This is a genomic window from Streptomyces atratus (genome assembly GCF_900119365.1).
Lineage (GTDB): Bacteria > Actinomycetota > Actinomycetes > Streptomycetales > Streptomycetaceae > Streptomyces > Streptomyces atratus_B.
In genome coordinates this window covers 1-115,343 of sequence record NZ_FPJO01000002.1, presented here as the reverse complement: position 1 = coordinate 115,343, position 115,343 = coordinate 1, and the positions used below count along the sequence as shown (strand labels likewise).

Annotated in this window: 99 protein-coding genes, 2 tRNA genes and 4 pseudogenes (1 of these 105 running past the window's edge); 64 read left to right on the top strand and 41 right to left on the bottom strand. The window is 71.1% G+C overall.

Translation table 11 applies throughout. The features are described 5' to 3' along the window. A pseudogene (locus BT364_RS44060) lies at positions 1–107 on the top strand (nucleotidyltransferase domain-containing protein) (its annotated part extends 16 nt beyond the left edge of the window); the annotation flags it as partial. A gap of 402 nt (positions 108–509) precedes the next feature. On the opposite strand, the gene BT364_RS04630 reads toward BT364_RS44060, so the two are convergent. Beyond that, a complete protein-coding gene (locus tag BT364_RS04630) occupies positions 510–989 on the bottom strand; it encodes a VOC family protein (protein WP_072483795.1) in 480 nt (159 codons plus the stop codon). A 310-nt stretch (positions 990–1,299) separates the two neighbouring features. Here BT364_RS04630 and BT364_RS41330 point away from each other — a divergent pair. From BT364_RS41330 to BT364_RS04620, 3 genes and pseudogenes are all read left to right on the top strand, one after another. Next, positions 1,300–1,416, top strand: a tRNA-OTHER gene (locus tag BT364_RS41330). A 185-nt stretch (positions 1,417–1,601) separates the two neighbouring features. Further along, a complete protein-coding gene (locus BT364_RS04625; protein WP_072483794.1) occupies positions 1,602–2,102 on the top strand; it encodes a GNAT family N-acetyltransferase in 501 nt (166 codons plus the stop codon). A 7-nt stretch (positions 2,103–2,109) separates the two neighbouring features. Then, positions 2,110–2,675, top strand: a pseudogene (locus BT364_RS04620) (hypothetical protein). Between the two features lie 303 nt (positions 2,676–2,978). On the opposite strand, the gene BT364_RS04615 reads toward BT364_RS04620, so the two are convergent. Continuing rightward, entirely contained in the window at positions 2,979–4,484 is a 1,506-nt protein-coding gene (locus tag BT364_RS04615; RefSeq protein WP_072483793.1) for a hypothetical protein, read from the bottom strand. 447 nt (positions 4,485–4,931) lie between these two features. Here BT364_RS04615 and BT364_RS42550 point away from each other — a divergent pair, with 447 nt between their 5' ends. Then, positions 4,932–5,363 (top strand): hypothetical protein, encoded by a 432-nt coding sequence (locus BT364_RS42550; RefSeq protein WP_107408168.1) that lies wholly within the window; start codon positions 4,932–4,934, stop codon positions 5,361–5,363. A gap of 7 nt (positions 5,364–5,370) precedes the next feature. Here the strand turns inward: BT364_RS42550 and sodN are convergent, their stop codons facing one another. Beyond that, positions 5,371–5,766: a superoxide dismutase, Ni gene (gene sodN, locus BT364_RS04605; protein WP_072483792.1), complete on the bottom strand. Its 396-nt coding sequence runs from the start codon at positions 5,764–5,766 to the stop codon at positions 5,371–5,373. Between the two features lie 179 nt (positions 5,767–5,945). Here sodN and sodX point away from each other — a divergent pair, with 179 nt between their 5' ends. Next, positions 5,946–6,404, top strand: coding sequence for a nickel-type superoxide dismutase maturation protease (gene sodX / locus BT364_RS04600; RefSeq protein WP_072484176.1), 459 nt, complete (start codon positions 5,946–5,948; stop codon positions 6,402–6,404). Here the strand turns inward: sodX and BT364_RS04595 are convergent. Then, entirely contained in the window at positions 6,308–6,937 is a 630-nt protein-coding gene (locus BT364_RS04595; protein ID WP_072483791.1) for a CGNR zinc finger domain-containing protein, read from the bottom strand. The two genes, sodX and BT364_RS04595, sit on opposite strands and share 97 nt — an antisense overlap. Positions 6,938–7,026: 89 nt before the next feature. Between BT364_RS04595 and BT364_RS04590 the strand changes: the two genes are divergently transcribed. From BT364_RS04590 to BT364_RS04580, 3 genes are all read left to right on the top strand, one after another. Beyond that, the gene (locus BT364_RS04590; protein ID WP_072483790.1) at positions 7,027–7,788 is read left to right on the top strand and encodes a class I SAM-dependent methyltransferase; all 762 of its coding nucleotides are present in this window, start codon (positions 7,027–7,029) and stop codon (positions 7,786–7,788) included. A gap of 147 nt (positions 7,789–7,935) precedes the next feature. Further along, positions 7,936–8,424 (top strand): SigE family RNA polymerase sigma factor, encoded by a 489-nt coding sequence (locus BT364_RS04585; RefSeq protein WP_072483789.1) that lies wholly within the window; start codon positions 7,936–7,938, stop codon positions 8,422–8,424. Further along, positions 8,421–9,179, top strand: a complete 759-nt coding sequence (locus BT364_RS04580; RefSeq protein ID WP_072483788.1) for a hypothetical protein — start codon at positions 8,421–8,423, stop codon at positions 9,177–9,179. Before BT364_RS04585 ends, BT364_RS04580 begins: the two co-directional genes overlap by 4 nt. A gap of 72 nt (positions 9,180–9,251) precedes the next feature. Here BT364_RS04580 and BT364_RS04575 read toward each other — a convergent pair whose 3' ends face one another. From BT364_RS04575 to BT364_RS04565, 3 genes are read right to left on the bottom strand one after another with little or no spacing between them, the layout of a single operon-like run. Next, on the bottom strand, positions 9,252–10,013 hold the full coding sequence (locus tag BT364_RS04575; RefSeq protein WP_072483787.1) for an amino acid ABC transporter ATP-binding protein: 762 nt from the start codon (positions 10,011–10,013) through the stop codon (positions 9,252–9,254). Further along, positions 10,010–10,960, bottom strand: a complete 951-nt coding sequence (locus BT364_RS04570; RefSeq protein WP_072483786.1) for an amino acid ABC transporter permease — start codon at positions 10,958–10,960, stop codon at positions 10,010–10,012. The genes BT364_RS04575 and BT364_RS04570 overlap by 4 nt, the downstream gene beginning before the upstream one ends. A 29-nt stretch (positions 10,961–10,989) precedes the next feature. Further along, positions 10,990–11,940, bottom strand: coding sequence for an ABC transporter substrate-binding protein (locus BT364_RS04565; RefSeq protein ID WP_072483785.1), 951 nt, complete (start codon positions 11,938–11,940; stop codon positions 10,990–10,992). Positions 11,941–12,461: 521 nt separating this feature from the next. On the opposite strand from BT364_RS04565, the gene BT364_RS04560 reads away from it, so the two are divergent. The 3 genes from BT364_RS04560 to BT364_RS04550 all read left to right on the top strand — a co-directional run bounded on the left by BT364_RS04560 (position 12,462) and on the right by BT364_RS04550 (position 16,275). Beyond that, the gene (locus BT364_RS04560; RefSeq protein WP_072483784.1) at positions 12,462–13,673 is read left to right on the top strand and encodes an NAD(P)-dependent malic enzyme; all 1,212 of its coding nucleotides are present in this window, start codon (positions 12,462–12,464) and stop codon (positions 13,671–13,673) included. A 197-nt stretch (positions 13,674–13,870) separates the two neighbouring features. After that, a complete protein-coding gene (locus tag BT364_RS04555; protein ID WP_072483783.1) occupies positions 13,871–14,836 on the top strand; it encodes a zinc-binding dehydrogenase in 966 nt (321 codons plus the stop codon). Between the two features lie 32 nt (positions 14,837–14,868). Next, positions 14,869–16,275, top strand: coding sequence for a cellulase family glycosylhydrolase (locus BT364_RS04550; RefSeq protein ID WP_256259589.1), 1,407 nt, complete (start codon positions 14,869–14,871; stop codon positions 16,273–16,275). A gap of 152 nt (positions 16,276–16,427) precedes the next feature. Here the strand turns inward: BT364_RS04550 and BT364_RS04545 are convergent, their stop codons facing one another. Together BT364_RS04545 and BT364_RS04540 are read right to left on the bottom strand one after the other, a co-directional pair. After that, positions 16,428–17,411: a PadR family transcriptional regulator gene (locus BT364_RS04545; RefSeq protein WP_072483781.1), complete on the bottom strand. Its 984-nt coding sequence runs from the start codon at positions 17,409–17,411 to the stop codon at positions 16,428–16,430. Between the two features lies 1 nt (position 17,412). After that, complete coding sequence (locus BT364_RS04540) at positions 17,413–18,270, bottom strand: DUF4097 family beta strand repeat-containing protein (RefSeq protein ID WP_072483780.1); 858 nt, start codon at positions 18,268–18,270, stop codon at positions 17,413–17,415. 153 nt (positions 18,271–18,423) lie between these two features. Between BT364_RS04540 and BT364_RS04535 the strand changes: the two are divergent. Then, positions 18,424–19,256 (top strand): annotated as a pseudogene (locus BT364_RS04535) (hypothetical protein). Here BT364_RS04535 and BT364_RS04530 read toward each other — a convergent pair. Further along, entirely contained in the window at positions 19,257–19,439 is a 183-nt protein-coding gene (locus tag BT364_RS04530) for a DUF6104 family protein (protein ID WP_003961784.1), read from the bottom strand. A 185-nt stretch (positions 19,440–19,624) separates the two neighbouring features. Here BT364_RS04530 and BT364_RS04525 point away from each other — a divergent pair, with 185 nt between their 5' ends. The 13 genes from BT364_RS04525 (at position 19,625) to fxsT (BT364_RS04465) (ending at position 40,935) form a co-directional block, all read left to right on the top strand. After that, positions 19,625–20,140: a CU044_2847 family protein gene (locus tag BT364_RS04525; RefSeq protein WP_072483779.1), complete on the top strand. Its 516-nt coding sequence runs from the start codon at positions 19,625–19,627 to the stop codon at positions 20,138–20,140. Next, complete coding sequence (locus BT364_RS04520; RefSeq protein ID WP_256259588.1) at positions 20,137–22,203, top strand: serine protease; 2,067 nt, start codon at positions 20,137–20,139, stop codon at positions 22,201–22,203. The genes BT364_RS04525 and BT364_RS04520 overlap by 4 nt, the downstream gene beginning before the upstream one ends. Positions 22,204–22,294: 91 nt before the next feature. Further along, positions 22,295–23,326 (top strand): AAA family ATPase, encoded by a 1,032-nt coding sequence (locus tag BT364_RS04515; protein ID WP_072483778.1) that lies wholly within the window; start codon positions 22,295–22,297, stop codon positions 23,324–23,326. 7 nt (positions 23,327–23,333) lie between these two features. Next, a complete protein-coding gene (locus BT364_RS04510; RefSeq protein ID WP_072484175.1) occupies positions 23,334–26,735 on the top strand; it encodes an SAV_2336 N-terminal domain-related protein in 3,402 nt (1,133 codons plus the stop codon). Positions 26,736–26,793: 58 nt separating this feature from the next. After that, the gene (gene fxsA / locus BT364_RS04505) at positions 26,794–26,991 is read left to right on the top strand and encodes an FxSxx-COOH cyclophane-containing RiPP peptide (RefSeq protein WP_072483777.1); all 198 of its coding nucleotides are present in this window, start codon (positions 26,794–26,796) and stop codon (positions 26,989–26,991) included. Positions 26,992–27,135: 144 nt separating this feature from the next. Continuing rightward, complete coding sequence (locus BT364_RS04500) at positions 27,136–28,329, top strand: FxsB family cyclophane-forming radical SAM/SPASM peptide maturase (RefSeq protein WP_079179314.1); 1,194 nt, start codon at positions 27,136–27,138, stop codon at positions 28,327–28,329. Continuing rightward, positions 28,326–29,723, top strand: a complete 1,398-nt coding sequence (locus BT364_RS04495) for an aKG-HExxH-type peptide beta-hydroxylase (RefSeq protein ID WP_072483776.1) — start codon at positions 28,326–28,328, stop codon at positions 29,721–29,723. Before BT364_RS04500 ends, BT364_RS04495 begins: the two co-directional genes overlap by 4 nt. An 81-nt stretch (positions 29,724–29,804) precedes the next feature. Then, a complete protein-coding gene (gene fxsT, locus BT364_RS04490; protein WP_072483775.1) occupies positions 29,805–32,798 on the top strand; it encodes an FxSxx-COOH system tetratricopeptide repeat protein in 2,994 nt (997 codons plus the stop codon). 85 nt (positions 32,799–32,883) lie between these two features. Next, positions 32,884–33,297, top strand: coding sequence for a CU044_2847 family protein (locus tag BT364_RS04485; RefSeq protein ID WP_072483774.1), 414 nt, complete (start codon positions 32,884–32,886; stop codon positions 33,295–33,297). Continuing rightward, positions 33,294–34,253, top strand: a complete 960-nt coding sequence (locus BT364_RS04480; RefSeq protein ID WP_072483773.1) for a magnesium chelatase ATPase subunit I — start codon at positions 33,294–33,296, stop codon at positions 34,251–34,253. Before BT364_RS04485 ends, BT364_RS04480 begins: the two co-directional genes overlap by 4 nt. Positions 34,254–34,260: 7 nt before the next feature. Next, a complete protein-coding gene (locus tag BT364_RS04475) occupies positions 34,261–36,111 on the top strand; it encodes a hypothetical protein (protein ID WP_072483772.1) in 1,851 nt (616 codons plus the stop codon). After that, positions 36,101–37,441, top strand: coding sequence for a CHAT domain-containing protein (locus BT364_RS04470; protein ID WP_072483771.1), 1,341 nt, complete (start codon positions 36,101–36,103; stop codon positions 37,439–37,441). The genes BT364_RS04475 and BT364_RS04470 overlap by 11 nt, the downstream gene beginning before the upstream one ends. Positions 37,442–38,073: 632 nt before the next feature. Next, complete coding sequence (gene fxsT / locus BT364_RS04465) at positions 38,074–40,935, top strand: FxSxx-COOH system tetratricopeptide repeat protein (protein ID WP_079179342.1); 2,862 nt, start codon at positions 38,074–38,076, stop codon at positions 40,933–40,935. Positions 40,936–40,987: 52 nt separating this feature from the next. On the opposite strand, the gene BT364_RS04460 is transcribed toward fxsT (BT364_RS04465), so the two are convergent. Together BT364_RS04460 and BT364_RS04455 are read right to left on the bottom strand one after the other, a co-directional pair. Further along, complete coding sequence (locus tag BT364_RS04460) at positions 40,988–42,274, bottom strand: MFS transporter (protein ID WP_256259585.1); 1,287 nt, start codon at positions 42,272–42,274, stop codon at positions 40,988–40,990. Then, positions 42,271–43,044, bottom strand: coding sequence for a GntR family transcriptional regulator (locus BT364_RS04455; protein WP_072483768.1), 774 nt, complete (start codon positions 43,042–43,044; stop codon positions 42,271–42,273). The genes BT364_RS04460 and BT364_RS04455 overlap by 4 nt, the downstream gene beginning before the upstream one ends. 154 nt (positions 43,045–43,198) lie before the next feature. On the opposite strand from BT364_RS04455, the pseudogene BT364_RS42545 reads away from it, so the two are divergent. Further along, positions 43,199–43,319: pseudogene (locus tag BT364_RS42545) on the top strand (IS30 family transposase); the annotation flags it as partial. A gap of 105 nt (positions 43,320–43,424) precedes the next feature. On the opposite strand, the gene BT364_RS04450 reads toward BT364_RS42545, so the two are convergent. The 9 genes from BT364_RS04450 to BT364_RS04410 form a co-directional block, all read right to left on the bottom strand. Then, positions 43,425–47,249, bottom strand: coding sequence for a multifunctional oxoglutarate decarboxylase/oxoglutarate dehydrogenase thiamine pyrophosphate-binding subunit/dihydrolipoyllysine-residue succinyltransferase subunit (locus BT364_RS04450; protein WP_072483767.1), 3,825 nt, complete (start codon positions 47,247–47,249; stop codon positions 43,425–43,427). 259 nt (positions 47,250–47,508) lie between these two features. Then, complete coding sequence (locus tag BT364_RS04445) at positions 47,509–48,585, bottom strand: HAMP domain-containing sensor histidine kinase (RefSeq protein ID WP_072483766.1); 1,077 nt, start codon at positions 48,583–48,585, stop codon at positions 47,509–47,511. Next, positions 48,582–49,319: a response regulator transcription factor gene (locus BT364_RS04440; protein ID WP_018521091.1), complete on the bottom strand. Its 738-nt coding sequence runs from the start codon at positions 49,317–49,319 to the stop codon at positions 48,582–48,584. The genes BT364_RS04445 and BT364_RS04440 overlap by 4 nt, the downstream gene beginning before the upstream one ends. 224 nt (positions 49,320–49,543) lie before the next feature. Beyond that, positions 49,544–50,236 (bottom strand): spermidine synthase family protein, encoded by a 693-nt coding sequence (locus tag BT364_RS04435; protein ID WP_072483765.1) that lies wholly within the window; start codon positions 50,234–50,236, stop codon positions 49,544–49,546. Positions 50,237–50,334: 98 nt separating this feature from the next. Further along, positions 50,335–50,958, bottom strand: coding sequence for a hypothetical protein (locus BT364_RS04430; protein WP_072483764.1), 624 nt, complete (start codon positions 50,956–50,958; stop codon positions 50,335–50,337). Next, complete coding sequence (locus tag BT364_RS04425) at positions 50,955–52,304, bottom strand: ABC transporter permease (protein ID WP_256259584.1); 1,350 nt, start codon at positions 52,302–52,304, stop codon at positions 50,955–50,957. Before BT364_RS04425 ends, BT364_RS04430 begins: the two co-directional genes overlap by 4 nt. Next, complete coding sequence (locus BT364_RS04420) at positions 52,301–53,104, bottom strand: ABC transporter ATP-binding protein (RefSeq protein ID WP_072483763.1); 804 nt, start codon at positions 53,102–53,104, stop codon at positions 52,301–52,303. The genes BT364_RS04425 and BT364_RS04420 overlap by 4 nt, the downstream gene beginning before the upstream one ends. 10 nt (positions 53,105–53,114) lie before the next feature. Beyond that, positions 53,115–54,032: a cupin domain-containing protein gene (locus BT364_RS04415; protein ID WP_072483762.1), complete on the bottom strand. Its 918-nt coding sequence runs from the start codon at positions 54,030–54,032 to the stop codon at positions 53,115–53,117. Next, positions 54,029–54,634, bottom strand: a complete 606-nt coding sequence (locus BT364_RS04410) for an RNA polymerase sigma factor (RefSeq protein ID WP_072483761.1) — start codon at positions 54,632–54,634, stop codon at positions 54,029–54,031. Before BT364_RS04410 ends, BT364_RS04415 begins: the two co-directional genes overlap by 4 nt. A gap of 135 nt (positions 54,635–54,769) precedes the next feature. Here BT364_RS04410 and BT364_RS04405 point away from each other — a divergent pair, with 135 nt between their 5' ends. Together BT364_RS04405 and lon are read left to right on the top strand one after the other, a co-directional pair. Continuing rightward, positions 54,770–55,612, top strand: coding sequence for a rhomboid-like protein (locus BT364_RS04405; RefSeq protein ID WP_072483760.1), 843 nt, complete (start codon positions 54,770–54,772; stop codon positions 55,610–55,612). Positions 55,613–55,830: 218 nt separating this feature from the next. Continuing rightward, complete coding sequence (gene lon / locus BT364_RS04400) at positions 55,831–58,254, top strand: endopeptidase La (protein WP_072483759.1); 2,424 nt, start codon at positions 55,831–55,833, stop codon at positions 58,252–58,254. A 75-nt stretch (positions 58,255–58,329) separates the two neighbouring features. On the opposite strand, the gene BT364_RS04395 is transcribed toward lon, so the two are convergent. Together BT364_RS04395 and BT364_RS04390 are read right to left on the bottom strand one after the other, a co-directional pair. Beyond that, positions 58,330–59,088 (bottom strand): polysaccharide deacetylase family protein, encoded by a 759-nt coding sequence (locus BT364_RS04395; protein ID WP_177328039.1) that lies wholly within the window; start codon positions 59,086–59,088, stop codon positions 58,330–58,332. 224 nt (positions 59,089–59,312) lie between these two features. Continuing rightward, positions 59,313–60,164 (bottom strand): lysozyme, encoded by an 852-nt coding sequence (locus BT364_RS04390; RefSeq protein ID WP_072483758.1) that lies wholly within the window; start codon positions 60,162–60,164, stop codon positions 59,313–59,315. Positions 60,165–60,406: 242 nt separating this feature from the next. On the opposite strand from BT364_RS04390, the gene BT364_RS04385 reads away from it, so the two are divergent. After that, positions 60,407–60,889: a MarR family winged helix-turn-helix transcriptional regulator gene (locus BT364_RS04385; RefSeq protein WP_072483757.1), complete on the top strand. Its 483-nt coding sequence runs from the start codon at positions 60,407–60,409 to the stop codon at positions 60,887–60,889. A gap of 30 nt (positions 60,890–60,919) precedes the next feature. Here the strand turns inward: BT364_RS04385 and BT364_RS04380 are convergent, their stop codons facing one another. Continuing rightward, the gene (locus BT364_RS04380) at positions 60,920–61,705 is read right to left on the bottom strand and encodes a protein phosphatase 2C domain-containing protein (RefSeq protein WP_072483756.1); all 786 of its coding nucleotides are present in this window, start codon (positions 61,703–61,705) and stop codon (positions 60,920–60,922) included. A gap of 365 nt (positions 61,706–62,070) precedes the next feature. Here BT364_RS04380 and BT364_RS04375 point away from each other — a divergent pair, with 365 nt between their 5' ends. The 5 genes from BT364_RS04375 to BT364_RS04355 are packed head-to-tail and all read left to right on the top strand — an operon-like array spanning position 62,071 to position 67,783. Further along, the gene (locus BT364_RS04375; protein ID WP_072483755.1) at positions 62,071–64,995 is read left to right on the top strand and encodes a sensor histidine kinase; all 2,925 of its coding nucleotides are present in this window, start codon (positions 62,071–62,073) and stop codon (positions 64,993–64,995) included. Next, positions 64,992–65,471, top strand: a complete 480-nt coding sequence (locus BT364_RS04370; protein ID WP_072483754.1) for a roadblock/LC7 domain-containing protein — start codon at positions 64,992–64,994, stop codon at positions 65,469–65,471. Before BT364_RS04375 ends, BT364_RS04370 begins: the two co-directional genes overlap by 4 nt. After that, positions 65,468–65,881 (top strand): DUF742 domain-containing protein, encoded by a 414-nt coding sequence (locus tag BT364_RS04365; RefSeq protein ID WP_072483753.1) that lies wholly within the window; start codon positions 65,468–65,470, stop codon positions 65,879–65,881. Before BT364_RS04370 ends, BT364_RS04365 begins: the two co-directional genes overlap by 4 nt. Then, a complete protein-coding gene (locus BT364_RS04360; RefSeq protein WP_072483752.1) occupies positions 65,862–66,512 on the top strand; it encodes a GTP-binding protein in 651 nt (216 codons plus the stop codon). Before BT364_RS04365 ends, BT364_RS04360 begins: the two co-directional genes overlap by 20 nt. A 23-nt stretch (positions 66,513–66,535) precedes the next feature. Then, a complete protein-coding gene (locus BT364_RS04355) occupies positions 66,536–67,783 on the top strand; it encodes a styrene monooxygenase/indole monooxygenase family protein (RefSeq protein ID WP_072483751.1) in 1,248 nt (415 codons plus the stop codon). A gap of 67 nt (positions 67,784–67,850) precedes the next feature. On the opposite strand, the gene BT364_RS04350 is transcribed toward BT364_RS04355, so the two are convergent. The 5 genes from BT364_RS04350 to BT364_RS04330 form a co-directional block, all read right to left on the bottom strand. Beyond that, complete coding sequence (locus BT364_RS04350; protein WP_072483750.1) at positions 67,851–69,035, bottom strand: C40 family peptidase; 1,185 nt, start codon at positions 69,033–69,035, stop codon at positions 67,851–67,853. A 152-nt stretch (positions 69,036–69,187) separates the two neighbouring features. After that, on the bottom strand, positions 69,188–71,710 hold the full coding sequence (locus BT364_RS04345; protein WP_072483749.1) for an outer membrane protein assembly factor BamB family protein: 2,523 nt from the start codon (positions 71,708–71,710) through the stop codon (positions 69,188–69,190). 84 nt (positions 71,711–71,794) lie between these two features. Then, a complete protein-coding gene (locus tag BT364_RS04340) occupies positions 71,795–72,061 on the bottom strand; it encodes a hypothetical protein (RefSeq protein WP_072483748.1) in 267 nt (88 codons plus the stop codon). A 17-nt stretch (positions 72,062–72,078) separates the two neighbouring features. Then, complete coding sequence (locus BT364_RS04335) at positions 72,079–72,735, bottom strand: TetR/AcrR family transcriptional regulator (protein ID WP_256259583.1); 657 nt, start codon at positions 72,733–72,735, stop codon at positions 72,079–72,081. Beyond that, on the bottom strand, positions 72,708–73,643 hold the full coding sequence (locus tag BT364_RS04330; RefSeq protein ID WP_072483747.1) for an AurF N-oxygenase family protein: 936 nt from the start codon (positions 73,641–73,643) through the stop codon (positions 72,708–72,710). Before BT364_RS04330 ends, BT364_RS04335 begins: the two co-directional genes overlap by 28 nt. 177 nt (positions 73,644–73,820) lie before the next feature. Here BT364_RS04330 and BT364_RS04325 point away from each other — a divergent pair, with 177 nt between their 5' ends. Continuing rightward, positions 73,821–74,930 carry a ferritin-like domain-containing protein gene (locus BT364_RS04325; protein ID WP_072483746.1) on the top strand — a complete coding sequence of 370 codons (1,110 nt, stop codon included), beginning with the start codon at positions 73,821–73,823 and terminating at the stop codon, positions 74,928–74,930. A 397-nt stretch (positions 74,931–75,327) separates the two neighbouring features. On the opposite strand, the gene BT364_RS04320 is transcribed toward BT364_RS04325, so the two are convergent. The 9 genes from BT364_RS04320 to ligD all read right to left on the bottom strand — a co-directional run bounded on the left by BT364_RS04320 (position 75,328) and on the right by ligD (position 85,762). Then, positions 75,328–75,804 carry a DUF3291 domain-containing protein gene (locus tag BT364_RS04320; protein ID WP_072483745.1) on the bottom strand — a complete coding sequence of 159 codons (477 nt, stop codon included), beginning with the start codon at positions 75,802–75,804 and terminating at the stop codon, positions 75,328–75,330. Further along, positions 75,801–76,877: an amidase family protein gene (locus tag BT364_RS04315; protein ID WP_072483744.1), complete on the bottom strand. Its 1,077-nt coding sequence runs from the start codon at positions 76,875–76,877 to the stop codon at positions 75,801–75,803. Before BT364_RS04315 ends, BT364_RS04320 begins: the two co-directional genes overlap by 4 nt. A gap of 4 nt (positions 76,878–76,881) precedes the next feature. Continuing rightward, positions 76,882–78,339, bottom strand: coding sequence for a penicillin-binding transpeptidase domain-containing protein (locus tag BT364_RS04310; protein ID WP_072483743.1), 1,458 nt, complete (start codon positions 78,337–78,339; stop codon positions 76,882–76,884). After that, the gene (locus BT364_RS04305) at positions 78,336–79,715 is read right to left on the bottom strand and encodes an FtsW/RodA/SpoVE family cell cycle protein (RefSeq protein ID WP_072483742.1); all 1,380 of its coding nucleotides are present in this window, start codon (positions 79,713–79,715) and stop codon (positions 78,336–78,338) included. Before BT364_RS04305 ends, BT364_RS04310 begins: the two co-directional genes overlap by 4 nt. 78 nt (positions 79,716–79,793) lie before the next feature. Then, positions 79,794–81,071: a sensor histidine kinase gene (locus BT364_RS04300; protein WP_072483741.1), complete on the bottom strand. Its 1,278-nt coding sequence runs from the start codon at positions 81,069–81,071 to the stop codon at positions 79,794–79,796. Between the two features lie 44 nt (positions 81,072–81,115). Then, positions 81,116–81,895 (bottom strand): hypothetical protein, encoded by a 780-nt coding sequence (locus BT364_RS04295; protein ID WP_072483740.1) that lies wholly within the window; start codon positions 81,893–81,895, stop codon positions 81,116–81,118. A gap of 273 nt (positions 81,896–82,168) precedes the next feature. Beyond that, positions 82,169–82,492, bottom strand: coding sequence for a zinc ribbon domain-containing protein (locus BT364_RS04290; RefSeq protein ID WP_072483739.1), 324 nt, complete (start codon positions 82,490–82,492; stop codon positions 82,169–82,171). After that, entirely contained in the window at positions 82,489–84,663 is a 2,175-nt protein-coding gene (locus tag BT364_RS04285) for a HEAT repeat domain-containing protein (protein ID WP_072483738.1), read from the bottom strand. The genes BT364_RS04290 and BT364_RS04285 overlap by 4 nt, the downstream gene beginning before the upstream one ends. A gap of 202 nt (positions 84,664–84,865) precedes the next feature. Continuing rightward, a complete protein-coding gene (ligD, locus tag BT364_RS04280) occupies positions 84,866–85,762 on the bottom strand; it encodes a non-homologous end-joining DNA ligase (protein ID WP_072483737.1) in 897 nt (298 codons plus the stop codon). Positions 85,763–85,823: 61 nt separating this feature from the next. Here ligD and ku point away from each other — a divergent pair, with 61 nt between their 5' ends. Continuing rightward, a complete protein-coding gene (ku, locus tag BT364_RS04275; RefSeq protein WP_072483736.1) occupies positions 85,824–86,906 on the top strand; it encodes a non-homologous end joining protein Ku in 1,083 nt (360 codons plus the stop codon). A 288-nt stretch (positions 86,907–87,194) separates the two neighbouring features. Here the strand turns inward: ku and BT364_RS04270 are convergent, their stop codons facing one another. Next, complete coding sequence (locus tag BT364_RS04270; RefSeq protein WP_079179312.1) at positions 87,195–87,338, bottom strand: DUF397 domain-containing protein; 144 nt, start codon at positions 87,336–87,338, stop codon at positions 87,195–87,197. Here BT364_RS04270 and BT364_RS04265 point away from each other — a divergent pair. Both BT364_RS04265 and BT364_RS04260 read left to right on the top strand, forming a co-directional pair. Next, positions 87,337–87,993, top strand: coding sequence for an ATP-binding protein (locus tag BT364_RS04265; protein ID WP_072483735.1), 657 nt, complete (start codon positions 87,337–87,339; stop codon positions 87,991–87,993). The genes BT364_RS04270 and BT364_RS04265 overlap by 2 nt on opposite strands. 108 nt (positions 87,994–88,101) lie before the next feature. Next, complete coding sequence (locus tag BT364_RS04260; protein ID WP_177328019.1) at positions 88,102–88,479, top strand: hypothetical protein; 378 nt, start codon at positions 88,102–88,104, stop codon at positions 88,477–88,479. Between the two features lie 93 nt (positions 88,480–88,572). Here BT364_RS04260 and BT364_RS04255 read toward each other — a convergent pair. Then, positions 88,573–88,644, bottom strand: a tRNA-Arg gene (locus BT364_RS04255). Positions 88,645–88,882: 238 nt separating this feature from the next. On the opposite strand from BT364_RS04255, the gene BT364_RS04250 reads away from it, so the two are divergent. The 25 genes from BT364_RS04250 (at position 88,883) to BT364_RS04130 (ending at position 114,738) form a co-directional block, all read left to right on the top strand. Beyond that, positions 88,883–89,296: a response regulator gene (locus tag BT364_RS04250; RefSeq protein WP_072483733.1), complete on the top strand. Its 414-nt coding sequence runs from the start codon at positions 88,883–88,885 to the stop codon at positions 89,294–89,296. Between the two features lie 55 nt (positions 89,297–89,351). After that, the gene (gene nrtL, locus BT364_RS04245; protein WP_072483732.1) at positions 89,352–90,350 is read left to right on the top strand and encodes an ArgS-related anticodon-binding protein NrtL; all 999 of its coding nucleotides are present in this window, start codon (positions 89,352–89,354) and stop codon (positions 90,348–90,350) included. A 26-nt stretch (positions 90,351–90,376) separates the two neighbouring features. After that, entirely contained in the window at positions 90,377–91,768 is a 1,392-nt protein-coding gene (gene lysA, locus BT364_RS04240) for a diaminopimelate decarboxylase (RefSeq protein WP_072483731.1), read from the top strand. Between the two features lie 95 nt (positions 91,769–91,863). Next, positions 91,864–93,213, top strand: coding sequence for a homoserine dehydrogenase (locus tag BT364_RS04235; RefSeq protein ID WP_177328017.1), 1,350 nt, complete (start codon positions 91,864–91,866; stop codon positions 93,211–93,213). A 6-nt stretch (positions 93,214–93,219) separates the two neighbouring features. Then, on the top strand, positions 93,220–94,290 hold the full coding sequence (thrC, locus tag BT364_RS04230; RefSeq protein WP_072483730.1) for a threonine synthase: 1,071 nt from the start codon (positions 93,220–93,222) through the stop codon (positions 94,288–94,290). Between the two features lie 309 nt (positions 94,291–94,599). Then, complete coding sequence (thrB, locus tag BT364_RS04225) at positions 94,600–95,517, top strand: homoserine kinase (protein ID WP_072483729.1); 918 nt, start codon at positions 94,600–94,602, stop codon at positions 95,515–95,517. Between the two features lie 385 nt (positions 95,518–95,902). Then, a complete protein-coding gene (gene rho / locus BT364_RS04220; protein ID WP_072484169.1) occupies positions 95,903–97,927 on the top strand; it encodes a transcription termination factor Rho in 2,025 nt (674 codons plus the stop codon). Between the two features lie 374 nt (positions 97,928–98,301). Further along, the gene (locus tag BT364_RS04215; RefSeq protein WP_072483728.1) at positions 98,302–99,405 is read left to right on the top strand and encodes an LCP family protein; all 1,104 of its coding nucleotides are present in this window, start codon (positions 98,302–98,304) and stop codon (positions 99,403–99,405) included. A gap of 142 nt (positions 99,406–99,547) precedes the next feature. After that, the gene (gene rpmE / locus BT364_RS04210; protein WP_019764351.1) at positions 99,548–99,772 is read left to right on the top strand and encodes a 50S ribosomal protein L31; all 225 of its coding nucleotides are present in this window, start codon (positions 99,548–99,550) and stop codon (positions 99,770–99,772) included. Positions 99,773–99,928: 156 nt separating this feature from the next. Next, the gene (gene prfA, locus BT364_RS04205; protein ID WP_072483727.1) at positions 99,929–101,005 is read left to right on the top strand and encodes a peptide chain release factor 1; all 1,077 of its coding nucleotides are present in this window, start codon (positions 99,929–99,931) and stop codon (positions 101,003–101,005) included. 40 nt (positions 101,006–101,045) lie between these two features. Further along, positions 101,046–101,891, top strand: coding sequence for a peptide chain release factor N(5)-glutamine methyltransferase (gene prmC / locus BT364_RS04200; RefSeq protein WP_072483726.1), 846 nt, complete (start codon positions 101,046–101,048; stop codon positions 101,889–101,891). Between the two features lie 64 nt (positions 101,892–101,955). Further along, a complete protein-coding gene (locus BT364_RS04195; protein WP_072483725.1) occupies positions 101,956–102,603 on the top strand; it encodes an L-threonylcarbamoyladenylate synthase in 648 nt (215 codons plus the stop codon). Continuing rightward, a complete protein-coding gene (locus tag BT364_RS04190) occupies positions 102,600–103,241 on the top strand; it encodes an arsenate reductase/protein-tyrosine-phosphatase family protein (protein ID WP_072483724.1) in 642 nt (213 codons plus the stop codon). The genes BT364_RS04195 and BT364_RS04190 overlap by 4 nt, the downstream gene beginning before the upstream one ends. A gap of 133 nt (positions 103,242–103,374) precedes the next feature. After that, positions 103,375–104,640 (top strand): serine hydroxymethyltransferase, encoded by a 1,266-nt coding sequence (gene glyA, locus BT364_RS04185; protein ID WP_072483723.1) that lies wholly within the window; start codon positions 103,375–103,377, stop codon positions 104,638–104,640. 120 nt (positions 104,641–104,760) lie between these two features. Then, on the top strand, positions 104,761–106,146 hold the full coding sequence (locus BT364_RS04180; RefSeq protein ID WP_072483722.1) for an MraY family glycosyltransferase: 1,386 nt from the start codon (positions 104,761–104,763) through the stop codon (positions 106,144–106,146). 262 nt (positions 106,147–106,408) lie between these two features. Further along, on the top strand, positions 106,409–106,846 hold the full coding sequence (locus BT364_RS04175; protein WP_072483721.1) for a Cg1360 family ATP-synthase-associated protein: 438 nt from the start codon (positions 106,409–106,411) through the stop codon (positions 106,844–106,846). Positions 106,847–107,056: 210 nt separating this feature from the next. Beyond that, a complete protein-coding gene (atpB, locus tag BT364_RS04170) occupies positions 107,057–107,893 on the top strand; it encodes a F0F1 ATP synthase subunit A (protein ID WP_072484168.1) in 837 nt (278 codons plus the stop codon). Between the two features lie 72 nt (positions 107,894–107,965). Beyond that, a complete protein-coding gene (locus tag BT364_RS04165; RefSeq protein WP_072483720.1) occupies positions 107,966–108,199 on the top strand; it encodes an ATP synthase subunit c family protein in 234 nt (77 codons plus the stop codon). 37 nt (positions 108,200–108,236) lie between these two features. Then, complete coding sequence (locus BT364_RS04160; protein ID WP_072483719.1) at positions 108,237–108,782, top strand: F0F1 ATP synthase subunit B; 546 nt, start codon at positions 108,237–108,239, stop codon at positions 108,780–108,782. After that, entirely contained in the window at positions 108,779–109,594 is an 816-nt protein-coding gene (locus tag BT364_RS04155) for a F0F1 ATP synthase subunit delta (protein ID WP_072483718.1), read from the top strand. The genes BT364_RS04160 and BT364_RS04155 overlap by 4 nt, the downstream gene beginning before the upstream one ends. A 138-nt stretch (positions 109,595–109,732) precedes the next feature. After that, on the top strand, positions 109,733–111,304 hold the full coding sequence (atpA, locus tag BT364_RS04150; protein WP_072483717.1) for a F0F1 ATP synthase subunit alpha: 1,572 nt from the start codon (positions 109,733–109,735) through the stop codon (positions 111,302–111,304). Positions 111,305–111,307: 3 nt separating this feature from the next. After that, positions 111,308–112,222 carry a F0F1 ATP synthase subunit gamma gene (locus BT364_RS04145; RefSeq protein ID WP_072483716.1) on the top strand — a complete coding sequence of 305 codons (915 nt, stop codon included), beginning with the start codon at positions 111,308–111,310 and terminating at the stop codon, positions 112,220–112,222. Continuing rightward, entirely contained in the window at positions 112,222–113,664 is a 1,443-nt protein-coding gene (gene atpD, locus BT364_RS04140) for a F0F1 ATP synthase subunit beta (RefSeq protein ID WP_072483715.1), read from the top strand. Before BT364_RS04145 ends, atpD begins: the two co-directional genes overlap by 1 nt. Positions 113,665–113,775: 111 nt before the next feature. Further along, positions 113,776–114,150 (top strand): F0F1 ATP synthase subunit epsilon, encoded by a 375-nt coding sequence (locus BT364_RS04135; protein ID WP_072483714.1) that lies wholly within the window; start codon positions 113,776–113,778, stop codon positions 114,148–114,150. A gap of 141 nt (positions 114,151–114,291) precedes the next feature. Next, a complete protein-coding gene (locus BT364_RS04130) occupies positions 114,292–114,738 on the top strand; it encodes a DUF2550 domain-containing protein (protein ID WP_072484167.1) in 447 nt (148 codons plus the stop codon). A gap of 143 nt (positions 114,739–114,881) precedes the next feature. On the opposite strand, the gene BT364_RS04125 is transcribed toward BT364_RS04130, so the two are convergent. After that, on the bottom strand, positions 114,882–115,343 hold a 462-nt coding region (locus BT364_RS04125), incomplete at its 5' end, for a glycosyl hydrolase family 18 protein (protein WP_143166447.1).

The window sequence follows — 115,343 nt, the reverse complement described above, 5'->3', positions numbered from 1 at the left end:
CGTGGGGCCCCTGGGACCCGCCCCCGCCGGACGAGGCCGCCCGCCTCTTCGCGCCGTTGCGTGTCCCCTGGTGGATCGCCGGGGGATACGCGGTCGAGTTCGCCGTGGGCCGCGCCTTCCGGGACCACGGCGACATCGACGTACTCCTGCTCCGCCGCGACCAGCTCGCCGCCCAGCACCTCCTGGCGGGCTGGGAGCGGTGGGCCGCGGACCCGCCCGGCACCCTGCGCCGCTGGCTCCCCGGCGAGGTCCTGCCGCCGTACGTGCACGACATCTGGTGCCGCCCGGGGCCCGACCAGCCCCAGGCCGTGTCCGCAAAGTCCCGCCTGGCTCGCGGCGTCTGGCAGCTCATGCTCGACGACGCGGAGGGCGGCGACTGGCTGTTCCGCCGCGATCCCCGCATCCGCCTGCCGGTCGAACGGCTCGGCCGGGTCTCGGGGACGGCGTTCCGTATCTCCGCTCCCGAGGTGCAGCTCCTGTACAAGGCGGGGTCCCCGCGTCCGCGCGGCTCAGCCCTCGTCGTGCGCCCTCCGCAGCGCGGCGATGTCCAGCTTCTTCATGGTCATCATCGCGGCGGTCGCCCTGGCGGCCTTGGCTCCGTCCGGGTCGAGGAGCAGCTCGGTCAGCCCTTCGGGCACGACCTGCCAGGAGAGGCCGTACCGGTCCTTCAGCCAGCCGCAGGGCCCCTCTTCGCCGCCGTCGGCGAGGCTGCTCCAGTAGTAGTCCACCTCGGCCTGGTCCGCGCAGTCGATCTGGAACGAGACGGCCTCGTTGAAGGTGAACTCCGGCCCACCGTTCACCCCGACGAACCTCTGCCCGTTGAGCTCGAACTCGACCGTCATCACCGACCCGGCGGGCCCCGGTCCCGCCTCGCTGTAGCGCCCGATCCTGCCGAGGCGCGAGTTCTTGAAGACCGAGACGTAGTACTCCGCCGCCTCCTCTGCCTGCCCGTCGAACCACAGACACGTGGTGAACCCCTCGGTGGTCATCGCTGTCTCCCCTCGTGCGCGCAGTCCCGTCGTCCGCGCATTTCCACCCATATCGACCGATCCCGCCCTGAAAACTCATCGGTGGTACGAGGAGCGAATCGACGGGGGACCGGCATCGGCCGAATTCATATGGTCCCCTCGGGAGAGGCGAAACCTCCGGCGACACGGCCGCGTTCCAGGTAAACGGCTTCGCAAACACCTTCGCGAACGCCTCTGCGCGCTTCCGTGAACAGCTCCGTAAACGGCTTTCTCGCGCCGGGGAGTCACCCCTACGATCACCGCAGCGGGATCGCGCGGTCCCGCAGACTGCGGCGCCGTGGCAGAGCGGCCCATTGCGATCGGCGTCCGGAGGTCACCCGTACGCCGACTGGCGGGAACAGGGCGGACCTGCCCTCCTCGCCCGCGGGTTCGAATCCCGTCGGCGCCGTAGTCGACCGCAGGCTCCGTCGTGGCCCTCGACCCCGGAGACCGGCCCGAGTCCGGCTTGAGGCCGCGGTGGTTGTCAGTCCCTGTGTTCTGGGAAAGGAAACTGACCGGCGGGCACGCCTTCTGACCGACGGCGGATCTCGGTTGATCCGGTTGAGTCCGGGGTGGCGTCGATAGACTGCCGCCATGTCGCATCCGCCGATGTCGCTCCAACTCGAAACCGCACGGCTGACGTTGCGTCCGTGGACCGATTCCGACATCGATGCCCATCGCGAGCTCGTCGCCGAACGGGGCGACGGCATGCCGTCGATCGAGCACAACCGGCGGATGATCGAGGACGAGCGCGCCGCGTCGGCACGGACAGGCGTTGCCCTGCTGGCCGTCGTCCGTCGCGATGTGGGCGACTTCATCGGGTACTGCGGGCTCACCGTCGGTCGGGCTTCCGTCGACGAGCCCGAGATCGCGTACGAGTTGTTCCGGCACGTGCACGGACAGGGCTACGCGACCGAGGCGGCTTCCGCGGTGCTCGACGCCGCGATCGCGACCGGACGGAAGCGGCTCTGGTCGACGGTGCGCCCCTGGAATGTGCCGTCGTTTCGCGTCCTCGACAAGCTTGGGTTCGAGCGCGACCACGTATCGACCGATGACCGCGGCGAACTGGTATGGCTCACCCGCTCCCTGCCATGAGAGGCGCGTGACGGTCGGGCCCGGGTGGCGCTCACCGCAGGACCGGCGGCCCGGCCGGCATGGCCTTCGAAGCCCCTTCCCCGACGAGCACGGCTCGACCCCGGCCACCCACACCCGCCACGACGTCGTCCCCGCCGGCCGGAGCACCGACAACCCGGTCACCGTCTGGCTCCACCCCGGCCACGGCCGTCTGCTCGTGGACGTGATCCGTACCGGCCTGGTCACCCCCGTCTGGTGCACCAGTTGGCGGCAGGACGCCACCACCCTCATCGGCCCCTCCTGGGCCTTCCGGACCTGCCGTACGTCGACCTGCCGCGCCCCCAGATCACCACCAGCCACCCCAACGGCTACCTGTGGAAGCGCGACCACGTCGACGCCTGGCTGGCAGACGCCCTCGCCGTCTGGATCGACGACGACTTCACCAGCCTCGATCATGCCTGGGCGGCGGAGCGCATCGCCAAGGGAACGCCGACCCTCCTCGTTCAGCCCGACCCACACCTCGGGCTGCAGCCCGAGCACCTGACCGAGGTCACGACGTGGGTCTCGCAATTACCCACGGCCCGCGCCGCCTGACGACTGATGCCCTCGCTGCCAGGAGCAGCGAGGGCATCAGGGTGCGCTGTGGGGCTTAACGCTCATGTAAGCGCTGAGCGAGGTCTGTTCCCAAGTTGTGCGTGATGGTTTCCCGCTCCGAGCTCGCCCCGCCGGCTGCGTAGGTGAGAACAAAGAACGTTTGTAGATGAGTTGCAGGAGCAGCCGCTTGTCACTGATGCCCGGAATGTTGACGAGACTTGGAAACACCTGTCTGGAGTGTCGGCGTCGGTCGATGGCCGACGGAGCTTGCCAAACCTGCGATCGCTAGGAGGGCGCCGTCTCTCAGTGTCCGCCCGACGGCGAGGTGGCGGCGTCGTTCAGGCAGCGGTCGAGCAGTGCGTGCATGCGGGGCACGGGGAGAGACGGGTTGGCCACGGCGCCCTCTGCGGTGCGCGAGTCAGTGAGGAGAGCATCCAGGGCTTCCGGCGTCAAGCTCGGGTTGGCAGCGGCTGCCCGGCACACCGACTCGTCGGGGTCTTCCACCTGGACCTCGGCCAGGGTGGGATCGGCTGCGGCCAGGGCCCGTACGTCGGGATCCGGGTGGCCGATGAGGTGGGCCCAGCCGGTGCGGGGGAACGCGGGCAGGGTCAGCAGGTGCGGTCGGTGGGCCGGGCGGGTGACGAAGACGTCCAGGAGGAGGTCTGGCGGAGCCAGCGGGTGGTGGCAGGCCAGCAGGATCCGTACCTCCTCGTCGTCGTCCTGTGCGAGTGTCGCGGCGAGTTCCGCGGGCAGGCCGGGGAAGCGCGCCGCGACCCGGCGGAGCACTGGTTCCTCGGACGCCGCGCAGGCGGCGAACCAGTCGGGCGACGGCTCGCCGGTCGGCTCGGTGATCGGACAGGTGCAGTCCGGGCCGTGCCCGATGACCCTGTCGATCGCCCAGTACTCGGCCCAGGTACGGGGGAAGGGGTGGAGGCTTGCGCGCATCCGCACGTCCTCGTCCGGGTCCTCCCTCAGCTCCGCCACCAGGTCCGGTTCCAGGTCGGGCCGGGCGGCGACCAACTCACGGATCCCCGCCTCGGGGTGGCGGGCGAGCCGGACGACGGCGTCGGCCGGGATGTGGGGATTCCAGGTCAGGGGGCGCACCGTGCCGTCCGCGAAGCACTGCTCGACGAGCGCGGGGGACAGGGCACACCTGCCGAACACGAACGGCTTGCCGCGGGAGCCGTAGGACGGCAGCCTGGCCTCCACCCGTTCCGGATCCAGCACCCAGCTGTGCTCCTGCGCCGCCTTCCGTACCGCAGGGTCGGGGTCGTCGAGCAGGGCCTCCCGCTGCGCGGCGGTGAGCGACTGCCACTCCCAGGTGGCGCGTTCACGGAGCCCGGGGTGCTCGTGCCCGGCCATGGAGCGGTGGAAGGACAGAGGGATCTGCTGGGAGGAAATGAGCTCCCCGACGATCTCGTTCGCGGTGAGCGTGCCGTCTTCGCCCCCGTCCCGGGCGGTCAGGAGGGTGACGAGGATGTCGTCCGGCAGTGGTCGGACCCATCGCGGGCGGAGATGGGCAGGGGTGCCGCCGGCGAGCCACCCGCGGACGATCCCCGACGGGTCCGTCGCCAAGGGGGCTAGTCGTGCGGGGTCGATGTGCCGGTTCTGCGCGAGCGCGCGGCGGATCACTCTGTCCGGGTGGTTCAGGGCCGCGTCGATGACGGCGTCGGGCAGGTCACGACCCGCGCACATCAGCAGGCCGGCCTCACCGGCCGCTGGATCCACCAGGCGTATCAGGACGTCGGAGGGCGCCGCCGGATTGAAGGCGATGCCGCGCAGCCACGGTTCGTGCAGAGAGTCGGACACCGCGTCATCCTGCCACCTCGCCTCCTGAACCGGGCCGCCCGACGGCTACCTCGTCGGCGCTTACCGGCGTCTCCGCCCGCAGGACTTTTGGACCACGTGGCGCGGGCCTTGCTCATCATGCGCACGCTGACCGTACGCGGCACAACGCCAGGCTCCGCATCCACCCCCGCCGGGGTACGCACGACATCCGGGGCAAGTCAAGCAACCGGGCGTTGCTGAAACTCGGCTACATCGTCTTCCGTGCTCACAGGGTGTTCTCGCTCTTGGGCAACAAACGCTCTCGCTACTGACCGACAAAGCCACCCCGCGGAAGCGCATCCACGGGACATCCCGTCTGTCCAGCCACGGCGTGCTGTCTGTGGCGACTGGCATGATCAGCCGCGTGATTCGACTCCTCCCCCCAGCACCGTGCTGTCGGGCCGTAGGAGCCGTCGTAAAGGTTGCTGGGTGAATTCGTGGGAAAGCGACCCGGCGTACCGGGCGGTGGTTCGGGCGTTCGTGGACGGGGATCCGGTCGACCAGGTGGGTGGGCCCTTTGACGTTCGCGCGGTGGTGGCGGGCATCCCTCCGGGCGCCAAGGACGGGTTTCTGCTTGAGGAGGTGCCATGGGACCGCTTTCCGGAGGGGGCCAGGGTCCGCGAGGCCATGGAGCGGTTGCGCTCGGGCGACGCCGGCGCCGTCGTTAGTGGGCTCGGCACGCTGACCGGCCTGTGCGCCAACGACATGAGGGCCGCGGCCGCGTTGCGGATCTACGCGCACCTGTGGCCGGGCGAAGAAGACCGCACCCGGTCCGTCATGGACGCCGTGCTCGGCGGATTGCGGACCGGGTGCGGACAGCAAGACCAGGCGATCAAGGAAATCGCAGGTCAGAGGGCTTGAGTCAAGATCAAGCCTTCTTCGTCTCCCAGAAGATCTTGTCGATCTGGGCGATGTAGTCCAGTGCCTTCTGGCCCGTCGCAGGGTCCGTGGAGGCCTTCGCGGCCGAGAGGGCCTTGAGGGCGTCGTTGACCAGCTGGTGCAGCTCCGGGTACTTCTCGAAGTGCGGGGGCTTGAAGTAATCGCTCCACAGCACCGAGATGTGGTGCTTGGCGAGCTCGGCGCGCTGCTCCTTGATGACCACCGCGCGGGCCCGGAAGTGCGGGTCCTCGTTGGCCTGGTACTTCTCCTGGACGGCCTTGACGGACTCCGCCTCGATGCGGGCCTGGGCCGGGTCGTACACGCCGCAGGGCAGGTCGCAGTGCGCGCTGACCTTCACCTTGGGGGCAAACAGGCGGGAAAGCATTGAGCTGTCCTTCCTCGTGATCGTCTTCTCAGGTGGGACATTACTCCGTGAGAGACGTGTTTTCGTGGGTGCCCCCATGGGCTTAGGCCAAAAGTCCAGGGCGAGGATGGGACCAGTGGCCGAATGTGCGCAACGCTGTGCAGGACGTGTACTGGACGGACCGGGGAGGTGCCGGAGAGATGCGGGAGGTGCCGGAGGTGCCTGAGCTGACGCAGGGGCAACCCGGGCGAGGGCTGGCGGGGCGGGTGCCGTTCCAGGTGGTGGAGGTGACCGGACCGTCGATGGTGCCGACGCTCCATCACGGGGACTGGCTGCTCGTGCAGTACGGGGCGACGGTGCGCCCCGGTGACGTGGTGATTCTGCGGCATCCGTTCCAGCAGGACCTGCTGGTCGTGAAGCGGGCCGCCGAGCGCCGTCGGGGCGGCTGGTGGGTGCTGGCCGACAACAGCTTCGCGGGCGGGGACAGCACGGACTACGGGGCGGTGCCCGAGGAGTTCGTACTGGCCAGGGTCCGGGCGCGCTACCGGCCGTTGAAGAAGGATCAGCGGTCGGTGTGGGGTGTGGTGGCCTGGGCGGTCTCCGCCCTGCGGCCGGTGTCGGCCGCCCGTTCCGTCTCCAGGCGCTTGCGGGCCCGGTAGGCGGCCACATTGGCACGGGTCGCGCAGCGGTCGGAGCAGTAGCGGCGGGACCGGTTGGTCGAGGTGTCGAGGTAGGCGTTGCGGCACGGCGATGCCTCGCACAGGCCGAGCCGGTCGACCCCGTACGAGGTGAGATGGAAGGCGAGGCCCATCGCCGCGATGGCTGCGTACCCGGCCGTCGCGTTCGACGGATGGTCGGCCAGGTGCATGTGCCAGTCCGGTTTGCCGTCCTCGTCACGGATGTCGTGGCCGGAGATCTGCGGGCTGACCGGGAATTCCAGCAGCAGCGAGTTGAGCAGGTCGACGGCGAGCGTCTCGTCCCCGCCGTCGGCCGCCTCGAAGACCGAGCGCAGCCGCGCCCGTACGGACCTGAAGCGGGTCACGTCCGCGTCGGTCGCCCGCCGGGCCGCCTGCCCGTTGGCGCCGAACAGCTCGCGGACCGCCTCCACGGAGGTGAGGGAGTCCTTGTTGCGGGCCGGCTCCTCGGTGTTGACCAGACGTACGGCGTAGTCCGAGTAATAGGCCAGTTCCACTTGTAGTCCTTACGGCGTCGGTCTATGGTCGATGCAGCGAACGGTGTAATGGGCTTTTACGGGTCCAGGGTATTACATGGAGGTTCCTGGTGACTGAGACATCGACAGGTACGGACTGGCGGGCCTGGCAGGAGAGCTGGGACCGGCAGCAGGAGTGGTACATGCCCGACCGCGAGGAGCGGTTCAGGGTGATGCTGGACATGGTCGAGGCCCTTGTGGGGCCGCGGCCGAGGGTGCTCGATCTCGCATGCGGTACGGGAAGTATTACGGACCGGCTGCTCAAGCGGTTCCCGGAAGCCACCAGCACCGGCGTGGACCTCGACCCGGCGCTGCTCGCCATCGCGCGCGGCTACTTCGACGGCGACGAGCGCGTCACCTTCGTCACCGCGGACCTCAAGGACCCGGAGTGGGCCGGGCAGTTGCCGTACGACTCGTACGACGCCGTGCTCACCGCCACCGCCCTGCACTGGCTGCACACCGAACCGCTCACCGCGCTCTACGGGCACATCGGCGGGCTCGTCAGGGACGGAGGGGTGTTCATGAACGCGGACCACATGATCGACACCGCGACGCCCCGGATCAACGCGGCCGAACGCGCCCACCGGCACGCCGCCATGGACCGCGCCAAGGCCGCCGGCGCGCTCGACTGGGCCGACTGGTGGGCGCTGGCCGCCAAGGACCCGGTCCTCGCCGGGCCGACCGCCGAGCGGTACAGGATCTACGGTGAGCACGCGGACGGCGACATGCCCTCCGTCGGCTGGCACACCGACACCCTGCGCGCGGCCGGATTCGGCGAGGCGCGGACCGTCTGGGCCTCGCCCTCGGACAGCCTGGTGCTCGCCGTGAAGTAGCGGCGGGACGTGCGATGAGGGGCGGTACGGGCCGGTTGCCCGTACCGCCTCTTCATTTTCCGGCTTCCGCTGCAACCCGTCGTGCCTCCCACCGCACTGGAAGGGTGAGACGGTCCGCACCCGCGGACCCGGAGAGGGGCGCCGACGATGCGGATCGATGACGATGCCGCGCTGCACGCCTTCGTCGAAGGCAGACGTACCGCGCTGTTCCGCAGCGCGTACCTGCTCTGCGGCGACCGGCACGAGGCCGATGACCTGGTCCAGGCGACGCTGGTCAAGGTGGTGCTCGGTGGGCGGCGGTACGGACGGCTCGACAACATCGAGGCGTACGCGCGCAAGACGCTGATCAACACCTTCATCGCATCCCGACGCAGGTTCTGGCGGCGCGAACAGTCCTACGGCGAACTGCCCGACCGCGCCGACGGGGCGCCGGACACGGACACCGGTCTGGCGGTGCGGGCGGCACTCGCCCGGCTCACGGACAAGCAGCGGGCCGTACTGGTCCTGCGCTACTGGGAGGACCTGAGCGTCGAGGCCACGGCCGGACTGCTGGGGATGCGGGAGAACACGGTCAAGAGCCACGCGGCTCGGGGGTTGGCGGCGCTGCGCGCCGAGATGGCGGAGGAATTGGTATGAGCAACGAGGTGCACGAGCTGCTGGGGCGGGCCGCGGGCGAAGCGGGACAGCCGGCCACCACCACCCGGGCGGTGTACGCCGGGGCCGCCCGGGTACGGCTGCGGCGCCGGGTCACCGTCTCGGTCGCGGCGGCCGCCGTGGTCGCGGCCGGAGCCGTCGCCGTGCCGAACCTGGCACCGAAGGGCGACACGCAGGAGACCACGGTGGCGGCCCCGGTCGAGCTCGTGGGGAACGGCGGCCGGGCGAAGGAGCTGGCGAAGGTGCTGCCCAAGGATGTCGGGGACATCGATCAGGTCTCGCTGTCCGTCATCCGCGACGGCGAAACCTCCGAGCAGGAAATGCCGCACCTGGAGGGACCGCTGGACGGGCACTTCTCCGTACGCAAGGACGGCGGCGTCGGCTACCTCGTCATCGGCTACCTGGACACCGGGGACCCCGGCGCGGCGGACCCGGCCGGTGATCCGTGCAAGCCCGCCCAGGGGCAGCCGGGTCTGGCGGACTGCGTGAACGAGGAGCTGCCGGACGGACGGGTGCTGACGACCTGGAGCGACCCGATGAACCACGAGGTCGCGCCGCAGTGGGGCAAGGAGCTGGTCGGCCGGCTCACCCTGAAGGACGGCGGGGTGCTGGCCGTCCGTGACAGCACCGGCTTCAAGGGCGAGCGGGCGCAGGGCCCGCTCATGAAGACGCCGCCGCTGACCCGCGCCCAGCTGCGGGAGCTGCTGCTCAGCCCGGAGCTGCTGCCCAAGAAGTAAGGGGTACGGAGGAGGGCGGTACGGAGTCTGCCTCCGTACCGCCCTCTCGCTGCGCTGCTACAGCACCTTCGGCTACAGCACCTTCGACAGGAACGACTTCGTCCGGTCGTGCTGCGGGTTGGTCAGCACGTCGCGCGGGTGGCCCGACTCGACCACGACACCGTCGTCCATGAAGACCAGCGCGTCGCCGACCTCTCGGGCGAAGCCCATCTCATGGGTCACGACGATCATCGTCATGCCGTCCTCCGCGAGACCGCGCATGACGTCCAGGACGTCTCCCACCAGCTCCGGGTCGAGCGCCGACGTCGGCTCGTCGAAGAGCATCAGCTTCGGCTCCATGGCCAGGGCACGGGCGATGGCCACCCGCTGCTGCTGTCCGCCGGAGAGCTGGGAGGGGTAGTTCTTCGCCTTGTCGCCGAGGCCGACCCGGTCCAGCAGCCGCTCGGCCCGGGCCCTCGCGACGGCCTTGGACTCGCGCCTGACCTGGACGGGGGCCTCCATGACGTTCTCGATCGCCGTCATGTGCGGGAAGAGGTTGAAGCGCTGGAAGACCATGCCGATGTCCCGGCGCTTCAGCGCGACCTCGCTGTCCTTGAGCTCGTAGAGCTTGTCGCCCTTCTGGCGGTAGCCCACCAGCTCGCCGTCGACGTACAGCCGGCCGGCGTTGATCTGCTCCAGGTGGTTGATGCACCGCAGGAACGTCGACTTGCCGGAACCGGACGGGCCGATCAGGCAGAAGACCTCCTGCGGCGCGACCTCCAGGTCGATGCCCTTGAGGATGTGCGCGGCGCCGAAGGACTTGTGGACGCCCTCGGCCTTCACCATGGCGGTCATGCCATGCCTCCCTTCGGGCGGCCGAAGGACAGGAGATTGGCCCTGACCTTCTGGAACGGGGTGGGCGGCAGATTGCGGCTCGAACCGCGCGCGTAGTACCGCTCCAGGTAGTACTGGCCGATGCTCAGCACCGACGTCATGATCAGGTACCAGGCCGCGGCCAGGAAGTACATCTCGACCGGTGCTCCGGACCCCTGCCCGATGTCCTGGGCGTACTTGAACAGCTCGTAGAACTGCACGGCCGCCACCAGCGACGTCGTCTTGAGCATGTTGATCACTTCGTTGCCCGTCGGCGGCACGATCACGCGCATCGCCTGCGGGATCACGACGCGGCGCAGGGTCTTGCCGTGGCTCATGCCCAGCGCGTGCGACGCCTCCGTCTGGCCCTCGTCGACCGAGAGCAGCCCCGCACGGCAGATCTCGGCCATGTAGGCGGCCTCGTTGAGACCCAGGCCGAGCAGCGCCGTCAGCAGCGGCGTCATGAAGCTCGACCAGTAGTCCTTGTAGATCGGCATGAGGTTGATGTACTCGAAGACCAGGCCCAGGTTGAACCAGACGAACAGCTGGACCAGGACCGGGGTGCCGCGGAAGAACCAGATGTAGAACCAGGCGATCGACGAGGTCACCGGGTTCCTCGACAGCCGCATCACGGCCAGCAGGATGCCGCCGACGATGCCGATGACCATGGACAGGGCGGTCAGCAGCAGGGTCTGGGTGACACCCTTGAGGATGCGGTCGTCGAAGAAGTAGTCGGGGACCGCACCCCAGTTGATCTTGCCCTGGCTGAAGGCGTAGACGATCGCGGCGAATGCCGCGATGGCGACGACCGCCGAGACGTACCGGCCGTAGTGACGGACCGGAATGGCCCTGATCGCCTCGGGTCCGGACGGTGGAGTGGGGGGTATGGGCGGCTGGTCGGCCGGGCCCGTCTTCTTGATGTCAGTCACAGGAAGAACCTTTCAGCGCCGATGCCTTCTCAGGATCCGCCGTTCAGCTTGGCTTCGGTTACCGCGCCGGCCTCCACGCCCCACTTGGAGATGATCTTGCCGTACTCGCCGTTCTTGATGATCGCGTTCAGGGCCGCCTGAACGGCCTTGGTCAGCTGGTCGTTGCCCTTGGCGACGGCGATGCCGTACGGGGCGGCCTCGACCTGCTCGCCGACGATCTGGAAGTCCTTGCCGCCGCCCGAGGTCTTCACCGCGTACGCGGCCACCGGGAAGTCGGAGGAGACGGCGGCGGCGCCACCGCTGCGCAGCCGGGTCTGGGCCTCCAGGTCGTTGTCGAAGGTCTCGATCGCGATCTTCTGGTCGCCCGCGCACTTCTTCGACTCGGACTTGGCGAGGTCGTGCGAGACGGTGCCGCGCTGGACGGCGATCTTCTTGCCGCAGAGGTCGGCCCAGGTCTTGATGGACTGGTCGTCGCCCTTCCGGGTGTAGATCGAGACGCCGGCGGTGAAGTAGTCGACGAAGTCGACGCCCTCGCCGACCTTCTTCTTCGTCTCGGAGTCGATGCCCTGCTGGCGGTCCTTGGTGTCGGTCATCGACGACATCGCCAGGTCGTAGCGCTTGGAGCGCAGACCGGTGATCAGCGTGTCGAACGTGCCGTTCTGGAACTGGAAGGTCACGCCGAGCTGTTTGCCGAGCGCGGCGCCGATGTCGGGGTCGATGCCGACCGTATTGCCGGACTTGTCCTTGAATTCGACCGGCGGGTAGGCGATGTCCGAACCGACCTTGATGACGCCCTTGTCCCTGATCTCCTTCGGCAGGAGATCAGCGAGCGGGGCCTTGGCCGACGCCGGGTTGTTCGTCGACCCGTTCTTGGTCTGGTCGCCACAGGCGGTCAGCAGCATGGTGCCGGCGACCGCGATGGCGCCGACCGCTGCAATCCTGGATTTCGCGGCCGTGCGACGTGTGGTGCTTGCGGTCATGATCGGGTTGCCTCCGGCAGGTGAGGGTGGTGTTACCAGGCGGTATGGACACACGACTTCGAATGTCGCCCCCCTGTGGGATTAGGGCATCTTGCCATTCGGACTGGCTCAAACTGGTCGCCGATCGTGTCAAAATCGGATAACGGGTGATCCCCGAACCTCGGGAGGCCGGTACGCAGGGCCGGACCATCTACGGGGTTTCCATCTTCACGCCGGAAGATCTGCGGCATGTCTCGACTGGTGGACACTTTTGTCGCTTGGCGGACTTGTCCAGATATTCGACTATGAGTCACGTCACCGAGGCGATATGGACTCGTCCATGACGCGGTCCGTCGGGTAAGAAAGACCTTTACACCCCTCATCCGGGGCTCAGGGCGCGTGTGCGGCGCGCCCGCGCGTATGTATTTCCCCCTGCCGGGGCGGGCCAACCGCCGACGCGGGGCACGTACGCGGTGCCCGCCCACCCCTCCTCAACCAGGAGTGGCCACCCTCAAACGATGAAGACTTAAGGGGTCAACACCATGGCAGCGGAGATTGTCAATCCTCGCAGCGACAGCACCACTGACAGCACCACCGATGAGCCGTTCGATCCGGCCTTCGCTCTCCACCGCGGGGGGAAGATGGCCGTGCAGGCCACCGTTCCCATCCGTGACAAGGACGACCTGTCCCTCGCGTACACGCCCGGCGTCGCCAAGGTGTGCAGCGCCATCGCGGAGAATCCCGAGCTGGTCCACGACTACACCTGGAAGTCGCAGGTCGTCGCCGTCGTGACGGACGGCACCGCGGTGCTCGGCCTCGGTGACATCGGACCCGAGGCGTCCCTCCCGGTGATGGAGGGCAAAGCGATCCTCTTCAAGCAGTTCGGCGGCGTCGACGCGGTGCCGATCGCTCTCGCGACCACCGACGCGGACGAGATCGTCGAGACGGTCGTCCGGCTCGCGCCGTCCTTCGGCGGCGTGAACCTGGAGGACATCTCGGCGCCGCGCTGCTTCGAGATCGAGCGCAAGCTCCAGGAGCGGCTCGACATCCCGGTCTTCCACGACGACCAGCACGGCACCGCCGTCGTGACGCTCGCGGCCCTGCGGAACGCCGCGAAGCTGTCCGGCCGCAGCCTCGGCGACCTGCGCGCCGTCATCTCCGGCGCCGGCGCCGCCGGGGTGGCCATCGCGAAGTTCCTGCTGGCGGCGGGGCTCGGCGACGTCGCCGTGGCCGACCGCAAGGGCATTGTGAGCCGGGACCGCGAGGACCTGACCGAGGTCAAGCGCGAGCTGGCCGAGCTCACCAACCGGGCCGGGATCTCCGGTCCGCTGGAGACCGCGCTGGTCGGCGCCGACGTCTTCATCGGCGTCTCCGGCGGTACGGTCCCCGAGGCGGCCGTCGCCTCGATGGCGCCCGGCGCGTTCGTCTTCGCCATGGCGAACCCGAACCCAGAGGTCCACCCCGACATCGCGCACAAGTACGCGTCCGTCGTGGCGACCGGGCGGTCCGACTACCCGAACCAGATCAATAACGTGCTGGCCTTCCCCGGCATCTTCGCGGGCGCCCTCCAGGTCCGGGCCTCCCGGATCACCGAGGGCATGAAGATCGCCGCGGCGAACGCGCTGGCCGACGTCGTGGGCGACGAGCTCGCGGCGGACTACGTGATCCCCTCGCCGTTCGACGAGCGGGTGGCACCCGCGGTGACGGCCGCGGTGGCGGCGGCCGCGCGGGCGGAAGGCGTGGCCCGGCGCTGAGCCGGTGGGGGCGGGGCGGAGTGGGGCACGGATAAGGGGTGCCTGCGGCCGGCTCCGCCCCCTGCCCGCCCCTTCCCGTAACCGGGGGCTCAGCCCCCGACCCCCGCTCCTCGATCGCCGCAGGGGCTGGAATGCGCGGCGCGCGTCACACCGGCGGCCGGTTACGCCCGGCCCGCGCCCGGCCTATCGTCGGGGCCATGTTCGCCGCCTACGCATCCCGCATCGACCGCGACCAGCCCCTCAACGGCCTCGATCTGGGTGAACGCCCCGCCCCCGAGGCCCGCCCCGGCTGGACCACCGTCGACGTCCGGGCCGCCTCCCTCAACCACCACGACCTCTGGTCCCTGCGCGGCGTCGGCCTCGCCGAGGACAAGCTGCCGATGATCCTCGGCTGCGACGCGGCCGGAATCGACGAGGACGGCAACGAGGTCGTCCTGCACTCCGTCATCGGCCAGACCGGTCACGGCGTCGGCCCGAAGGAACCCCGCTCCATCCTCACCGAGCGCTACCAGGGCACCTTCGCCGAGCAGGTCACCGTCCCCAGCTGGAACGTGCTGCCCAAGCCGAAGGAGCTCAGCTTCGAGCAGGCCGCCTGTCTGCCGACCGCCTGGCTCACCGCGTACCGGATGCTCTTCACCAATGCCGGGGTGCGCCCCGGCGACTCGGTCCTCGTCCAGGGCGCGGGCGGCGGCGTCGCCACCGCCGCGATCGTGCTCGGCCGGGCGGCCGGGCTGCGGATCTACGCCACCAGCCGCGACGAGGCCAAGCGCAAGCGGGCCGTCGAACTCGGCGCGATCGAGGCCTTCGAGCCGGGCGCGCGGCTGCCGCAGCGCGTCGACGCGGTCATCGAGACGGTCGGCGCGGCCACCTGGTCCCACTCCGTGAAGTCGCTGCGCCCCGGCGGCACGCTCGTCATCTCCGGCGCGACCAGCGGCGACCGGCCCCCGCACGCCGAGCTGACCCGGATCTTCTTCCTGGAACTGAAGGTGGTCGGCTCGACCATGGGTTCCAAGGACGAGCTGGAGGACCTGCTGGCCTTCTGCGCGACCACCGGTGTGCGGCCCGTCATCGACGAGGTGCTGCCGCTGGACCGGGCCCGCGAAGGGTTCGAACGGCTCGCGGCGGGCGACCAGTTCGGAAAGATTGTGCTCACCTGCTCTTGAGGTGTGCAGGGTGAGCTGCTCTGATCTGCGCCATGCGAATACGGATGCGCTTAGGCAGCGTACTCACCTCGGTCGTCACTTCGGTTGTGCTCGCGGCGGGGGCGCTCGCCCCTGTCGCCGACGCACACCCCGCACCACCGGATCGGCCCGGCATCCCTCGTCTCACCGACGACGAGGGCCGCACCCTCACCCTGCGCGGGTGGAGTTTCGCGGACAAGACGAACAGCGGTGACCAGGCGCTGACCGCCATCACCGAGAAACAATTCCGCGATCTGCACGCCAAGGGCTTCGACTTCGCCCGGCTCCTCATCTTCTGGGACGACCTGGAGCCGCGCCGGGGCCAGTACAGCACCGCGTATCTGCGCCGGATCGACCGGGTCCTGGGCTGGGCGCGGAAGTACGGCATCCGGGTGGTGCTCGATGCCCACCAGGACGTCTTCGGCCCGGCGTTCGGCAGTCGGGGCATCCCGGCCTGGGCGACCCGTACCGACGGTCTGCCCTTCACCCCGCACCCCGACGACTGGTTCTCCGAGTACTTCGAGCCCGCCGTGCAGCGTGCCTTCACCCATCTCTACGAGGACCCCGATCTCCAGCGCGCCCAGGCGCAGATGTGGAAGGTCGTCGCCGACCGCTACGCGCATCACCCCGCCGTCATCGGCTACGACCTGATCAACGAGCCGATGGGGGAGCTCCAGGAGGGTGAGGACCTGCCGACGGCCGCCCGGCGCATCGAGGCCCGCCAGCTCACCCCGATGTACAACAGGCTGGCCCGCGCCATTCGTTCGGTGGACCGCTCCACCTGGCTCTTCGTCGAACCCACCCCCGCCGTCGGCGAGGGTGTCCCCACCGGGCTGGGCGTGATCAAGGACCACCGGATCGTCTACGCACCGCATTTCTACAACACCGCGATGGAGGCGGGCGCCGACTACGACCCGTCGGCGGGCTGGATCGAGTCGTACGAGGCCGCCGTCACCGCCTACCCGGCACAGCAGCACATTCCGGTCGTCGTCGGCGAGTGGGGCCCGTTGAACAACACGCTTCCCCAGATGGGCCGTTTCTACCAGGACGCGATGGCCTCCCTGAACCGCTACACCTCGGGCTGGGCCGGCTGGGTGTGGTGCTACGGCGGCGGCTACTGCGCCTTGGACGAGAACGGGGACTTCGCCGCCAACAAGGAGCGGACCGCCACCCCGTACGCCCCCGCCGTCGCCGGAACCGTCCACTCCGACACGTACGACGACAACGCCCGCGTCTACCGGCTCACTTATACGGCGGGCCGCCGCGGCACCACGGAGATCTCGCTGCCGCCGACCGCCGGGCGGTGGCTGGTCTCGGTGGACGGCCGCGCCGAGGTCCACAGGCACGGGGGAGAGGTGCGCGTCCGGGCCCGGGAGGGGACGCGCGTCACGGTGACGGTGACAGGGACGGCGCGCGGCTGAGCGGGCCGGACGCGGCACGGCTGTCAACCACGGTTGACAGCCGTTCAAGAAGGCGGGCTGAGGCGCCGACTTCCCGGCCTTCGGGGGGCGTGCCCCGGGGCGTGCCCGGGGTCGCCCGGTTCCTGCCCCGGCGCACCCCCCCGCCCCGCCCGTCACTTCTCCCCGCTGTCGCCCTTCCGCAGCAGCGCCCCGATGCGGGCCGCCGCCGTCGACAGATGGCCGCGGGCCTCCGCCAGCTGCTCCTCCGTGACACCCCGGTCCCGGGCCGCGTCGCGGATGTCGTCGCGGAAGCGGTCGAGCAGGCGGTCCAGGTCGCGGGCGGGGTCGCCGGTGCCGGCGGTGTCCTTGCCCCAGTCGGGGTCGGCGTCGGCGGGTTCCGGCTTGACGTACGGGGGTCGGGCGCCCGCCCTGGCGAAGCCGCTCAGCTGCCCGGTGATCTCGGCCAGCCCCTCCCGTACGCCCGTGGGCCAGTCGCCCCGGGCGAAGTGCTCCTGGACCTGGCGGGCGGCGTTCTGCATCTGCTCGCGCGCCCGGTCCTGGGCCTCCTTGGCCTGGCGGCGGGCCTGCTGGGCCTCCTCACGGGCGCGGCGGGACTCGTCCTTCGCCCGGCGGGCCTGCTCCTTCCATTCCTGCTTGGCCTTGCGCAGTTCCTCCTTCGCGGCGCGCCACGTCTCCTTGTCGCCGAAGTCCCCGAAGTCGCCGAAGGGGGACTCCCAGTCGCCCTTGCGGCCCGAACCGGAACCCGTGTGCCTGGTCTCGTCCGCCGCGGCTCGCATCTCGCTGCGCAGCTTGCCGGCGGCGCCGCGTACGTCGTCCCGTATCTCGGCGGCCAGCTCGGAGACCGATTCCCGGATCTCCATTTCCAGATCGGCCAGTTCGCCGGTGCGGCCGGCCAGTTCGGCGCGGCCCGCGTCGGTGATCGAGTAGACCTTGCGGCCGCCCTCGGTGGCATGGGTGACGAGGCCCTCGGCCTCCAGTTTGGCCAGGCGCGGGTAGACCGTGCCCGCCGAGGGGGCGTACAGCCCCTGGAAACGCTCCTCCAGGAGCCGGATGACCTCGTAGCCGTGACGAGGGGCCTCGTCGAGGAGCTTCAGAAGGTAGAGGCGGAGGCGGCCATGGGCGAATACGGGGGGCATGTCAGAGCACCTTTCCGGTCGGCTCGGCATCGTACGGGCCGTCCTCGGCCGGCGGGCGGCGCAGCAGGGCGATCGATCCCGAGACGGTCGTCGCCCTCAGCTTCCCGGTCCCGGCGCCGAGCGTGCCGGTGATCTTCTTCGCCCCCCACTGGCCGCTGACCCGCAGGTCCTCGAAGCCGTTGGAGACGGAGCCGCTCGCGGTGTTGGCCTCCACCGTCGCGTCCGCCGGGTGCGGCAGCCGGATGGCGACCTCGCCGGAGACAGTGGTCAGCCGGATGTCCGTGGGCTTCCCGGTCGGGTCCAGGTCGAGCACCATGTCGCCGCTGACCGATTCCGCCTGCACCGAGGCCCCGGCGCCCTCGACGACCGTCAGATCGCCCGAGACCGAATGGAAGCGGAGCTCGCCGGTGACCGACTGGGCCTCCACGTTGCCGGAGACCGTCTCGGCCAGGACCGGTCCCGCGAGCCCGACGAGCGCGGTGTCGCCGGTGACGCCCCGTACGTCCGTGCGCCCGCGGATGCCGGACACGACGGCGCCCGCGCCGACGACGCCGACCTCCACCGCCGACCCGGCCGGCACGGCGAGCGAGACGACCGCGCTGCGGTGCCAGCCCTTGCGGTCGAACCACTTGAGGAAGTTCTGCCAGGGCAGGTCCTCGTAGGCGACCGTGAGCGTGCCGTCCTCCAGGGTCACGATCAGCGGCGGTCCCTCGATCCCGGAGACCTCCAGCCGGGCGGTCGGATCCTCGGTGCCGACGACATTGACGGTGCCTCCGACGATGCGCACGTTGAGCGATGTCACGGGGTCGTCGAAGGTCAGCTTCTGGGGCTCGGCGATGGCCCATGTCGACACAGGCATGGATCTGACCTCCCGGGGAGCATGGATGACGCAACATATCGCGTCTCTTGTTGAACACGATATATCGCGGTTCGGGGAAGTCAAGGCGCGTCATGTGGTCGCCGGTGGATCAAGGAGCGCTAAATATGGGCAAATTGCCCTAGCGTGTGGCGCATGAACGCGACATCCCCGCGGGGGCGCTGCTGCCGTGCCGAACCGGAGACCGTACGGCCGGTGGCCCATCTGCTGCGCGAGCGGATGCTGCTCGCTCCCGCCGGAGACGGCTGGTCCGTCCTCGTCCCCGAAGGAAAGCCCTGGCGGGGCGGTGCTGCGGATGTGGAGCCGGTCGACCGGGTCGTGGCCGGCTGGGTCATCGTGCTCGCGGTCGGCTCGACCTGGCCCGTGCTCGCCGTGTGGTGGGACGGCGACCGGGCCGGCTGTACGCTCGCGTCCGGATTCCGCCGTCCGGTCGGCTACGTCTGGCTCGCCGACGGCACCCCGGCCGGTGAGGACGAGGCCATGCGTACGTTCGCCGAGCGCCTCGGCCTCGACCCCGTGCTGGACGTCCAGTCGCTCGAAGGGCTGACCCGCCCGGACCCGGACGCCGACGCGCGCATCCGGCTGCGCGGTCTGCTCGCCGTCCTGACCCGGATCGGGCTGGTCCTTCCGCCGGGCCTGGACCCGGACACGCCGGGCGACCGGCTGTACGCCGCGGCCGACGACCGGCCCGAAGCGGAACCGCTCGTCTGGACCGGGTGGCGCGAGGCGGTGAAGGCCGAACTCGACGCGGTCGGGAGCAGCCGTCCCGGCCCCTGGATGCGCGGCCCCAGGGCCCGGATCCTGGCAGGCGCCCAGCTCGCGGCCGGACTCCCGCTGGCCCTCTGGGGCTGCGCCGCCCCGGCGGCGGATGGGTGCTCGCCGGGGCGCTGCTGCTGGCGCACGGGGCGCTCGGCCTCGCCTACGACCGGATCAGGGGCGCCGAGGACACCGCGAACAGGCGCGAGTGACTACTCGTCCTCGTCCTCGTCGTCGAGCCGGGCCAGCCAGGTCGCGAGGCGCTCTACCGGCACCTCGAAGTCGGGATTGAGATCGACGAACGTACGGAGCTGCTCGGCGAGCCACTCGAAAGTGACCTCTTCCTCGCCACGCCGCTTCTCCAGCTCCTCGATACCGCGGTCGGTGAAGTACATGCGGCAAGCCTAATGCCTGGTGACAGCCCCACGGAGGCCGGGACCAGGTCCCTGGGCCGCAGTTCCCGGCAGCCCCGCGAGCCCGCCGAGAACCGGCCCGCACCACCCCCGCGTCCTGGTCGATGTACCTCGCATCGGGCGCGTACTGCCGTTAGCCTGCGGGTAGTTGGGGAACGGGGGGTTTCATGGGTGACAGTGACGCCCGTATTACGCGCATTGAGATGCCCGACGGCACGGAGGTCTGGGCGCGGATCTCCGGCGCCGAGGAGCTGACACAGCCCGGCTCGGGCCCGTCGTTCACCGACATCGGTGCCGGGAACATCGCCGACCGGGTGCAGGCCCGGGTCGAGAGCCTGCAAGGGGTCGTGACCAGCGTCGCGCGTTCGCTCGCCGAGCCGCTGCGGGCCGTGCGGCCCGACGAGGTCAGCGTCGAATTCGGCATCGAGCTCACCGCGAAGTCCGGCAAGGTCGTCGGACTCCTCGCGGACGGCGAGGCCAAGGGGTCCATCAAGGTCACGCTGACATGGAACGGCGGCGGACCGCCCCTCGACCCGCAGGTGCCCGCACAGACGGCGGGACAGCAGCCGGCCACCCCCTCCGTCTCTCCCGCCGCCTCTCCCTCCGTTTCTCCCGCCGGGGCATCCACCGGCGCATCGGCGCATGCGAGCGGCACCGGACCGGACGACGGAAGCGGATCGTGACGCCCCCGCCGGCCGGGGGCGCGTGGCACGGGCCGAACGACGCGGAATCCGCGCTGATGAGCCTCGTGAAGGACGCGACGGTGCGCATCCATCGTCCGGAGCCCGGGTATGCCCCTGAAGGATCCGACGGCGACTTCCTGGGGAGCGGCTTCTTCATCGCCCCGAGCTGGGTCCTCACGTGCGCGCACGTCGCGATGGAGGGGAGGGGGCGTCAGGTGAACGTGGTGTACAAGACCGCCCGCGGCGGCGACGCCGTCCGGGTCGGGGGCACGGTCAGGGCGGCCCTGCCCGAGCAGCGGCCCGGCGCAGGCGGCTGGCCGGCCCCCGACCTCGCCCTCATCCAGCTGCTGCGCCCCGTCGAGCACCCCTGTGTGTACCTCAGCGAGCGCTCCACGGGCATGAACCGCGGCGCGTACTACTTCGCGGGCTGGGCGGACGGCGGCGCGGGAACGCTCAAGCGGCTCGGCCGGGAGTGCCGGGTGGTGGGCACCGTCGACGACTGGTCCGACGGCGACGAACAGGTGCTGATCGAGGCGAGCCAGCTGTACGCGGGCATGTCCGGCGGACCCGTCGTCGACCTGGCCCGGGGCGAGGTCGTCGGCGTACTCAAATCACGCTCCATGGATACGAACGGCGGTACGGCGATCGGCGTGGAGCGGCTGCGCACGCTGCCCGTGCCGGCGGGGGCGGCCACGGCCGAGTCCGACGACCCGTACCAGGCCGTGTTCCACGCCCACGACCGCTACCACGCCGACCGGCACAACAGCCCCGTCGACGACGAGGAGACCTGGGCGGATGTCCAGCGGGACCTGGGCTGCGTGGCGGGCCCGGCACTCACCCCGCAGCAGCGCGTCGACCTGCTGGGGCGGCTCGCCAAGCTTCCCCCTCCGGTCAGCACCCGCAGCCTGCTCGACATCCTCGGCGGCCTGGGGTACGGCTACCGGACCGTCGGCGTCCCGGCCCCCCGCGGCTGGCGCGACGGCCTGGGAGTCCTCTACGACGCACGCGAGGGCGAAGAGGCGCTGGAGCGGATCCTGCGCTACTGCATGAGCGCCATCACCGCCGAACGCCCCTATGTGGTGCCGTCCACCAAACTCGCCGAGGACGCCCTGTGGGACTGGGTGAAGGAGACCGCCGAGGACCGGCTCCGGCGGCCGTTCCGCCGTGAGATGGCCCAGCTGCGGTACCAGGGCCGGTACGACCGGGGCGCCGAACATCTGCGGACCCCCGAGCCGGCCGGCGAGCCGGTCCGGCCGCCGCGCTCCCCGTCGGTCGTCGTGCTGCACCTGGAGCCCCGCGCCTGGCAGCCGGACCAGTACGACTGGCGGGTCGTCGCCCGCCCGTCCGACGACGACCTGCCGGTGACCGAGAACTACCAGGGAACCAGGGCCGACGAACTGCCGGCCAGGCTCGCCCCCTCCCTGGCGAAGGCGTTCCGGATGTGCGACGAACCCGACAGCCCCGCGGTCCTCCAGGTCGTGGTGCCACCGGCGCTGCTCGACCTGGAGGTCGAGAAGTGGGAGCTGCCCGCCGACGGCCGGCCGCTCGGAGTCCAGCGGCCGGTCGTCATCCGCTGCTCGGACGGGCGCCCCGCCCCCTCCGAGGACGGCGCCCGGGAGCGCGAGGCGCGCTGGAACCGCATCCACACCGGCCCGATGCGGGCCGCGGTCCTCGACTGCGACGACGGTATGCGGGTACCCGTCCCGGTGACGGCGGAGCTGCGCGGACAGGCGTACGAGACCGTCCCGGTGCTCTGCCGGTACGGCGGCCGGTCCGACGCCCAGAGCGTCGCGGGGTTCGGGCGGGTGCTCGAAGCCGGGTACGGCGTGGTCCTGTGGCGCCGCCCGAGGGCCGAACGGGCCGCGGCCTGCACGGAGTTCCACCTCCGCGCCGTCGACACGGTCGACGGGACGGGCGTGGCCGACCGGCTTCCGCAGAAGATCCAGGAGCTGAGGAAAGGGGTGCGCGAGGGCCGTCCCGACATGTTCTGGTCGGACGGAATCGCCCTGGTGTACGGCAAACCGCAATCGGAGCCGCCCGACCCGTTCCTGCAGGCGCCGTGAGGTGGGTTCCGGGGTGCGGATCGGATGGCTACGGTGAACCACGTTCGACTGCTGCTGCCCCTGGCGGACGAGTGATGACGAGGAACACGTTATGAGTGAACCCAGCGAGTGGCTCATCTACCGAGGGGCCGGCGAACCGCACGAAGGCATCGAGCAGTTGCCCCCGCCACCGCCCTGGCGCGACTTCGCGAGCCGGGGCGCCCCGGCCTCCGACGAGCCGGACGGGGACGGATCCGCCGACCGCCGTCTCGGCGGCCACCGGCACATCGCCGAACTCCACCGGCCGGGCGCCGAAGAGCTCGAAATGATCAACGCCGCGCTCTATCTGCGGCGCCCGCTGCTGGTCACCGGCACCCCCGGCGCCGGAAAGAGCACACTGGCCCACTCCGTCGCCCATGAGCTCGGGCTCGGCCGGGTCCTGCGCTGGCCGATCGTGAGCCGGACGACACTGCTGGACGGCCTCTACCACTACGACGCGATCGCCCGGCTCCAGGACGTGCAGATCGCCGCACACGGCGCGGCAGCCGGTACGCGCGGCGCCGAGGCCGCCGACGGAGTGGGCAGCTACATCCGGCTCGGGCCGCTCGGCACCGCGCTGATGCCCTCGGACCGGCCCCGGGTGCTGCTCATCGACGAGCTGGACAAGAGCGACATCGATCTGCCGAACGACCTGCTCAATGTGTTGGAGGAGGGCGAGTTCGGCATCCCCGAACTGGAGCGGATCGCCGACCGGCTGCCCGACGGCGAGGCGGAGGTCCTCGACGACGACGGCAACAAGGTGAAGGTCCGCGGCGGCCGGGTGCAGTGCACGTCGTTCCCGTTCGTGGTGCTCACCAGCAACGGCGAACGGGACTTTCCGGCGCCCCTGATGCGCCGCTGCATCCACCTGGAGCTCGGACGCCCCGACCACCAGCGGCTGGCGACCTTCGTACGCGCCCACCTCGGCGACGAGGCGGCGCGCTCCGGGGACGATCTCATCGCCCATTTCCTGGAGCGGTCGCGCAGCGAACTCCTCGCCACGGACCAGCTGTTGAACGCGATCTACCTCACCGACGCCGCCGCCCCGGCCGGCCGCGACCGCCTCGCCGACCTGCTCATCCAGCGACTCGACCGGCCGAGGTGATGTGCTGATGGCGGGCGCCGGGCCGGAGCGCTCCCCCGATGCGCGTGGCGCCGACGACGCGGGGCTCTACCCCGCGTTCGTGGCACGGCTGCGCGAGGCCGGGCTCGACCCCGACGTCGAGCAGCTCCGCGACGCGCTCTGGCTGGCCCGCTGGGCCCGCCACCCGGACGCACCACCGGAGGACGAGGAGGTGCGGGGGAGCGCCCCGCCCGTCCGCCTTCCTCCGGAGCGGGCGGACGGGCCGCCCGCCGCCCCCGGGCCCGCCGCCGTGGGGCCCGCACCCGAGGCGCCGCGCGACGAACCCCTGCCGCGCGCCGATCCCGGGGATGCCGACCGGATCACCCTCTACCCCGTACCGCGCCCCGGCGCCCGCCCGCGGACCGGCCGGGGTGCCGCCCGGGCGGGGCGTACGGCCGCCCTCACCTTCGGTGTGCCCGCCGCCCCCGCACTCCCCGCCCCCCTCGAACTCCAGCGAGCCCTGAGACCCTTGCAGCGCTACCACCCCGCCTCGCCGCCCCTGCGCACCACCCTCGACGAGACGGCGACCGCCGAACTCAGCGCCCGCGCGGGCGGGTTGATCATGCCGGTGTTCCGGGGCGTGTCCCGGGGCGAGGCGGTCCTGCAGTGCGTCATGGACGCCTCGTCCTCGATGCGGGTGTGGGACCGCATGTTCGGTGAACTCCAGCAGATATTCGCCCAGTTGGGCGCCTTCCGGGACGTCCAGATGCGCTATCTGCACCAGGGCCCGGACGGCGCCGCCGCGGTGAGCCGCAGCCCCGACCCGGCCGCGGCGCCACTGCACTCCGCGGACCGGCTGAGCGATCCGACCGGCCGCCGCGTCACCGTCCTGGTCAGCGACTGCGCCGGTCCGCTCTGGCACAGCGGACGGGCCCACCGGCTGCTGCACCACCTGGCCGCACAGGCCCCGGCCGCCGTGCTCCAGCCGCTCCCGCAGCGGATGTGGAACCGGACCAGACTCCCGGTCACCTACGGCTCGCTGTCCCGGGGCGACGGACCCGGCGGGGCCGCCGTACTGAAGGTCGTCGAGCATCCGGGCACGGGCCCCGCCGTGCACCCGGGGGCCCTCGCCGTTCCCGTGCTCCCGCCGGTCGAGGGGGCGTTGGCGGCCTGGGCGAAACTGCTCTCCGGCACCGGCTCGGGACAGATCTCCGGCGCGGTCGGCTGGGTGCGGCCCGATCAGCCGGCCGCCGCCGCACAGCGCCCGGGCGGCGGACTCTCCTCGCTCCAGCTGGTCAGCCGCTTCCGGGCGGCCGCCTCGCCGGCCGCCGGGCAGCTCGCGGTCTACCTCGCGGCGGCCCCGCTGCACCTGCCGGTGATGCAGCTGGTGCAGCGCACGATGCTGCCCCACTCGGGCCCCTCCGAACTCGCCGAGGTGCTGCTGAGCGGGCTGCTGTCACGGAGCAGGGGCGAGGGCGGCGGTCAGTACGACGGCCAGTGGTACGAATTCGTGCCCGGCGTACGGGAGGCACTGCTCGGCCCGCTGAGCCGCGACGAGGCGCTGCTCGTGCTCAAGCACTGTTCGCAGTACATCGAGCAGCGGTTCGGCAAGGGCGGGCCGAACTTTCCGGCCCTGGCCTTCGCCCAGCTCGGCGAAGGCAGATCCGCGGCGCTGCCTGCCGCCCTCGGCACGGACCCCATGGAGAACGGCGCACCCGACGAGGAGAGCGAAGAGGGCGGCGAGAACGGGGAGGGCGGCGCGAGCGGCGCCTCGCGCGTCCCCCATCCCTTCGCCGAGGTCGCGGTCCGCGTACTGGAGCGTTTCATGCCCCTGCCCGAGCAGTTCGTGACGAAGACCGGACGGGGCGGCCACCGCGGCACCGCCCAGACCCGGAACGCCGCGGTGGAGAGCGCCCGCGCCCTCCTGCGGCAGTTCGAGTCGGACAGCATGGTGCAGTACCTCATCGACGCCGTGCAGCTGCTGCGCGGCGCCACCGAACGCGAGGAGCGGCCGGGCGCCGACCCCGGACTGTGGGCGGAGTACTCCCGCTGCGTGCTGCGGCTGTGGGAGGTCCAGGGCGACGCCGAACTGCTCCGCGAGGCCGAGTACGCCGCCGAGCAGGCCGCCGCACACCCCACCGCCGTGCGCGAACGGGCCGTACTGGCCAAGGTGTTGCACGCCGCAGCCGACGACCGGCGGCGGCGCGGCGACCGGCGCGGGGCGCTGGAGCTGCTGCGCCGCGCCGACCGTGAGTACACGGCCGCCTGCTCGGCCGCCGGCCTGGAGCCCGCCGAGGCCCTGCGGCTGACGCTGGAACGGGTCCGGGCCCTGGAGGCGCAGTGGCGGCTCGACGGCGACACCGCGCTGCTCCAGGCCGCGTGCGGCATGCTGGAGGCCTTCGCCGACGTCTGGCCCGACCAGGAGAACCGCCCCACCACCCTGCCCCTGGCGCACGGCCGGACCCTGCTGAAGCTGGCCGGGGCCACCGCCGACACCGAACAGTCCCGGGTGTACGCGGGCCAGGCGGCTCGCTCCCTGCGCACCGCGTTCGAACAGGGCGGCGGCCGGCACACCATGGGCACCGAGGTGCGCATCCTGCTGGACCTGGTGGACGCCCTGCTCGGCTCCGGCCAGGAGCCCGACGAGGCCGCGACCCTGATCCAGCAGGCCCTGGCGACCGTACGCGAACAGCGGCTGCGCGCCTCGCTCCAGATCAGGGCGGGCCGGGTCGGTGTCGCGCGGTACGAGCACACCGGCGAGCCGGACGAACTCGTCGACGCCGCCGACTGGTTCGCCCGCGCCGCCCGCGGCGTACCGCGCGACTCGCGGGCCCACGCCGACCTGCTCGCCGAGTGGGGCGGCACCCTGCTGCGCCGGGCCCGGCTGCCGGACGGGCGCCCGCACATCGGTGCCGCGATCCGGGTGCTGCGCGACTGCCGTACGGAGACGGCTGCGGGGAGCACGCGCCAGGCCGAGCGGCTGCTGATGCTGGGCCGGGCGCTGATGCTGCGGCACCGCGCCACCGAGGACCGGGTCGACCTCAGGGAGGCCGAGCACCTCTTCGGCCTCGCCGCCCAGGAGGCGACCGACCCGCTGACCGAGGCACGCTGCTGGCTGGAGCTGGGCCGCTCCCACCTCGACGCCTCCCGGGTGCTGCAACGTCCGGCCCGGCTCGACGAGGCGGCCGAGGCGTTCCGGGGCGCGGCCGAGGCGGCCGAGGCGGCCGGTGCGGCGGAGGCGGAGCTGGACGGTCCGCAACAGTTCGCACAAGCAGTCGAGTTGAGTGCTACAGCCAACCACTGGCGGGGTATGACGTACGAGAGGGCGGGACGCCCCCGGGCCGCCCGCGAGGCGTACCGGGCGGCCCACCGGGAATGGCGCAAACTGCCGGACGGCGGCGGCTCGGCGGGCGAGGCGACCGCGGAGCGGCTGGCGGAACTGGAACGCTGAGCCGCTCGAAGAGGAGCACCGGCGGACGGCAGGATTCACGAGGTCACGGGGAGGAACGATGAACGAGACGGAACACCAGGGCGTACCGGCGGGCGGACCGTCCGGCGGACCGGACGCGCTGCCGGATCTGCTGGGGCTCGACCTGGAGTCGCTGCGGACACTGGACCATCCGGTGCTCGCCGAGGTGGTCGCGGATCTGCGCGGGCGGGCCGAGCAGCCGCGGGAAATGCTGTGGGGGTTCACCAACGCCTTCTGACGCCGCACGATTTCGGTCCGGGGCCCGGTTGAACAGGACATCGTGGTGAGGCACACGTTTGCCCGTACGACAGGCCAGGGATACTCGCCTCGGGACGGCGACGGGGGCCGTGCCGGAGGATGTGAACGGCGCGGGGGTGCGGGAGTGTCTCGACAGGCGACGCCGAAACCGCTCCCGGGCACCGAGAGCGGCCGACTTCCCTTCTCCTTCGGGCAGTTCATCGTCAAGGTGCACGGCCGCTGCAATCTCGCCTGCCGCTACTGCTACCTGTACGAGGGCCCCGACCGCACCTGGCGCGACCGGCCGGCCGCCGCCGCGCCCGCCGTCCTGGACCGCACCGCGCACCGCATCGCCGAACACGCGGCGGACCACGGACTGCGGGACCTCGCGCTCGTCCTGCACGGCGGCGAACCCCTCCTGGCGGGCGCCGACCGGCTGGCCGCCTTCGCCGACCGGGTACGCGCCCTGACGCCCGACGGCTGCACCGTCCACACCACCGTCCAGACCAACGCCACCCTCCTCACCGAGAGCCGCGTCGCCACGCTCGCCCGGCACGGCATACGCATCGGCGTCAGCCTCGACGGCGGCCGGCCCGCCCACAACAGCCGGCGCACCGACCACGCCGGACGCCCCTCCTGGCCCGCCGCCTCGCGCGGCACCCGGCTCCTCGCCGACCGGCACCCCGAGGCCTACGCGGGCATCCTCACCGTCGTCGACCCGGACACCGACCCCGTCGAGATGTACGAGTCGCTGCTCGAACTGCGCCCCCCGGCCCTGGACCTGCTGCTCCCGCACGGCAACTGGACGACCCCGCCACCGGGCCTGCCGGTCACCGGGCCCGGCCGTCCGACCCCGTACGGCGACTGGCTCACCACCGTCTTCGACCGCTGGTGGCGCACCGGACGGCGGGAGACCCGGATCCGGCTCTTCGAGGAGTGCATCGCCCTGCTGCTGGGCCTGCCCGGCGCCACCGAGTCCCTCGGCCTCGACCCGGTCGACGCGATCGTGATCGAGACGGACGGGACGATCGAACAGGTCGACTCCCTCAAGTCCGCCTACGACACGGCCGCTGCCACCGGCCTCGACGTCTTCCGCCACACCTTCGACGACGCCCTGCGCCACCCCGGCGTCGCCGCCCGCCGGGGTGGCGCCGACGCACTCGCCGCAGCCTGCCGGGCCTGCCCGCTGCTGAGCGTCTGCGGGGGCGGCCACTACGCACACCGCTACCGCGCGGAGAACGGCTTCGCCAACCCGTCCGTCTACTGCGCGGACCTCGAACGGCTGGTACGCCACATCGCCGCCCGGCTGTCCGACGCAACCGCAGGAGAACGCCGATGATCCCCCCACTCCCGGACCACATGCTGCGCCAACTGGGCCGCACCGAGGGCGACTCCGAGACCCTTCGCGTCCTCGTGCGCGATCAGGACACCCACCGGCTCCTCCTGCTGCGAGCCCTGCTCGACGCGGCCGAGGCGGCCCCCACGGCCATCTGCCCGCCCCGGGCGCTCGACCGCCTGCGCCAGGACTGGGCGCTGCTGGAGACGGCCGAGCGCACCGACCGGACCGCCGTACGCGCCGTCCTGCTCCACCCCCTCATCGGTCCCTGGGCACAACGCTGCCTGCGCGGCCTCTCCGCCACCGGCCCCGGACCCGGACCCGAACTCCGCGCCGACCTGGACCACTTGAGCGCCCTGGCCGCAGCGGCCGCGATCCGTGCCGGAATCCCGTTCACGACCCGCCTCACCGCACACGACGGGCTCCTGTCCCTGCCCACCCTGGGCGCGCTGCGCACACCGTCCGAGGAGATCGACATCACCTTCCACGAGGGTGAGGTGACGATGTATCAGGGCGTGAGTGAGCCACCCCTCTCTGCGCACACGCAGCCGGACGGCACGACCGGTTCGGCCGACCCGCGCTGGCTGCCGGTGTTCGCCCTGCCCGCAGTGCAGTCCGGCACCGGCCCGGTACCCCTGGACGACGTCGACCCGTACCGCACCGACGGCAGCGGACTCCAGCCGCACGGACTGAGCGCGGCCACCCACATCGACGACCACGAACGCAAGGCGTGGGCCGAGTCCTGGGCCGGAGTGACACCCCTGCTCGCCATCGGCGGCGAGCACCGCCTCACCGAGGCGGCGGTCCTGCTGCGCTGCCTGGTCCCGCTCGGCCCGCCGCCCGGCTCCGGGCCGGTGGGGGAGAGCGCGGCACATTGCAGCGGCACCAGGCGCGAGGCGTTCGGCGCCGTCCTCAGCAGCAAGCCGGCCACCCCCGCCTACTTCGCCTCCACCCTCGTCCACGAACTCCAGCACACCAAGCTGTCCGCGCTCAGTGCCCTCGTGCCGCTGCACCACGAGGGACCGGAACCCCGCCACTTCGCACCTTGGCGCTCCGATCCCCGCCCCTTCGACGGCCTGCTCCAGGGCGCCTACTCGCACATCGCGCTCGCCGACTACTGGCAGCGGTTCGCGCTCGCCGCGCGGCGCGTCACCCACCGCGACCTGGCCTGGGCCGAGCACGCCCGCTGCCGCGAACAGGTCGGGGCGGTCCTGCCCGTGCTGGCCGGATCGGCGGCACTGACCCGAGAAGGCCGGGTGCTGGTCAACGAGATGATCACGCTCTACCACCGTCTGGACGATTGCCCGCCTCCAACGGGGCACCTCGCGCGCGCGGAGGCATACGTGGCCACCGCCAAGGTGATATGGCAGCAGAGGAACGGCTCGCACAGGCCGTGAAGGACCCCGGGATTGTCCGCCGGAACGACCATGCTCCGGTGTATGTTGACAAGGCTCGAATCGAGGCAGGGAGACGGTTGAATGCCCGGAACGCGTAGGCAAGTTGGAGCAACCGGGGCGCAAACCGTCACCATCAGTTTCGCCGGGTTCAACCGCGCCTGGGCGACATGGATCGGGGACCGCCTGGAGCGGCGCGGGGTGACGGTGGTCCAGCAGCGCTGGGACCCTCCGGTGGAGGTCCCGCTGGAGGATTCGCTGCGCGATCTGACGCTCTCCCGGGGCCGGGTGCTGGTGGTCCTCAGCGACTGGTACTTCCAGCTCGGCCCGCGCGGTCACGAGGAGTGGAACAGGGCGCTGCGCGAGGTCGTCGCCCCCGACCCCGACCGCTTCGCCGCCGTCTGCGTCACCACCTCCGCACTCCCCGGTGCCACCTCGGCCCTCGCCGCGGCCGACCTGACCAATGTCGGGGCCGAGGAGGCCGAGCGGCGGCTCCTGGTGCGCCTGGGCCTGCCCACCGACCCGTTGCCCGAGCCCGTCGAGGCCAGGCAGGGGCCGCGGTATCCGGCCGACACCCCCGAGGTGTGGGGCGGGGTGCCTCGCCGCAACACCCGGTTCACCGGCCGAGAGGCGCTGCTCAGCAAGGCGTACCAGGCCCTCCAGGACGCCGGACCCGGTGCCGGGGTCGTGACCCTGCACGGCATGTCCGGTGTGGGCAAGACCCAACTGGCCGCGGAGTACGTCTACCGGTTCGGCTCGGAGTACGACGTCGTGTGGTGGGTGCCCGCCGACCGCCGCGCCCTCTACCGCCAGAAGCTCGCCGAACTCGCCCCCGAACTGGGCCTGTCCACGGGTGCCGAGTACGGGGAGCGGCTGCGCGCGGTCCGCGACGCGCTGCGCCGCGGCGAACCGCACTCCCACTGGCTGCTGGTGCTGGACGGCGCGGACGAGCCCGAACACATCTGGGACCTGGTGCCGACCGGCCCCGGGCACGTCCTGATCACCTCCCGCAACCCGGAGTGGAGCGAGCACAACAGCAACCTCGTCGAGGTCCCGGTCTACGAACGCGACGAGTCGGTCGCCTTCATCCGCCGCCGCGCACCACGCCTGACCCCGAACGACGCCGACCAGCTGGCCGAGGCCCTCGAAGACCTCCCGCTGCTCCTGGACCAGACGGCCGGCTGGCTCAACGACTCCGACATGTCCGTCGAGGAGTACATCGAACTCCTCGAAGGCGGCATCGACCAGGACGTCGTCAAGGTCTCCGCCGACTTCCCGCTCGCCTTCCAGACCGCCTGGTCGATACTGCTGAACAAGCTCAAGGAAACCGTCCCGGAATCCGTCGACCTGCTGCGCCTGTGCAGCTTCTTCGCACCCGGCTCCATCCCCGTGCGACTGCTGAGGGAACTGCCTCCCGGCGAACTGCCGGAACAGCTCTCCGGCCTGATGAACGACCCGCTGCTGTGGAACAAGGCGATCGGCCAGCTCCGCCAGTACTCCGTGGTCCGCCTGGAGTCCCACGAGATGGCCGGCGAGGAGGCGTCGTCCGGCGAATCGCTCTACATGCACCGCATGGTCCACCAGATCGTCGGCAAGGACATGCCGGAACGCGACCGCCACGAGTTCATCGACGTGGTCCGCAGGGCCCTCGCCGCCGCGGACCCCGGCCGCCCCACCGACACCCGGCTGTGGCCCGCCTACGCCGAGATCACCCCGCACCTGAAGTGGGCCGACGTACTCAACAGCACCGACCCGGCCGTTCACACCCTGGTGCTCAACTGCCTGCGCTACATGTACCTCTCCGGCGAGTACCGGGCCGGCATCAAGCTGGGCCGGCGCGCCATGAAGGCCTGGCGGGAACTCCTGGGCGAGGACCACCCCAGGGTCTGGGACCTCAGCTACAACTACGCGAACGTGCTGCGGGCCGTCGGCGACTACGCCGGCACGGAAGCCATCGAACGCGCCGCCGTCGACCACCTCCGCGCCGAACGCGGCGCCCAGGACCTGGAACACCTCCGTGCCGCCGGCGGCCTCGCCGCCGACCTGCGGGGTCTGGGCCGGTATGACGAGGCACTGGAGATGTCGGCCTGGATTCTCGCTGCCTACCGCGAACTCCTGGGCGACCAGGACTCGCGCACGCTGAGCGCGCAGAACAACCTGGGTACCTCGCTGCGCCTGCTGGGCCGGTACGAGGAAGCACTCGATCTCAACCGCCGCACCCTGGACGCCCGCCGTCAGCTGTTGCGGCCGCGTCACGGCTGGACGCTCTACTCCGAGATCAACTACGCCACCGACCTGCGCCTGCTCGGCCGCTACAGCGACGCCCTCTCGCTCCAGAACCAGAGCGTCCGGGTGCACCGGCTGGTCATGGGCCCCGACAACCCGCAGACCCTGCGCGCCGAGCACAATCTCGCGCTCTGCCAGTACCGCTCGGGCGAGCGTGCCAGGGCCGCGACGCTGTTCACCCGGGTTCTCGAACGAAGCGAGCGGGTGCTCGGCGAGATCGACCCGCTGACCATGATGTTCGCGGCGAGCCAGAGTTTCTTCGCCCGCGAGCACGCCGACATCGACCAGGCCAGGGCCATAAGCGAGAAGGTGGTCGACGGCTATGTGGAGATGCTCGGCGAGGAACATCCGTACGTGGCGGGAACCCGTGCCAATCACGCCCTGATCCTCCGCAACGTGGGTGAACGCGACCACGCGCACGCCCTGTTGGAGGAGGCGCTCGCCGGCATGACGCGAGCAGTGGGGGAGCACCACCCCTGGACCCTGGGCTGCGCGGTGAACGCCTCGGCGCTGCGCAACCTGGTGGGCGACCCGGAATCCGCGGCCGCGCTGACGGACGCGGTCATCGCCAGGGCCACCGAGGTCCTCGGCCGGACCCACCCGCTGACCCTCTCCGCACGCATCGCACACGCCGCGGACCTGCGCGGCATCCGTGACCGCGAGCGCGCGGACAAGGTCGAGCGGGAGGCATTGGGCGACCTGGCCGCGACACTGGGCGCCCAGCACGTCCACACGGTCTCGGCCCGCTCCCGCAACCGTCCGTACTGGGACTTCGAGCCGCAGATGATCTGATTCGTTTCAGGAAAGGCTCTCGATAAGTGAATGACCGTCAGTATCCTTTCCGGACACGTCAGTTGTGATGCAACAGGGGGGGCGAATGACGGTCATCGTCGGGTCCGCGACACCGGGGGAGGGCGACCCGATCCCGGTCGTCGTGGATGCTGAGGCATTCGCGACGGAACCGGCGCCGACCGGAGACGCCGAATCCTTCTACAACTCCGGGGACACCAGGGGCGGCGCCGACGCCGCCCGGCGCGTTCTGACCGGCGCCGGGGACCTGTACGGCGACGGACTCGATCTGGCGCGACGTTGCGCCGCCCAGGCGATGCGTCGGCTCGGGGACCTCGGTGAGGGGATGCGGCCCGACGAGATCGAGCTCCAGGTCGGGATCACCTTCGAGGCCGGTATGGCGGCCGTGGTGAAGGCCGGTGCCGAGGCGCAGATCCAGGTCACCTTCCGCTGGCAGCCCGGCAACGAGGGGCAGGCCACTGCCACGGCGACACCCTCATGAGCGAGCCACAGTCCCGGGCCGCCGCCCCGGCACCCCGGGTGCCGATCCTCCCGTACAGCCGGATCGTCGGGCAGGAGGACCTCAAGCTGGCCCTGGAGCTCAACTTCATCGCCCCGAGGATCGGCGGGGTGCTGATCGCCGGGCAGCGGGGCACCGCCAAATCCACCGTGGTCCGCGCCTTCGCGCTGATGTCCGGCGGCGAACTGCCCGTCACGCTCCCGATCAACGCGACCGACGACCGGGTGGTCGGCGGCTGGGAACTGGACTCGCTGATGCGGGGCGTGGCGAAGCCGCAGCCCGGCCTGCTCGAAGAGGCCGACAGAAAAGGACTGCTGTACATCGACGAGGTCAACCTGTTGGACGACCACCTCGTCAACATCATCCTGGACGTCGTCTCCACCGGTGTGCTGTCCATCCAGCGCGAGGGCATCGACCTGGCCAGGCAGCTGACGTTCGGACTCGTCGGCACCATGAACCCCGAAGAGGGCAGCCTGCGGGCCCAGCTGCTCGACCGCTTCGGCCTGATGGTGGCGGCGTCCGAGCTGGACCTCGACGAGCGCCGGCGGATGATCACGACCGTGCTCACCTTCGAGGAGGAACTGGAGGCCGAGGACTCCGCCTGGCTGCGCGCCGCACAGGACGAGGACGACACACTGCGTACCGCGCTTCTGGAGGCGAGGGACCGGCTGAAGGACATCCGGCTCGACGAGAGCGTGAGCGGGCTCTGTGCCGAGGCGGCGGAACTGCTGGGCGCGATCGGGCAGCGCGGTGACCTCCTCGTGGCGAAGACAGCCCGTGCGCTGGCCGCACGGGACGGGCACCGGCAGGTCGAACCCGACCACGTCCGCCGGGTGCTGCCGCTGGCCCTGCGCCATCGCAGACCGGAATCCGCCCACGGCGCCGCCCTCACCTGGGGGCCGGACGAGGACGACCGCGTCAGCGCCCTCTTCGGCTGAGCCGCCGATGTCCGCATCCTTACCCCGGCCCCTGCCCGCCTCGGACGCCGACGAACTCCCCCGGCGACTGCTCACCGCACTGGTCTGCGCCGCCGTCGAGCCCGGACTGCCCGGGGTGCTGCTGTTCGACCTCCCCGACGCGCACCTCGCCACCGTCGCCGCCGTCCTCGACCGGCTGCTCGCCGGTCCCACCGGTACGCCCGTCCCCCGCACTGCCCTCACCGCCGCCACCACGGACGAGGACCTGTGGTCACGGCCCCGGGTGAGCCGCGGTCCGCACGGCATCGACTTCGCCCTGGACCCCGGACCGCTCACCGAACCCGTGCCCGGTCCGTCCCTCGTCGTCGTCCCCGACCTCGCCAGGCTCAGCGTGCCGGGGAAGCGAGCTGCCGTACAGCTCCTCGGCGCCGATGTCGCCACCGTCGAACAATCCGGGCTGCGCCGCCGCTGGCGGCCGGCGGCCCGCTGGCTGGCCGTCTGCCGTACGGAGGACGTCCCACGCGTCTCCCCGCACCTCCTGGACCGCTTCCCGCTCCGCCTCACCGTCCCCGAACTGCGCATCCGGCCGGGTGACACCCCGCTCGGTCCCCTCCCGGCCACCTGGACCCAGGCCCTGGACCGGGCCCGCTCCACCGGGCCCCGGACGCCCCTCCACCCCGCCGACGACTTCGCCGCCCGGGTCCTGGAACTCCTCGACGACCAGGACGGCACCGGCCAGCGCAGAGCCCTCGCCCTGTCCCGGACCGCCCGCGCCCTGGCCCGCCTCGACGGCGCCGAACGCATCACGGCCGACCACGCCGAAGCGGCCGCCCGCCTCCTCCGCCTGCGTGGCGCCCGGCGCCCGTCCGCCGAACCCCCTCCCGGGCCCGACACCGTCGACACCGCGCGGGCCGGGGCCCGCATCCTCCCCGGACCCTGGCCCGACCGGCGCCCCGCGCCCGGCACGCCCGTCCTGGAACCCGGACCCGCCGAGCGCATCGGGTCGGGACGCGCGGCCGGCCCCTGGCCGACCACCGACACCCCGTACCCGGAAGACACCGCCGGACCGCCGCCGGAGGACTCGCCCCTGCGCACCCCGGCCCGGCGCACCACCGGCCCCCGGGCCGCGCGCGGCCCCGTCGTCGGGGTACGCCCCGCCCGGGACCTGTGGGACCTGGCGCCCGTGCGCACGGCGATGGAAGCGGCCAAGTACCGGGCGGTACGGGACCGGAGCGCGCGCCTGGTGATCCTGCCGGGCGATCTGCGCGGGTACGTCCGGGCACCGGAACCGGTCCGGATGCTCACCCTCGTCCTGGACCACACCTGCCGCGAGGACTGGGACTGGCACGCGGCACTCGACCCGTTCCTGCAATGGGCGTATGTCACCCGCGCCCCGGTGCATGTGGTCGAAGTCGGCGGGCGCGGGGCACCGAACGAGGTACGGGCCGAGTCCTTCACCGCCCTGTCCACCCGCTCCCCGCGGATCGCCGCGGCTCTGGCCCGGCAGCCCGGCCGGGCCACCCCGCTCGCCCACGGACTGCAGCTGGCCGAACAGACCCTGCGCCGGGCCTTCCGGCACCACCGCGCGGGCCTGGTGGAAGCGCTGCTGGTCGTGGTGACCGACGGGCGCGGCAACGTCCCGCTCGCCGCGAGCCGGCGCGGCGCGGCCGGACGCGGTGCCGTGGGCCGCACCGGGATCGACGACGCGCTCGCCGCGGCCGGCCGGATCAGCGGCATGGACCGGACCCGGCTGCACAGCCTGGTCATCGACCCGGGACGGCAGCCGTACCCGGAGCTTCCCCATCTGCTGGCCGAGGCCCTCGACGGCAGAGTGGTCATGGGCAGGCCGGAGCACGAGGCGGCCGACCGTGGGCGGTGAATCCGCGGGGCTCCGCCGCCTGCTGGAGAACTCCGTGGCCACCGGCCGACGGCTGGCCAGGACCCCCGTACCGGCCGGGGTGCGCACCGGACTGCGCGAACGGCTCGGGCTCACGGAGGCCGACGCCGACAGCCGGCCCCCGCCGCACACCGCCCGCATCACGGTCGTCCCGCACCACGAATGCCACGGCGGCGCCCAGGCATTCGGCGTCAGCGCCTGGTGCGAAGGCATCCCCCCGTTCCCGTACACCACCGGGCCGACCCAGCTGCGCCCCACCGGCATCGGTCTGGGCAACGCCCTGGGCGACGGCCCCGCCCCCTCCCAACTGCTCCGCGACATCCGGCACTGGTCCCACAACCAGCGGCGGCTCGCCGCCTGGATCAACCGGGCCCGTGCGGTGCACGGCGACGCGCTCCAGGTCACCATCCACGACGACACCGGCTACGAGATTCCCTGGGAGGCGTTCTGGCTGCCGGCCGACCCGGCCGTCGGGCTGGGGGAAGGGCTGCTCGGAGCCCTCGTCGCGGTCACCCGGTGGCTCACCATCCGCAGCACCGAACTGGTGCTGCCCGAAGCGTCCGTGTCGGCCGCGGGCGATGTGCTCGGCTACTACTTCCACGACGCGCGCCCGGCCCGCCCGTACCGCGACGGAGTACGGCACATCCATGACATGCGGGCCGACATGGCGGTCTTCCAGGGGTACGCGCACCGCCCGCACCTGACGATCGACGGCTTCCTCGACGAGCTCGACGGATGTCCGGCCGATCCCGTCGGCCTCGTCTACATGGCGGCCCACGGCACCTACGACGACCGGGTCGACGCGCTCACTCTCGCCGAGGTGACCTGGGCCGAGTACGACGACCGCCCGATGACGGTGCTCGACAAGGACCACTCGATGGTCTGTCTCAACGCCTGCCACTCGGCCAGGTTCGTCCGCAACACCGGGCTGGGGGAGACGGACCTGCGGGGTTTCGCCGAACTCTTCCTCCGCAAGGGCGCCGGAGGCTGCGTCGTCGCGGCCGGACAGGTCGGCGACAGCGAGGCACGCGAACTCATCGGGCAACTCGTCGGCATCCTGGCGGCCGAACCCTGGCGGCCGGTCGCCGACTCGCTGCGCCTCTTCCGGGCCCGCGCGCTGGACGAGTTCGGCCCCTTGACGAACCTGCCGCGCACCCTCCACGAAGGACGGTTGAACGTGGACGGACAGAGGCCCGTCCTGCGTCTGCTGTACAGCCTCATGTTCCAGTACTACGGGCATCCGCTCAGCACGCTCAGTCTCAGCGGACCACGCCCCGGCACGGCGACGGGCGGGGAAGGGGACGCACGGTGAACGGCGACGATCCGACCCTGCTCATCGAACCCGTCGTCAGCCGGCCCCGCGAGGCCGAGGCCGGGTGCGCCTACCTCGTCACCGTCGACCTGCGCGGTCCGCTCGGGCCGCAGGGCGAGGAGGACCCGGGCGCCTGGCCGTACCAGGACGAGGAGCTGACCTTCACCGTCGCGCTGGACGGGGGACGGCACTTCGTCTGCGAGGTGCTCGACGACCCCGCGCTCGTACTGCACCGCTACGGGGGCACGTACGGCCCGGCCCGGTTCGTCGTCACCGCGGGCCGGGCCACCGGGCCCGCCGAGCTGTGGCTGACCCTCACCAACCAGTGGGGGACGCCGGTCCGTAAGGCCGCCCTGCCCTGCCGGATCACCCGGCAGGCGGAGGGCGCCCCGGACGACGTCGTCGCGGTCCTCGGATACGTCCCCGCCCAGCCACCCGCCTCCGAGGACCCGGAACCGCCCGGGTGGCCGCAGAGCGATCCGGCCGACGCGCTGTGGCTCGCAGACCGGGCGAGGGAGCCTGAAGTGGCCGCGAGGGCCTGGCCGGAGGAGGAGCGGACCGAGGGCACCGGGGACGGCGCGGCGGACGCCGGTGTCCTCGTGCCCTTCGAGGGGCCCCCGGTCCCGCGCACCATGCCCGGTCCGGTGGACCACGTCACCATCAGTTTCGCCGGTTTCAACCGGGCGTGGGCGGCGTGGATCGGGGACCGCCTGGAGCGGCGCGGGGTGACGGTGGTCCAGCAGCGCTGGGACCCTCCGGTGGAGGTCCCGCTGGAGGATTCGCTGCGCGATCTGACGCTCTCCCGGGGCCGGGTGCTGGTGGTCCTCAGCGACTGGTACTTCCAGCTGGGGCCGCGCGGTCATGAGGAGTGGAACAGGGCGCTGCGCGAGGTCGTCGCCGCCGAGCCCGACCGTTTCGCCGCCGTCTGCGTCACCGTGTCCGCGCTGCCCGGCGCCGCTTCGGCCTTCGGCGCGGCCGACCTGTTCGGCGTCGGGGCCGAGGAGGCCGAGCGGCGGCTCCTGGCCCGCCTGGGCCTGCCCACCGACCCGCTGCCCGAGGCCGTCGGGGCCAGGCAGGGGCCGCGGTATCCGGCCGATGTCCCGGAGGTGTGGGGCGGGGTGCCGCGCCGCAACACCCGGTTCACCGGTCGCGACGAGCTGCTGGCAGCGACGTACGAGGCACTGCACGAGGCCCGCCCCGGTGCCGGGGTCGTGGCTCTGCACGGCATGTCCGGTGTGGGCAAGACCCAGCTGGCGGCGGAGTACGTCTACCGGTTCGGCTCGGAGTACGACGTGGTGTGGTGGGTGCCCGCCGACCGCCGGTCCTTCTACCGCCAGAAGCTCGCCGAACTCGCCCCCGAACTGGGGCTGTCCACGGGTGCCGAGTACGGGGAGCGGCTGCGTGCGGTCCGCGACGCGCTGCGCCGCGGCGAACCGCACTCCCACTGGCTGCTGGTGCTGGACGGCGCGGACGAGCCCGAACACATCTGGGACCTGGTGCCGACCGGCCCCGGGCATGTCCTGATCACCTCCCGCAACCCGGAGTGGAGCGAGCACAACAGCAACCTCGTCGAGGTCCCGGTCTACGAACGCGAGGAGTCGGTCGCCTTCATCCGCCGCCGCGCACCGCGTCTGACGCCGTACGATTCCGGCCGGCTGGCCGAGGCCCTGGAAGACCTCCCGCTGCTCCTGGACCAGACGGCCGGCTGGCTCAACGACTCCGACATGTCCGTCGAGGAGTACATCGAACTCCTCGAAGGCGGCATCGACCAGGATGTCGTCAAGGTCTCCGCCGACTTCCCGCTCGCCTTCCAGACCGCCTGGTCGATACTGCTGAACAAGCTCAAGGAAACCGTCCCGGAATCCGTCGGTCTGCTGCGCCTGTGCAGCTTCTTCGCCCCCGATTCCATCCCTCTGCGACTGCTGCACGAGGTCGCCTGGGACACCGTCGTCGGCCTGGAGGCGCTCACCGACCCCGACCGGCTCGACCAGGCGGTCCAGCAGCTGCTGCGCTACTCGGTCGTCAGGCTGGAGACCACGGTGCCCCCGGGCCGGGGGGCGGCGGACCCGCACCGGGCTCTCCACATGCACCGCATGGTCCACCGCATGATGCGGGGCGAACTGACCGCGGCCGATCACGCGGCCTGCGCCGACGCGGCCCGCGGCGCGCTGGCCGCCGTCGACAGGGGGCAACCCTCCGACGTACGGATGTGGACCACGTACGCCGCGCTCACCCCGCACCTGAAGTGGGCGGAGGTGCTGGAGAGCACAGCGCCCGCGGTGCAGGACCTCGTCCTCGACTGTCTGCGTTACATGTACCTCTCGGGCGAGTACGGCAGCGGAATCCGGCTCGCGGAACCGGCCATGACCTCCTGGACGGCCCTGCTCGGCGCGACCCACCCCCGGATCTGGGACCTCGGTCACCACTACGCCAACCTGCTCCGCGCCATCGGTGACTACCGGACGAGCGAACGCGTGGAGCGGGCGGCGGCCGACTACCTCGCGGCCGAACACGGCGAACACGATCTGGAACACCTGCGCGCCGCCGGTGGCCTCGCCGCCGACCTGCGGGGCCTCGGCCGTTACGACGAGGCGCTACGGCTCTCCGCCTCGATCAGGGACCGCTACCTCACCGTTCTCGGCCAGGAGGACTACCGCACACTGAACGCGGACAACAACCTCGCGGTGTCCCTGCGGCTCCTCGGCCGGTACGGCGAGGCGCTGGAGCAGGACCGGCGCACTCTGGCCCTGCGGCGATCCGTGCTGGGCGGGCAGGCCCCCGCCACCCTGTACTCAGAACTCAACTGCGCCATCGACCTACGGTTGCTCGGACACCACCGCGAAGCCGAGGAGGCCCTGGGACAGACGGTCCGCAGGCATCTGGCGGCGGTCGGCGCCAACAATCCGCAGACCCTGCGCGCCCAGCACAACCTCGCGCTCTGCCGCTACTTCGCGGGTGATCCGGCCGCCGCCCGGTCCGCCCTCGCCCGGGTGCGGCGGGACTGTCTGCGGCTCCTCGGCGAGCACCATCCGCTCCTCCTGCTGATCACGGCGAGTGCGGCCTGTGCGGAGCGGCGGGCGGGGGACCCGGACCGGGCCCTGCTGCTGCACGAGCAGGTGGTGGCGGGGTACCGGTCGATGCTGGGCGACGAACACCCGTACACCATCGGTACGAAGGGCAACCTCGGGCTGATGCGCTGGACGCTGGGGGAGCGGGACGTGGCGAGCCAGGAGATCGAGCGTGCCGGCTCCCTGATGGCCGAGACGCTGGGGGAAGGACACCCCTGGTCCATCGGATGCGCGTTGAACGCGACGATCATCCGGATGAGGAGCGGACGGGCCGGCGAGGCGTACGAACTGGGCCGGGCGAACGGCCGGCGGGCGGCGGCGCTGCTGGGGACGGACCACCCGCTCACCGTGGCACACCGGCAGGCGGAGGACCGGGAACGCGCCGAGGGCCCGGACTTCTGGGACTTCGAACCCCAGATCGTCTGAACGGGCTGCGCCCCGCCGGCCCGGCTGCCCGCCGCACACGTCGAAGGGACCCTCAGGGGGCCTTCTCCGTGGGCAATGTGCGCATTGTCCGAAGCGGTGACAGGAAATTAGGGAGAACGCTCAACGTCATACCGGCTGCACCGATCCACAAGGTGCCTGTTGCTCCGAATACAGAGCCCGAGGCCCCGCCCAGAAGTCCGCCAAGAGGAATGCCGCCCCAGGATACGAATCGAGTCGTTGCGCTCATCCGGCCCAGAAGCCGATCCGGTGTCATGGCCTGTTGGAAGCTTGATTGGGACACAACGCGGACGACCCCGCCCAGTGAAAGGGCTGCGAGTCCGATCGCAGCCACATACACGCTCCAACCTGGTCGCGCCAATGGCATGAGGACGGTCAACGGACAGGTGACCAGTGACGCGAGCCAGATGACCGGACCTTGCCCGACCCGCGTGGCGACCGTGGTTGCCAACAGCGCGCCCAGCAAGGCGCCGCAGCCCATTCCTGACAGAACGAGGCCGATACCGAAGGGCTGAAGACCTATCTCCCGCTCCAGGAAGACCAGCAACATGCTCTGATACATGATCAGGAAGAGGTTGAATACTGCGTCTCCGAGCATTATTGCGCGCAGGGCGGAGTGTTTTAGGACGAACTTCAATCCCTCCTTGATCTCTCGGCCCAATTGATGGTGCTCACTTCGCTCCGGCTTCTGTTCGCGTTTCCGGATGGTGATCGCGAGCAGCCCCGACAGGGCCATCCCGGCCGAACTCACCAAAAGCGTTGCAGGGGCTCCGACCAGGCCGACCAGCGGCCCGGCCAATGTCGGCCCGCTGATACTGGTCACCGAGCGCATTGTTGACAGTTTTGAGTTTCCTTCCACCAGCTTGCTGCGTCCCACCAGATGTGGGAGATAGCTGACGTACGCGACGTCGAAGAAAACGGTCAACACTCCATGAGCCAAGGCGACTGCGTAGAGCCACCAGAGGGTGAGAAGGCCCGCCCACCACGCCACCGGTATCGTCAAGAGGGTCAGTGCGCGAACGAGATCCGTGCTGATCATCACCGATCGTTTCCGCATGCGGTCCACCCAGGCACCTGCCGGCAGCCCGACCAGGAGCGATCCTGCCGTGGTCATCGAGGTCAGCAATCCGACCTGGAACTCGTCGGCGCGCAGTGCGGCGATGGCGACCAGGGGCAAGGCCAGAAAGATGATGCGGTCGCCCAGTTGACCGAGTGCGGTGGCAGCAAATAATCGCCCGAAGTCCCGATCGCGCAGGAGGCCGAGCCGGGAGGATTTTGGCATTCGAATACCCCGCTGTCGGATTTGCGATGTCTGTCTCATGGATTCAATGAATACGGGCGGTCGACCCCGAACTCATAGACCACTTCCCGGCGCACGTCCGGAATGACCATGTCGGCCGTTTCCACCGGACGTCCGTCCGTGTCGTAGATGGTCCGCTCGATCTGAAGCACGAGGTCCCCCACGCTGATCCCCAGGAGGTTCGCCTGCGCCTGGGTGGCGCGAGCGGGGCGCGGAATCTCGACCACGGTCGAGATGACCACGCCGATGGAGCGCATGCGCTCAACCACCCCCTTTCCCGCCAGGGGGCCCATCTCGGGCAGCACGATCGGTGTTCCGTCCGTAACAGCCATCGGCTCCCAGGATTCGGAAAGCTGGACGGGTTGCCCGCCGGCGAGGAACTCGTAATGCGTGTTGACGCAGAGATCTCCGGTACTGATGGCGAGCCGCTCGGCGATTGTCCCGGGGGCGGGGACGCGCACCTGGCTGTGTGAATCCCAGGCGTCTGCCCTGCCCCGCTCTCTTCTGTCGGGCCAGGTGGGAGAGGTCTCCCGGCGTTCGCGGTGCCGCGAGCGGACCAGTCGCAGGCGCTCGCGCGGCATGCGGACGTAGGTGCCCGATCCGGCACGTCCCTCAAGGAGACCGTCGATGATCAAACGGTCCATGGCCCTCTGCATGACGTTGCGCCCGACCCCGTACTCCTCGGCGAGCCGCGCCCGGGACGGCAGGCGCTCCCCGATCCGCCACTCTCCCGCGAGGATCCGTGCGCGCAGCACGTCGGCCACTGCGAGATACGGCGCCTCTCGGGGCATGGGCGATCCTCCGGTTGTTCCACGCTGCGGCGGCTGGTCAGCCCTCAGGGCCTGTCCGGCGGATCAGGGTCGGACAGGCCCTGAGGGGTGTTGGCAAGCTACTGCACCCGGTGAAAGCTGCTGGAGTAGAAATACGCGAAAGCCCGGAAAGGCTCAGCACTTCCCCAAGAGCACTGACCTGACCGTCCACCAGCCGCGAACACCTCGACGCAGTCGCCGCCGAACTCAACGGCCGCCCATGCAAAACGCTCGGCTGGGAAACCCCAGCCGAGCGTTTTTCAGAAACAGTTCGCGGCCCGATCAGCGCGACCACGTGTTGCAACGACCCTGGAAACCGCCCTTCGTGGGGGCGGCCCCTTCGGACCGGGTACAGCGACCGGTCAGGCCTCGAAGACCTCGGCGACCAGCTGGGCCTGTTCGGCCTGGTGGCGCTTGGCCGAGCCGACCGCCGGGGACGAGCTGTGCGGGCGCGAGATGCGGCGCAGGCGCTCACCGTGCGGGACGTCGGCGCCGACGGCCAGGTCCAGGTGGTCGATCAGGTTCAGGGCGATGAACGGCCAGGCGCCCTGGTTGGCCGGCTCCTCCTGGGTCCAGAGGTACTTCTCGGCGTTCGGGTACTTGGCGATCTCGGCCTGGAGCTCGGCACCCGGCAGCGGGTACAGGCGCTCCAGACGGATGATCGCGGTGTCCGTGACGCCGCGCTTCGTGCGCTCGGCCTCCAGGTCGTAGTAGACCTTGCCGGCGCAGAAGACGACCTTGCGGACATCGGCCGGGTTCACCGAGTCGTCGCCGATCACCGGGCGGAAGCCGCCGGTGGTGAACTCCTCCACCTTCGACGCGGCCGCCTTGAGGCGGAGCATCGACTTCGGGGTGAAGACGATCAGCGGCTTGTGGTGCGGGTTGTGCACCTGCCACCGCAGGAGGTGGAAGTAGTTCGACGGCAGGGTCGGCATGGCGACCGTCATGTTGTTCTGCGCGCACAGCGTGAGGAAGCGCTCCGGGCGGGCGGACGAGTGGTCCGGGCCCTGGCCCTCGTAGCCGTGCGGCAGCAGCAGCGTGACGCCGGAGGTCTGGCCCCACTTCTGCTCGGCCGAGGAGATGAACTCGTCGACGACGGTCTGCGCGCCGTTGACGAAGTCACCGAACTGGGCCTCCCAGACGACCAGCGACTCCGGACGGGCCAGCGAGTAGCCGTACTCGAAGCCCATCGCCGCGTACTCGCTGAGCAGCGAGTCGTAGACGTTGTAACGGGCCTGGTCGTCGGAGAGGTAGAGCAGCGGGGTGTAGTCCTCGCCGGTCACCTGGTCGACGAGGACCGCGTGGCGCTGGCCGAAGGTGCCGCGGCGGGTGTCCTGACCGGCGAGGCGGACCGGGGTGCCCTCCATCAGCAGCGAACCGATGGCCAGGGTCTCGCCCATGCCCCAGTCGATCGTGCCGTTCTCCACCGAGGACGCGCGGCGCTGCATCTGCGGCATCAGGCGGGGGTGAACGGTGATCTGGTCGGGGATGCTGACCTGGGACTCCGCGATGACCTTGACGACCTCCGGGGAGATCGCGGTGGTCACGGCGACCGGGAACTCGGGCTGGACCTCGGGGGTGTGCGCCGGGGCCGGCAGCGAGGTGGCTTCGCGGACCTCCGCGAAGACCTTCTCCAGCTGGCCCTGGAAGTCCTGGAGCGCCTGCTCCGCCTCTTCCAGGGTGATGTCGCCGCGACCGATGAGGGACTCGGTGTACAGCTTGCGCACCGAGCGCTTCTTGTCGATCAGGGTGTACATCTGCGGGTTGGTGAACTCCGGGTTGTCGCCCTCGTTGTGACCGCGGCGGCGGTAGCAGATGAGGTCGATCACGACGTCCTTGTTGAACGCCTGGCGGAACTCGAAGGCGAGCCGCGCGACGCGGACGACGGCCTCGGGGTCGTCGCCGTTGACGTGGATGATCGGCGCCTCGATCATGCGCGCCACGTCGGTGGCGTACATCGAGGAGCGCGAGGACTCCGGGGCGGCGGTGAAGCCGACCTGGTTGTTGATCACCACGTGCACGGTGCCGCCGGTGCGGTAGCCGCGCAGCTGCGACATGTTGAGCGTCTCGGCGACGACGCCCTGGCCCGCGAAGGCCGCGTCGCCGTGGAGCGCGACGGGCAGGACGGTGAAGTCCGTGCCGCCCTTGTTGATGATGTCCTGCTTGGCGCGGGCGATGCCCTCCAGGACCGGGTCGACCGCCTCCAGGTGCGAGGGGTTGGCGGCCAGCGAGACCTTGATCTGCTCGCCGTCCAGACCGGTGAAGGTGCCCTCGGCGCCCAGGTGGTACTTGACGTCGCCGGAGCCGTGCATCGACCGGGGGTCGAGGTTGCCCTCGAACTCGCGGAAGATCTGGGCGTACGACTTGCCGACGATGTTGGCGAGGACGTTCAGCCGGCCGCGGTGGGCCATGCCGATGACGACCTCGTCGAGGCGGGCCTCGGCGGCGGAGTCGATGACCGCGTCGAGCAGCGGGATGACGGACTCGCCGCCCTCCAGCGAGAACCGCTTCTGGCCGACGTACTTGGTCTGCAGGAACGTCTCGAACGCCTCGGCGGCGTTCAGCCGGCGCAGGATGCGCAGCTGCTCCTCGCGCTCGGGCTGCTGGGCGCGCGGGCGTTCCACCCGGTCCTGGAGCCACTTGCGCTGCTTCGGGTCCTGGATGTGCATGAACTCGATGCCGGTGGTGCGGCAGTACGACTCGCGCAGCACACCGAGGATGTCGCGGAGCTTCATCATCGACTTGCCGGCGAAACCGCCGACCGCGAAGTCCCGCTCCAGGTCCCACAGGGTGAGGCCGTGCTCGGTGATGTCCAGGTCGGGGTGCTTGCGCTGGCGGTACTCCAGCGGGTCGGTGTCGGCCATGACATGGCCGCGGACCCGGTAGGAGTGGATCAGCTCGAAGACCCGCGCGGCCTTGGTCACGTCGTTGTCGTGCGAGGCGTCGATGTCCGTGAGCCAGCGGACCGGCTCGTACGGGATGCGCAGCGACTTGAAGATCTCGTCGTAGAACTCGTTCTCGCCGAGCAGGAGCTGGGCGACGATCCGCAGGAACTCGCCGGAGGCGGCGCCCTGGATGACCCGGTGGTCGTACGTCGAGGTCAGCGTCATGACCTTGGAGATGCCCAGCTTGTTCAGGGTGTCCTGCGAGGTGCCCTGGAACTCGGCCGGGTAGTCCATCGCGCCGACGCCCATGATGAGGCCCTGTCCGGGCATCAGGCGGGGCACCGAGTGGACGGTGCCGATGCCGCCGGGGTTGGTCAGCGAGGCGGTGACCCCGGTGAAGTCGTCCATGCCGAGCTTGCCGTTGCGGGCGCGGCGGACGATGTCCTCGTAGGCCTGCCAGAACTCGAAGAAGTTGAGCGTCTCGGCCTTCTTGATGGCCGCGACGACCAGCTGGCGGTCGCCGTTCGGCTTCACCAGGTCGATGGCGAGGCCGAGGTTCACGTGCTCCGGCTTGACCAGGGTCGGCTTGCCGTCCTTCAGCGCGAAGGAGTGGTTCATCGCCGGCATGGCCTTGAGGGCCTGCACCATCGCGTACCCGATGAGGTGCGTGAAGGAGATCTTCCCGCCCCGGGCGCGCTTGAGGTGGTTGTTGATGACGATGCGGTTGTCGAAGAGCAGCTTCACCGGGACGGCACGGACGGACGTGGCCGTCGGCAGCTCCAGCGAGGCGTTCATGTTCTTCGCGACGGCGGCGGAGGGGCCGCGCAGCGTCACGTACTCGGGGCCTTCCGGGGCCTCGGTGGCCGGCGCTGCCGCGGCCTTGGCCGGGGCGGGCGCGGCGGCCTTCGCGGCCGGAGCCGGAGCGGCCTTCGCCGGGGCGGCCGGGGCTGCCGGAGCAGCGGCGGCGGGGGCGGCCTGTGCGGGCGCCGGAGCCGGGGCGGGGGCGGCCGGAGCCGGGGTCTGCGCCGGGGTGGCCTGTGCGGGTGCGGCCGGGGCCGGGGTCACCGCAGCTCCTGTTGCCGGGGCGCCGGGAACGGGCTTGTCCGCCGTGCCGGACGTACCCGGCTTGTAGTCGGCGAAGAAGTCCCACCAGGCGCGATCGACCGAATTGGGATCCTGGAGGTACTGCTGGTAGATCTCGTCGACGAGCCACTCATTGGGCCCGAAAGCCGCGGCCGGGTTCGTACCCGGGCCGGCTTGGTCGGTCGAGATGCTCGAGTTACTGGGGGACTGAGACGACACGGCGGCAACCGCCCTCTTCCGCTTCACAAGGTGATGGACAGCGGAAATCAAGGCTACGCCTCCCCAGCCGTTCCACGCAGGCCGGGCCGGTCTTCGTCGCGCAAGTCACATTGGAAGGCGGGTTTCGGTGCAGGAATTGGCGGGAAACATGCACAGTTCCGCTTCACTTTGGGTATGCGGGACCGCGGCTACGGCCCCCTGGGTCGTACCCCCCCTGAACGGAACACATAGAACGCGTCCTTCCGGTTCGAACCCTATGTCAACCTCGCGGTTGCGGTACCCCCGGAAGAGTGACCTGAATGCGGCAGCCGCGAACGGATTCGGCCACGCCGATGCGTCCGCCGTGCAGATCCACCGCCCAGCGGGCGATCGCCAGGCCGAGGCCCGTACCGCCGTCGCTGCCCGGGCCGTGCGGGGAGGGCACCTCGCCGCGGTTGAAACGCTCGAAGACCCGGTGCCGCTCGGACTCCGGAATGCCCGGTCCCTCGTCCAGGACCTCCAGCGCCAGGGACTCCGGTCCGGGCCCGCGCCGCGCCAGTACGGTGACCCGGCCGTGCGGCGGGCTGTGCTTGACGGCGTTGTCGATCAGATTGGCCACCACCTGATGCAGGCGTTCCGCGTCCGCGTGCGCGGTCAGCTCCGGCGGCGACACGTCCAGATGAAGATGGACGTCCTTGCGCGTGTGGTTCCCGGAGCCGGACGACAGCCGGCGGTGCGAGACGGCGAGGTTCGCCTCCTTCAGCACGCCCGACAGATACGGCCACACCTCGAACCGGCGGGCCTTGAGCGTGACCACTCCGTTGTCCAGGCGGGACAGGTCCAGCAGCGTCTCCACCAGCCGGCCGAGCCGCTCGGTCTGCTTCAGCGCGGTACGCATCGTCTCGGGATCGGCCGAGGACACCCCGTCCACGACGTTCTCCAGCACGGCTCTCAGCGCCGCGATGGGTGTTCGCAGCTCATGCGAGACATTGGCGACCAGCTCCTTGCGATGCCGGTCCACGGCCTCCAGATCGTCCGCCATGCGGTTGATCGTCTGGGCCAGGTCGCCGAGCTCGTCGCGCCGGTCGGCGCCGCTCACCCGTCTGGTGTAGTCGCCGTGCGAGATCGAGCGGGCCACCGTGGTCATCTCGTCCAGCGGCGCGGTCAGACCGTGCGCCACGAACTGGGTGATCAGCAGGGTCGCGATCACCGAGAACACCGTGATGAACCGCAGCTCGGTCCTGGTGCGCACGGCCACCATCAGCAGCCCGGTCGTGATGAACACCGAGACCACGACGAGGGTGCTCATCTTGGCCTTGACCGAGAAAGGACGCAGTCCGGAACCGGGCCGGGTCATGGAGCCGGGGTCTCCAGGGCGTAACCCACACCGTGCACGGTACGGATCCGCTCCGCACCGATCTTCCGGCGCAGCGCCTTGATGTGGCTGTCGACCGTACGGGTGCCGGAGGCGTCCGCCCAGTCCCAGACCTCGGCCAGCAACTGCTCCCGGGAGAGCACCGCGCGCGGCGTATTGGCCAGGCAGACCAGCAGGTCGAACTCGGTCGGCGTGAGGTGGACGTCGTCGGCGCGCACCCTGACCCGGCGCTGCGCGTGGTCGATCTCCAGCTCGCCCAGGCGCAGGATCCCGCTGCGCGGCGTCACCGCGGCCAGCGCCGCGCGCTCGACCCGGCGCAGCAGGACGTGGACCCGGGCCGCCAGCTCGCGCATCGAGAACGGCTTGGTCATGTAGTCGTCGGCGCCGACGCCGAGGCCGACCAGCATGTCCGTCTCGTCGTCCCGGGCGGTCAGCATCAGCACCGGCACCGGCCGCTGGGCCTGTACGCGGCGGCAGACCTCCAGGCCGTCGAAGCCGGGAAGCATGATGTCGAGCACCATCAGATCCGGCTGCCACGCCTCGGCCGCGTCCACCGCCGCCGGACCGTCGAGTGCGGTCTGCACCAGAAAGCCCTCGGCCCGCAGCCGGGCGGAAATGGCATCGACGATCGTGGCGTCGTCCTCGACCACCAGCACCCGGCGCTGCGCGCCAGGGGTGGCCGCGACGCCGGTCTGGGTGGTGTGTGTCTGTTCCATCGCCCCGCCCCTGCCCCGTTCTCACGGGGGCCATTCCCCCGGACGCACGGTCTTCGCTTGTGGATTTCGTGGGTGATCCCGTTACCGGTCAGCAGCGTAAAGGCAGCGGACTGCTCTCGGCTACGCAGGGTGTAACGCCTCGGGCGTGAGGAAGTGGCGGAGTGTCGGGCTTGTGACGCTTGGCCCCCGGGCGTCCGGGGGCGGTGATACCCGGTGGGGGAATCTCAGTCTGTCCGAAGTGCGAGATGCACCACGTCGGGCACACCTCGGGCAACATTGACCTCTTCGGTTCTTACCCCATCGAATCCGGCATTCCGCAGGGCCTGTTCGAAATCGGCGGACGGCTGTGCGGACCACACTGCGAGAACGCCGCCCGGCGTCAGCCGCTCCCGGCAGTCCGCGAGACCTGCGGGGGAGTACAGGCTCGTGTTGTCCTCGGTGACGGTCCAGTCCGGCCCGTTGTCGATGTCCAGGCACAGAGCGTCGTAACGGTCCGTAGTCGTACTCAGGTACTCGACCAGATCCGTCGTCAGGATCCCGGTCCGCGGATCGGCGAGCGCCGCACCGGAGATCGCGGCCAGCGGCCCCTCCAGGTGCCAGTCCACGATCGCCTGCTCCCGCTCGGCCACGACGATCCGCCCCCACCGCGGCTCGGCGGCGGCCCGGACGAGCGAGAAGCCGACGCCGAGCCCCCCGATGAGCACCGAAGGGGCGGGCCGGCCCGCGGGCAGGGCGGCCAGCGCCGCGTCGATCAGGAGCCGCTCCGAGCGCCCGTCCGAGGTGTCCATCAGGAAGCACCCGTTGGCGATGATCTCGAAGTCGTCACCCCGCTCCCGCAGAACGACCTCGCCGTACGGGCCTTCGCGGCGGTCGAGCGTGACGGGGGTGAGAGCGTCGGAGTGGTGGATGTCGGGCATGGTGCGGGTCTCCGGTGGATGGCGGACACGGTCCCCGCCATCCTGTCCGGTCTCCGTGGCCGGAGGCCAGCGGATTGCCGGATCCGTCCGCCGCAGGGCTACCCGCGCTCCGGGCGCGCGCCGCGCACCGTGAGGAGCGCCGCCCCGGCCACGTACGCCGTCACGGCCACCGCCCACGCCGCCCCCTGCGGGCCCGGCTGCATCGGCCAGGCCCACACCGCCGCCGCGCCGCCCGGGGGGCGGGGCGCCGCCAGGTAGACGGCGCCGCCGTAGACCGTCATCGGCAGCCAGCTCAGCCGGGCACCGAGCAGCGCGACGGAGGCCGCGGCCGCCCCGGTCGCACCGAGCACGTTGCGCACCATGGCCGGCACACCGAACGCCTCCGGGTGCCCCGGGACCGCCGCCGCGAGCGCCCCGGCCGTCAGCGCGGTCAGCGCCAGCAGATGCAGCAGCCGGCGCGGCCACCAGCGGCCCACGGCGGTCCGGTCCAGCTCGTCGGAGTGCGAGTGCAGGCTGGTGCCGATCGCGGCGGAGGCGAGCAGCGGGGCCAGCACGACGACCGGGACGCGGGCGGTGTGGTCGAAGTACGGCTGGTCCTGCAGCCAGTGGGCGGCCCATGCGGCGACGAGCGTGATGCAGGTCAGAGTGGCGGCGGTGAGGGGGAGGGCGCGGGAGCGGATGTAGAGGAGCGGGAGAGCCGCGGGGGCCGGACGAGCGCTCACAGGGCCGGTACCTCCGCGGGCGTGCAGCTCTTCCGGGTGGCCAGGTAGCGGCCGAGCCAGGCCTTGCGGCCGGCATCCGGCATGGCCTTGAGACGGGTGACGAGGGGGCGGGCTTCCGGGTCCCATGTGGAGTCTCCGCCGGCCAGCCAGGTGCGTACGGCGTCGTCCGTGAGAGCCACCCGCTTCATCCCCTTGCGGTCGCTCCTCGCCAAGCCGCTCGGACAGTCGCGGTTCGCCAGGCCCAGGGCGGTTTCCGAGGCGTACGACCGAGGATCGGTCAGCTTGTTCCGCGTGACGCTCCAGCCGCGCATGACATGGGCCAGGGCGGCTTCGTCGTCCTTCGGGTCGAACTCGGAGTCCACGTATCCGACCGGTGCGCCCGGGACTCCCTCCAGGCGCGAGAACATGCCGGCCAGGGCAGCGGACACACTGGGCAGCACCGGGGCGTCGGGCGCCTTCACACAGAGTTGCGGTGTGCCGGATGCCGGTGCCGAGCAGACCCTGCGCGTCGCGGTCGGGTCGTCCCGGAACAGGTTCTCGCCCGTCGGCGCGATCACCGCCCCGGCCGCGACCGCCAGCGCGAGCGGTACGACGGCCAGCAGGCGCCGCCGGGCCGCGTACGCGACGAGCACGGTGGCGGCGATGCCGCCCGTCCAGGTCAGCAGGACCGGCGCGAGCCACCACACCGGGACCCACCCCGACAGCGTGTACCGCACGCCGGGGCTCAGGAACCGGGCGTCCGATTCCACATAGCCCGGGGCCCCCAGGAGCACGTAGAGAACGGCCGCGAGCACCGGGGCGATCAGCCGCCACCGCACCAGCCGCCCGACCACGAAGCCGACGAAGCCGATGGACAGGAGGAGACCGAGATCCGTGACGACGACCGAGAAGGAAGGACCGCCTGCCCCGGTGTACGGAGCCGTCGCCGCGAACACCACGGCCAGCGCGAGCAGGTACCCGGCCGTCGCCCACAGCACGATCGGTGTCGCGGCCGTCGTCACCTGCGCCAGCCGGCTCCGCGGGACCGAGAGCAGCAGTTCGGAGGTGCGTCGGCGGTGCTCCCGGCCGCCCTGCCAGCAGGCGGCCGCGGCGACGAGCGGGCCGCCGAGCAGCACCGCCGCCAGATGCAGTTGGGTCTGCGTCTCGCCCCAGCTTCCCTGCCACTGGGCCGCCTTGCTCCAGAGCGGAACGAGGAGGGTGAGGGCGACGGCGAGGCCCGTCCAGGGGGCGATCCCGCGCCGGAGTTCGGTCCGCAGAGCGGTGCGGGCCCTGGGCATTTGGGGCGAGGCCTTCCCGGGTGAGGTCTTTCCGGAGGAGGTCTTTCCGGGCATGGCGGAGGTCGTCATCGGTTCGCCACCGCCGCCCGGTGCGCCCGCAGTGCGGAGGTGTAGCCGCGCTCGATCGGGTTGCCGTCCGGCCGCTCCGCTCCGCCGTCCCCGGTGCCGCCGAGGTCCGTCAGCTCCCGCGTCGTGCCCCGGTACGCGATCCGGCCCGCCTCGATCAGCGTGACATCGGTGCAGGCCGCGGCGACGTCCTCGACCAGGTGGGTCGAGACGATCACGGTGGTGCTGCGGCCCAGCTCCCGTATCAGCGCCCGGAACTCGACCCGTTGCTCCGGGTCCAGGCCGGCGGTCGGCTCGTCGAGCAGCAGCAGGTCCGGATCGTTGACGATCGCCTGGGCGATGCCGACGCGCCGCACCATGCCGCCCGACAGGGTCTTCACCCGGGCGTCGATCCGGTCCGCCAGGCCCACCCGGTCCACCGCGCGTTCCACGGCCGCCGGGACCGCCGCCGCGTCCATCTCCTTGAGCCAGGCCACGTAGGAGACGAACTCGCGGACCGTGAAGCCCGGGTAGTAGCCGAACTCCTGCGGCAGATAGCCGAGCCTGCGCCGGACCGCCGCCCGGCCGCGGTGGTCCGACCCGGCGCCGACTTCCTCGCCCAGCAGCTCCACCCGGCCGCCGGACGGCGCCGCGACGGTGGCGAGCACCCGGATCAGCGAGGTCTTGCCCGCGCCGTTCGGTCCGAGCAGCCCGTGCACGCCGGGCGCGAAGTCGAGGTCGACGGCGTCCAGCGCGGTCGTCCTGCGGTGCCGGACGGTCAGCGCCCTGACCTCGACCGTGTTCACGGCCTCGGTGCCGCTCATGCGTTCACGCTCACAACTTCTCCAGGTGGTCGAATGATCTACGGCGTACGGCGAGCAGCGCGGCGCACACCAGTGCGCCCGCCGCCCAGCCGGCCTGTGCGGCGGGCCCGGCGAAGTACCGTGCGGCCTCGGCCGCCGCCTCCGCGGTCGCCGGGCGCGACGTGGCGAAGGCGGGCAGGACGACCGCGGCCGCCCAGGTCACGGCGATGGACGTGGCCCCGGTGCGGCAGCCGACGTACGAACCGAGGGCGAGCGCCGCCAGCGTCATCGCCAGCCCGGGCAGCAGCCAGGCCGCCGCGCCGGGCCACCCGGCGGACGGGGGCAGCGCCGCCCCGGCGAGAGTGAGCGCCGGGATGCTCACGGCGAGCACCGCGGCGGTTCTGGTCAACAGCAGCCGCAGCCCGCCGGACGGGGTGGCGGCGGTGATCTCGTGCATCGGGTCCGCGTGCCGGCCGTAGGAGAGGGCGACCCCGGCCAGTGGCAGCACCGGCGCGACGACGAGGAGCAGCGGGCGGACGGCATCGCCGCCCCCGGCCCCGTACGCCAGCGCGAGGGCCCCGACGGCCACCAGCACCAGCGCCAGCAGCCACGGAGCGCGCAGCGCGGGCCCGGCGGCCCACAGCAACCGCCCGGCGCGGGTCGCGGTCCCGGGGGAGCGGCGCCGGGCGCTGCGGGCGGGCCCCCTCACGGGCGCCCCCTCCGCCGCCACCGCGGCCAGCACCCCCGCGCGTACCGCGTCCAGCGCCGCCCCCGCCTCCGGCCGGGCCCGTACCACCGCCGAGATCCGCGCCGCGCACCTCCCGCACGCCTCCACGTGCTTCTCCACGGACCACGCGTCCGTCTCCGGCACCGAACCGGCGGCGTACCGCCCGGCCAGCTCCTCGCTCACATGCCACTGGGGCATGCCGTCGCCTCCCCTCGTGGTCATGCCGTTCCTCCCAGGGGTCCGGGCTCCGGGGCCGACAGCTCGAGTGCGGCGCGCAGTTCGCGTCTGGCCCGCATCGCCCGGGTCTTGACCGTGCCCTCGGGTATGCCGAGGAGCCGGGCCGTCTCGCGGGTCGTCAGCCCGTCGATGACCGTGGCGCGCAGGACCTCCCGCAGCTCGGGCGAGATCCGGTCGAGCGCGGCGCCCACATCCCCGTACTCCAGCCCGACGAGCACCCGTTCCTCGGCGGACGGCGCGGTGGCGGCCCATTCGTTGCTCCCGGTCCGCTCGGCCCGGGCGGCGAGATCGGTCCGGGCGTGGGCCCGCTGCGCGTCCACCAGCCGGCGCGAGGCGATCACCCACAGCCAGCCGCCGACCCGGGCACCCCGGTGCGAACCGGCGGAGCGCCAGACCGTGACGAAGGTGTCCTGAAGCACCTCCCGTACCGTCTCGGCATCCGCGCACCGCCTGCCCAGCCGGGCCAGCAGCCAGCCGGCATGCCGGTCGTAGAGCGTCGCCAGGGCCTCCGTGTCTCCCTGCGCGACGGCACGCAGCAGGGCGTGGTCGTCGTCCGGGTCCTCCCCCGAGGGGCGCAACAGCTTCACACCCCTCTATCGGGCTACGGACCCGAGCCGGTTCACGGGCGGCGTGTGTGGCTCACACCTTGGACGGTCTGAGGGAGGATCACAGAAGGCAAGACGTTGCTTCGGGGGGCTCGTCGTGGAAAGGGACCTTGCGCGGTGCATCAGGGTACGGACAGGGAGGTCCACGAAGACCCCTTCGAGGCTCCGCTGCTCGGCGCCATCCCCCGCCAGAACCGCACCGGCGGCCCCGCGGCCCCGCCGCCTGCGGTCCGCAGGGCCCGCCGATGGCTGCGGCTGCTGCCGACGCCCACCGGAACCCCCTTCACCTTCGGGTACCTGCTGGTGCTGGTCGCCACGTCGCTCTTCATGGAGTACGCCGATCCCGGCACCGTCGCCGCCGTGCTGCGCGAATCGAGCACGGACGTCGCGCACCTCGGCGAGACCCCGCTGCTCGTCCTGGCCGCCAGCGCCCTGTGGGTCGTCGGCGGGCTCACCTCCCCGTACGTCTTCGCCTTCGCCTTCGTACTGACCGCGCTGGAACGCCGCATCGGGGGGTGGCGGACCGCCGCGGTGTTCGTGCTCGGCCATGTCGTGGCCACGCTCGCGACGGAGATCCCGGTCGGGCTCTCCGTGGTCGCCGGGCATCTGCCGGAGTCGTCCCTGCACCGCCTCGACTACGGCATCAGCTTCGGGCTGATGGCGAGCGTCGGCGCGCTGACCGGGCTGTTCACCCCGCTGCTGCGGGTGCTGGTGCTCGGCGGGGTGGGCCTGATGCTGGCGCGGGACCTGGTCGACCTGAACAACCCGCTCGCCAACTGGGGCCATCCCCTCGCGCTGCTGCTCGGAGTGGCCTGCTGGCCGCTGCTGCGCCGGGCCGGTGAGGCCGGGGGAGCGGTGGTCAGGGGCGTGGCGCCTTCGCGCCGTGCACCGCGGGGTGCCGGCGGCAGATCCGGATCGGAGACACCGGGAACAGCCGTGTCGCGCGGAACGCTGCCGTAGTAGCCGTACGCGCTGAGCAGCGGCGTGCCGTCGAACGCCTCGGAGATCCGGGACCGGGCCGCCGCCAGCACGGGGGCGTATGCCGCGGGCACCCGGCGTCCGTCCCGTGTCGCGAGCGCGATCGGACGATCGCTCAGAGCGAACACTTCCCGGGGAACAATGAGCGGCTCAGAAGCATTGAGTCTGCATAGCTCAACTTGACTGCCGAAGGGGAGATCATGGCTACCGATTCCAATGCGGTCACTCCGCTCGCCCTGCCCGTGCTGCCGCTCGACGACGAGGTCGTGCTGCCCGGGATGGTGGTGCCTCTGGACCTGTCCGACACCGATGTACGTGCCGCCGTCGAGGCAGCACAGGCCGCGGCCCGGGGCGGCGGCGGCAAGCCCGAGGTGCTTCTGGTGCCGCGGATCGACGGGACGTACACCGGGACCGGTGTCATCGGCACCGTCGAGCAGGTCGGACGGCTTTCGGACGGGGATCCGGGCGCGCTGATCCGCGGCCGGGGCCGGGTGCGGATCGGGGCCGGGACCAGCGGGCCGGGTGGGGCGCTCTGGGTGGAGGGGACCCGGGTCGACGCGGTCGTCCCCGACCCGCTCCCCGGAGCCGCCGCCGAGCTGGTCAAGGAGTACAAGGCGCTCGCCACCAGCTGGCTGAAGAAGCGCGGCGCCTGGCAGGTCGTGGACCGGGTCCAGCAGATCGAGGACATCTCCGCCCTCGCCGACAATTCCGGCTACTCGCCCTTCCTCACCACCGCCCAGAAGGTGCGGCTCCTGGAGACCACGGACCCGGTCGCCCGGCTGAAGCTCGCCATCCAGTGGCTCGGTGAACACCTCGCCGAGCAGGACGTCGCCGAATCCATCGCCAAGGACGTCCAGGAGGGCGTCGACAAGCAGCAGCGCGAATTCCTGCTGCGGCGCCAGCTCGAAGCCGTGCGCAAGGAGCTCTCCGAGCTGAACGGCGACCCGGAGGACGAGTCCGACGACTACCGGGTCCGCGTCGAGGCCGCCGACCTTCCCGAGCACGTCCGCGAGGCCGCGCTCAAGGAAGTCGACAAGCTGGAGCGCTCCTCCGACCAGAGCCCCGAGGGCTCCTGGATCAGGACCTGGCTCGACACCGTCCTCGAACTGCCGTGGACCGAGCGGACCGAGGACGCCTACGACATCCGGGGCGCCCAGGAGATCCTCGACGCCGAGCACGCGGGGCTCCAGGACGTGAAGGAGCGCATCGCCGAGTACCTCGCCGTCCGCAAGCGGCGCTCCGACCGCGGGCTGGGGGTCGTCGGCGGGCGGCGCGGCGGTGCCGTGCTGGCGCTGGTGGGGCCTCCGGGCGTGGGCAAGACCTCGCTCGGCGAGTCCGTCGCGCACGCCATGGGCCGCAAGTTCGTCCGCGTCGCGCTCGGCGGTGTGCGGGACGAGGCGGAGATCCGGGGCCACCGGCGTACGTACGTGGGTGCCCTCCCCGGACGGATCGTGCGGGCCATCAAGGAGGCCGGTTCGATGAACCCGGTCGTCCTGCTCGACGAGATCGACAAGGTCGGCTCCGACTTCCGGGGCGACCCGGCCGCCGCCCTCCTCGAAGTCCTCGACCCGGCGCAGAACCACACCTTCCGCGACCACTACCTGGAGGTCGAACTCGACCTCAGCGACGTCGTCTTCCTGGCCACGGCCAATGTGCTCGAAGCGATCCCGGAGGCCCTGCTCGACCGCATGGAACTGGTCAGGCTGGACGGCTACACCGAGGACGAGAAGGTCGTCATCGCCCGGGACCACCTGCTCCCGCGCCAGCTGGAGCGGGCCGGTCTGGAGAAGGACGAGGTGAAGCTCGACGAGTCCGCACTGCGCAAGCTGGCCGGCGAGTACACCCGTGAAGCGGGCGTACGGAATCTGGAGCGGGCCGTCGCCCGGCTGCTCCGCAAGGTCGCGGCCCAGCACGAACTGGGCGACCGGGAGCTTCCGTTCACGGTCACCGAAGCGGATCTGCGCGCTCTGATCGGACGTCCGCACCACGTCCCCGAGTCCGCCCAGGACCCGGCCGAGCGCCGTACGTCGGTGCCCGGTGTGGCCACCGGACTCGCGGTGACCGGCGCGGGCGGCGACGTGCTGTTCGTGGAGGCGTCGCTGGCCGACCCGGAGACCGGGGCGTCCGGACTGACCCTCACCGGCCAGCTCGGCGACGTCATGAAGGAGTCCGCGCAGATCGCGCTGAGCTTCCTGCGGTCGCACGGCGCGGAGCTGGAGCTGCCGGTCGCGGACCTGAAGGACCGCGGCGTGCACATCCACTTCCCGGCGGGCGCGGTCCCGAAGGACGGCCCGAGCGCCGGCATCACCATGACGACGGCGCTGGCCTCGCTGCTCTCCGGACGGCTGGTCCGTACGGACGTGGCGATGACCGGTGAGGTCTCGCTGACCGGGCGGGTGCTGCCGATCGGCGGTCTGAAGCAGAAGCTGCTGGCCGCGCACCGCGCCGGGATCACCACCGTGGTGATCCCGAAGCGGAACGAGGCCGACCTGGACGACGTCCCCGCCGAGGTCCTGGGCACGCTGGAGGTCCACCCGGTGACCGACGTCCGCCAGGTCCTGGAGATCGCCCTGGCCCCGGCCGCCGCGGCACGGCCCGAGAAGAGGATCCCGGCCGCCGCCTAGGCCGGGTCCGTGAAGTCCCGCCCGCCCGGCAACGGGTGGGCGGGACTTTCCGTGTCCACGTGTTCCGCGACCGGCTCAGGGGCGGTAGATGGTCCCCGGGACCGGCTCGGCGGGCGCCATCAGCTGCGGGACGGTGACGAAGGTGTAGCCCTGCTTCTTCAGTTCGTCGATGATGCCCGGCACCGCGGGCACCGTGCCCTTGTAGATGTCGTGCAGCAGGATGACGCCGTCCTTGCTCGCCTGGTCCAGGATGCGCTTCTTGATCAGCGCCGAGTCGGTAGTGGAGTAGTCCTTCGCGGTGGCGCTCCACAGGACCTGGGAGAGCCCCAGGTCGCGGCTGATGTCCGAGACGGTGTCGTCGGTGCGGCCCTGCGGCGGGCGCATGAGGCGCGGCTTCTTGCCGGTTATCTCCGCTATCGCGTCCTGCGTCTTCTTCAGCTCGGCGCGTATCTCGGCCGGCTCGCGGTCCGTCAGGACCTTGTGCGTCCAGGTGTGGTTGGCCACCTCGTGCCCCTCGGCGGCGATCCTGCGCACGGTGTCGGGATGCTTCTTGACGTGGTTCTTGCCCAGCAGGAAGAAGGTCGCGTGCACCTTCTTCTCCTTGAGGACGTCCAGCAGGTGCGGGGTGTCCTCGCCCGGTCCCGCGTCGAAGGTCAGCGCTATGCACTTCGCCTTGCGGCAGTCCACCGGACCGAAGGAGCCCTTGGCGTCGGAGCCCGCGTCACCGCGCGCCGAGGCGGGCGCGGTGGTCTGCATGGAGCAGCCGCTCAGCGTCAGGGTGAGCGCCGTCACAAGGGCGGTGGCCAACCCCGTACCGATCGACTTCGTCTTCATGGACAAGGCGGGTCACTCCTCCGTAGCTGAACAGGGCGCACGATGTGCGGCGGAGAAGGACTATACATAAGGCGTATACACCTGATGTATAGGGGGTCCGCTGTCGGCTCGGGGGGTGAAAAACCCCTGGTCGGAGGCGTGAAGCGAGCAGAGCCCCGGGGATCTGCCGATCACCGGGGCTCTGCTGTGTGGAGCGGCGGACCGCGAGGGCGCGGCGGGCGGGCTCAGCCGTTGGCGAGGGCCTGCACGCGGTCGAGGGCGCCGTTGAAGCGGTCGTGGTCGCCGACCGTGGGGCCGGACGAGGTGTACTGCCATATCGTGTAGAAGCCCCAGCCGGCCGGGAGTTCACCGACCGTGGAGGCGTAGCGGGCCACCCACAGCGGGTTGGTGGCGCCGAAGCTCGCGTTGTTCCCGGTGCAGGTCTTCCACCAACTGGTCGCGGTGTAGATGACCGCGTCGCGTCCGGTGCGTGCCTTGTACGTGTTCACGAAGTCGCGGATCCAGGAGACCGTGCCGGCCGCGGTCTTGCCGAAGCACTGGTCGCCGTACGGGTTCCACTCGATGTCGAGCACGCCGGGCAGCGTCTTGCCGTCCCGCGACCAGCCGCCCCCGTTGTCCACGAAGTAGTTGGCCTGGGTGGCGCCGCTCGTGGTGTTCGGGGTGGCGAAGTGGTACGCGCCCCGGATCATGCCCACGTTGTACGAGCCGTTGTACTGCTGCGCGAAGTACTCGTTCTTGTAGTACGTGCCCTCGGTGGCCTTGGTGTAGGCCCACTTCACACCGCTGTTCCAGAGCGTCGACCAGGCGACGTTGCCCTGGTGGCCGGAGACGTCGACGCCTTCGGTCTGGACGGCGCGGGTGTCCCGCGGCAGTCCGTCCTGGCCGTCGTGGGCGATGACGCCCATGCCCATCGTGGCCGTGCCGCGGGCGGGCTTCTTGGCGGCTGCGTCATGGATGCCGGCGGCGCCGGCCGCGCCGGGCAGGGTGAGCAGGAGGGAGAGGGCCGCGAGCAGGGTTCCGGCCGCCGCGAAGCGCGAGCGGCGGGACGTCTTGGAAGTGGATCTGAGCACCGGCATGGGGAGTGCCTCCGAGGACGTGGTGGGGGGACGTGCTGATCCCAGGGGGACGTGGGCGTACCCCTGCAGACATGCAATGGTGTGAACATGCCATGCATGACGCTACGCACGTAGACCCGTGCTGCGGAAGAGGGTCTGGTCGCTGCCGTTGGTCTACGCCTGCGAAATACTGGCGGAGCTGCGGCGATGACCAGCGGCGAAAGAAATTTTCAGCGACAGGAAAGCTCACGAGGGGTGTTGACGTGCACGGGAGCGAAAGCGGTAGTGAACCCGGCGCGACCGGGGGGAGTGGTGTGGACCACGCATTCCTCGCCCTGGAGCGGGAGTTGGCCGTCTTTCTGCGCCGCGCGCGGGCGAACTCGGGGGAGATGGCGCGCGAGGTCCACCCGGAACTGGAGGCCGCCGCGTACGGACTCCTCGTCCGGCTGGAGTCGGCCGGGCAGCAGCGGGCCACCGATCTCGCGGCCTACTTCGGGGTGGGCAAGGCGACCATGAGCCGTCAACTGCGCGCACTGGAAGACCTCGGACTGGTGGCTCGTGAGCCCGATCCGGCCGACGGCCGGGCCTTCCTCGTCCACCTCACCACCGAGGGGCTGGACCGCTACCGCAGTGTGCGCGACGCCCGCCGTGAGCGCTATGTCCGCAAGCTCGACGACTGGGACCGGGCCGAGGTGGCCGAACTGGCCCGGCTGCTGCACCACTTGAACGCGCGGGCCGAGGACTGAAGCGCGCCGGGCACGCCCGCCGGTGCGCCGTCACAGCACCGCGTACACCGCCGTCGCGTCGTCATGGGTCTTGCCGCGACGCAGCCGCCTGCGCTCGGTGTCCGCGTCCTCCAGGGCCCTGACCCGGTCGATCAGCCCCTGCGTCCCCTCCCTGCGGAGAACGCCGAGGCAGTCCGCCCAGTCGCCCTCGTGGAACATCTCGGTCCAGCGGGCCGCCCCGTCGGTCAGCGCGGCGATCGCCCGCACCTGGTCGAGCGGGGTGCGCCCGGTGACCGCGCGGGCCGCCACGGAGGGATCGGCGGCGGCGGTGAAGAAGCCGCCCTCCTTGTTCCGCGCCCGGGCGTCGGCGATCGCCTCGCTGCTCAGTGTGCCGGGCGGCAGCCGGTCGAGCCGGTCGTCGAGCAGGGGGCGCACGCTTCCGTCGTGCGCCTCGAACAGCAGTACGGAGTCGGAGAGCACCAGATGCTCGACCTCGCGCTCGTCCCAGCGGGCCATGACGGCCGTTGCCTGAGGCGTGCGTACGTGAGAAAGGTCACACAGGGAGCGGTGTGTGTCGGCGGTGCGTCGTATGGACACTGCCAGGATCTCCCGAAGGGTCAGATCCGGCCGCGAACCGGACAGTTCGACCAGTGCGCCGCCCAGCCGGGCGGTGAACCAGGGGACCGAGTGCACACAGCCGTCCCCGCCCCGGGGCGGGGTCACCCCGTCGAGCAGGATCAGCGCTCCACCCTGGCCGGAAGCGGGAAGCGCGGTGGCGGCCCAATCCTCGTTCGGGCGTTCCGGGCTGCCGGCGGCGGTGGCCAGTTCGATGCGCATACGGCCAGTCTGCACGACGCCTTCACGGGCCCTGCACCCGACGCAGATTGGCCTGCACCAGCAGGTCAGGCGAGTGGCCGGAGCGGAAGGAATGGCTCCGTGGGGTGTGCGGGCGGGCATCCTGCCAAAGCCTGCGCGGAAGTTCCAGCCGACGGACCAGGTGTGGCCGAAGGTCCCCCGGGGCAAACTTGTTCGCCAACTCTGGAGTGATGTTCACTCGTTCAGGTGGCGGAGTGGTTGATGCGCGCCCCCCTCTCAAAAGCACTGGAATGGTCAGAAGCCGTACCAGGGGTCGGGCGCTCATTTACATGTGACCGTGCGTCACCTCTGCTTCAAGGGCGGACGAGTCAAGATTGCGAGCACCGGTGCAGAAGAAGCGGCCTCGGAGCAAGGGCGGCAAGCAGCACGGTTCCGGGGTGACGCCACCGGCACCTGCCGAGAGCGAGAGCGAGGGCGCCCGGCGCACCGCGCGCGTGAGGAGTCGGCTGGTCGCCGGTGTCGCGGTCGTCGGTATCACCGTCATCGCCGCGGGCACGCCCGCGATCCTCGCCGCCTCCTCCGAACTGAACGAATCGCAGCGACTGGTCACTCTCGCCGAGCTGAACCAGCAGGCCATCGCCCTCGCCCACGCCCTCGCGGACGAGCGCGACGAGGTCACCGCCCGGATCGCCGCCGGGCGTGACGAGAAGTCCGGTGCGACGGACGGCAAGGACGACTCCAGCAGCCGGAGCGCCCGCGTCGATCAGCAGGTCGACGAGATCAGGGCCACGGCCCCGGCCGCACTGCGCCGAGACCTCTCCACCGTCCCCTCGCTGCGGCGCGACGCGCTCAGCGGCAAGGGCACGGCGCTGGAGGCCCACCAGGCCTACTCCGAGGTCATCGCCAAGCTCCACGGCCTCGCCGACGAACTCGCCGAGAAGACCCCGCCGCGCGCCGCCGAGGCCACCCGCGCCCCGCTCGCCCTCGGGCAGGCCACCGAGCAGGCCGCCGCCACCCGGGGGCTGCTGATCGCCGCGCTCTCGGTGCCCCGCAAGGTCACGACCCCCCAGCTCGACCCGGTGACCGGACTGCCGGTGCAGACCTCGGTCGGCGGCAGCGACAAGGACGACCGCACCCGTGACGAGCTGAGCGCCGCCGCCCAGCAGGCCCGGGTCCGCGAACTCGCCTCGCTCGCCGACTTCGACCAGGCCGCGGGCGCCACTGCCCGCGGCAAGCTGTCCTCCACCGTCACCGGGCCCGAGGTCAACAGCGCGGAGAAGTACCTCAACACCCTCACCGACCGCCCCGGGCTGTCGGACTCCGACCAGAGCACCAACCGCAAGAAGGCCGAGGCGGCGCTCTCCGCCCGGATCGACCGGATGCGGAGCGTCGAGTCCGCACTCGGCACCGAACAGATCCAGCGCCTGGAGCAGTTGCGCGACGACGACGTCACCGCGCTCGAACTGCGTATCGCGCTGCTCGGTGGCTGTCTGCTGGTCGCCGTCGGCGTCTCCACCGCCGTGGCCCGCACCCTCACCCAGCCGCTCGCCGTCCTGCGGATCGGCGCCGCCCGCCTCGCCGCGGAGCCCGACACCGCCGAACCGGTCCGCTACACCGGCCGCAACGACGAGTTCGCCCAGGTCGTACGGTCCCTCAACAGCCTGCACGGCAGGCTCCAGGGGCTCCTGACCGAGTTCAACGGCCGCTTCGAGAGCCTGCAGGCCGAGCGCGGCGAGCTGATCGCCGGGCGCGAGGCCCTCACCGTCCAGCGCGCCGAGCTCCAGCTCCTGGCCGCCGACCTCACCGCCCAGCTGGAGCGGCTGAAGGACACGGTCCACCACACCTTCGTCAACCTCTCGCTGCGCACCCTCGGCCTCGTCGAGCGCCAGCTCGGGGTCATCGAGAGCCTGGAGGAGCGGGAGCACGACCCGGAGCGGCTCGCCACCCTCTTCAAGCTCGACCACATGGCCACCGTCATGCGCAGGCACAGCGAGAACATGCTGGTCCTCGCGGGCGCCGAGCACGGCCACGGGCACGCGGGACCGATCCCGCTGGTCGACGTGTTGCGCGCGGCCGTGTCGGAGATCGAGCGGTACGAGCGGGTCACCATCCAGTCCCTGCCGCCGCACGCCCAGATCGCCGGCTTCGCCGCCGACGACCTCAGCCACCTCGTCGCCGAACTCCTGGAGAACGCCACCTCCTTCTCGCCGCCGGACTCCCATGTCCAGCTCTCCGGCTGGCTGCTGGAGAGCGGCGAGGTGATGCTCTCCGTCGAGGACTCGGGCATCGGGATGTCGGCCGCACGGATGGGCGAGCTCAACGCCCGTCTCGGTGACCCCACCCTGTTCGAGGCGGGCGAGCGAGACGACAAGGAGGCGTCCGGGGCCGGCCTCGGCCTCCAGGTCACCTCCCTGCTGGCCGCGCGCCACGGCGTGCGGGTGCAGCTGCGCGCCCACAAGGGCAGCGGGGTCACGGCGGTCGTCGTCCTGCCCCAGACCCTGCTGCCGAAGGCGCCCCCGGCGACCACTCCGCCGCCGGTGCAGATCCCCGGGGACGCCCCCGCGCTGAACCTTCCGGGGTCGGTCGCCGAAGCCAACTCCAACGCGCTGCCGGCCCGTCCGCTCGCGCTGCCCGAGGACCCGCTGATCGCCGCCGCCGAGCAGACGATCCGCGAGGCGGGCGCCGAGCCGGCACCCGCCGCCCCTTCGCCCGCTCCTGTCGAGGCGGAGGTCCCGGCCCAGGCGGAGGCACCGACGGAGGCCCCGGCGAAGGCCCCGGCGAAGGCCCCGGCGAAGGCTCCGGCCGAGGCGGAGTCCGAGGTCACGATGCAGGTCCGGCTCCCGGTGGTTCCGGAGTCCGCGGACGCTGCCGGGACCAAGGCCCCCGATCCGTACGCCATCGGCCCCGACCGCCACGAACGCGCCGCGGACCAGACCCCGGAGCCGTACACCCCGGCCCCGGCCCCCACGCCCCTGGCGGACGCGCTGCCCGGCCCCCGGCAGCCGGACCAGCAGCCGCAGCAGACCGAACGCATCACGGACAAGGGGCTGCCCAAGCGCACCCCCAAGGTCGTCAAGCCCACCGCGGCCACCACCACCGAGCGCAAGGGCAGCCTGGACAAGGAGGCGCTGCGCCGCAGGCTCGGCGGCTTCCACCAGGGCGCGAAGGACGGCCGGCGGGACGTGGAGGCGGAGATCGCCGAGGTCACGGCCACCCAGTCCCTCCCGGGAGCCACCGCACCCGGTGGACGCCCGGCACGGACCGACCAGACGGATGAGACGGGGGACACAGTCGAGGAGGCACGCAGTTGACTGCGCCCAGCACATTCGGGCTGAGTAACGAGGCCCGTAACCTTCACTGGTTGCTGAGCAATCTGGTGGAGGAGGTGCCAGGGGTCCACTCGGTCACCGTCGTCTCGTCGGACGGGCTGATGCTGCTCTCCTCCGACCCCGGCCATCTGGTCACCCCGAGCACCGGCGGGCAGGACGGGCCCAAGGGCTCCAGCGCCGACCTGGCGACCATCGTTTCCGGCATCGGCAGCCTCACCATCGGCGCCGCCAAGCTGATGGACGGCGGCGGCGTCAAACAGACGATGGTCGCCATGGACGAGGGCAGCGTCTTCGTCATGTCGATCAGCGACGGCTCGCTGCTCGGCGTGCATGCCACCCCGGACTGCGACATGAGCGTCATCGCCTACCACATGGCGCTCTTCGTGGGCCGGGCCGGACACGTACTCACCCCCGAACTCCGCAGTGAACTGCGCAAATCGATGGAGAGCACCCAGTGAAGCCCGCTGCTGAAACCGCCCGCAGGCTCCCCGTCCGCGGGTCCGACCGAAGGCCCGCACGGGTCCGTCCGTACTCGCTCACCGGCGGACGCACCCGCTTCGGCCATGTCCTGCTCGTCGAGACGTTCGTCGCCGCGCTCGAAGCGCCCGAGGAGCGCCGCGAGCTGACCAACGGCAACCTGGCCGGCCGCGTCATGCCGGAGCTCCAGGCCATCGTCGAAATCTGCCGCCGGATGCGTACCGTCGCGGAGATCTCGGCCCTGTTGAAGATGCCGCTCGGCGTGGTCCGGGTGCTGCTCAGCGACTTGGCCGACCAGGGAAAGATCCGCGTGTACGGGACCGGTCACGGCACCGGCCAGCCCGACCGCGCACTGCTCGAAAGGGTGCTCAATGGACTCCGCCGTCTCTGAGTCGCCGCTCTTCGCCCCGCGTCAGCCGGGCGCCAGGGACCAGGCCGAGGAATCGCTCCAGGCCTGGCAGCTGGACCACACCAGGGCCCCCATCGCCACGAAGATCGTGGTCGCGGGAGGCTTCGGCGTGGGCAAGACGACCTTCGTCGGGTCGGTCTCCGAGATCACCCCGCTGAGGACCGAAGCGATGATGACCCAGGCCAGCGAGGAGACCGACGATCTCTCCGCGACGCCCGACAAGGTCACCACGACCGTCGCGATGGACTTCGGCCGGGTCACGCTCGACGACGACCTCGTGCTGTACGTCTTCGGCACACCGGGCCAGCAGCGCTTCTGGTTCATGTGGGACGACCTGGTGCGCGGCGCGATCGGCGCGGTCGTGATGGCCGACACCCGCCGGCTCGCCGACTGCTTCCCCGCCCTCGACTACTTCGAGAGCTGCGGGCTGCCGTACATCGTCGCCGTCAACCACTTCGAGGGAACCACCGGGTTCGAGGCCGAGGACGTCCGGGAGGCCCTGACCGTCCCGCCGCAGGTGCCTGTTGTGATCATGGACGCGCGTAACAGGATCACCGTCATCGAGTCGCTGCTGGCCCTGGTCGGCCACGCCCTCGACGCCACCCCTGCATAGATCACTTACAACGGAGAACCGCGATGCGGAAGATACTCATAGTCGGAGCCGGCCAGTCCGGGCTCCAGCTGGCCCTCGGACTGCAGTCCCGGGGGTACGAAGTCACCCTGATGTCCAACCGCACGGCCGACGAGATCCGCTCCGGCCGGGTCATGTCGACGCAGTGCATGTTCCACACGGCGCTCCAGCACGAGCGTGACTACCAGCTCAACTTCTGGGAGTCCCAGGCCCCGCGCATCGAGGGCCTCGGCGTCTCCGTCGCGGCGCCGGACTCCTCGCGCGCCGTCGACTGGGTCGGCAAGCTGGACGGCTTCGCCCAGTCCGTCGACCAGCGCGTGAAGATGGCCGGCTGGATGGAGACCTTCGCCCAGCGCGGCGGACAGCTCGTCATCCACGGCGCGGCCGTCTCCGACCTGGACTACTTCTCCCGCACCTACGACCTGGTGATGGTCTCCGCGGGCAAGGGCGAGCTGGTCTCCATGTTCGGCCGGGACGCCTCCCGTTCGCCGTTCGACGCCCCGCAGCGCGCCCTGGCCGTCGCGTACGTCCACGGCATGGGCCCGCGCCCGGAGCACCCCGACTTCGACGCGGTCCGCTGCAACCTGGTCCCCGGTGTCGGCGAGCTCTTCGTGATGCCGACCTTCACCACCTCCGGCCGCGCCGACATCCTGTTCTGGGAAGGCATCCCGGGCGGCCCGCTCGACGTGTTCCAGGGCATCAAGGACCCCTCCGAGCACCTGGCGAAGACGCTGGAGCTGATGGAGCGCTTCACGCCGTGGGAGTACGCCCGCGCCACCAAGGTCGAACTGACCGACGCCAACGGCACCCTGGCGGGCCGATACGCCCCGACCGTCCGCAAGCCGATCGGCCGGCTGCCCAGCGGCGGTCTGGTGCTCGGCGTCGCGGACGTCGTCGTCGCCAACGACCCGGTCACCGGCCAGGGCTCCAACTCGGCCTCCAAGTGCGCCAACGCCTACCTGGACTCGATCATCGAGCACGGCGACCGGGAGTTCGACGCGCAGTGGATGCAGGCCACGTTCGACCGATACTGGGACACCGCGCAGCACGTCGTGAAGTGGACCAACGCGATGCTCGGCGTACCGCCGGAGCACGTACTGAACCTGATCGGCGCCGCCGGCCGGCTCCAGCCGGTCGCCGACCGCTTCGCCAACGGCTTCAACAACCCGGCGGACTTCGACAACTTCTTCTTCGACCCGGAGAAGACCAACGCGTACCTCGCCCAGGTCTCCGGGGCGGCGCAGACCGCCTGAACGACGACAGCGGGGCCGGGACCGTCGGACATCCGACCGGACCCGGCCCCGCTGCCATTCCCGCGGTCTACTGCCCGGAGGCCGAGGGGGCCGACGACGAGCCGTACCCCGCGTCCGAGCCGGAGGAGGCCCCCTGCGGGAGGACCGGCGGCTGGTACGCGGACAGCGGCGCGCCCCGCGGGTCGGGCCGGACGGCACCGAGCAGCGGGTTCGACGCCACCGGCGAGACCTTCACCCGCGAGCCCGGCCGGGGCGCCTGCACCACCAGGCCGTTGCCGATGTACAGCGCCACATGGGTGGCCTTCGGGAAGTAGATCACCAGGTCACCCGGGCGCAGCGCGTTCACCGGCACCTTCCGCAGCTGCCGCCACTGCTCCTGCGACGTCCGCGGAATGACCCGGCCCGCCTTCGCCCAGGACTGCGAGGTGAGCCCCGAGCAGTCGAAGGAGTCCGGCCCCTCCGCGCCCCACACGTACGGCTTGCCGACCTGGGCGATCGCGTACCTCACCGCCTCGCCGCCCGCTTCGGACGGCGGCCTCGTCGAGGACAGCGCCCCCGAGGCGGCCAGGGCGCCCTGCGCCTTCTCCGTGTTCCGCTGTTCGAGGCGGGACAGCTCGGTGACCTGTGGGCCGGAGAGTGTGGCCAGCATCTTCTCGACGGCCTTCAGCCGCGACCGGACCGCGTCCCGCTGCTTCTTCTGCTTCTTGGCCAGCACCTGCTGCCGGTCGAGCACCTTGCGGGACTCGGTGGCCAGTTCGTCGGCGCGCTTCTCGGCGCCGGTGAGCCGCTTCACGGTCGCCGCCCGCGCGGTCGCCGCATGCCGGATCACATGCTCCTGGTCCAGGAGGTGTTCGGGGTCCCGGGACAGCAGCAGCCGCATGTACGCGGAGAAGTCGGACCGGCCCTGATACTGCTCCCGGGCCAGCCGCCCGGCTTCGTCGCGGCTGTCGGCCAGCGCGGTCCGGGCGGCGACGAGCTCGACGTCGAGCTTCTTCGCCTGCGCCGCGCGCTTCTTCAGCTCCGCGGCGGTCCCGTTGTACGTCTCGGTGGCCTCCTCGGCCTGCTGGTACAGCTGCCGCAGCTCGGGCAGGAGCTGGGCGACGCTCCTGTTCGCAGCCGTGGGTGCGGCGGGCGCCTTCGCCGTGCCGCCCGCGGCGGGGTCAGGGGCCACGGGCCCGGCGGCCGCCGGCGAGGTCACGACGAGCGTGGCCAGGGCGGCGGCGCAGGCCGCACGCAAGACTCCGCCTGACACGACATCACCTCCGACGACGGGGCGATCACGGGGCTACCCCATGAGTGAGCGCAACGGGACAATACGGTCACTCGGTGTCGGGAGATGCAAGAACCGCGCGGCGCGGCGGTGGACGGGTTCGCCCGGAAGGCCGTGGACGGGCCGGACAGGTCCTAGGCCACCGGGAACGCGTAGAAGATCCGGTCGCGTTGCACGACGGCAGTCCGCCCGGCCGTCAGTACCCGGTACGGAGCGGTGACCGTGGGGCCCTTCGGGTCCTGGGTGCCGATGTCCTGGAACTTCCACAGCCGCCGCCCGTCCTCGGCGCCGAACGCGGTGACCTGGGATCCGTCCGCGGCCAGCAGCGTGCGGCCGGTCGTGCTGAGGGTGACGGCGGGGGCGGCGGTGCTGATCGCCGCCTCCGTCGAGCGGCGCCAGCGCAGCCGCCCGGTCTGCCGCTCGACCGCGCCCACTTCCTGGTTGCGGTTGGTGGTGTGCAGCACGGTTCCGGTGACGACGGGGGTGCCGTACGGGGTGCCGCCGGTGCCGTTCAGCGTCCACTTCGGCTTGCCGGACGGAGTTTCGAAGGCCTGGAGATCGTCGCCCACCGCCGCGTACAGCAGGCCCCGGTCGTCGCCCATGGCCGCCGCGTCCGGGGCGACCGTGCCGAACTGCTTGCTCCACAGCGCCTTGCCGGTCCTGCGGTCGAAGCTCCGGAAGACCGCCTTGCCCTTGGCGGCCCTGACGTCGCCGGGGGCGAGGGTGGCCGGGCTCTGACGTACCACCAGGTCGTCCTGGCGGACCGCGATCAGCCGGTGGACGGGGGCGGCGGTGCCGCGCCCGGCCGGTACGGGGGTCCGCCACAGCTGTTCGCGCCGCACGATGTCGTACGCGAAGAGGTAGGCCTTGACGACCTGCTTGTCCTTGCCGCGCTTCTTGCCCTTCTTCGGCGGCGGGGCCTTGACGGTGACCGTCTCGGAGCCGGTGAACCAGATCACCTGCCCGGACGCGCCGACGAACTCCGGCGCCGAGAGCTTCGGCATCCCGGGGGACAGGGCCGCGTGTTCCGCCCGGTGCACGGTCTTCCCGTCCTTCGGCGACAGCCAGAGGAACCCGGTGGGGGCGGCGACGAAGCAGAGGTCCTTGCCGGCGGGGAGGGCGGCCTCTGCGTCGGCGGCGTCCGCGTTCTGCCAGGCCCGGTGTCCGGTGCGCAGGTCCACGGCGGTCGCGCCGTTCTTTCCGGTGAGCACCAGCAGCCGTTCGTTCCAGACGGCGGCGGTGAGCGGTGCCGGTTCCGCCGCCGGGTGCGTGTACACCCAGCGGGGTTGCGGCGGAAGCCCCGCGACGGTGGGGCCGCTGTGGCTCGGCGCGGGCTCGGGGTCGTCCGTGTCACCTCCGCCACCGCCCAGCGCCAGCACACCGCCGCCACCGACGACCAGTCCGGCGGCCCCGGCGGCAAGGCCGATCAGCAGACCGCGCCGGTCCACGGCGGGGGAGGGGGCGGCGGCACGATTCGTGGGGATCGGCAGCGGGCGAGGGGCCACCGGGACTATCGGCGGAGGTACGGAGGGCACCCCGCCGGGCAGGGCGGGAGCCGGAGCGGAGGAGGGGGTGGGGGTGGCGGGGCGGCCGGTGAGCTGGGGCGGGACGGACAGCTGGGTCGTCGGCCGGTCGGTCCTCGGGACATGGCGCCCGATGTCCCCGAGCTGAGTGGTCCGGGTGTCCAGGACAGGGGCCGGGGCGAGGGCGGGGGCGGGCACCGCGTCGGCCGGCGCACCGGCCGTGACCGTCTCCCGTACGCGCACCCCCTGCTCCGCCACCGCGGCCGCCAACGCCTCCGGCAGCCAGCCGCCCTTCGCCAGGCCCGCCGCCCCCTCCAGGGCCAGCTCGGCCGCCACCGCCCCGGCGCTCGGCCGGTCCGCCGGGTCCTTCTCCAGGCAGCGGGCGATCAGTCCGCGCAACTCCTCGGGAACCGCGCCGAGTTCGGGGGCGGTGCGGGCGATCCGCTCGGCGCCCTCGGCTGCCGGGCCGTCGGCGAGCGGGGTCGTGCCGGTCGCCGCGTACGCGAGCAGCAGGCCCAGCACGAAGAGGTCGGAAGCCGGTCCGGGCTCCTCGCCCTCGACCTGCTCCGGGGTGAGATAGCCGAGCCGTACGGACAACTGCCCGCCGGGCCGGGCCTCCGCGTCGGCGGCCGCGCCCAGCGGGCCGAACGCGGTGAGCCGCGGCCCGTCCCCGGCCAGCAGTACCGTGCGGGGGGCCAGGCCCTGGAGCACTGCTCCGGTGGCGTGCACCCGGGAGAGGGTCTCGGCGAGGCCCGCGCCCAGTATCCGCACGGCACGCTCGGGGAGCGGCCCGGTGAGCTCGATCGCCTCGGCGAGCGTCAGCGCCGGTACGTACGGGCTCGCCGTCCACAGCAGCTCTTCGTCGGGGCTGCCGTCCGAGCTGTCGTCCGGGCCGCCCAACTGGGGCTGGACCCAGCCGCCGGTCAGCCGGTCCGCGGTGCGGGCCTCCGCCTGGAACCGGCGCCGGAAGGCGGGCAGTGCGGCGAGTTCGGGGCGGGCGGCGGTGATCACCACCGCGTCCTCGGAGGCCGTGTCGCGCGCGAGGTACTGCACACTGCTCGCGGTCCCGCGCAATCGTGCCAGCACGGTGTACGGGCCGAAGCGGCGTGGATCGTCCTGACGCAGCGCCTCCATGGCGCACCCCCTCGCTGACCGTGCCTGGGCACCAGAGCGTCGATCTTAGACCGACCACCCCTCGCCCCATCGGGCCCCGTACCCTCAGCCCGGCTTCGACCAGGGCCACTTGGGGCTGTGCCGCTCGCGACCCCCGGGAGCGTACTCGTACACCCAGCCGCGCGGGAGCCCCAGCCGCTTGGAGTGGCCGGCCGGCACTCTGCGGTACGCGTACACGGTGGCGGGACCGCCGTCGGCGGCCGGCACGGGGACCTCGTACCACTTGGGCGGATGGCCGGTCGGGCCGACGAGGACGGGCAGTACCCGCCCGTCCAGGGGCCCGCCGGTGAAGGCGGTGTTCTCGCTTCTCACCGCCCCAGTCTGACCGATCAGCCGTCCTCGGGCAGCAGATGGGCCGCCTCGCCGAGCACCGGGACCAGCCGCTGGGCCAGCCGCCCGGCCGGACCCCCGGCGCTCTCCAGCGGCAGCAGCGCCGCCACCGCCGAGGCGGTCTCCGGGTCCGTCGCCGCCGTGGCGGCCAGCAGCACCATCAACTGGTCGACCAGCCAGTCGCGCAGCTCGGCCGCGGCCGGCTGCTTCCCCTCGTCGAGCCAGATCAGGGATGCCGCCTCGACGGCCGCGATCCAGGTGCGCACCATCATCCGCAGCCTCGGGCCGGCCGCCGCGCCACTGCCCAGGTGCAGCAGGATCTGCTCGGCCGCCGCCCGCCGCACCTCGTCGACGATCGCCGACGTACGGGAGGTCTCGACGACGCAGCCGCCGCGCAGCAGCGCGCTGAACCCGGTGTCGTGCTCGTCGACGAAGGCGAGATAGCGGTCGAGCACCCGGGTCACCCGCTCGGTGGGCGGTCCCGCGGGCGGCTCGCCGAAGCACAGGATCAGCTGCTCGGCGGCGGACCTCAGCGCCGCCTCGTACAACTGCTGCCGCCCGCCCGGGAAGTAGCGGTAGACGAGCGGACGGGACAGCCCTTGGGCCCATTCCGTGGTACCGGGCCGGTTCAGGCCAGCAGGCCGGAGCTCTTCCACAGCCTGCGTCCCACCCCGTTCAGCACCCCGATGTCGTCGAAGAAGTCCGTCAGCCGCTTCGCGCCCGACTGCATGACCTCCGCCCGGTGGCCGCTCGCCTTCACCTGGGCGACGGCCTCGCGGCGGTCCAGGCCGACGTGCTCGTACACCCGCGGGTTGACGAAGCAGACGGAGAAGACGCGGGCCGCCTCGCCGCAGCTCAGCCGGGTCAGTTCGCGCTCCCAGCGCGGGGCGGTCACCATCTGGCGGCGAAGCTCCTCGCGGGCGTAGCGGACGTGCCGTGCCTCCTCGACCACATGGATGCGGGTCACGCCCCGCACCAGCGTCTGGACGCGCTCGTCCGGGAAGGTCAGCCGCTGCATCCAGTCCAGGATCTCCTCGCCGAGCAGGGTCGCGGCGAACGAACCGGGGGTGGTGGAGATGGTCTTCAGCACCCGCGCGAGGTTGTGATAGACGCGCGGCACGGGGTAGTCGGGCGAGCCGCCCCACTTGATCATGCGGCCGAACATCATCGAGTGCCGGCACTCGTCGGCTATCTCGGTGAGCGCGTAGCGGACGTGATTGCTGGTCACCGGCCGGTCGTAGATGTGCCGGACCAGCAGCTGCATGAGGATGATCTCGAACCAGATGCCCAGCGAGGCGAGCGAGGCCGCCTCGTGCCGGGACAGCTCCATCCGCTGTTCCTCGGACATCTTCCGCCACAGCGGGGTGTCGTAGAGCGAGACCAGCTCGGGCGGCCAGAACCACTTGCCGTCCTCGACCGGCGCGTCCCAGCCGAGTTCCTTGTCCGGGTCGAAGGAGTGCTTGGCCGAGGAGTCGAGCAGCCGCTCGGCGATCTGTTCGCGGTCCCGGAGCGGGCCGAGTGCGTCGCGAAGCAGCTGGACGTCGCGTTCGCTCACTGTGGTCATGCTGGAGGCACCTCGCACATGGGGTTACCGGCGGTCACTCCTTATGAGACTCCTCGTCAGTAAGGCCGTCAATCCCTTGCGCACGACTTGTTGACCCGGTGTCTACTACGTGTGAACCTGCCAACTGGCGCAACTGCCAAGGGAATTGCCGAAACATGCCAGGCGAAGGAGCCGTCCGTGTCGACACACGACCTCTACACCACCGCCCCCGAAGCACCGCTGTGGCAGGTACCCGCCTCCGGCGCCGCCCGCTTCAGCTGGGACTACGACGACGGCCGCGAACGCCTGCTCGCCCTCTACCAGAAGGGCAAGGACAAGCAGTGGGACGGCAACAAGCGCATCGACTGGTCCCTGGAGGTCGACCCCGCCGACCCGCTCGGCACCCCTGACGAGGCCCTCACCCTGTACGGCACCCCGCACTGGGCGAAGATGACCGAGAAGGACCGGGGCGAGCTGCGCAAGCACTACACCTCGTGGCAGTTCAGCCAGTTCCTCCACGGCGAGCAGGGCGCCATGGTCTGCGCGGCCAGGATCGTGGAGTCCGTCCCCGACCTGGACGCGAAGTTCTACTCCGCGACCCAGACCATGGACGAGGCCCGGCACGCGGAGATCTACGGGCGGTTCCTGCACGAGAAGGTCGGGATGCTCTACCCGATCAACGACAACCTCCAGGGGCTGCTCGGCGACACCCTGCGCGACTCCCGCTGGGACATGCCCTACCTCGGCATGCAGGTCCTCATAGAGGGGCTCGCCCTGGCCGCCTTCGGCATGATCCGCGACACGACGACCAAACCGCTGCCCAAGCAGATCCTCGCGTACGTCATGCAGGACGAGGCCCGGCACGTCGCGTTCGGGCGGATGGCGCTGCGTGACTACTACAAGCAGCTGAGCGATGCCGAACTGCGCGAGCGCGAGGAGTTCGTCATCGAGGGCTGCTACCTGATGCGGGACCGGCTCAGCGGTGTCGAGGTGCTGGAGAACTTCGGCATCGGCAAGCAGGAGGCCAAGGAGCTCTCCGAGCACTCGGAGTACCTCCAGCTCTTCCGCAAGCTGCTGTTCAGCCGGATAGTGCCGTGCGTCAAGGACATCGGCCTGTGGGGCGAACGGCTCCAGAAGGCCTACGTCGACATGGGCGTCTTCGAGCTCGGCGACTCCAGCCTGGACCTGCTGATGGCCCAGGACGAGGAGATAGCCGAACAGCTCGACCGGGACCGGTTCGAGGCGGAGGAACGGGCCAGGGTCGCCGAGGTCGAGGAGGCGATAGCGCAGGGCGCACCGGGGGAGTGACCGGAAACTCAGACCGACCGGCAATAGGGGGGCGGCGTCGCGGGGCTGGGCACGCACATCTGCCGCGTTGTCGTCAATCAACAACTTCCCCAAGCTCTCGGCTTCGCTCGAGCAGGGGAGACCCCATTGCGTTGCCTCAATCCTCCGCCTTGCAGCTGCACGCACCCAGCCCCGCTCCTTCACCCACCCCCCAATTGCCGGTCGGTCCTACGCCCTCGCGGGATCGGAACGGGATGTACGCCGTCGGCCGGCGCGGGGAGTACGGCGGGCATGACGACCCCGGCCCCGCCCCTCGCCGCCGGCCCCGCGGCCGCCCGCCGGAGCCTCGAAGGACTCGCCCTGGGCGACGCGTCCGGCGAGCGGCGGTTCCCGCTCTTCCGTGCGCCCCGCCGGGCGTTCAGTCCGTCGCGGCCGGAGCCGGGAACGGCCGGCGCAGGGTGAACGCCTGTTGGGTGGGCCCGTGTTCGCGCAGATGCAGCAGACGCTCCTCGGCGTCCCGCACCGTCGGCCGTTCGCCCGCGGGCACCCACCACAGGGCCGTCATCGCCTCCTCCACCCGCTCGAACCACTCCCGCCGCCGCGCCATCAGCTCGCGGTGCTGCCCCTGGTACATGAACGCAGTCAGCGCGTCAGTGTCGCGCCACACCGACATGTTCAGGATCAGCCGGTCGTCCCCGAAGACCGATACGTCGGTGGAGTTGCCGGTGTCGCTCTGCAGCCGCCAGACGAAGCCGGCCGCCTGGTCGGCGACCGCGTTGACCGGTTCGAGACCGTCGACGAAGTCCTTCAGCTCGGGGGAGTCCAGCGGGAATCCGAGGCGGGATATGTTCACCTGGGCCAGTTCATGGCCGGTCTGCGGGTCGTTGTGCGTCATGGCCGCACCGTAGTCAGCGCCTCCTCCACCGCACAGGCCATTGCGAGCAGCGAGACATCGGCGCCGCGCTCCGCGACCAGCTGGAGCCCGACCGGGCAGCCGTCCGCGGTGAATCCGGCGGGCACGCTGGCCGCGGGATGACCGCTCAGGTTGAACGCCCAGGTCAGCGCGGTCGAGAAGAGCTCGCCCGGGCCGTCGTGGCCGTGCGGGCGGTTGGGCGTGGTCGGTGTGAGCAGCAGCGGAGTACGGGCGAACAGGGCGTCCAGCGCGGTGTCGTTGACGCGCCGGATCTCCTCGGCGCGCGGGGACGGCGACCCGACCCGGACCGCCTGCCACGCCTCTCGTGGGTCGAGCAGCTCGCACGTACGGTCCATGAGCCGCACCACCCCGGCCGCCACGAGCCGCCCCACCGCCCGCCGGACGACCGCCGCGACCTCCGGGTCGACATCGGCGTACCCCAGATCGGGGCTGAGGACGGCCGGTACGGGCAGGACGGGCGGCACCGGCTCGCAGTCGTCCAGGACGGCGGCCAGATACGTCCGGGCCCCGGCGGCCGACCGGGTCAGCACCCCGGCGGAGGCCAGCCCGGTGCGGTCGGGGGAGGGCAGCAGGCCGTTCGTCGTCTTCAGGCCGAACACCCCGCACCACGCCGCCGGGATCCGTACCGACCCCGCCCCGTCGCTGCCGGTCGCCAGCCCCACGAGATCCGCCGCCACGGCGACCGCCGAGCCCGCCGAGGAGCCACCCGGGGTGCGGTCGGGGCGCCACGGGTTGACCGTACGGCCGTGGGTGCCCAGCCCCCAGGTCTGCCAGGGCGTGCCGGGGCCGGGCACCGAGGTCGCGCCGACCGGCACCCCGCCGGCCTCGATCAGCCGCCGGGCCGCGTACGAACGGATGCCGGTACGCCCCTTGACCGCGAACGGCATCCCTGCCAGCGGGAGCCCCCGGGCCCGCTCCGCGTCGGCGAGCGCCCGCTCGAACCACACCTCGATGAACGCGCACAGCCGGGGATCCTCCCGCCCGATGAGCTCCAGCGCCCGGCCCACCCCGCTCACAGCCCCGACCTCAGCCATCCGGTCAGTCTCGCAGGGCCGCCGCCATGACGGAACGGGCGATCGGGGCCGCGCTGCCGCCGCCGCTGATGTCCGCCCGGTTCGCCGCGGCGTCCTCCACGACCACGGCGACCGCGACGGCCGGCTGTCCCGAACGGGGTGACTGGGCCCAGGAGATGAACCAGGCGTACGGCCTGCCCGAGTTGTCGATGCCGTGCTGCGCGGTGCCGGTCTTGCCGCCGACCGTCACCCCGTCGATCGCGGCGTTGGACCCGGTGCCGTACTCCACGACGTCCACCATCATCCTCCGCAGCTCCATCGCCGTGCGCGGGGTCATCGCCTGGTGATAGGTGTGCGAGCCGTTCTGGTGGACGGTCGTTCCGCCATGCGTGGTCGTACGGTCCACCAGATGCGGGTGCTTGAGGTCGCCCCCGTTGGCCACGGCGGACGCCACCATCGCCATCTGGAGCGGTGTCGCCGTCGTGTCGAACTGCCCGATCGACGACAGCGCCAGCTGGTCCTTGGTCATCTCGGTGTCGAAGTTGCTCTTCGCCACCCCTGAGGGGATCTTCAGCCCGGTGTCGTTGAAGCCGAACCTCCGCACCGCGTCCACCATGCCGTCGAGCCCGACCCGCACTCCCAGATCCGCCATCACCGTGTTGCAGGAGACCCGGATCGCCTCGGCGAGCGAGGCGTTCTCGCAGCCGCGTGCCTCGTTGGGCAGCGTGGTCGACGTACCCGGCAGCACATACGGGGACGGGGTGTCGGTGTCCGCGTCGGGATCGGTGACGACGTCCGCGTCGAGCGCCGCCGCCGCCGTCACGATCTTGAAGGTGGAGCCGGGCGGATAGGTCTGCCGGATCGCCCGGTTGAGCATCGGCTGGCTCTTCGAGGCGTTCAGCCGCGCCCAGGCGTCGGTGACGGACGAACCGGTGCCCGAAAGCAGGCCGGGATCGTACGAGGGGGTCGAGACCAGCGCCAGGATCTTCCCGGTGGACGGTTCGACGGCGGCGACCGCGCCCCGCCGCCCGCCGAGCCCCTCGAAGGCGGCGCGCTGCATCGAGTCCTTGACGGTCGTGACGACATTGCCGCCCGGCTGCTGACTGCGGGTGATCTCGTTCCACAGCGGGAGCGGGGCGAGCATCGAGTCGGTGCCGGAGAGAATGCCGTCCTCGGCGTTCTCGATCAGGGTCGTGCCGTACGTCTGCGAGGCGTAGCCGGTCACCGGCGCGTACAGCGGGCCGTTGGCGTACGTGCGCTCGTACGCGAGCTGTTCGCCGGTGTTCTTCGAACCGGTCACGGATCTGCCGCCGACCAGGATGTTGCCGCGCGGCTGGCCGTAACGGGCGATCGTCAGGCGGCGGTTGGCGGGATTGTTGTCCAGGCTGTCGGCGTCGAAGACCTGGATGCGGGCGGCGTTCAGCAGCAGTGCCACGAGCAGCAGCAGAAGGAGCGCGGCGGCCCGGCGGATGTAGCGGATCACCGCTCGCCCTCCGTGACCGGTGCGATGGTCCCGGTCTCCGCGTGGCCGGGCTGCGGTCTGCGGGCCTGGTCGCTGACCCGGATCAGCAGCGCCACGATGATCCAGTTGGTGACGACGGACGAACCGCCCTGGGCGAGGAACGGCATCGCCATGCCGGTCAGCGGGATCAGCCCCATCACCCCGCCCGCGATCACGAAGACCTGGAGCGCCAGGATCGAGGCGAGACCGATCGCGAGCAGGCGCCCGAAGGGGTCGCGCAGGGCGAGGCCGGCCCGGTAGCCGCGGGCCACCAGCAGCGCGTACAGCAGGAAGATCGCGGTCAGCCCGGCCAGCCCGAGCTCCTCGCCCGCCGTCGCCAGGATGAAGTCCGACTTGGCGGCGAAGCCGATGAGGATGGAGTGGCCGAGGCCGAGCCCCGTGCCGAGCATCCCGCCCGCGGCGAACGCGAACAGCGACTGGGCCAGCTGGCCGGGGCCCTGACCGGCGTCGATGGAGGCGAACGGGTCGAGCCAGTCCTGGACCCGGCTGTGCACATGCGGTTCGAGGGAGCCGACGACGAACGCGCCGACCGCGGCGAGCAGCAGCCCCACCGCGATCCACCCGGTCCGGCCGGTGGCCACGTACAGCATGATCACGAACAGGCCGAAGAAGAGCAGCGAGGTGCCCAGGTCGCGTTCCAGGACCAGCACGCCGACGCTGAGCAGCCAGATCGCCACGATCGGGCCGAGCACCCGGCCGGTGGGCAGCTGGAGCCTCCAGATCTGGCGGCCGGTGTAGGCGAGCGCGTTGCGGTTCGCGGCGAGGTACGCGGCGAAGAAGACGGCGAGCAGGATCTTGGCGAACTCGCCGGGCTGGAAGGAGAATCCGCCGACCCGGATCCAGATCTTGGCGCCGTTCACCGCAGGGAAGAAGATCGGCACGATCATCAGGACCAGCGCGGTGGCGACCGAGAGATACGCGTACCGCTGGAGCACCCGGTGGTCGCGCAGGAAGAAGACCACCGCGATGAACAACGCCACACCGAGCGTGGACCAGACCAGCTGGGTGGGGGCCGCCTGGTCCTTCGGCGTCTCCAGGTCGAGCCGGTAGATCAGCACCAGGCCGAGCCCGTTGAGCAGTACGGCGATGGGCAGCAGCAGCGGATCGGCGTACGGGGCGCGGAAGCGGACCGCGAGATGGGCGAGGAGGGCGAGCAGCCCCAGGCCCGCGCCGTAGCCGGCCACATCGGGCGGGACCGCGCCGTTCTTGGCCAGACCTACGGCGGCGTAGCCGTAGACGGAGATGAGGACGGCCCCGATGAGGAGCAGCAGCTCGACTCCGCGCCGCTTGGGCAGCCGTAGATCGGGCGGGGGTGCGTCCGCCGTCGTTGCGGTCATGCCAGGCAACGTAGCAAGAGCTGGTGTGTATTTCCGTTATGTCGTAGCAAGTATGTCCGACGGCATGCTTCGGACGAGCTAGCTCCGGGGTTCCGGCGCCCCGTCGTCCGGTGCCGGGTACTCGGGCAGGGTCACCTGGGCCACCGCCCCGCCGTCCGGGGCGTTGCGGAACACCAGGCCGGCGCCGATCATCGCGGCCTGCCCGGCGGCGATGGTCAGCCCGAGACCGTGGCCCCGGCCGCCGCCCTCGGTACGGAACCGCTGCGGACCATCGGCCGGCAGATAGTCCGGGAACCCCGGTCCGTGATCGCGTACGGTCACCACCGGCCCGTCGACCGTCAGCACCACCGGGGGCCGGCCGTGCTTGTGCGCGTTGGTGATCAGATTGCCCAGCACCCGCTCCAGGCGCCGTCTGTCGGTCTCGACGCGCAGGTGTGCGGTGCTCTCCGGGTGCCCGACACGGATCGCGGTCGCGGTCCCGGACGCGCGCACCACCCGTTCGACGAGCGGCACCAGTTCGTACACGTCGAGATCGGCCGCTTCGCTGCGGGCGTCGAGCCGGGAGATCTCCAGCAGGTCCTCCGTCAGCGCCCGCATCGTCCGGACCCGGTCCCGCACCAGCTCGGACGGCCGCCCCGGCGGCAGCAGCTCGGCGGCGGCCGACAGCCCGGTCAGCGGGGTGCGGAGCTCGTGCGCCACATCGGCGGTGAAACGCTGCTCGGTCTGCAGTTTGCGCTGGAGCGTGGACGCCATCGTGTCCAGCGCCCCGGCCACGATCGCGACCTCGTCCTGCGGGCGCGAGGGGTCCGCCGTACGCGGGTCGCGGACCCGGGCGTCGAGATCGCCGGCGCTGATCCGGCGGGCCACCCGGGCCGTCTGGTGCAGCCGCCGGGTGACCCGGGTGACCGCGAAGGCGCCGACCAGCAGGGTGGCGCCGATGGCCAGCAGGGAGGAGCCCACGATCGCCCCGTCGAGGCTGTCGATGGTGCGGGCGCTCTGGCTGTAGTCGACCTGCGTGGCCAGCGCCCGGCCGTCGGCCGGGGCCGCCGCCCACATGGCCGGACGCCCGCCGTGCTCGCCGACGAGCGTGCCGCGCTCGCCACTCGCGGCCAGGGCGCGCAGGGCGGCGGGCAGCCCCGGCGGATCGATCCCGGAACCCGGCGGCAGCGCCTCGCCCGTCTCGTACGCGGCGGTGACGTCCGTCAGCCGGGACAGGGCCTTCTCGCGGGCCTCGCCGACGGTCTGGCGGGTCACCTCGCTGTGGACCAGCACGCCCAGCAGGGCGGCGAGCGCACAGCACATCACGGTGATGAAGACGGCCGACTTCCAGGTGAGCGTCGCGGCCCAGGAAGGCATCCGCGGCCGAAGCCCCGCCCGGCTTCCGCCCGCGCCGGGCCTGCTCACCGGCGCTCCGCGGAGACACCGGCGGACGGCGTCGCGGCGGGGCCGGTGGGTGCGACGGGCGCGGCGCTCGGCCGGGCGGTCGTGAGCTGCGGGCGCGGCGCCCGGGACGGCGGGATCCGCTGGATCTCGTCCTTCGTCGGCAGCATCGCGCGCTGCCGGGCGTCCCAGGACCAGGAGGTGCGGTACTCGTACCCCGTGATCGCCGACGGCGCCCGCATGATCAGGTCCCGGCCGGCCAGCTCGACGCTGATCACGGCGTCCGAGGTGGACAGGATCCGGGTCAGCTCGCCCGCCTGAGGCATGTAGACCCGCACGGAGAGCTGATGGTCGGCCAGCCGGATGCCGAGCACCAGTTCGTCCCTGCCGTCGCCCGTCAGATCGCGGAAGTACGGCCGGAGCACGGGACAGGAGGCCGGTTCGGTCCGGCAGGCGTTGATCTTCCGTACGGTGTCGGCGGGCAGGTCGGCCATGCCGCTGGACCGGTCGGGCCGGGCCCGCAGACCGGCCTGCACCACCGCCACCGGATCCAGCCGGTGCACATCGTCGTCCGGCACCTCGATCCCGGGGATGTGCGCGGTCTCGCCCTCGCCGTAGTCGTACGGCGCGGCGGAGGCGGGCGGCAGCTCGGGCCAGAGCCGGGCGGGCCCGACGGCGGTCGGGGTCGGTCCGGCGCTCCGCAGCCCGCCGCCGTTGCCGCAGCCGGTCAGCAGCGCCACGCCGGCGACGGCCCCGAGGGCCGCCGCCGTACGGCACCGCACCCGGCGAAGCGGACGCATGACTCCCTCCCTTCCCGAGGTCCAGGTCTCATGAACCCTATTCGGAAGGAAGTCTGAATTACTTATTTAGACCGACCGGCAATTGGGGGGTGGGTGAAGGAGCGGGGCTGGGTGCGTGCAGCTGCAAGGCGGAGGATTGAGGCAACGCGGAGCGTTGTTGATTGACGACAACGCGGCAGATGTGCGTGCCCAGCCCCGCGACGCCGCCCCCCTATTGCCGGTCGGTCTTAGTACAGGCAAAAGCGTTCGTTTCGGTAACGACGGAGGCGCGTATCAGCTCTGGTAGGGATTCTGGCCCTGCGCGTTCGGCGCGTACCCCGGCTGACCCTGCGGCTGCCCGTACGGATTGCCCTGCTGCGAGGCCGCGTGCTGTGCCAGCAGCTGCTCGGCCTGCTCCTTCGGGATCTGCTGCTCCCCGCCGCAGAAGGTGCACTGGGTCGCGAACTTCGTCGAGAAGGGGAAGAGCGGCACGAAGAACAGCGTGAACTTCGTGACCCTCTTGCGCAGCGTGTGCGCGGCCGGATTGCCGCACCAACCGCAGACCAGCGTGAGTATGGCCAGTTGGTACAGATAACCTCGCGTACCGAAAATGATCATGTTGTGGGTCCCTTCCCCGTATTCCGCAGAAGCGCCTGCCGGCAGAGCGCCAGCAGCTTTTCGTCCTCGTACGTGTCGTGGCTGCCGAACACGCCGTCCATCGCGTTGTAACGGCGTACGGAGGTGAGCTCGGCGCGCAGCGCGCGTGCCGCATCCGACCCTGCACCAGCGGCACCCATCCGCGCCAGGCATTCCGCCACCCGGACGCGCACATGACGACTCTTCGCCCAGTCCGCCAGGAGCACCGGTACGGACTCGTCGGCCCGCCCGGACACTTCCCACAGCGCGACCGCCGCGTCCACCCGCAGCCACTGCTCCTCGTGCCCCAGCAGTGCCCGCAGCCGGGGCGCGACCACCGCGGCCCGCGCCCCGAGCCCGCCCAGCGCGTTCACCGCGGACCGGACCTCATGGACGCGCTCCGCCCCCAGACCCTCGATCAGCACCGGCAGCACCGCGCCGGCATCCCCCTCGATCGCCCACAGGGCCTTGGCCGCCTCGGTCGCCGAAGTGGCCCCGGGCCTCCGCAGCAGCGCCCGCAGCTCCGGCACGGCACCGCGCGCCGCGGGCCCGAACGCACCGAGCGCCCGCAGCGCCGCGGTACGCACCCACTCGCCCCGGTACTCCGGCACACCGCGCAGCACCCGCAGCACCTCCGGCAGCGCCTGGTCGGCCCGCAGCACGGCCAGGCCGGTGAGCAGCGGGCCCGCCCGGTCGTGCGCCCGCTCGTCGAGCGGGACCTCGCCCAGCCTGCGGCGCAGCACCTCGGCCAGCGGGGCCGCCGCCGCCCCCAGATGTCCGATGGCGAACCCCACGTCGTGCGGCACCTCGGGCCGCTCCAGCGCGGCGGCCAGCGCGGGCACGGCACGGGCGTCACCCAGCCTGGCCAGCGCCTTCACCGCACTGCCCAGCGCCGGCGGCCCGCTCGGCCAGTCCCGCACCCAGGCCCCGGGATCCGCCGCCACCCGCGCCGCCAGCGCGTCGGCGGCGGGCGCGGCGAGCCCGAAGAGCTCCTCCAGCACGTGCGAGGCCGCCTCGGCCAGCAGTGGATCGGGGGTGGCGAGCTGCTCACCTATCAGCCGGACGAGCTCCTCGTACGAGCCCCGCCAGGCCCGGATCAGCCCGCTGCTCATCCGGAGCGCGTCGATTCGCTGCCGGCGGTCCGGGCTGCGCAGCTGATCCGTCAGCAGCGCCGTCCGCTCGGCGACCCGGTCGTCGAGTCCGACGTGCAGCGTGCGCAGCAGATCCGCCGTCCACGGGGCGGCGGGCGCCGGGACCTCCTTGTCGGACAGCGCCCGCAACTGGCCCACCAGGGTCACCGGCGCGACCCGCTCCTCGGCGGGCGGCTCCCCGGCCGTGTCCGGGTACGCCTCGACGGCCGCGACCGCCTCGGCCGCACCGGCCTGGGCGTCCACCGCCGGGGCCGCCCCGGACCGGCGCGCGGGCGCCGAGCGCAGCTGCCGCAGCAGCCCCGTCACCACCCGCACCACATCGCCGGGCAGCGCGTCCGGCGCGCACCGCGCCAGCTGGGCCAGCGCCGCCAGCCGCAGCCCCGGCGGGAAGCCCTCGCCGGCCAGCCGGCTCAGCCAGGTGGCCGCCTGCCCGGCCAGCGACCGGTGGCGCAGGGCGACCCGCCCCGCGGCCTCGACCAGGGCGAGCCGCACCTCCTCGTCCGGCTCGATCGGCAGGCGTTCGCGCAGCAGCGCGAGAACCCGGTCCGGATGGTCGTGGAGCGCGGCGAGCGCCAGGGGTGCGCTGAGCCGTACCCCCGGGTCCTCGTCCGTCATCAGCTCGAAGAAGACCCCGGCGCCCGCGGTGACGGCGGTCGCCGCCATCGCGTAGTTGGCCGCGCCCTCGATCTCGTCCTCGTCGATCTCGTCCTCGTCGTCCTCGTCCAGATCGATGCCGCCGATGCTGGTGAGCAGCTCGACGATGCTGCCGCGGTCCTGGATGCCCGGATCCACGACCAGCTCGAAGAGGAAAGGAATGCTGGCCAGCGTGCAGGCGTACACATCACCCTGGTGGTGAACCGCCCCGTACATCCCGTCCAGCGCCTGTTCGCGCTCCGCCGGATCGGCGGACGCCAGCCCCCGCAGCATCGCGGGCACATCACCGGCCGGTCCGTAGGCATGCTCCATCGAGGCCCAGTCGACCTCGTCGATCCCAGCGAACACCCCATCGCCTCCCCACGCATTTCAACGAAGCAGTGTCTGCGAGGAGTGTGCACCACGGGTCGGACGATCCGCCCTCCACATGCGGTCTTTTCCTGGCGAGCATGACAAACGCCCATGCCATGCGCTATCGGTGGACCGATGCGAAACGGTCTCTTCTGATGGCGAGACGCCAGAAGCGCTTCCCCGAGGCCCTGCTGACGGCCTACCGCGCGTCCGGCAGGCGCCCGGCCCCGTCCGGATCGGCCAGCGGCCCGAGCAGATCCCCGTACCGCTCCAGCCGCGCCCCCATCCCGCCCGCCAGGAAGACCAGCTCCCCGGGGGCCCGGCACTCCTCGATCTCCGCCCAGGTGACGGGCGCGGAGACGGTCGGTTCGGGCCGGGCGCGCAGCGTGTACGGGGTGGCGGTGGTCTTCGACGCCGCGTTCTGGCTGAAATCGACGAACACCTTCCCCGGCCGCAGCGCCCGCTTCATCCGGTGCACGACCAGGTCCCCGAGCTCCTGCTCCGCCTGGACGGCCAGCCCCTTCGCGTAGGCCGACACTCGATCGGCGGGGGTCGGCTCCAGCGGTACGAGCAGATGCAGCCCCTTCGACCCGGACGTCTTCCCGTATGCGCGCAGCCCGTCCGCCGCCAGCCGCTCGCGCAGCCACAGTGCCACCGCGCAGCACTCCACCACGGTCGCGGGCGCGCCCGGGTCCAGGTCGAACACCATCCGGTCGGCGATCCCGGGCGCACCGGCCCGCCACTGCGGGGTGTGGAACTCCACCACCAGATTGGCCGCCCACATCAGCGAGGCCAGATCCCCCACGATCACCTGCCTGGCCTTCTTGTCCTCGTGGTGCGGCACCGGGGTGGTCCGTACCCAGGACGGCGTACCCGGCGGCGGATTCTTGGTGAAGAAGCGCTGCCCGTCCGGCCCGTCCGGATAGCGCAGGAAGGAGACCGGCCGGTTGTCCAGATGGGCGAGCAGGGGCCCCGCGGCGGTGGCCGCGTAGTAGTGCAGTACCTCGCCCTTGGTGGTTCCGGTGGCCGGATACAGCACCTTGTCGAGATTGCTGAGCGCCAGCCGCCGCCCCTCCACCTCTGTGATCGGCGTCATACGATAAGAATCACACGATTCACGGACCTAAAGGTATCTACACGGACACAAGGGGTGAACGGTGAGGTCCATATGGAACGGCGCCATCTCCTTCGGGCTGGTCAGCATCCCGATCAAGCTGGTCAACGCCACCGAGAACCACTCGGTCTCCTTCCGTCAGATCCACCTCGCCGACGGCGGCCGGATCCGCTACCGCAAGGTCTGCGAGATCGACGAGCAGGAGGTCGCCGCCGCCGAGATCGGGAAGGCGTACGAGGAGCCCGACGGTTCGATGATCCCCATCACCGACGAGGACCTCGGCTCGCTTCCGCTGCCCACGGCCAGGACGATCGAGATCGTGGCCTTCGTGCCGGCCGCCTCGATCGACCCGCTCCAGATGGACGCGGCGTACTACCTCTCCGCCAACGGGGTCCCGGCGGCCAAGCCGTACACCTTGCTCCGTGAGGCGCTGAAGCGGAGCCAGAAGGTCGCCGTGGCGAAGTACGCGCTGCGCGGCCGCGAACGGCTCGGCATGCTGCGGGTGGTCGACGATGTGATCGCCATGCACGGCCTGCTCTGGCCGGACGAGATCCGCAGCCCCGAGGGCGTCGCCCCGGAGACCGAGGTCAAGGTCCGCGACGCCGAACTCGACCTGGCCGACGCGCTGATGGACACCCTCGGCGAGGTTGACATGGATTCGCTCCACGACGACTACCGCGAGGCGGTCGAGGAGCTCATCGCCGCGAAGGCGGAGGGCCGGACGATGGAGCCGGCCGAGCCGGACGACTCCGGCGGCAAGGTCATCGACCTGATCGCGGCCCTGGAGAGCAGTGTCCGGGCGGCGAAGGAGGCCCGGGGCGAGGAACCGGAGGCCGGGGAGAAGACCGCGGACGCCCCGGTGGCCGAGGTCACCTCCCTCACCGGCCGCAAGAAGTCCGGCGGGACCGGGGCGAAGAAGAAGGCCGCGGCGTCCACCGAGAAGACCGCCGCGTCCACCAAGAAGTCCGCGTCGAGCCGGGCGCCCGCCAAGAAGACCGCCGCCCGGTCGACGAAGAAGTCGGCTGCCAGGACCGGCGCCGGGACTTCGGCGAAGAAGACCACCGCGAAGGCGGACTCGAAGCAGGCGACGAAGAAGACGGCCTCCCGCAAGCGCGCCTCGGCCTGAGAGCCTGTCGGGTGACCTTCGATCGGGAAGTGTGCGTGCCAGGGGATTGAGCAACGCCACGGCCACGGACCGCAGCCCGCCCCCGGGCGGCTGCGCGGGTGGCGGAGGTGGAGGCGGAGCGAACCCCGGCGGCGGTGAGGCGGAACCGGCCCCGCCACCGAAACTCTGATCGTCCCAACTCGCGTCGGCCCCCCAGCGTTTGACCAATCCGGGCCTCGAATCGAACCCGGCCGGATCACCTTCCATGACGCCCCGAGCAGTGTCAATCCGGGGCGTTGCGAGGCCGAATCACCCCCGTACCCGAGAGCGCGAGGGCTGCCCGAGCTCCCTCACGAACGCCCGCCACGCACCCCGTCCGAATCCGATCACGGGCCCGGCGGGGCGCTTGCTGTCGCGGACGGGGACGAGGTGGGGGAGGTGGGGAGCTGCCATGAGTGAACCGTGTGAAGTGAGTTTCAAGCTGCCTCGTCATCGCGACAGCGTCCCCCGGGCCCGAGCCGCCCTCCGCGCCAGGCTCGGTGACTGGCGAGCGCGCCAGGACACCGCCGAATCCGGCGAGTTGATCCTCTCCGAGCTGGTCACCAACGCCCTGCGCGCACCCGCGCCCGGCGACCGGATGGTCGGCGTACGCATCGTCTGCCGGGAGCGCGGGGCACTGCTCCGGCTGGAGGTGAGCGACGCGGGGGGAGGGACGGCCACGGGTGCGACGCCCGGCACGCTCGAAACGACCGGCCGCGGCCTCCAGCTCGTCGACGCGCTGGCGGACCGGTGGGGTGTGGACGAGCGACGGGCCGGGATCGGGAAGACGGTCTGGGCGGAGCTGCTGGCCTCTGGGGTCACTCCTGTGCCCCGGCCCGCCGGCGCACAGGCCGCGGCGGTGACCGTACGGCCGGGGCAGTCGGTACGGGCATGGGGCGCCTGGCACACCGTCCGGAGCGTGCGCAGCGAGCGGTACCCGTCCGGCGGCCTCGCGGTCGTCATCGGGCTTGACGACGGCCCGGCCCTGCGGCTGCCCGCGTCGGAGCCCCTGACCGTGCGGGCCGAGGACGGGGCGACGACGCACCCGGGCCAGGTGTTCCCGCGCTGAGCACGTGGCCGGCCCGAACCCGTCGGGAGACCGGCGCCGGCGCGTCATGACGGCGGCAGGAACCCCGATTGATCACCCCCCGCACCGCTCCGCGCCTATGCTCGCCGGATGGAGCAGAGCGAAGTGGTGAAGCGGGTGGTGGGCATCCTCACGGAGGCGGGCGAGATCCGTCGGCTGCTCGAAGAGAATGTCGACCGCGAGGACCTGGAGACCGATCCCAGCGTGGTGACCGTACTCCTCAACGAGACGATGCCCCGGATCACCGTTCCCGAGGACGCCTCGATCGAGGAGGTCGCGACGCTCGTCGGCCGGGAGGTCGGCGGTGCGGTGGAGCAGCTCGTCGGTGCGTTCACCCTGGCCTTCGCGATGCTGGCCCAGGTGCACGACTCCGGGCAGACGGATGTGACCTCCGCCGATGTGCTCCAGGACCTGGCACTGCGGGCCGAACAGATCGGCTCCGACGGGCCGGACGACGTGGGGCCGTAGCCCGTACGGGCCGCCGCAGGCAGGCAGCGCCCGCGCTCGCGACGAAAAAGACCCTCCGCTCAGCGTTTCTGCTGGTCGGAGGGTCTATAGAAGTGCCCTCGGCAGGATTCGAACCTGCGCACACGGCTCCGGAGGCCGATGCTCTATCCCCTGAGCTACGAGGGCGTATCGCTGTGTGGCTCGGCGACGGGTGAAACACTACCAGCTTCCGCGGGGTGTCCGTGAACAGGTATTTCCGGGTCGCCGGAGGGGTGACGCGGGCCAGGTGGAGGGGGCGTGCGATGCATTCCGGATGTATCCGGCCACCCCTCGCGCCACTCGTCCGGGGACGGAAATAGGCAAAACCCGGACGCAGCCCCTACGTCCGCCCTACCCTCGAAGTGTGTCAGGGGCGTGTGGCCGCGTGCTTGTTGTCGACGACAACAAGGTCATCCGGCAGTTGATCAGGGTCAACCTCGAGCTTGAGGGCTTCGAGGTCGTGACCGCGGCCGATGGTGTCGAGTGTCTGGATCTGGTCCATCGGGTCCGTCCCGACGTGATCACGCTCGATGTCGTCATGCCCAGGCTGGACGGTCTGGAGACCGCCGCCAGACTGCGCTCCGATCCGCGGACCAGACATCTGCCCGTGGCGATCATCAGCGCCTGCACGGCGTACGAGGTGGACAGCGGGGTCGCCGCAGGGGTCGACGCCTTCCTCGCGAAGCCCTTCGAGCCGACCGAGCTGGTGCGGCTCGTACGGCAGTTGATGGAGCGGGACGACCCGCCGTCGCTCGACGGCAGGCAGGGTGCCGGGGCCGCGGAGCGTGCAGCGGGGTGACCGCATGGCGAAACCGGGTCGCGGGGTGCCCCTCTTCCTCCCATACGCTTGTCCTGTGACCCCCGCCGATCTCTCCAGGACCGTGCTGCACGCCGTGCGCCGCGCGGTCGACGAGGACGCCCTGCGCGCGCCCGTGCCCGCGCGTGTGCGGGTGGAGCGGACGCGCCCCGGCGGGCGCGGGGAGTACGCCTGCGCCGTCGCCCTCCAGCTGGCCGGGCCCGCCGCGCTGCCGGCCAGGGACGTGGCGGAGATCCTCCGGGAACGGATGCTGGGCGCGCCGGGCATCGGGGACGTCGAGGTCACCGGGCCGGGATTCCTGAACTTCACGCTGCAGGCCGGGGCGCGCGGCCTCGACCAGCTGGTGCGGACCGTCGCCGCGCACGGCACGGCGTACGGACACGGCGACGCCCTCGCCGGAGCGGCGGTCTCGTTCGCACCCGTCGGGGAGCTCCGCGCCCGGGTCGTCACCGAGGCCGTCGAGCGGCTGCTCCGGGCCCAGGGTGCCGAGGTCGGGGAGCGGACGGCGGGCGGGGAGGCGCTGCACGTGATGCCGGTGCCGGCCGCAGACCGTGACCTTTTCGAGCGGCTCGGGAGCGACGCCGCGCGCTGGGCCCTGCTGCGGTCCGCCCCGCACGACCGGCCCCGGAGCACGGGGAGCGGCGAGCTCCTCGTCCAGCAGGAGAGCAATCCGTTGTTCCGGGTGCGGTACGCACACGCCCGGATCCGTGCGCTGGGACGCAACGCCCGGCAGCTCGGGTTCGGCGCGGTGTACGAGGAGAGCGTGGACGCGCCCGTGATCGGCGCTCTGCTCGCCGATCACCCCGGGGTGCTCGCCGCCGCCGCCCGGCACCGCGAGCCGGACCGGGTCGCCCGGCAGCTGGAAGCCCTCGCGCTGGCCTTCTTCGACCTCCACGACACCGCTTCGCCGCTCCCCGTCGGTGACGAGAAACCCTCGGCCGCCCACCGCTCCCGGCTGGCTCTTGCCGAAGCCGCCGGGACGGTGCTGGCGGGCGGCCTGTCCCTGCTCGGCATCAGCGCACCCGAAGTCCTCTGAGAGATCCGAGAGAGCAGAGCAACACCATGAGCCGATCCGCACACCCCGCCGGGCCCCGTCACGCCGATGTCATGACGGAAGGGCACTACACCGCCCCGCCCGCCGACCTCAACGCTCTGGACGAGAAGGTCTGGGCCCGTACCGTCACCCGCGACGAGGACGGCGTGATCACCGTCGGCGGGATCGGAGTGACGCGGCTGGCCGAGGAGTTCGGCACCCCCGCCTACTTCCTCGACGAGAGCGACTTCCGGGCCCGCTGCCGCGCCTGGGCGGACGCCTTCGGACGTGACGCCGACGTGTTCTACGCCGGAAAGGCCTTCCTGTCGCGCGCCGTCGTGCGCTGGCTCCAGGAGGAGGGGCTCAACCTCGATGTCTGCTCCGGCGGCGAGCTGACCTGCGCGCTGGACGCCGGGATGCCCGCCGAGCGCATCGCCTTCCACGGCAACAACAAGACCGTCGCCGAGATCGAACGGGCGGTCGCCGTCGGCGTCGGTCGTATCGTGCTCGACTCCTTCCAGGAGATCGCCCGGGTCGCGCACATCGCGCAGCGGCTCGGCAAGCGGCAGCGCGTACAGATCCGGGTGACCGTCGGCGTCGAGGCGCACACCCACGAGTTCATCGCCACCGCGCACGAGGACCAGAAGTTCGGGATCGCGCTGGCCGGGGGACAGGCCGCCGAGGCGGTGCGCCGGGCGCTCACTCTCGACGGTCTGGAGCTCATCGGCATCCACTCCCACATCGGCTCGCAGATCTTCGACATGGCCGGCTTCGAGGTCTCCGCCCGGCGCGTGGTGCAGCTGCTCGCCGAGGTGCGCGACGAGCACGGGGTGGAGCTGCCCGAGATCGACCTCGGCGGCGGGCTCGGCATCGCGTACACCTCCGAGGACGACCCGCGCGAGCCGCACGAGATCGCCAAGGCGCTCGGCGACATCGTGACCCGCGAGTGCGAGGCGGCCGGGCTCGCCACCCCGCGGATCTCCGTCGAGCCGGGGCGCGCCATCGTCGGCCCGACCGCCTTCACGCTGTACGAGGTCGGCACCATCAAGCCCCTGGAGGGGCTGCGTACGTACGTCAGCGTCGACGGCGGCATGTCGGACAACATCCGCACCGCGCTGTACGACGCCGAGTACACCGTCGCGCTCGCCTCGCGCACCTCCGACGCCGAGCCGATGCTCGCCCGGGTCGTCGGCAAGCACTGCGAGAGCGGCGACATCGTGGTCAAGGACGCGTTCCTGCCGTCCGACCTCGCCCCCGGCGACCTGATCGCCGTGCCCGCCACCGGCGCGTACTGCCGTTCCATGGCGAGCAACTACAACCACGCCCTGCGTCCGCCGGTCGTCGCCGTGCGCGACGGCCAGGCGCGTGTCATCGTCAGGCGCGAGACGGAGGAAGATCTCCTGTGTCTCGATGTCGGCTGATGAAATAGATGTCTCAGGATCCGGACGGGTGGCAGAAACTCCCGTCCGGTGAGTGAGACTGGTCCACACATCAGATGTAAAGGAAACGAGGTCGGATGATGCGTACGCGTCCGCTGAAGGTGGCGCTGCTGGGCTGTGGAGTGGTCGGCTCAGAGGTGGCGCGCATCATGACGACGCACGCCGACGACCTCGCCGCGCGCATCGGCGCGCCGGTCGAGCTCGCCGGTGTCGCCGTGCGCCGGCCCTCCAAGGTGCGCGAGGGCATCGACCCCGCGCTGATCACCACCGATGCGACGGCCCTGGTCAAACGGGGCGACATCGACGTCGTCATCGAGGTCATCGGGGGCATCGAGCCCGCCCGCACGCTCATCACCACCGCCTTCGAGCACGGCGCGAGCGTCGTCTCCGCCAACAAGGCGCTGCTGGCCGAGGACGGCGCCGCGCTGCACGCCGCCGCCGAGCAGCACGGCAGGGACCTCTACTACGAGGCCGCGGTGGCCGGCGCCATCCCGCTCGTACGGCCGCTGCGCGAGTCGCTCGCCGGTGACAAGGTCAACCGGGTCCTCGGCATCGTGAACGGCACGACCAACTTCATCCTCGACAAGATGGACACGAGCGGAGCCGGCTACTCCGAGGCGCTCGACGAGGCCACCGCGCTCGGATACGCCGAGGCCGACCCGACCGCCGACGTCGAGGGCTTCGACGCCGCCGCCAAGGCCGCGATCCTCGCCGGCATCGCCTTCCACACCCGGGTGAGGATCGGCGACGTGCACCGCGAGGGCATCACCGAGGTCACCGCCGCCGACATCGCCTCCGCCCGCCGCATGGGCTGCACCGTCAAGCTCCTCGCCATCTGCGAGCGCGCCGCCGACGGGCAGTCGGTCACCGCCCGCGTCCACCCCGCGATGATCCCGCTGAGCCACCCGCTGGCCTCCGTCCGCGAGGCGTACAACGCGGTCTTCGTCGAGGCGGAGGCGGCCGGGCAGCTCATGTTCTACGGCCCCGGCGCCGGTGGCTCGCCGACCGCGTCCGCGGTCCTCGGCGACCTGGTCGCGGTCTGCCGCAACAAGCTCAACGAGGCCACCGGCCCCGGTGAGTCCGCGTACACGCGTCTGCCGGTCAGCCCCATGGGCGACGTGGTCACGCGGTACCACATCAGTCTCGACGTGGCCGACAAGCCTGGCGTGCTCGCCCAGGTCGCGACGGTCTTCGCCGAAAAGGGCGTATCGATCGATACGGTCCGCCAGCAGGGCAGAAATCCGGGCAGCGGCGACGAAGTCGTCATCGAGCAGGGTGGCGGCGGGCGACGGGTGGGCGGCGAGGCATCGCTCGTCGTCGTCACCCACCGCGCGTCCGACGCCGCCCTCTCGGCGACCGTCGAGGCGCTGCGCAAGCTCGACACCGTGCGCGGTGTCGCCAGCATCATGCGTGTTGAAGGGGAGTAAGGACCCATGACCAGCAAGGGCACCCACCAGTGGCGCGGCATCATCGAGGAGTACCGGGACCGCCTTCCGGTCACGAGTACGACGCCGGTCGTCACGCTTCGTGAGGGCGGTACACCGCTCGTCCCCGCTCAGGTCCTCTCCGAGCGCACGGGCTGCGAGGTGCACCTCAAGGTCGAGGGCGCCAATCCCACCGGTTCCTTCAAGGACCGCGGCATGACGATGGCCATCACCCGGGCCAAGGAGGAGGGTGCGAAGGCCGTCATCTGCGCCTCCACCGGCAACACCTCCGCCTCCGCCGCCGCGTACGCGGTGCGGGCCGGCATGGTCTGTGCCGTCCTCGTGCCGCAGGGCAAGATCGCGCTCGGCAAGATGGGCCAGGCGCTGGTGCACGGCGCCAAGATCCTCCAGGTCGACGGCAACTTCGACGACTGCCTGACGCTGGCCCGCTCGCTCTCGGACAACTACCCGGTGGCACTGGTCAATTCGGTCAACCCGGTCCGTATCGAGGGCCAGAAGACCGCCGCGTTCGAGATCGTCGACGCGCTCGGTGACGCCCCGGACATCCACGTCCTCCCGGTCGGCAACGCGGGCAACATCACCGCGTACTGGAAGGGGTACAAGGAGTACGCGGGGGACGCGGTCTCCACGCACACCCCGCGCATGTGGGGCTTCCAGGCCTCCGGTTCCGCGCCCATCGTGCGCGGCGAGATCGTCAAGGACCCGTCGACCATCGCCACCGCGATCCGGATCGGCAACCCGGCCTCCTGGCAGTACGCGCTGGATGCCCGGGACGAATCGGGCGGTTTCATCGATGAGGTGACGGATCGCCAGATCCTGGCCGCCTACCGGCTGTTGGCCTCCCAGGAGGGCGTCTTCGTCGAGCCCGCCTCGGCCGCCTCGGTCGCCGGTCTGCTGAAGGCCGCCGAAGAGGGCAAGGTCGACCCCGGCCAGAAGATCGTCTGCACGGTCACCGGAAACGGCCTCAAGGACCCCGACTGGGCCGTTGCGGGCGCCCCGCAGCCGGTCACGGTCCCCGTCGACGCGGCCACCGCCGCCGAGAAGCTGGGCCTCGTCTAGGGCCTTCCCCGGTCCGTCGGCCATGTCCGACGGACCGGGGAAGAACCCAGCTCAACCGCCCCTTTTCGGGGCGGAGAGCGCATAGGAGGCGTGCGACACGCATCGTGCGCCTCCCGTGCGCCCTATGTCGCCACAGAACCTTCCTTCGATAAGCTGTACCCAACCCGCCCCGGCGCATCTGCCGCGGTGCATGGGCCGTTGTGGCCGTCGGTTCCCCGGAATCCCACTCCCCGTCATCACGACCTCCCGCCACCACGGAGAAAACGCTTCACCACCCCCCGCTGTCACACAAGGAGAGTCGTCCAACCGATGGCCGGTCCCGCCTTCCGAGCCGCCGCCGTCCGGGTGCGCGTCCCCGCGACCAGCGCCAACCTGGGCCCGGGTTTCGACGCCTTCGGCCTGTCACTGGGGCTGTACGACGACGTCGTCGTCCGCGTCGCCGACTCCGGACTGCACATCGACATCGCGGGTGAGGGCGCCGACACGCTGCCCCGCGACGAGAGCCACCTCCTCGTACGCTCCCTGCGCACGGCCTTCGACCTGCTCGGCGGACAGCCCCGGGGCCTGGAGATCGTCTGCGCCAACCGCATCCCGCACGGGCGCGGCCTCGGTTCCTCCTCCGCCGCCATCTGCGCCGGCATCGTCGCCGCCCGCGCCGTGACGACCGGCGGGGACGTCCGGCTCGACGACGCGGCGCTGCTGGAGCTCGCCACCGAGATCGAGGGCCACCCGGACAACGTCGCGGCCTGCCTGCTCGGCGGCTTCACGCTGGCATGGATGGACGGCGGATCGGCGCGCGCGATCAGGATGGATCCCGCAGAATCCATCGTTCCGGTGGTTTTCGTGCCCGGCAAGCCGGTCCTCACCGAAACCGCCCGCGGACTGCTCCCGCGCTCGGTCCCGCACGTCGACGCCGCCTTCAACGCCGGCCGTGCCGCACTGCTCGTCGAGGCGCTGACCAGGCACCCCGAGCTTCTGCTCACCGCCACCGAGGACCGGCTGCACCAGGAGTACCGCGCCCCGGCGATGCCCGAGAGCGTGGAACTCGTCAACCGACTGCGCGCGGACGGCGTCCCCGCGGTCATCTCCGGTGCCGGGCCGACCGTGCTCGCACTGGCCGAGGACGGTGCGGCCGGCAAGGTCGCACAGCTGGCGGGCGAGGGGTGGGCGGCCAATCGCCTCGCTCTCGACGCCCCGGGCGCGAGTGTGCTGCCGCTCGCCCCGTAGCCGAGAAGTGATTGCCGGTGAGTGAGAGGGGGAATGTTTGTTGGAGCCGGTAGTGTTAACCTCAAGTCTGCAACCGACGTCTAAGTGGCGCGTTGCTTCGTGTCCCTTTCCGGGACCACCAATTCTTCCGGGAGCCTCCCCAACTGCCTGAGCAGCCTGCCTGAGCAGTTTCGTGCACGCTCCGGAACCGGCACGACACCCCTCGCTCGTCCAGGAGTGGGCCGAGCAGGGGGATGCTCGCGCCGGGCCCTTGCACACCTTCATCTCTCCGCCGTACCCGGCGGACCACCGCCCCGGCACGGTCCGCAAGAAAAAGACCGCAGTCGGACAGCACAACCGGTCGCCGAGCCAGAAGGCCGACGTCCGCTCCAGGGAAGGACCCTTCGTGAGCGACACCACCGATCTGATGGGCGTGACTGCCGACAAGAGCGTCGACAGCGCCGCGCCCGCCGAAGGTGCTGCCACTGGCACCACCACACGGCGCCGCCGCTCCGGCACCGGCCTTGACGGCATGGTCCTGGCCGAGCTGCAGCAGGTCGCGTCCGGCCTCGGCATCAAGGGCACTGCGCGGATGCGCAAGGGCCAGCTGATCGAGGTCATCAAGGAGGCGCAGGCAGGTAGCTCCGCCGCGCCCAAGGCCGCCGCGCCCGCCGCGGCGTCCGAGACCAAGCCGAAGCGCCGCGCCACCTCCAAGGCGCGCACCGGGGACGAGCAGGCGGCCGCCGCCGCGCCCGCCGAGAAGGCCGCGGCCCAGCAGCAGATCGACATCCCCGGCCAGCCGGCCAGCGACGACCAGCCCGCGGGCGAGCGCCGTCGGCGCCGTGCGACCGCGCAGGCGGGCAGCCCGGAGAGCAAGGCGGAGAGCAAGTCCGCCGAGGCCAAGGCGGAGGCACAGGCCGAGCCCAAGGGCGACGACCGCGCCGAGGCCAAGGCCGAAGCCGCCGCCGACACGGCCGAGGGCCGCCGCGGCGACCGCCAGGACCGTGGCCAGCGCGGCGACCGGGGCGACCGCCAGGAGCGCGGCGAGCGCGGGGAGCGCCGCGACCGTCAGCGCGACCGCAGGGGCAAGGGCGACGAGCAGGGCGGTGGCCAGGGCCAGCAGGGCGGCCAGCGTCAGCAGCGCCAGGGCCAGCAGGGCGGCGGCCCGCAGGACGACGGTTACGACGACGAGGCGGGCGGCCGTCGCGGCCGTCGCGGGCGCTACCGCGACCGCCGTGGCCGTCGTGGCCGCGAGGACTTCGCCAACGAGGTCCCGGTCTCCGACGACGACGTCCTGATCCCCGTCGCGGGCATCCTGGACATCCTCGACAACTACGCGTTCATCCGGACCTCCGGCTACCTGCCGGGCCCGAACGACGTGTACGTCTCGCTCGCCCAGGTCCGCAAGAACGGCCTGCGCAAGGGTGACCACGTCACCGGTGCGGTGCGCCAGCCCAAGGACGGCGAGCGCCGGGAGAAGTTCAACGCCCTGGTGCGCCTCGACTCGGTGAACGGCATGGCGCCCGAAACCGGCCGCGGCCGCCCGGAGTTCCAGAAGCTGACCCCGCTCTACCCGCAGGACCGGCTCCGTCTGGAGACCGACTCCAACGTCCTGACGACGCGGATCATCGACCTGGTCGCCCCCATCGGCAAGGGCCAGCGAGGGCTGATCGTGGCCCCGCCGAAGACCGGCAAGACCATGATCCTGCAGGCGATCGCCAACGCGATCACCGTCAACAGCCCCGAGTGCCACCTGATGGTCGTCCTGGTCGACGAGCGTCCGGAAGAGGTCACCGACATGCAGCGGTCGGTGAAGGGCGAGGTCATCTCCTCGACCTTCGACCGTCCCGCCGAGGACCACACCACCGTCGCCGAGCTGGCCATCGAGCGCGCCAAGCGTCTCGTCGAGCTGGGTCACGACGTGGTCGTCCTGCTGGACTCCATCACCCGCCTCGGCCGTGCGTACAACCTCGCGGCCCCCGCCTCCGGCCGCATCCTGTCCGGTGGTGTCGACTCGACCGCGCTGTACCCGCCGAAGCGCTTCTTCGGTGCCGCGCGCAACATCGAGGACGGCGGTTCGCTGACCATCCTGGCCACCGCGCTCGTCGAGACCGGCTCGCGCATGGACGAGGTGATCTTCGAGGAGTTCAAGGGCACCGGCAACATGGAGCTCAAGCTCGACCGGAAGCTCTCGGACAAGCGCATCTTCCCGGCGGTGGACGTCGACGCGTCCAGCACCCGCAAGGAGGAAATCCTCCTGGGCAGCGAGGAGTTGGCGATCGTCTGGAAGCTGCGCCGGGTGCTGCACGCGCTCGACCAGCAGCAGGCGATCGAGCTCCTCCTGGACCGGATGAAGAAGACCCAGTCCAACGCGGAGTTCCTGCTCCAGATCCAGAAGACGACGCCGGCCCCGGGCAACGGCAACGACTGACGTCTTACCGGACCGGCTGAATCACAGGGCCGCCCCCGTCACTTCGGTGCCGGGGGCGGCCCTGTGTCGTGGACCGGGCGAACGTGACGCGGCCGGCCCCGGCGCACGTGGCCGAACCGAGACCTTTGCCACATGCGGGACGTGTCACCGGGCCCGCCATGATGCCTGCACCGGCCAAGAAACCGCAGGTGAGCGCCGGATCACCGGCTGTTGAACGTATCGGGTGTCCGTTTCGTCCTCACACGGAAACAACAGGTGGCTGTGCAACCCTTCTTCGTGCCACGGCGTCGTACGCGATACCGACATGTCGTTGTTTCAGTGCCCGAACACCGCTGCTGGGGGTAGCCGGGGAAGCTGACGACCGAAGGAGACCCATGACCGAGCAGAGCGGGAGCGGCGGCCGAATACGCCCCACCGGCAAGCGCCGGAAGAAGCCCTCCCGCCGCCGCAGGGCGACCGTGATCGCGGCCTGGACCCTGGCCGGTGCGGTCGTCGTCGGTGGTGCCGGACTGGGATTCGCCTACTTCAAGCTCAACGGCAACCTCAAGGCCGTCGACATCAACGCCGCGCTGGGCAAGGACCGCCCCGACAACATCGACAACGGCTCCCAGGACATCCTCGTGCTCGGCTCGGACTCCCGGTCGGGCGCGAACTCCGCGTACGGCGCCGACGAGGGAACGGCCCGCTCCGACACCGCGATGGTCCTGCACGTCAACAAGGGCCACAAGACGGCCTCCGTGGTCTCCATCCCGCGCGACACCCTCATCACCCGCCCCGACTGCACCAGCGACACCACCGGGCAGACCGTCACGGGCCAGCAGCGCGCGATGTTCAACACGGCGTACGAGGTCGGCGGACCGGCCTGCGCGGTCAAGACCGTCGAGGCCATGTCCGGCATCCGCATGGACCACTACCTCGAAGTCGACTTCACCGGCTTCAAGAAGCTCATCGACGAGCTGGGCGGCGTGGAGATCACCACCACCGAGGCGATCGACGACCCCAAGAGCCATCTGAAGCTCGAACCCGGCACCCACACCCTCGACGGGGAGCAGTCGCTGGGACTGGTCCGTACCCGCAAGAGCGTCGGCGACGGCAGCGACCTCGGCCGCATCCAGCTCCAGCAGGCGTTCATCAAGGCGCTGATGGAACAGGTCAAGACCGTCGGGGTGTTCTCGAACCCGAAGACCCTGTACGACCTCGCGGACACGGCCACCAAGACCGTCACCACCGACTCCGACCTGGGCTCGGTCCCCGAACTCACGTCCTTCGCGAACGGTCTCAAGGGGCTCGGCCCGAAGAACGTCCACATGGTCACCCTGCCCGTGCAGTACGACCCGGCCGACCCGAACCGCGTCGTACCGCTGGACGCCGCTGCCCAGCAGGTGTGGACCGCGCTCGCCCAGGACAAGGCCATCCCCGCCTCCGCCACCGAGAAGTCGGCGGGTGACAAGGGCGACGCGGGCGACGTCGTACGGTGACCGGGCGGGCCGGGAATAGGTGCGGCCCGCCCCCGGTTTTGGGAGATACGGCCGGTCCTGGCAGACTGGTACGTCGGCCCCGGTTCACGGACGCGCAATCCGCGCGTGCGACCCGGCGCCCTCCCGAACCTAGGAGAAACCCTTGAAGCGCGACATCCACCCCGAGTACGTCGAGACGCAGGTCAGCTGCACCTGTGGCGCGTCGTTCACCACCCGGAGCACCATCGACGGCGGCACCATCCGCGCCGACGTCTGCTCCGAGTGCCACCCGTTCTACACGGGCAAGCAGAAGATCCTCGACACCGGTGGCCGCGTGGCCCGCTTCGAGGCCCGCTTCGGCAAGGCTGCCGGCTCCGCCAGCAAGTAGCGAGCCACTGCGCCGGTTCTCGGCGCCCTCTTGCGGGGGCGTCGGGACCGGCGTTTTTTTCCGGCCGGGGGTACGCGGCCCCGTTCCGTACCCCCGCCCGGCCGGCATCACGCCGTCCAGCAGGCACGCACGAGTGAAGAAACCAGGAGCCCGAAGATGTTCGAGGCGGTCGAGGAACTGATCGGCGAGCAGACCGATCTGGAGAAGAAGCTCGCGGACCCGGCGGTCCACGCCGACCAGGCCAATGCGCGCAAGCTCAACAAGCGCTACGCCGAGCTGACCCCGATCGTTGCCACGTACCGCGCCTGGAAGCAGGCCGGGGACGACATCGGGACGGCCCGTGAGCTCGCCGCCGACGACCCCGACTTCGCCGCCGAGGTCAAGGAGCTGGAGAAGCAGCGCGAAGAGCTCACCGAGAAGCTCCGCCTGCTCCTGGTCCCGCGCGACCCCAGCGACGACAAGGACGTGCTCCTGGAGATCAAGGCGGGCGCGGGCGGCGACGAGTCCGCCCTGTTCGCCGGCGATCTGCTGCGGATGTACTTGCGCTACGCCGAGCGCGTCGGCTGGAAGACCGAGATCATCGACTCCACCGAGTCCGAGCTCGGCGGCTACAAGGACGTCCAGGTCGCCGTGAAGACCAAGGGCGGCAACGGCGCCACCGAGCCCGGCCAGGGCGTGTGGGCCCGGCTGAAGTACGAGGGCGGGGTGCACCGCGTGCAGCGGGTGCCGTCCACCGAGTCGCAGGGCCGCATCCACACCTCCGCCGCCGGTGTGCTCGTCACGCCCGAGGCCGAGGAGGTCGACGTCGAGATCCACGCCAACGACCTCCGGATCGATGTCTACCGCTCCTCGGGCCCCGGCGGCCAGTCCGTCAACACCACGGACTCGGCGGTCCGCATCACCCACCTGCCGACCGGCGTCGTCGCCTCCTGCCAGAACGAGAAGAGCCAGCTCCAGAACAAGGAGCAGGCCATGCGCATCCTGCGCTCGCGGCTGCTCGCCGCCGCCCAGGAGGCCGCCGAGCAGGAGGCTTCGGACGTACGGCGCAGCCAGGTGCGTACGGTCGACCGTTCCGAGAAGATCCGTACGTACAACTTCCCGGAAAACCGGATCTCGGACCACCGCGTCGGCTTCAAGGCGTACAACTTGGACCAGGTGCTCGACGGCGACCTGGATTCCGTGATCCAGGCGTGTGTCGACGCCGACTCCGCCGCCAAGCTCGCCGCTGCGTGAGCCAAGCCCGCCCCACCCGTAAACCGTACGGAGAACCGCGATGAACCTGCTGCTCGCCGAGGTGGCCCAGGCCACCCAGCGGCTGGCCGACGCCGGTGTGCCCTCGCCGCGATTCGACGCGGAGGAACTCGCCGCGTTCGTGCACGGCGTCAAGCGGGGCGAGCTGCACCGGGTGCCGGACGCGGACTTCGACGCCCGCTACTGGGAGGCCATCGCCCGCCGCGAGGCCCGCGAACCGCTCCAGCACATCACCGGCCGAGCCTTCTTCCGCTACCTGGAGCTCCAGGTCGGCCCCGGTGTCTTCGTCCCCCGCCCGGAGACCGAATCGGTCGTCGGCTGGGCGATAGACGCGGTGCGCGCGATGGACGTGGTCGAGCCGGTCGTCGTCGACCTGTGCAGCGGTTCGGGCGCCATCGCCCTGGCCATGGCCCAGGAGGTGCCGCGCTCGCGCGTGCACGCGGTCGAGCTCTCCGACGACGCCATCGAGTGGACCAGGAAGAACGCCGCCGGATCCAGGGTCACCGTCCACCAGGGAGACGCGCTGACCGCCCTCCCCGAGCTGGACGGCCAGGTCGACCTGGTCATCTCCAACCCGCCGTACATCCCGCTCACCGAGTGGGAGTACGTCGCACCCGAGGCCCGCGACCACGACCCGGAGATGGCCCTCTTCTCCGGCGAGGACGGCCTCGACACCATCCGCGGCATCGAACGCACCGCACACCGCCTGCTGCGCCCCGGCGGTCTCGTCGTCATCGAGCACGCCGACACCCAGGGCGGCCAGGTGCCGTGGATCTTCACCGAGGAGCGCGGCTGGGCGGACGCGGCCGACCACCCCGACCTGAACAACCGGCCGCGGTTCGCCACGGCCCGCAAGGCCATGCCGTGACCGGCGGCCACCACCCGCACGACCCGTACCCGCGACACCCGTACACGCTTGAGGAGGCCGACTGATGGCACGGCGATACGACTGCAACGACGCGACCGACCGTACGACGGGTCTGCGTGAGGCCGCGTCGGCCGTCCGCCGCGGCGAACTGGTCGTGCTGCCCACCGACACCGTGTACGGCATCGGTGCGGACGCCTTCAGCGCCGAGGGCGTCGCCGATCTGCTGGACGCCAAGGGCCGCGGCCGCAGCATGCCGACCCCCGTCCTGATCGGCTCCCCGAACACCCTGCACGGCCTGGTCACGGATTTCTCCGAGCAGGCCTGGGAGCTCGTCGACGCCTTCTGGCCCGGCGCCCTCACGCTCGTCGCCAAGCACCAGCCGTCGCTCCAGTGGGACCTCGGGGACACCCGTGGCACCGTCGCCATCCGGATGCCGCTGCACCCGGTCGCCATCGAGCTGCTCACGGAGGTCGGCCCGATGGCCGTCTCCAGCGCCAACCTCACCGGCCACCCGGCCCCCGAGGACTGCGATGCCGCCCAGGAGATGCTCGGCGACTCCGTCTCCGTCTACCTGGACGGCGGTCCGACGCCCGGCATCGTGCCCTCGTCGATCGTCGACGTGACCGGCAAGGTCCCCGTGCTGCTGCGGGTCGGCGCGCTCTCCGTGGAGGAGCTCCGCAAGGTGGTACCCGACCTCGAGGTGGCCAATTGACCGCCCCTGAGGGGCGTGGCATAGCGGGGCGGACCGACTCCTTCCGCATCCTCCACGTCAGCACCGGCAACGTCTGCCGCTCACCGATCACCGAGCGGCTGACCCGCCATGCCCTGGTGGACCGCCTCGGCGATCCGCTCGGCGGCGGACTGATCGTGGAGAGCGCGGGCACCTGGGGCCACGAAGGCGCCCCCATGGAGGCCAACGCCGAGACCGTCCTCGCCGACTTCGGCGCCGACACCACCGGCTTCGTCGGCCGGGAGCTGCTCGACGAGCACGTGATCCGCGCCGACCTGGTGCTCACCGCCACCCGCGACCACCGCGCGCAGGTGATCTCGATGGGGCACTCGGCCGGCCTGCGGACCTTCACCCTCAAGGAATTCACCCGGCTGGTCCGGGCGATAGACCCCGCCACGCTGCCCGACCCGCGGGACGAGGGCGTCGTCGAGCGCGCCCGCGCGCTGGTCCGGGCCGCGGCCGCGCTGCGCGGCTGGCTGCTGGCCCCCACCGCCGAGGCGGACGAGGTGTACGACCCGTACGGCGCCCCGATCACGTTCTTCCGCTCCATCGGCGACGAGATCAACCAGGCCCTCGACCCGGTCGTCACGGCGCTGACGGGCGTGCCCGAGCCGCACTGACGGGCGTACGCGCCTGCCGGCACCCCCTGGTCCCAACGGGTGCGCCGCGGCGCCGCACAGCGGGCAGGAGGGCCTTCGCGGGCCTACATTTGGAGCTGACGCCAGCACTCCCCTCCAGGCCCGGAGCCCATCGATGCCGGTCACCACTCCAGCCGCACCGTCCTCCGCCCCCGGGGCGGCCCTGCCGCAGGACTTCGACGCCCTGCTCCGGGAGGACTCGGAGATCGCAGCCGTGCTGCTGGGGGAGCTGCACCGCCAGTCCAGCACCCTGCAGCTGACCGCCGCCGAGAACTTCACCTCGCCCGCGGTCCTCGCCGCCCTCGGCTCACCCCTCGCGAACAAGTACGCCGAGGGCTATCCCGGCGCCCGCCACCACGGCGGCTGCGAGCAGGCCGACGCCGCCGAACGCATCGCCTGCCGCCGCGCCACCTCGCTCTTCGGCGCCGAGCACGCCAACGTCCAGGCGCACTCCGGCTCCTCCGCGGTCCTCGCCGCGTACGCCGCGCTGCTCCGCCCCGGTGACACGGTGCTCGCGATGGGACTCCCGTACGGCGGGCACCTCACCCATGGTTCGCCCGCCAACTTCTCCGGCCGCTGGTTCGAGTTCGTCGGCTACGGGGTGGACTCCGAGAGCGGCCTGATCGACTACGAGCAGGTCCGCGCCCTGGCCCGGGCCCACCGCCCCAAGGCGATCGTGAGCGGCTCCATCTCGTACCCCCGCCATCCCGACTACGAGCTGTTCCGGGAGATCGCCGACGAGGTGGGCGCGTATCTGATCGCCGACTCCGCGCACCCGATGGGGCTGATCGCCGGGGGAGCGGCACCGAGCCCGGTGCCGTACGCCGACGTGGTCTGCGCGACCACGCACAAGGTGCTGCGCGGGCCGCGCGGCGGGATGATCCTGTGCGGCGCGGAGCTGGCCGAGCGCATCGACCGGGCGGTCTTCCCGTTCACGCAGGGTGGCGCGCAGATGCACACGGTCGCCGCAAAGGCCGTCGCGTTCGGGGAGGCGGCCACCCCGGCGTTCACGATGTACGCGCACCGCGTGGTCGCCCATGCCAGGGTGCTGGCCGCCGGTCTGGAGGCGGAGGGCTTCGAGGTCACCACGGGCGGCACGGACACCCACCTGATCGTCGCGGACCCGGCCCCGCTGGGCGTCGACGGACCGACCGCCCGTGCCCGGCTGGCGGTGGCCGGCCTGGTGCTGGACACCTGCGCGCTGCCGTACGGGGACGCCCGGGGCATCAGGCTCGGCACCGCGGCGGTCACCACGCAGGGGATGGACGACGCGGACATGGCCAGGCTGGCGGTGCTCTTCGGGACGGCGGTGCGTGAGGAGAACGACATCCGCGCGGAGGTGCGGGAGCTGGCGGAGGAACATCCGCCGTATCCGGGGTAGGCGTCCGGTGTGGAACCGATCGGTCCGATGGCGGTGTCCTCGGTCATGAGGCCCGTGCAGCGCGGCCGTCCCTGATGGCCGGACGGTTTAGGGTGTGGGCTGAGATGGCCGGCGAAATCTGTGGGGCAGCCCGTGCGTGATTACCTGCTGACGCTCTGTGTCACGGCCGCGGTGACCTATCTGCTGACCGGTCCGGTGCGTAAGTTCGCCATCGCGATCGGGGCGATGCCCGCGATCCGTGCGCGTGACGTCCACCGAGAACCGACACCGAGGCTCGGTGGCATCGCCATGTTCGGCGGGCTGTGCGCCGGACTGATCGTCGCGGCCCATCTCCACAACCTCGACTGGGTCTTCCAGCTCTCCACGGAGCCGCGGGCGCTGCTCTCCGGCGCCGCGCTGATCTGGCTGATCGGTGTCCTGGACGACAAGTTCGAGATCGACGCCCTGATCAAGCTCGGCGGGCAGATGATCGCCGCCGCGGTCATGGTCATCCAGGGTCTGACGATCCTGTGGCTGCCGATCCCCGGCGTCGGCACCGTGGCGCTCACCCAGTGGCAGGGCACGCTGCTGACGGTCGCCCTGGTCGTCATCACGATCAACGCGGTCAACTTCGTCGACGGTCTGGACGGCCTCGCGGCGGGCATGGTGTGCATCGCCTCCGCCGCGTTCTTCCTGTACACCTACCGGCTCTGGTACGGGCACATGATCGAGGCCGCGGCCCCGGCGACGCTCTTCATGGCGATCCTGATGGGCATGTGCCTGGGCTTCCTGCCGCACAACATGCATCCCGCGCGGATCTTCATGGGCGACTCGGGCTCGATGCTGATCGGCCTGGTGCTCGCGGCCGGGGCGATCTCGGTGACGGGCCGGGTCGACCCGGACACGATGAGGCTCTTCGCCGGCAGCGAGCGCGAGGCCACCCACGCGATGCTGCCGGTCTTCATCCCGCTGCTGCTGCCGCTGACGATCATCGCGGTCCCGGCCGCGGATCTGGTGCTGGCGATCGTGCGCCGTACGTGGAACGGCCAGTCGCCGTTCGCGGCGGACCGCGGCCATCTGCACCACCGGCTGCTGGAGATCGGCCATTCGCACAGCAGGTCCGTGCTGATCATGTATTTCTGGTCGGCCCTGATCGCCTTCGGGGCGGTCGGCTACTCGGTGCACTCGGCGTCCCTGTGGATCGTGCTGGTGATCATGGGGATGAGCACGCTGGGCCTCGTACTGCTGCTGATGCCCCGCTTCACCCCGCGGGCACCGTACTGGGCGGAACGCTTCGTACCGCCTCGCTATCGCCGCAGGCGGGGCAACGGGGAGGGGCCCGAGGAGGAAGCCGCGTCGGCGTCCGGGGCCCAACAGGAGCCGCTGGAAGGCGGGATGGGGCGGACGGGGCCGGAGTCGCAGGAGCGCGCTCCGGTCGTCGTGGGAGTCTCGGGTGTCAATGGGGCGACCGCCATCGGCCCTCGTTCGCGTTTTTCGGACAGAGATCGAGCCGAATCCGCACGTTGAGAATTCGGGCACCAAGGGGCAATACAAGACAACAGATTGAGTTGTCTTGCTCACATGCGCGAATTCACTCTCACGTGTGACAGTGAGCACACTTTCTTGGTAAAGACCTCATCAAATAGTTTGTGATACCGTTCACGAAGCCCGGTGACGGAGCCGAAGGGCCTGAGTAGCACGGCCCATCGGTGCGAGGCATCGACTCCGACCGGGCCTACGCTCGTCCATGACGACACACTGCCCACCCCCTGCAAGCGGAGCTGCCGCCATGCCGTCCAACGACGCCCGGACTCTCCTTCAAGCCGCCGTACCCACCGCTGTCGCCGGCGTCGTCGCTGTCGCTGTCAGCGCTGGTGTCGCGGGCGGCAAGGGAGCCCTTGGCGCGGGCGTTGCGACGATCGTGGTGATCCTCTTCATGGGGATCGGACTGCTGGTCCTGCAACGGACCGCGCGGTCCCTGCCTCACCTGTTCCAGGCGATGGGGCTGATGCTGTATACGGCTCAGCTTCTCCTGCTGTTCATCTTTGTCGCCGCTTTCAAGAACACGACGATGTTCAACCCGAAGGCGTTCGCGATCACATTGGTCGCGATGACCCTCGTGTGGATCGGCGCACAGACGCGTGCACACATGAAGGCCAAGATCCTTTACGTCGAACCCGAGTCCGACAAGGCGGAAAAGCCCAAGAACACGGGCTCGAAGCCGTGAAGGGTAGGGGCGGGATAAGTGCGGGTTCAAGACCCTGCTATCGTCCGGTTCCAACTGCGGCACTGCGGGCGCGGGCATGTGAGCTGACGCCTGCTCGATCGCGAGGCTCAATGCCTGACTGCCGCTCACACATCCGTAACACCAGTCCAGTGCCGAACCGCGGCTGCGCGCCGCGCCGACACAACGAGGTTGCCGTACCTATGCGCCACGCTGAAGGAGCCCGCGGTGAGTGCTGACCCGACACAGGTGCTCGCCTTCGAGACCGATTGCCACATCTTCTCCGGTTGTGGTTTCCCGGGTCCTGGCTTGCACTCTTTCCTGTTCGAGCCGATCTTCGGTGACGCGGACAGCAACATCTACTTCAACAAGACGATGCTGCTGGCGCTCCTCGGTACGGTCATCATCGTCGGCTTCTTCTGGGCCGCCTTCCGCAAGCCGAAGGTCGTTCCGGGCAAGCTGCAGATGGTCGCCGAGGCCGGCTACGACTTCGTACGCCGCGGCATCGTCTACGAGACGCTCGGCAAGCGCGAGGGCGAGAAGTACGTCCCGCTGATGGTGTCGATCTTCTTCTTCGTGTGGATGATGAACCTCTGGTCGATCATCCCGCTCGCCCAGTTCCCGGTGACATCGATCATCGCGTACCCGGCCGCTCTGGCCCTGATCGTCTACGTCCTCTGGATGAGCGTCACCTTCAAGAGGCACGGCTTCGTCGGCGGCCTCAAGAACCTGACGGGCTACGACAAGTCGCTCGGCGGGGTTCTGCCGCTGATCATGGTCATCGAGTTCTTCTCGAACGTCCTGGTCCGGCCCTTCACGCACGCGGTCCGACTCTTCGCGAACATGTTCGCCGGTCACACGCTGCTGCTGCTCTTCACCATCGCCAGCTGGTACCTGCTCAACGGCATCGGTATCGCCTATGCGGGCGTCTCGTTCGTGATGGTCATCGTGATGACGGCCTTCGAGCTCTTCATCCAGGCTGTTCAGGCGTACGTCTTCGTGCTCCTGGCGTGCACCTTCATCCAGGGCGCTGTCGCCGAGCACCACTGATCGCGCCTCCCATACCCCCAGTCGTCCGGTGGCCAACCCCCGCCGGTCCGTGAAAGAGAAGGAAGAACTGGCATGTCCCAGACCCTTGCCGCCGTCACCGGTTCCCTCAGCTCCGTCGGTTATGGCCTGTCCGCCATCGGCCCCGGCGTCGGCGTCGGCATCATCTTCGGTAACGGCACCCAGGCTCTCGCCCGTCAGCCCGAGGCTGCCGGCCTGATCCGCGCCAACCAGATCCTCGGCTTCGCCTTCTGTGAGGCGCTCGCCCTCATCGGTCTGGTCATGCCGTTCGTCTACCCGACCTCCTGACTGGTCGCGTACAGACCATTCGACGGAAGGCACTGACGTGAACCCTCTGGTTCAGCTCGCGGCGGAGAAGCCGGAAAACCCGCTCGTCCCGCCGATCCCTGAGCTCGTCATTGGCTTCATCGCCTTTGTCATCGTCTTCGGCTTCCTCGCCAAGAAGCTCCTCCCGAACATCAACAAGGTTCTGGAAGAGCGTCGCGAGGCCATCGAAGGCGGTATCGAGAAGGCCGATGCGGCCCAGACCGAGGCCCAGAGCGTGCTTGAGCAGTACAAGGCTCAGCTCGCCGAGGCCCGCCACGAAGCCGCGCGCCTGCGCCAGGAGGCGCAGGAGCAGGGCGCCGTGATCCTGCAGGAGATGCGGGCGGAAGGCCAGCGGCAGCGCGAGGAGATCATCGCTGCCGGCCACGCCCAGATCGAGGCCGACCGCAAGGCCGCGGCCTCCGCGCTGCGTCAGGACGTGGGCAAGCTCGCCACCGACCTGGCCGGCAAGCTCGTCGGCGAGTCCCTTGAGGACCACGCCCGGCAGAGCGGCACCGTCGACCGTTTCCTCGACGAGCTCGAGGCGAAGGCCGAGGCTGTCCGATGAACGGCGCGAGCCGCGAGGCACTGGCTGCCGCACGCGAGTCCCTCGACGCGCTGACTGACAACACGTCGGTCGACGCGGCGAAGCTCGCCGAGGAGCTGGCCGCCGTAACGGCGCTGCTCCAGCGCGAGGTCTCACTGCGGCGGGTCCTCACCGACCCGTCGCAGCCCGGCGAGGCCAGGGCGGAGCTGGCCGGACGACTGCTGCGCGGTCAGGTGGGCGGCGAGACCGTCGACCTGATCTCCGGCATGGTCCGCTCCCGCTGGTCGCAGTCGCGTGACCTGGTCGATTCGGTCGAGGAGCTGGCGAACACCGCAGACCTCACCGCCGCCCAGCGCAGCGGAGACCTCGACGACGTCGAGGACGAGCTGTTCCGGTTCGGCCGGATCGTCGCCTCCGACAAGGGGCTGCGCGCCGCGCTCACCGAACGGTCCGCGTCCGCGTCCGCCAAGAGGCAGCTGCTGCACAGCCTGCTCGGCGGCAAGGCACGGCCCGCCACCGAGCGCCTCATCACGCGTCTTGTCACCCAGCCGCGTGGACGTAGCCTGGAAGAGGGACTCGAGTCCCTCTCCAAGCTGGCCGCGGAGCGCCGGGAGCGCATGGTCGCCGTGGTCATCTCGGCAGTGCCGCTCAGTGATCGGCAGAAGCAGCGCCTCGGCGCCGCGCTGGCGAAGATCTACGGCCGCCCGATGCACCTGAACCTCGATGTGGACCCCACGGTCCTCGGCGGGATCGCGGTGCGGGTCGGCGACGAGGTCATCGACGGCACCATCTCGGAGCGCCTCGAAGAGGCGACCCGTCGCATGGCCGGCTGACCGACGCAACGCAGCAACAGAACAGAGCAAGACCAGCGGCCCGGTTGGGCCGTGCAGAAATTGCAGAAGATTCCTGGGGGTCGGCCCCCAGACCCCCTTAAGAAACTTCGGGCCCAACAAGGAGAGCAGGGAACCCAGATGGCGGAGCTCACGATCCGGCCGGAGGAGATCCGGGACGCGCTGGAGAACTTTGTCCAGTCGTACAAGCCGGACGCGGCCTCGCGCGAGGAGGTCGGTACGGTCAGCGTTGCCGGCGACGGCATCGCGAAGGTCGAGGGTCTTCCCTCGGCCATGGCGAACGAGCTGCTGAAGTTCGAGGACGGCACCCTCGGTCTCGCCCTCAACCTCGAGGAGCGCGAGATCGGTGCGATCGTCCTCGGCGAGTTCAGCGGCATCGAAGAGGGCCAGCCGGTGCAGCGCACCGGTGAGGTGCTCTCCGTCGGCGTCGGCGAGGGTTACCTCGGCCGCGTCGTCGACCCGCTCGGCAACCCGATCGACGGTCTCGGCGAGATCGCGACCGACAGCCGCCGCGCCCTCGAGCTGCAGGCCCCTGGCGTCATGGTCCGTAAGTCGGTGCACGAGCCGATGCAGACCGGCTACAAGGCCGTCGACGCCATGGTGCCGATCGGCCGCGGCCAGCGTCAGCTGATCATTGGTGACCGTCAGACGGGTAAGACCGCTCTGGCCGTCGACACGATCATCAACCAGCGCGACAACTGGCGCTCGGGCGACGTGAACAAGCAGGTGCGCTGCATCTACGTCGCCATCGGTCAGAAGGGCTCCACCATCGCCTCCGTGCGCGGTGCCCTCGAAGAGGCCGGCGCGCTCGAGTACACGACCATCGTCGCCGCCCCGGCGTCCGACCCGGCCGGCTTCAAGTACCTGGCGCCGTACACCGGTTCGGCCATCGGCCAGCACTGGATGTACCAGGGCAAGCACGTCCTGATCATCTTCGACGACCTCTCGAAGCAGGCCGACGCCTACCGCGCCGTGTCGCTGCTGCTGCGCCGTCCGCCGGGCCGTGAGGCCTACCCGGGCGACGTGTTCTACCTCCACTCGCGTCTGCTGGAGCGCTGCGCGAAGCTCTCCGACGACATGGGCGCCGGTTCGATGACGGGCCTCCCGATCGTCGAGACCAAGGCGAACGACGTGTCGGCGTTCATCCCGACCAACGTCATCTCCATCACCGACGGCCAGTGCTTCCTGGAGTCCGACCTGTTCAACGCCGGTCAGCGTCCGGCCCTGAACGTCGGTATCTCGGTCTCCCGTGTCGGTGGCTCCGCCCAGCACAAGGCGATGCGCCAGGTCTCCGGCCGTCTCCGTGTCGACCTCGCCCAGTACCGCGAGCTGGAGGCGTTCGCCGCCTTCGGTTCCGACCTGGACGCGGCCTCGAAGGCGTCGCTGGAGCGCGGTAAGCGCATGGTCGAGCTGCTGAAGCAGCCGCAGTACTCGCCGTACCCGGTCGAGGAGCAGGTCATCTCCATCTGGGCCGGCACCAACGGCAAGATGGACGACGTCCCGGTCGAGGACATCCGCCGCTTCGAGACGGAGCTGCTGGAGTACCTGCGCCGCGAGCGCAAGGACCTCCTGACCAGCATCCGCGAGGGCGCCAAGATGTCCGACGACACGCTGCAGGCGATCGCGGACGCCGTCGCCTCCTTCAAGCAGCAGTTCGAGACCTCGGACGGCAAGCTCCTGGGCGAGGGCTGATCGATGGGCGCTCAGCTTCGCGTTTACAAGCGCCGCATCCGCTCCGTCACCGCCACGAAGAAGATCACCAAGGCGATGGAGATGATCGCCGCCTCGCGCATCGTCAAGGCGCAGCGCCAGGTGGCGGCATCGACGCCGTACGCGACCGAGCTCACCCGCGCGGTGACCGCGGTCGCGACCGGCTCCACCACCAAGCACCCGCTGACCACCGGGACCGACGCTCCGGCGCGGGCCGCGGTCCTGCTCATCACGAGCGACCGCGGTCTGGCCGGCGGTTACTCCTCCAACGCCATCAAGGCCGCGGAGCGACTGACCGATCGGCTCCGGGGCGAGGGCAAGGAGGTCGTCACCTACGTGATCGGCCGCAAGGGTGTCGCCTACTACGGATTCCGCGAGCGCAAGATCGAGGATTCGTGGACGGGCTTCACCGACAGCCCGACGTACGCGGATGCGAAGCGGGCCGCGGCCCCGCTGATCGAAGCGGTCACCAAGGAGACCGCCGAGGGCGGCGTGGACGAGCTGCACATCGTCTTCACGGAGTTCGTGTCGATGATGACGCAGAACCCGGTGGACAACCGGATGCTGCCGCTCAGCCTCGACGCCGCGAAGGAGGAGGCCGGCAAGGGCGAGATCCTGCCGCTCTTCGACTTCGAGCCGTCGGCGGAGGACGTCCTCGACGCCCTGCTTCCGAGGTACGTCGAGAGCCGGATCTACAACGCGCTGCTGCAGGCCGCTGCTTCCGAGCACGCCGCCCGCCGCCGCGCGATGAAGTCGGCCACCGACAACGCCGGTGAGCTCATCAAGAGCCTCTCCCGGCTTGCCAACGCGGCCCGCCAGGCCGAAATCACCCAGGAAATCAGCGAGATCGTCGGTGGTGCCAGTGCGCTGGCCGACGCGACCGCGGGGAGTGACAAGTAATGACGACCACAGTTGAGACGGCCGTTGCCACGGGCCGCGTCGCCCGGGTCATCGGCCCGGTCGTCGACGTGGAGTTCCCCGTCGACGCGATGCCGGAGATCTACAACGCGCTGACCGTCGAGGTGGCCGACCCGGCCGAGGACGGAAAGCTCAAGAAGCTGACGCTCGAGGTCGCACAGCACCTCGGCGACGGCGTGATCCGCGCGATCTCGATGCAGCCCACCGACGGCCTGGTCCGCCAGGCCCCGGTGACCGACACGGGCACCGGCATCACGGTCCCGGTCGGCGACATCACCAAGGGCAAGGTGTTCAACACCCTTGGCGAGATCCTGAACAAGCCCGAGGCCGAGGCCGAGGTCACCGAGCGCTGGCCGATCCACCGCAAGGCGCCCAACTTCGACCAGCTCGAGTCCAAGACCGAGATGTTCGAGACCGGCGTCAAGGTCATCGACCTCCTCACCCCGTACGTCAAGGGTGGAAAGATCGGTCTGTTCGGTGGTGCCGGTGTCGGCAAGACCGTTCTGATCCAGGAAATGATCTACCGCGTGGCCAACAACCACGACGGTGTGTCGGTGTTCGCCGGTGTCGGTGAGCGCACCCGTGAGGGCAACGACCTCATCGAGGAAATGGCCGACTCGGGCGTCATCGACAAGACGGCGCTTGTCTTCGGTCAGATGGACGAGCCGCCGGGCACGCGTCTGCGCGTCGCGCTGGCCGGTCTGACCATGGCGGAGTACTTCCGCGATGTGCAGAAGCAGGACGTGCTCTTCTTCATCGACAACATCTTCCGGTACACCCAGGCCGGCTCCGAGGTGTCCACCCTGCTCGGCCGTATGCCGTCCGCGGTGGGTTACCAGCCGAACCTGGCCGACGAGATGGGTCTGCTGCAGGAGCGCATCACGTCGACCCGTGGTCACTCGATCACCTCGATGCAGGCGATCTACGTCCCCGCGGACGACCTGACCGACCCGGCCCCGGCCACCACCTTCGCCCACCTCGACGCGACGACGGTTCTCTCCCGTCCGATCTCCGAGAAGGGCATCTACCCGGCCGTGGACCCGCTGGACTCCACGTCCCGGATCCTGGACCCGCGTTACATCGCGCAGGACCACTACGACACCGCCATGCGTGTCAAGGGAATCCTGCAGAAGTACAAGGACCTCCAGGACATCATCGCCATTCTCGGTATGGACGAGCTCGGCGAGGAGGACAAGCTCACGGTCTTCCGCGCCCGTCGCATCGAGCGCTTCCTGTCCCAGAACACCCACGTCGCCAAGCAGTTCACCGGCGTGGACGGTTCGGACGTTCCGCTCGACGAGTCGATCGCCGCGTTCAACGCGATCGCCGACGGTGAGTACGACCACTTCCCGGAGCAGGCGTTCTTCATGTGCGGTGGCATCGAGGACCTCAAGGCCAACGCCAAGGAGCTCGGCGTCTCCTGAGCCCATGGCTCACCGAGGGGGACGGGGTGTGTCCCGTCCCCCTCACCACGCCCCGTAGAATTGACCCAACACCCGGCTCGAACGGCCGGGTGGTGACCCGAGGAGCCACCCTTGGCTGCTGAGCTGCACGTCGAGCTGGTCGCCGCGGACCGCAGTGTCTGGTCCGGCGAGGCCACCCTGGTCGTCGCGCGCACCACGTCCGGCGACATCGGCGTCATGCCCGGTCACCAGCCGCTTCTGGGTGTGCTGGAATCGGGCCCGGTGACGATCCGCACGAGCGACGGCGGCACCGTTGTCGCCGCTGTGCACGGCGGTTTCATCTCGTTCGCGGACGACAAGCTCTCGATGCTCGCGGAGATCGCGGAGCTGGCGGACGAGATCGATGTCCAGCGCGCCGAGCGTGCGCTGGAGCGCGCGAAGTCGGACACGGACGCCGCCTCCGAGCGGCGTGCCGAAGTGCGACTGCGTGCGGTGGCGGTGCGCTAGCGCCCCGCGACCACGTAGCTTTACCCTCAGCCGCGGCCCGAGCTGGAGACCACTCCAGACCGTGCCGCGGCTGAGGCGATGCAGGTGCGGTTGTAGTTCTGGCGGTATCCGTTACTCGACGACGCGAGGAGGTCGGTGGAGATGTTCCTCGCGCTGTGGGTGGGCGGGCTGGTCGTCGCACTGGTCCTGGTTGGACTCTTCGTCTTCGGTCTGCGCCGGCGGCTGATTCAGCGCTCCGGCGGGACCTTCGACTGCAGCCTGCGCTGGAACGTCCCGGAGGAGCCCGATCTGTCGGGCAAGGGCTGGGTCTACGGGGTCGCCCGGTACAGCGAGGACCAGATCGACTGGTTCCGGGTCTTCTCCTACGCTCCTCGACCCCGCCGGGTCCTGGAGCGTTCCGCTATCGAGGTGGTCGCCCGGCGGCTGCCCGAGGGCGAGGAAGAGCTCGCGCTGCTGTCCGACGCCGTGGTGCTCGGCTGTCTCCACCGGGAGACCCGCCTGGAGCTGGCCATGAGCGAGGACGCGCTGACCGGGTTCCTCGCCTGGCTGGAGGCGGCGCCGCCCGGCCAGCGGGTCAACGTGGCTTAGCGGAACGTGGCCCGGAAGAACGTGGCCCGGTAGAACGTGGCCCAGCAGACGGAGAAACCGGGGAGACGGGGGGCGGACCCGTCTCCCCGGCTGCTTTCCGGGTGGTGCGCGGTGCTGGTGGGGGGTGCCCCAGACCGTGAGGGCTACTTCAGACCGCTGTTGATCGCGCCGACGAGTTCACCGTTGGCGGTGTCGCCGCTGAACTCCCAGAAGAACGCGCCTCCCAGGCCCTGGGTCTTCGCCCAGTTCATCTTGGACGTGATGGTGGCCGGGGTGTCGTAGCTCCACCAGTTGGTGCCGCAGTGGGCGTAGGCGGTGCCGGCGACGGTGCCGGTGGCCGGGCAGCTGTTCTTGAGGACCTTGTAGTCCTCGATGCCGGCTTCGTAGGTGCCGGGGGCGGCGCCGGTGGCGGTGCCGCCGGGTGCGTCCTGGGTGACGCCGGTCCAGCCGCGGCCGTAGAAGCCGATGCCGAGCAGCATCTTGGAGGCGGGGACGCCCTGGGCCTTCAGCTTGGTGATGGCGTCGGCGGAGCTGAAGCCGGCCTTCGGGATGCCGTTGTACGAGGTGAGCGGGGAGTGCGGGGCGGTCGGGCCCTTGGCGTCCCA

Bases quoted from the DNA above. Each gene is read 5' to 3' on its own strand.
- BT364_RS04630 (WP_072483795.1), bottom strand. From the start codon at position 989: ATGACCACCGAGGGGTTCACCACGTGTCTGTGGTTCGACGGGCAGGCA.
- BT364_RS04625 (WP_072483794.1), top strand. From the start codon at position 1,602: ATGTCGCATCCGCCGATGTCGCTCCAACTCGAAACCGCACGGCTGACG.
- sodN (WP_072483792.1), bottom strand. From the start codon at position 5,766: ATGCTTTCCCGCCTGTTTGCCCCCAAGGTGAAGGTCAGCGCGCACTGC.
- sodX (WP_072484176.1), top strand. From the start codon at position 5,946: ATGCGGGAGGTGCCGGAGGTGCCTGAGCTGACGCAGGGGCAACCCGGG.
- BT364_RS04585 (WP_072483789.1), top strand. From the start codon at position 7,936: ATGCGGATCGATGACGATGCCGCGCTGCACGCCTTCGTCGAAGGCAGA.
- BT364_RS04580 (WP_072483788.1), top strand. From the start codon at position 8,421: ATGAGCAACGAGGTGCACGAGCTGCTGGGGCGGGCCGCGGGCGAAGCG.
- BT364_RS04575 (WP_072483787.1), bottom strand. From the start codon at position 10,013: ATGACCGCCATGGTGAAGGCCGAGGGCGTCCACAAGTCCTTCGGCGCC.
- BT364_RS04565 (WP_072483785.1), bottom strand. From the start codon at position 11,940: ATGACCGCAAGCACCACACGTCGCACGGCCGCGAAATCCAGGATTGCA.
- BT364_RS04560 (WP_072483784.1), top strand. From the start codon at position 12,462: ATGGCAGCGGAGATTGTCAATCCTCGCAGCGACAGCACCACTGACAGC.
- BT364_RS04555 (WP_072483783.1), top strand. From the start codon at position 13,871: ATGTTCGCCGCCTACGCATCCCGCATCGACCGCGACCAGCCCCTCAAC.
- BT364_RS04550 (WP_256259589.1), top strand. From the start codon at position 14,869: ATGCGAATACGGATGCGCTTAGGCAGCGTACTCACCTCGGTCGTCACT.
- BT364_RS04545 (WP_072483781.1), bottom strand. From the start codon at position 17,411: ATGCCCCCCGTATTCGCCCATGGCCGCCTCCGCCTCTACCTTCTGAAG.
- BT364_RS04540 (WP_072483780.1), bottom strand. From the start codon at position 18,270: ATGCCTGTGTCGACATGGGCCATCGCCGAGCCCCAGAAGCTGACCTTC.
- BT364_RS04530 (WP_003961784.1), bottom strand. From the start codon at position 19,439: ATGTACTTCACCGACCGCGGTATCGAGGAGCTGGAGAAGCGGCGTGGC.
- BT364_RS04525 (WP_072483779.1), top strand. From the start codon at position 19,625: ATGGGTGACAGTGACGCCCGTATTACGCGCATTGAGATGCCCGACGGC.
- BT364_RS04515 (WP_072483778.1), top strand. From the start codon at position 22,295: ATGAGTGAACCCAGCGAGTGGCTCATCTACCGAGGGGCCGGCGAACCG.
- BT364_RS04510 (WP_072484175.1), top strand. From the start codon at position 23,334: ATGGCGGGCGCCGGGCCGGAGCGCTCCCCCGATGCGCGTGGCGCCGAC.
- fxsA (WP_072483777.1), top strand. From the start codon at position 26,794: ATGAACGAGACGGAACACCAGGGCGTACCGGCGGGCGGACCGTCCGGC.
- BT364_RS04495 (WP_072483776.1), top strand. From the start codon at position 28,326: ATGATCCCCCCACTCCCGGACCACATGCTGCGCCAACTGGGCCGCACC.
- fxsT (WP_072483775.1), top strand. From the start codon at position 29,805: ATGCCCGGAACGCGTAGGCAAGTTGGAGCAACCGGGGCGCAAACCGTC.
- BT364_RS04485 (WP_072483774.1), top strand. From the start codon at position 32,884: ATGACGGTCATCGTCGGGTCCGCGACACCGGGGGAGGGCGACCCGATC.
- BT364_RS04480 (WP_072483773.1), top strand. From the start codon at position 33,294: ATGAGCGAGCCACAGTCCCGGGCCGCCGCCCCGGCACCCCGGGTGCCG.
- BT364_RS04475 (WP_072483772.1), top strand. From the start codon at position 34,261: ATGTCCGCATCCTTACCCCGGCCCCTGCCCGCCTCGGACGCCGACGAA.
- fxsT (WP_079179342.1), top strand. From the start codon at position 38,074: ATGCCCGGTCCGGTGGACCACGTCACCATCAGTTTCGCCGGTTTCAAC.
- BT364_RS04460 (WP_256259585.1), bottom strand. From the start codon at position 42,274: ATGAGACAGACATCGCAAATCCGACAGCGGGGTATTCGAATGCCAAAA.
- BT364_RS04455 (WP_072483768.1), bottom strand. From the start codon at position 43,044: ATGCCCCGAGAGGCGCCGTATCTCGCAGTGGCCGACGTGCTGCGCGCA.
- BT364_RS04445 (WP_072483766.1), bottom strand. From the start codon at position 48,585: ATGACCCGGCCCGGTTCCGGACTGCGTCCTTTCTCGGTCAAGGCCAAG.
- BT364_RS04440 (WP_018521091.1), bottom strand. From the start codon at position 49,319: ATGGAACAGACACACACCACCCAGACCGGCGTCGCGGCCACCCCTGGC.
- BT364_RS04435 (WP_072483765.1), bottom strand. From the start codon at position 50,236: ATGCCCGACATCCACCACTCCGACGCTCTCACCCCCGTCACGCTCGAC.
- BT364_RS04425 (WP_256259584.1), bottom strand. From the start codon at position 52,304: ATGACGACCTCCGCCATGCCCGGAAAGACCTCCTCCGGAAAGACCTCA.
- BT364_RS04420 (WP_072483763.1), bottom strand. From the start codon at position 53,104: ATGAGCGGCACCGAGGCCGTGAACACGGTCGAGGTCAGGGCGCTGACC.
- BT364_RS04415 (WP_072483762.1), bottom strand. From the start codon at position 54,032: ATGACCACGAGGGGAGGCGACGGCATGCCCCAGTGGCATGTGAGCGAG.
- lon (WP_072483759.1), top strand. From the start codon at position 55,831: ATGGCTACCGATTCCAATGCGGTCACTCCGCTCGCCCTGCCCGTGCTG.
- BT364_RS04395 (WP_177328039.1), bottom strand. From the start codon at position 59,088: ATGAAGACGAAGTCGATCGGTACGGGGTTGGCCACCGCCCTTGTGACG.
- BT364_RS04390 (WP_072483758.1), bottom strand. From the start codon at position 60,164: ATGCCGGTGCTCAGATCCACTTCCAAGACGTCCCGCCGCTCGCGCTTC.
- BT364_RS04380 (WP_072483756.1), bottom strand. From the start codon at position 61,705: ATGCGCATCGAACTGGCCACCGCCGCCGGCAGCCCGGAACGCCCGAAC.
- BT364_RS04360 (WP_072483752.1), top strand. From the start codon at position 65,862: ATGGACTCCGCCGTCTCTGAGTCGCCGCTCTTCGCCCCGCGTCAGCCG.
- BT364_RS04355 (WP_072483751.1), top strand. From the start codon at position 66,536: ATGCGGAAGATACTCATAGTCGGAGCCGGCCAGTCCGGGCTCCAGCTG.
- BT364_RS04345 (WP_072483749.1), bottom strand. From the start codon at position 71,710: ATGGAGGCGCTGCGTCAGGACGATCCACGCCGCTTCGGCCCGTACACC.
- BT364_RS04330 (WP_072483747.1), bottom strand. From the start codon at position 73,643: ATGACCACAGTGAGCGAACGCGACGTCCAGCTGCTTCGCGACGCACTC.
- BT364_RS04320 (WP_072483745.1), bottom strand. From the start codon at position 75,804: ATGACGCACAACGACCCGCAGACCGGCCATGAACTGGCCCAGGTGAAC.
- BT364_RS04315 (WP_072483744.1), bottom strand. From the start codon at position 76,877: ATGGCTGAGGTCGGGGCTGTGAGCGGGGTGGGCCGGGCGCTGGAGCTC.
- BT364_RS04305 (WP_072483742.1), bottom strand. From the start codon at position 79,715: ATGACCGCAACGACGGCGGACGCACCCCCGCCCGATCTACGGCTGCCC.
- BT364_RS04300 (WP_072483741.1), bottom strand. From the start codon at position 81,071: ATGCCTTCCTGGGCCGCGACGCTCACCTGGAAGTCGGCCGTCTTCATC.
- BT364_RS04295 (WP_072483740.1), bottom strand. From the start codon at position 81,895: ATGCGTCCGCTTCGCCGGGTGCGGTGCCGTACGGCGGCGGCCCTCGGG.
- BT364_RS04290 (WP_072483739.1), bottom strand. From the start codon at position 82,492: ATGATCATTTTCGGTACGCGAGGTTATCTGTACCAACTGGCCATACTC.
- ligD (WP_072483737.1), bottom strand. From the start codon at position 85,762: ATGACGCCGATCACAGAGGTGGAGGGGCGGCGGCTGGCGCTCAGCAAT.
- BT364_RS04265 (WP_072483735.1), top strand. From the start codon at position 87,337: ATGAGTGAACCGTGTGAAGTGAGTTTCAAGCTGCCTCGTCATCGCGAC.
- BT364_RS04270 (WP_079179312.1), bottom strand. From the start codon at position 87,338: ATGGCAGCTCCCCACCTCCCCCACCTCGTCCCCGTCCGCGACAGCAAG.
- BT364_RS04260 (WP_177328019.1), top strand. From the start codon at position 88,102: ATGGAGCAGAGCGAAGTGGTGAAGCGGGTGGTGGGCATCCTCACGGAG.
- lysA (WP_072483731.1), top strand. From the start codon at position 90,377: ATGAGCCGATCCGCACACCCCGCCGGGCCCCGTCACGCCGATGTCATG.
- BT364_RS04235 (WP_177328017.1), top strand. From the start codon at position 91,864: ATGATGCGTACGCGTCCGCTGAAGGTGGCGCTGCTGGGCTGTGGAGTG.
- thrC (WP_072483730.1), top strand. From the start codon at position 93,220: ATGACCAGCAAGGGCACCCACCAGTGGCGCGGCATCATCGAGGAGTAC.
- thrB (WP_072483729.1), top strand. From the start codon at position 94,600: ATGGCCGGTCCCGCCTTCCGAGCCGCCGCCGTCCGGGTGCGCGTCCCC.
- BT364_RS04215 (WP_072483728.1), top strand. From the start codon at position 98,302: ATGACCGAGCAGAGCGGGAGCGGCGGCCGAATACGCCCCACCGGCAAG.
- prfA (WP_072483727.1), top strand. From the start codon at position 99,929: ATGTTCGAGGCGGTCGAGGAACTGATCGGCGAGCAGACCGATCTGGAG.
- prmC (WP_072483726.1), top strand. From the start codon at position 101,046: ATGAACCTGCTGCTCGCCGAGGTGGCCCAGGCCACCCAGCGGCTGGCC.
- BT364_RS04195 (WP_072483725.1), top strand. From the start codon at position 101,956: ATGGCACGGCGATACGACTGCAACGACGCGACCGACCGTACGACGGGT.
- glyA (WP_072483723.1), top strand. From the start codon at position 103,375: ATGCCGGTCACCACTCCAGCCGCACCGTCCTCCGCCCCCGGGGCGGCC.
- BT364_RS04175 (WP_072483721.1), top strand. From the start codon at position 106,409: ATGCCGTCCAACGACGCCCGGACTCTCCTTCAAGCCGCCGTACCCACC.
- BT364_RS04165 (WP_072483720.1), top strand. From the start codon at position 107,966: ATGTCCCAGACCCTTGCCGCCGTCACCGGTTCCCTCAGCTCCGTCGGT.
- BT364_RS04155 (WP_072483718.1), top strand. From the start codon at position 108,779: ATGAACGGCGCGAGCCGCGAGGCACTGGCTGCCGCACGCGAGTCCCTC.
- atpA (WP_072483717.1), top strand. From the start codon at position 109,733: ATGGCGGAGCTCACGATCCGGCCGGAGGAGATCCGGGACGCGCTGGAG.
- BT364_RS04145 (WP_072483716.1), top strand. From the start codon at position 111,308: ATGGGCGCTCAGCTTCGCGTTTACAAGCGCCGCATCCGCTCCGTCACC.
- atpD (WP_072483715.1), top strand. From the start codon at position 112,222: ATGACGACCACAGTTGAGACGGCCGTTGCCACGGGCCGCGTCGCCCGG.
- BT364_RS04130 (WP_072484167.1), top strand. From the start codon at position 114,292: ATGTTCCTCGCGCTGTGGGTGGGCGGGCTGGTCGTCGCACTGGTCCTG.